Here is a 114,022-nt window from a genome sequence, read left to right as displayed (position 1 = left end):
GGTGCAGACGCCGCGGCCGACCGTGTGGATCGGGTCGGGGTCCGCGGTGTCGGCGGACCTGGGCGCGGAGCTCGAGATGCCGTTGATGCTGCCGTCGACCCTGCGGGACCCGTCGCTCTACCGCGAGGTCGTGCAGCGCTACCGGGAGCGCTTCCCCACCGGGCGCGTCGGCGTGCCGAGCCACGTGTTCGTGGCGAACGACGACGCGCGGGAGCGCTGGCGGCCGCACCTGGCCGAGTACGCGCGGTTCGCGGACCCGTGGCGCGGGGACGGCGACATCGACGTCGACGCGATCATGGACGGTGCCGCGGTGTGCGGGACGCCGGACGAGGTCGCCGCGAGGCTGAACGAGCTGGCGGAGCACCTGTCCATCGACACGCACCTCGTGATGGTGGACATCGGGGGCATGCCGCACGAGTCGGTCGTCGAGACGATCCGGTTGTTCGGCGCGGAAGTGCTCCCGAAACTTGTTTAACGTGCGCGGTGCCGAGGGTTAACACACACCCGGCACCATTGAGGCGTGGGCATCACCGTCATCGGCATCACGCATCCTGGGCAGGTCGGGGCGCTCCCCGGCGGCACGAACGTGCTGGTGCTGGCCGACGACGGCACGTTCGCCGAAGAGTTCCTCGACACCGACTTCGGAGCCCACCAGCTCGTGGTGAGCGCGTTCGGACGCGGGTCGGCTTTCTTCGGGGTGGCGGACAAGGCTCGTGAGTTGGGTGCGGATCGGATCCTCTTCGGTGGTGCGCACGACACCGCCGCCTCTTTCACCACCGGAGAGGATCCGGTGCTCGTGCTCGGCGTGCGCCCGCCCGGCGGCCCCATCGCGTGCAACGCGGCGTTCCTCGAGTGGCTGGACCGCTGGCCGCGGCCGGCCCGCGCCTACCACGGCGACGTCGACCACTGGCTCGCCGAGAACGCGCTGCGCGAAGGCCTGCGCGTCGAACTGGTTTCATGGCTGATGGAACCGTCCGTCCCCATGCGACGGAGGTTGACCGCCTGAGCGGCGGACAGGACGTTCTTCCCGCAACCGCCGGCGCCTCCGTCCAGGCCTGCTCCACATCGCCGCGCCGGACGCGCACCCCGGCGAGTTCACCGGAGTGCGCGAGAAGTTCCAGCACCGGGACGTCAACGTCCGGTCCCGAGGCCGTTCGAGCGGAGAGAGCCCGCCGCGTAGAGGTCCCGGCAGCCCGCTCGCAGCAGCTTGCCGCTGGAGCTGCGCGGCAGTGTTCCAGGGGCGATCACCACGACGTCGTCCACCCGCACACCGTGTCCTGTGTGGACGGTGCGGCGCACCGCCATCGCGATCTCGTCCGCGTCGACGTCGCCGAGCACCTCCACCAGCACGACCACCAGTTCACGCTGCCCGTCGTCGACCCCGAGCGCGCAGCACGCCAGCACGGCCGGATGTGCGGTCTCCGCCGTGGCCTCCTGGTCGTGCGGGTGGTGGTTCGCACCGGCGACGATGATCACCTCCTTGGCCCGCCCCGTGACGAACAGCTCGCCGTCCCAGCGGAAGCCCGTGTCACCGGTGCGGAGGAAGCTGCCGCTCCTGCCGGGCAGCTCCGCGTGGAACACCTCGGTCGGCCGCTTCCAGTAGCCGGCGCCGACGCTCGGTCCCTGCACGAAGATCTCCCCCACCTCGCCCTCCGCGCACTCCTGTGCCGTCTCGGTATCGGCCACGACGACGGAGAGCGACGGGGGGATCGGACCGCAACTCACCAGTTGCCGGCCGCCAGGGGGGTCGACCGGCCGGACGCGTCCCCTGCTCAGCGCGTCCGCGTCGCAGCGCAGCACCACCGGCCCCTCGCCGACCAGCGCGCTCGTCACCATCACGGTCGACTCCGCGCGACCGTATCCGGGCACGAGCGTGCCCCAGGCCGATCCGCTCACCCTCGCGGTCTGCGAACGCGCGTGCCGCACACTGCTGGCCGAACGCTGTTCCCCGTGCGTCACTCAGACGGTGCGGACGATCATCGGCGAAGGGGTCACCGACGCCGGCCTCATCGCCGTGCGCCTGCACCTCTCCGCACGCACGTTGCGGCGGCACCTCGCCGCAGAAGGCACGTCCGTGCGCCGGCTCGTGGACGAGGCCCGCCGCACCGAGGCCGTCGAGCTCGTGGCACTGGACCACCTCAGCGTCGAACAGGTCGCACTGCGGCTCGGCTACACCGACGCCGCCACGTTCATCCGCGCCTTCCGCCGGTGGAGCGGCACCACTCCCGGCGCCTACGTCTCGCGCTGACCCGCCCGAGCGGGTCTTTCGAGCAAGGCGTGGGCGACACGGACCCGTCGCCGGTCGCTCAGACGACCTCCGGCCACACCAGCACGGCAGAACCCCAGGTGAGACCTCCACCGAAGGCCGTCAGCAGCACTCTCTCCCCGGCGTGGACCTCCCGGCGTGCCACCGCATCCGCGAGCGCGAGGGGAATGGACGCGGCTCCGGTGTTGCCGACCCTCTCGATGTTGCCGAGGACCTTCTCGTCCGGAATGGACAGCCTGCTCCCGACCATCGACAGGATCCGCGCGTTGGCCTGGTGCGCGACGACACGATCGACCTCCGCCGTCGTCCACCCCACGTTCTTCAGCACCGCCAGGGACGACTCGGTCATCCGGGTGACGGCGTGCTGGTAGACCTCGCGCCCGCTCATCCGGAAATGACGGTCCGGCTCCGTGTACCGGCCCGGCTCCGCCCGGTCCCGCGCACCACCGCCCGGCACGGTGATGAGGTCGTGGCCCGTGCCGTCGCTGCCGAGGTCGAAGCCCAGGACCTCACCGGGTTCCCCCGGCTCACCCGCGCGCAGGACCACCGCACCGGCTCCGTCCCCGAACACCACGCCGGCCGCGCGGTCGTCCGGGCCGATCAGCGTCGAGTAGACGTCGGCCGCGACCAGGAGCACCCGCCTGGCGATCCCTGCCGCGATCATCCCGCTCGCGGTGGCCAGCCCGTAGACGAACCCGGTGCACACCGCCGCGACGTCGAACGCCGCCACCCCGGCGAGCCCCAGCCTCGCGGCCAGCGCCGGTGCCATCGCGGGAATCGGGTGGTCCGGGGTGGACGTCGCCACGAGCACCAGGTCGACCTGCCCGCTCGCGCACCTGGCCAGCACGGCCTCGGCCGCGGCCAGCGCGAGGTCACCCGTGGACGTGCCCTCGTCGGCCCAGTGCCGGGTGCCGATCCCGGTGCGCCGGCGCACCCAGGCATCGCTGGTCTCCCAGTGCGAGGGCAGTTCCTCGTTCGACACCACCTTGGGTGGCACGCAGCCCGCTACGGCCTCGAGGACGGGAATCGGGTGCCGGACGCGCTCGGTCAACAGGTCGTCTCTTCTCAGCATGTGGATAGATCCCGTCTGAAAGTACCCGAGGCCGACGGGACGGGGAGCACCCGGTGTGGTTCGTCACGCGCGCCGCGTCGAGTTACTCACTGGTAGCAGAATCGTTGGCGCACAACGGATCCTGATGTGAAATCTACTCAGGTTCGTGATCACCGCCGGGGTGGCGCAGGCGTGCCTCGGTCTCCGCGCGTCACCCTCCTCTGTGAACGATCGTTCTCGTCCACGAAGACGGTTCGAACCTTGCCGCTTCTCTCAGCCGAGTTCGCGTGGCGCCCGTGGACTTCGCGAGCTGCGCGGCGAACGTTCCGGAGTGCACGCCTGGAGTGCGCGAGACGGCTCGTAGGAGCGGAGCGGGGGAAGACGAGACTTCCGGTGAGGTGCTTGGTCATCCAAAGGTGGAAGACACCTGTGCCGCACGTGAAATAACGTCATCCCGCGGACCGTGCGCGACCGTGCACGCACCGGAGTCATGAGCTCGCTCGTCGTGTGCCCACTCGGGGGTAGGCGCACACTGTTCAGGGTTCGTCTCAGGGGAGAACCTGAGCCTTCGGTGCGGCGGCGTAGCCGAAGATGGTGCGCACAAGACCCACAGGAGGGGACAGACAGGTGAGCGCGTCCGATGGAGTCGCGGCGAGAGCCGTCGACGTGTGGAAGTCCTATGGGTCCGGCGACGCCGCCGTGACCGCGCTCGCGGGGGTGAGCGTCGACCTGGAGAAGTCCAGGTTCACCGCGATCATGGGCCCGTCCGGTTCGGGCAAGTCGACGTTGATGCACTGCCTCGCGGGGCTGGACGACGTCACGAGCGGTGAGGTGTGGGTCGGTGACACGAAGGTCACCGGGTTGAAGGACCGCGGGCTCACGGAGCTGCGGCGCGACAAGGTCGGCTTCATCTTCCAGCAGTTCAACCTGCTGCCGACGCTGACCGCGGAGGAGAACATCACGCTGCCGCTCGCGATCGGCGGCAAGAAGGTCGACAGGGACTGGTTCGACGTCGTCGTCGACACGGTGGGTCTGAGGGACAGGCTGACCCACCGGCCGACGCAGCTCTCGGGTGGCCAGCAGCAGCGCGTGGCGTGCGCGCGTGCGCTCGTCTCCCGCCCCGACGTGGTCTTCGCGGACGAGCCGACGGGCAACCTGGACTCGCAGTCCGGTGCCGAGGTCCTCGGGTTCCTGCAGCGGTCCGCCCGCGAGTTCGGGCAGACGATCGTGATGGTCACGCACGACGCCAACGCCGCGTCGTACGCCGACCGCGTCATCTTCCTCAAGGACGGCCACATCGTCCGCGAGCTGCTGTCGCCGTCGGCCGACGAGGTCCTGGACACGATGAAGCACCTCGACTCCGTGGTCGCGGTGCCGCATGTTTAAGGCGACTCTGAAGAGCTTGCTGTCGCGCAAGCTCCGTCTCGTGCTGTCCGCGCTCGCGGTGGTGCTGGGCGTGATGTTCGTGTCCGGTTCGTTCGTCCTGACCGACACGCTCCAGCGTTCGTTCACCGACCTGTTCTCGTCGGCGTTCGCCAACGTGGACGTGTCGGTGTCGCCGAAGGCGGAGAAGGGCAAGCAGCCGGAACCGCTGACGCCGCAGGCGATCGCGGACGTGAAGTCGGTGCCGGGGGTGGCGTCGGCGGTCGGTGACGTGCAGGGGTCCGCGCGGCCGATCGGCAAGAACGGCAAGGTCATCACCACGTCGGGCTCGCCGCGGTTCGGTTTCAACTGGACGGGCACCGGCCAGGAGAAGATCCGCGACGGCAAGGCGCCCGCCGCCGAGAACGAGGTCGCCGTCGGCGGTTTCCTCGCGACCACCGGTGGTTTCAAGGTCGGCGACGACATCGCGTTGCTGACGCTGGAACCCAAGAAGACCTTCAAGATCACCGGCATCTACGAGTACGCGGGCGGACGCGACTCGCTCGGCGGTGAGCTGTCGGTGGCGTTCACCGAGCCGGTCGCGCAGCAGTTGTTGCTGGGCAAGAAGGACGTGTTCTCCGGCATCACCGTCACGGCGGCGCAGGGCACGTCCGACGACGCGTTGCGCGACGCCGTCGCGGCCAAGCTCGGTGCCGGCTACGACGTCAAGACCGGCGCGGCGCTCGCGAAGGAGCAGGCCGACCAGATCAACGAGGGCCTGAAGTTCTTCAACTACGTGCTGCTCGGGTTCGCGGGCATCGCGTTGTTCGTCGGCATCTTCATCATCCTCAACACGTTCTCCATCATCGTCGCCCAGCGCACGCGGGAACTGGCGCTGCTGCGGTCGATGGGCGCCTCGCGCGGCCAGGTCATCGGGTCCGTGGTGCTGGAGGCGTTGGTGATCGGCCTGATCGCGTCGATCGTCGGTCTCGGGGCCGGCGTGGGCGTGGGGGCGTTGCTGGCCACCGTCTTCAGCTCGCTGGGCGGCAGCAGCCTGCAGCTCGCGGGGATCGGCGTGCCGATGTCGGCGATCATCTCGTCGTTCGCGGTGGGCATGATCGTCACCGTCGTCGCGGCGGTCATGCCGGCGCTGCGTGCGTCGCGGATCGCCCCGGTCGCCGCGATGCGGGAGGCGGCGACGCCGGACCGCCCGCTCACGAAGATCACGATCACGGGCGCGGCCGTCGCGGCTCTGGGCGGCACGTCGCTGGGGTTCGGCTTCAACCAGGCCTCGCTGCCGTTGATCTTCGGCGGCATCCTGGTGGCCTTCGTCGGTGTCGCACTGCTGACCCCGATCCTGTCGAAGCCGATGGTGTCGCTGATCGGCCGCCTGCTGTCGTGGTCGATGCCGGGCCTGCTGGGCCGCCGCAACTCCGCGCGCAACCCGCGCCGCACCGCGATCACCGCGGCCGCCCTGATGGTCGGCATCTCGCTGATCACCGGCGTGAGCGTGGTGCTGACCTCGGCGACCAAGTCGATCGAGAAGCTGGCGTCCGGTCAGCTCCAGACCGACCTGATCATCTCCGGCGAGGGCCAGGTGGAGGGCCGGCCCGCCACGTTCCAGCGCGACGTGCTGACGAAGGTCGAGAAGACCGACGGCGTGAAGTCGGCCTTCGGCTGGGCGTCGGACGGCGTGCTGCAGGGCGAGGACCAGCTCTTCGCCGTCGCGGTCACGGACGTGAACGCGCTGAAGGAGATGTTCGCCCTCAAGCCGAAGTCCGGTGACATCAAGCCGTTGCGGGACGACCAGCTCGGCCTGCCGGAGGACCTCGCGACCGAGAAGGGCTGGAAGGTCGGAAGCACCATCACGTTGCAGCTGGCCAAGGGCGAGCCCCGCACGTACGCGGTCGGCTTCGTCTGGGCCAAGTCCCAGGTGCTCCAGGGCGCGGTGGTGCTGCCGGAGTCGGCGTCGAAGGACTTCCGCTCCGACCAGATCGGCCAGGCCTTCGCCCAGGTGCGGCCGGGGGCGAACGTGGCGGACGTGCAGAAGCGCGTCGAGCCGCTGTTCGCGGACAACCCGGAGATCACCGTCCAGGACCGCAGCGGGTTCGTGAAGCAGACGACCTCGCAGTTCGACACGGTCCTGCTGATGATCCAGATCCTGCTGGCCCTGGCGATCCTGATCGCGGTGCTCGGCGTCATCAACACCCTGGCGCTGTCGGTGATCGAGCGGACCCGCGAGCTGGGCCTGCTGCGCGCCATCGGCATGCGGCGGGCGCAGGTGATGCGGATGATCACCGTCGAGTCGGTGGTGATCTCGGTGTTCGGCGCGGTCCTCGGCCTCGCGGTCGGCCTCGCGCTGGGCGTCGCGACCGTGCAGGCGCTGAAGGACCAGGGCATCTCGGAGCTCGGGTTCCCGTGGGCCACGATGGTGCAGTACCTGGTGGTGGCGGCGGTGGTCGGCGTGGTGGCGGCGATCCTGCCGGCGATCAGGGCGGCGCGGCTGAACGTGCTGGACGCGATCGCTTACGAGTGAGGCGAACAGAGAGTGGCGTGCCGGCCGGTCGCGGGCCGGTGAGGTGAAAGGGAGGGTGCCGTGCCAGGCCTTCGCGGGCCGGCACGGCACCCTTTTCCGTGCGTGCTCACGCACGGGAGGGGCTGCGCCGGGCCGCCGCTGGCCGGCACAGCCCCTCCCCTCTCTCACGCGTGCGGGCAGGTGTCCCGGTACGCGGAGATGAGCGTGTTCGGCGTGGGCGCCGGGCACAGGAACTGGTCGTACCGCACGTCGTCGTCCACGAACCGCTTCAACCACGACAGCGTGTACTTCCGCACCGTCACGTTGTCGCTGCGCGGCGCCGAGTGGTCACCGCCGCGCAGTTCGAGGAACGCCTTGTCCGGCGCCGCGGTGATCGAGTTGTAGAACGGCGTCGAGTGCTGCGAGTTCGGCGCGGTGGGGTCGTTCTGGCCGCCGAGCACCAGGGTCGGCACCTGGACGGTCGACCAGTTCTTCGTGGTGTGCCAGCCGGCCATCGGGATCGACGCCTGCAGGGCGGGGCGGGTCGCGGAGGCGCGCAACGCTCCCCCGCCGCCCATGGAATGGCCCATGACCGACAGGCGTGAGGCGTCCACGCGCGGGTTGGTGCGGACCACGTGGTCGAGCGCGGCCAGCAGCTGGCGGCCCCGGCTGTCCGGGTCGTCGAAGCCCGACAGGGTGTTGATGGTGATCACCACGAAGCCGTAGGACGCCAGGCGCGGGCCGAAGTGCGCGACGGACGTCTGGGTGGCGGTGAAGCCCGGTGAGATGGCGACCGCGCCGAACGTGAGGTCGCTGGTCGGTGTGTAGACGGTGCCGCCGCCGAAGTTCGACTGGCGGGCCACGGCCGCGGACGTCACGGCGAACGTGCCCCGGGCCGCTTCGACGGAGGCGGCCGTGGGTGCGGGGCCGCGTTCGTAGGGGTTGGCCGCCGCGGTGGCGACGGCGGGGGCGGTGGCGGGGATCAGCGCCAGGACCAGCGCCGCAAGCATGGGTTTGACGCGCACGACGAAGACACCTCGATTGGTTGCAGGGGAACCAAAAGCGACGGCGACGCTCACGCTACCGCCCGGTAGCCCCGCTCCGATCCGGCCATATGGATGGTTACCGGGATGTTTCGACGGTGTTCGACGGCACGTCGTCGAGATCGACGCGGTCACCCAGCGCAGCGGACCGGGACGTTGTCGTCCTGTCCAGTCACCGGAGAAGCGGTATGCGGCGACTCGGACGGCCCACGAGGGTGATCTATGCCCACCCGCAGACAGTTCCTCGTCCTGAGCTCCACAGCGGCACTCACCGGTCTGCTGTCCGAGACGCCCGCGACGGCCGCCGAGACCGCGCAGCCGTTCGCGTCCTACTGGCACCCGGCGACGATCCTGAACTGGGACCCGTCGACCGACCGGGACGCGAAGTACAACCGCAGCACCGTTCCGCTCGCGAGACGGGTCGCCCCGGCCAGACCGGCCAACGCGCACGCCCGCCCGAACGAGGCCAGGGTGCAGGCGCTGGTGGCCTACGCGCCGACGAGCGGCAACCCCGCGCAGGGCTCGCTCGACATGAACTACTACGCCACGAACTACTGGCAGTACATCGACGAGCTGGTGTTCTGGGGCGGATCCGCGTCCGAGGGCCTGATCCTCGCGCCGAATCCGACCGTCACGGACGCCGCGCACCGCAACGGCGTCAGGGTGATCGGCAACGTGTTCCTCCCGCCCACGGCGTACGGCGGCCAGATCCAGTGGGTCCGCGACTTCGTGAGGCGCGAGGGCGACCGGTTCCCCGTGGCGGACAAGATGGTCCAGGTCGCGCGCCACCACGGTTTCGACGGCTGGTTCCTCAACCAGGAGACCGCCGGCGGCAACACCCAGCTCGCCACCGACATGCGCGACTTCATCGTCTACCTCAAGAAGTCCGGGCTGCGGGTCATCTGGTACGACGCGATGACCGACACGGGCAGCGTCAGCTGGCAGAACGCCCTGACCGCGCGCAACCGGGCGTTCTTCGAGCAGTCCGACGAGATGTTCCTGAACTTCTGGTGGAGCACGCAGGGCCTCGCGAACTCGGCGGCGCTCGCGCAGCAGATGGGCCGCAGCCCGTACGACCTGGCGTCCGGTGTGGACGTCGAGGCCAACGGCTACAACACGAGTGTCACCTGGGCGAGCGTCTTCCCCGAGGGCAGGCCGCACGTGACGTCGCTCGGCTTCTACCGTCCGGAGTGGACGTTCAAGTCCTCCACCGGCCCCGCCGACTTCTACGCACGGGACAACAGGTTCTGGGTCGGCCAGAACGGCGACCCCTCGAACACCACGACGACGGCGAACTGGAAGGGCGTCGCCCACTACGTCACCGAGCTGACGCCGATCACGCAGCTGCCGTTCGTCACGAACTTCAACACCGGCCACGGCAGGAAGTTCGCCGTCAACGGGACCGTGCGCTCGACGCAGGCGTGGAACAACCTGTCGTTGCAGGACGTCCTGCCGACGTGGCGGTGGAGCGTCACGGGCACCGGCACGAAGGTCACGCCGTCGCTCGACTGGGACGACCCGTACGACGGCGGCACCGCGCTGAAGATCACCGGCACCCCGCAGTCCGCCAACGACGTCCGCCTGTTCGCCACGTCGCTGAGGCTCACCGGCGCCAGCCAGTTCGAGATCGTGCACCGCACGGGCACCGGACCGTCGCGACTGCAGGCCGTCCTGAAGATCGGCGCGACCGAGCAGGTCCTCGACCTCGGCGGGGTCAGCGGGGCGTGGCGGCGCAGCGTCTTCCCGCTCGGTGAGCACTCCGGCGCCACGCTCACCGAGATCTCGCTGCGCGTGCTGCCCGGGGCCGCGGTCACCGCTCTGATCGGCCGGATCGGCGTGACGAACCCGGTGCTCACGCCGCCCGCCGCGCCGTCCAACGTCCAGACCGAGCAGGTGAGCCGCACCAACGCCACGACGGTGTCGGCGCGGCTCACCTGGACCCGGTCACCCGGTGCGCGGCAGTACCGCGTCTACAAGGCCGGCACCGAGCGGATCTTCCTGGGCGGCACGACGAACGACGCGTACTTCGTGCCCGCGATCACGCTGGCCGCCGGCGAGACCGCGCAGATCGAGGTGGAAGCGGTCAGCGAGGCGTTCGACGTCTCGCCTCCCGCGAGCACCTCGATCACTGGTACACCCTGACGTAGTCCAGCACCATGTCCTGCGGCAGCTGCGTCCCGGCCCCCGGCGGGCCGGGCCAGTCGCCGCCCACCGCGTTGTTGATGATCAGGAAGAACGGGTGGTCGTAGACCCACGGCCCCCGCGTCGTCTCCAACTGCTCCCGGTCGACGGTGAAGAACCTGTTGCCGTCCACCGAGAACGTCATGTGGCTCGAGTCCCACTCGACCGCGAACGTCCGGAACGCCGACGACGCGGGCTGACCGAGGTCGAGCGGCGACCCGTACCCGCCCGCGCCGAAGTACGCGGGCGCGTGCAACGTCGAGTACACCCGGTTCGGTTCCTTGCCGACGTGCTCCATGATGTCGATCTCGCCGGTGTAGGGCCACGGCCTGCGCTGGTCGAAGAAGTCCGCGCCCAGCATCCAGAACGCGGGCCACAGACCCTGCGTCGACGACACCTTGATCCGCGCCTCGACGCGCCCGTAGGTGAAGTTGAACTTGCCGTAGGTGTTGAGCCGCGCGGACGTGTACTGGCAGGTCCCGCTGCCGCTCACCGGGTCGACCGGGCACGCGCTGCCGGGCGTCACCTCACGCCGTGCCTGCAACACCAGGTTGCCGTTGCCGTCGTGCCGGGCGTTGTTGTTGTTCGTGTAGTACTGCAGCTCGTTGTTCACGCCCGGCCCGATCTCCGGCGTCCACTTCGAGGCGTCCGGCCCGGTGCCCGCCGGGGCGTTGAACTCGTCGGCCCACACGAGCCGGCCGGGGAACGACGGGTTCGGCGGCAGCGGCGGAGGCGTCACCGGAGCGCCGCCCGTGCCGTAGACCTGGAACTCCCAGAGCGAGTAGCCGTAGCCGTTCGACCTGGCCGTGCCGTACATCCGCACGTACCGGCCGGTGCCGCTGACGGTCAGCGTCTCCTTCAGGCCGCGGCCCGCGGTGGTCGAGTAGATCTGCCGCCAGTTCGCGTTGTCGTCGGAGACCTCCAGCCGGTACGCGGTGGCGAAGGCCGGGTCCCACTGCAGCACGACCTTCGAGATCTGCGCGGTCGCGCCCAGGTCGACGGAGATCCAGCCGGGGTCGACCCAGCCGTTCGTCGCGCTCGTCGCCCAGCGGGTCGCGGGATCGCGGTCGAACGCCTTGGCCGGTGTGCACCCGCCGCAGTTCGCGTCGTCCTGGAACGTCGACGCGGAACCGGACTTGCCGTACGAGAGCAGGGTTTCCGCGGCGCTGCCCCGCGTGCCGAACACCTGGAACTCCCACAGCGAGTAGCCGTACTGCGTGGCTCGCTGGGTCAGGTCGAGCCGCACGTACCGGCCGGTGCCGCTGACCGCGAGGGTCTCGGTGCCGCCGGGTCCCGTCGTCGTCCGGCGGAGTTCCTGCCAGCTGGTGCCGTCGGCGGAGATGCTGAGCGTGTAGGCACGCGCGCTCGCGGTCTCCCAGGCGAGCACCACCTGGTCGACCCTCGCGGACGAGCCGAGGTCGATCTGGATCCACTGCGGATCGCTGAACCCGCTGGACCAGCGGGTGCCGAGGTCGCCGTCGACGGCCGAGGCGGCGCCGAACGCGGCGTTCTCACTGCTGGAGGCGGTGACGGGACGGTCCTGGGAGATCAGCGGGCCGGCGGCCGCGGCCTGCACTGGAACGATCAGGGCCGCGGCGACCAGTGCCGCGGCGAGTAGGGGGAGTCTTCCGCGTTGAAGCCTTCCTGACATGGGTGCTCCTGGGGCCGGAGAACGGGAGGTGAGGGCGAGAGAGCGCTCTCTTGCGACAGGAGTGCAGAGCCGAGCGTCGGGGCACGGGAGCCGCCGTGTCAAGAAAACCGGGACTTCTGAACGTTTCTTGCGGATTGACGCCAGATTGCGGACTGCGCCATGCTCGGTATGCGTGAGAGCGCTCTCCCAATCCTGCTGCGGAGAGGAAAGCTTCAATGAGGAAGCCTTTGTTCCACATCGCCGCCGTCATCGGGCTGATAGCCACGGCGCTCAGCATTCCCGTTGCGGCACAAGGAGAACCCGTCCGCGTGGCCGAGTTCCTCGCGGAGTGCCCCATCAGCCACCGGTTGCCGGACGACCCGATCGTCCTGCCGAACCTCGCCGGTGCCTCGCACATGCACGACTTCTTCGGCAACCACTCGACGAACGCGCGGTCCACCCAGCAGTCGCTGGAGGGGCAGACCGGCAACTGCAACCCGGCCGCGGACATCTCGTCGTACTGGGTGCCGACGCTCTACCGGGACAACACCGCGATCGCACCGACCGGCGTGACCTTCTACTACCTCGGTGAGGGCGTGAACAACCCCGCGGCGATCCAGCCGACGCCGTACGGGTTGAAGATCGTCGCGGGCAACGCGAAAGCCACGGGTGATGCCGACAGCATCGCGCGCTGGTCCTGCCTGCACGCCGGGCACGTCAACCCGTCCAAGAACTTCGTGACCTGCCCCGCGGGCACGATGCTCGAGACCTACCTGGACTTCCCGCAGTGCTGGGACGGCCGGAACCTGGACTCGGCCGACCACAAGTCCCACATGTCCTACCCGGTCGCGGGCGGCTGCCCGTCGAGCCACCCCGTCTCCGTGCCGAAGCTGCGCATGGTGCTGAGGTACCCGGTGAACGGCAGCACCGCCGGACTCCGGCTCGCTTCCGGCACGGGACAGACGATGCACGGTGACTTCTTCAACGTGTGGCCGCGCGCCGAGATGGAACGCCGCGTCCGCAACTGCATCAACGTGGTGATCAAGTGCGACCACAACGGCAACCACGGATGACAGTGCTCCTGCTGGCAGGCCTTCTCGCGGCCTGCCAGCAGGCTCCACCCCCGCCACCGGCACCGGTCGCCCAGAACGGTTACGGCGCAACGGAACGCGCGTTCGTCGAGCTCGCCATCGCCACCGACGAGCAGGCCCTCAAACTGCTCGACCTCACCGACCGGCCGGAGTGGAAGGAGAACCGGAACATCGAGCTGACCGAACTGAGGAAGCTGCTCGACGCGCCGTACGTCAACAACCACGCCGGGCACGACATGCCGGGCATGCCGACCGACGCCGAGATCCAGCTCGCCTCGACCAGTCCGGACGCCCTGGAGCAGTTCGTGCGCACCCACCTCACCGAGTCGCTCGAGGTCGTGCGCTCGGCGGGTTCGGCGATCACCCACCCGCCGACCGCCGAAGTCGTGAAGCTGATGGAGCGGCACCGCACGGCAGAGCTGGCGGCCGGGTGAAGCGCGTGACGCTGGAGGAGGTGGCTCGGGTGGCCGGGGTGTCGCGCGCGACCGCGTCGAGAGTCGTCAACGGCGCTTCCAGCGTCGACGAGTCTTTGCGCCACGCCGTGCAGAAGGCCATCTCCAGCACGGGGTACCTGCCGAACATCGCCGCGCGGTCGCTCGTCACGCGCCGGGCGGCCGCGATCGGCCTGCTGCTGCCCGACGAACGCCGCATGGACGGCGACCCGCACCTCGCGAGCGTCGTCAGCGGCGTGACGAGGGTCGTGCGACCGCTCGGCATCCACCTGGTGCTGATGATGACCGGCCCCGGCACGCGCGCGCAGGCGATGAGCGACCTGCGGTGCGGGCGGCTCGACGGCGTGATCCTCGTGCACACCGACCCGGCGGACCCGGTGCCGGGCGAGCTGATCGCGGCCGGTCTGCCGGTCGTGCTCGCCGGCCGCCCGCTCAAGCCGATGCCGATCACCTACGTCGACGTGAACCAGACCGCGGGGGCCGCGATGGCCGGGCGTCGCCTGAAGTCGTCGCGGTGCAGGAGGATCGCGACGATCACCGGACCCCAGGACACCCCGGCGGGCCAGGACCGGCTCGCCGGGTTCCTCGCCGAGGTGCCGGACGCCGTGGTGGTGCACGGGGATTTCACCCGGCAGTCCGGGATCACCGCGATGCAGAAGCTCTTGCGCTGCTGCCCGGACGTCGACGGCGTGTTCATCGCCTCGGACCTGATGGCGAACGGCGCCATCCCCGTGCTGCACCGCAGCGGCCGCAGGGTGCCGGACGACGTGGCGGTCGTCGGGTTCGACGACAGCAGCGCCGCGCTGACGTCCGAACCCGAGCTCACCACGGTCCGGCAGCCGATCACGGACATGGCCGCGGAGATGGCGCGGCAGCTGCTGCGCCAGATCGCCGAGCCGCGCTCCCCCGCCACCTCGGTGGTCTTCGAGCCGACGCTGGTGGTGCGGGACAGCGGCTGAGTCAGCTCGTCCGCTGCCGGATCGGCATGTCGCGCGCGATCACCCACGTGCCGGCCAGCGCCACCACGAACGACAGCACGAGGACCGCGGGCAGCGCCGAGCCGAACAGGTCGGGGGTGTCGTCGACGAACGGCAGGTTGCCCGACCCCGGCATCCGCAGCCGCGTCACGACCACGAGCGCCAACGCCACGGGCAGGACGAAGAGCCCGCCCCCGCCGTACCTGTCGAACGCGGCGGCGCAGAGCATCCCGACCGCGATCCACACCAGGTACATCAGGAAGTACGAGAGCTGGGCGCCGTGCTCGTCCGCACGCCAGTCCATGAGCGAGTAGATCCCGCCCTCGACGAGGAAGCCGAGCCATTCGGTCGCCGTCATCACGACCGCCAGCACGACGGAGAACGCCGATGCCGCAAGGAGGAACTCGCGGCGCGTGCGGCCGTGCGCCACGGCGACCGGCATCATGTTGTGGATCGCGTAGACGCCCACGAACAGCAGGAACCAGGGCCCGACCTGGGACGCGACGACGTTCCACGCGCTGATCTCGACGTCGCGGAAGATCGACACGACGAACGTGAGCGCCAGGACGAACACGAACGCGCCGCCCGCGACCATCGCGCTGAACAGGCCGAGCGCCGCCGTCAGGCGACGGAAGATCTTCACCGCTTGCCTCCGACCGGATCGGTGAGGTGCACGAACAGGTCCTGCAACGCGATCGGCCCGAGCTCCAGGCCGAGCCCGCGCGCCCGGACCAGCTGGTCGTCCGCCAACGCCCCGTAGACCATCGCGGCCTTGGTGCGTCCCAGCGACTTCTCGCCGAGCACCGTCATCCCGGCGGTGAACTCGTCGACGTCGGAGGCGTTCCCGGTGACCTCGGTGCCGCGCGAGCGCAGCACGTCGGCCTCCTCCCGCAGCACCAGCCGGCCCGCGTCGATGATGACGACCTCCTCCAGCAGCGAGGAGAGCTCCTCGATGAGGTGCGTCGAGATCATGATCGTGCGCGGGTGCGCCATGAAGTCGTGCAGCAGCGTGTCGTAGAACGCGTACCGCGTCGGCGTGTCCATGCCGAGGTGCGACTCGTCGAGCATCGTGAGCGGCGAGCGGCTGGCGAGCCCGATCACGACGCCGAGCGCGGACCGCTGCCCCAGCGAGAGCTCGCCGACCTTGGTCCTGAGCCCGATCTTGAACAGCTCGGTGAGCTCCAGCGCGTAGTCGTTGTCCCACGTGTCGCGCCAGGCGGCGCCGTACTCCAGCACGTGCGAGACCTTGTCGCCCTTGTCCGCGGCGTCGGCGGAGTGCCGGACCAGGCACACCTGGCGCATCGCGGCGGCGTTCTCGAAGACGGGCACGCCGTCGAGCTGAACGGTTCCTGAAGGCTTGCGGTACCCCGCAAGCGCCGACATCAGGCTGGTCTTGCCGGAGCCGTTGCGCCCCAGCAGCCCGTAGATCTTGTTGCCGGACAACGTGAAGCTCATGTCGTCGATGGCGGTCACGTCGCCGTAGCGGACCGTTAAGCCCTGCACCTCTACTCGCATCACACGCCCCCGTTGTTCTCGTGCTGCTCGATCCGGCGGATGACCTCGGCGAGCGGGATGCCGATCGCCCGCGCCTCCGCGACCATCGGGTCCACGACCTCGCCGAAGAAGGTCTCCCGCCCCTGTGCCCGCAGCATGTCGCGAGCCCGCGTGCTCACGAACATCCCGATCCCCCTCTTCTTGTAGAGCACCTGCTCGTCCACGAGCTGCTGGAACGCCTTCGCGGCGGTCGCCGGGTTGATCCGGTAGTAGGCGGCGTACTGGTTGGTCGACATGACCTGCTCGTCCGCCTTCAACGCCCCGCTGAGCACGTCCGCCTTGATCCGGTCGGCGATCTGCCGGTAGATCGGGCTCCGGTCGTCGAACATGACCTAGTTCCTCGGTTCGTTACTCATGTAATGAACCATAGCAGTGGCGGGGTACGCTTGGCCACGTGGTCGGGGTCGCGATCCTGTGCGCGGTGCTCGCGGCGGTGTGCAGCGCACTCGGCGCGATGTGGCAGCACGCCGGCGTGCGGGAGACGACCGACCTGAAGCTGACGTCGGCGTTGCAACTCGTGCGTTCACGCCGGTGGGTCCACGGGTTCCTGGTGCTCTTCGCGTGCGCGGTCCTGCAGGTCGTCGCGCTGTCACTGGCCCCGGTCTCGGTGGTCGCGCCGCTGAACGCGCTGGCCATCCCGATCATCGCGGTGGTCCGCGCCCGCCGGCTGAGCGGGATGCTCGCCACCGCGGTGCTGGTGGCGACGGTCGGGATCGTGGTGTTCGTGACCATCACGGCGGGCGAGGCGATCCCCACCGAGGTGACGCCGAAGGTCGCGTTGCAGGCCGGTCAACTCGTGGTCGCGGGCGTGCTGGTGTGCGTCGTCGCGGCGACGTTCACCGCGGGGGCCATCAGGGCGCTGGCGCTGTCCGTGGGCGCCGGCATCGCGTACGGGCTGGTCGCCGTGCTGGTCAGGGGCGTCACGACGTCACTGCCGGCGCTCGAGTGGGTCTCGCTCGGCGGGCTCGTCGTCGCGTTCCTCACCGGCGCGTGGTTCATCCAGCTCGGCTACGCGGCCGGACCTCCCGACCTCGTCGTGGCCGGTCAGACGGTCGTGAACCCGATCGTGGCGGCGTGGATCGGCATCAAGCTGCTCGGCGAGGGCACCGGTATGAGCGCGGTCTCGCAGGCCGGGCTGGTGGTGAGCGCGGTGGCAGCGGTGACCGGCACGGTCGTGCTGGCCTACTACCACCGCGCGACGGTGGACGCCTGAGTCAAACCCGGATCGACGCGGGCCGCAGGTCCGTCCAGTTCTCCTCGACGTAGGCCAGGCACGCCTCGCGGCTCTCCTCGCCGAACACCTTGGTCCACCCGGCGGGCACCTCCGCGAACACCGGCCACAGCGAGTGCTGCTCTTCTTCGTTGACCAGCACGAAGAAACGGCCCTGCGGGTCCTCGAACGGGTTGGTCATGACGGTCCTTCCTCGTGGAACTACTTGACTGCCTGGAGCTTCGGTTCTGCCTGCTGCTGCGCGACCCTGCGCAGGACGGAGTCGAGGATCTCGCCGACGCGCACGGCGGTGTTGGACAGCAGCGACGACGTGATGCCGTGCGTGTGTTCGGTGCCGCCCTGCAGGTAGATGCCGCCGCGCACGGAGTCGTCCGTGACGAGGCGGTAGTCGCGCGTCACCTTCAGCCGGCCGCGCTCGTCGCGTTCGCAGTGGCGGCCGAGGTCGCCGAGCAGCCCGGCGGGGTTCGCCGGCCGGTAGCCGGTGGCGTAGACGATCACGTCGGCGTCGATCGGCAGCTGCCCGCCGTCGGCGAGCGACTCGACGACGCACTTGCCGTCGGAGGTCACCTCGGTGAGCCTGGAGGTGTTGTGCAGCAACAACCTCTGCCTGCCGACGACCTTCTCCCGGTACACCCGCCGGTACAGCTCCTCGATGAGGTCGCCGTCGACCACGCCGTAGTTCGTGTTGGCGTGGTAGCCCATGAGCCTGGACTTGACGTCCTCGGGCGCGGCGTAGAAGTCGTCCACCGCGGCGGGGTCGAAGATCCGGTTCGCGAACGAGCTGTCGTCGGCGGGGCTGTAGCCGTACCGCGCGAACACGCCGTGCACCTCGGCCCGCGGGAACCGGTCGTGGAAGAACGCCACGGCCTCGGCCGCGCTCTGCCCTGCGCCGACCACGACGACCTGGCGCGGGTCCTCCAGCGCGTCGACGCGCGTGAGCAGGTCCTTGTTGTGCCAGATCCGCTCGCCCGGCTCGATGCCGTCCGGAAGGTTGGCCTCGAGACCGGTCGCCAGCACCAGGTTGCGCGTCCTGACCTGCTGGCCTCCCGCGGTGAACTCGAACCCGTCGCCGGTCGCGCGGACCTCGGAGACCTCCGCGCCGTACGAGACGTGGTGCTCGACCCGTTCCGCGGCCCACTCGAAGTAGTCGTGGAACTCCTTGCGCAGCGGGAAGAGGTTCTTGTGGTTGACGAAGTCGATCAGCCGGCCTCGGTCGCGCAGGTAGCAGAGGAAGCTGAAAGCGCTGGTGGGGTTGCGCAGGGTGACGAGATCCTTGAGGAACGAGACCTGCATCGTCGCGTCCTCGAGCAGCATCCCCCGGTGCCAGCCGAACCGCGGCTGCTTCTCGAAGAAGCGGGCTCTGACGGGGAGTTCGTGTTCCTCCACGGCGATCGCGAGAGCGAGGTTGGACGGGCCGAACCCCACTCCGGCCAGGTCTAACACCGGTTCCATCGCGATCCTCTCCTGGCACTCCACGCTGGCGTAAAGTAACCCTAACTTAACTAAGGCATGCCTTAGCTAGTGCATTCGGACGTGATCCACGTCGCTGGAGCGCGAGAACGGTCGTACGCGAGCGCCGCTCGACTCGGATTCGAGCCGTGAACAGGCGCGAAGAGGCGGAAATGGAACCGGCCCGGCCGTCGTGGGGGCGCGGAGATTCCACGACGGCCGGGCCGGAGTTCAGGGGTCAGTGGCTCGTGATCAGGTCTCGGAACCACCGGGCGCTCTGCTTGAGCGTCCGCTCCTGGGTCTCGTAGTCGACGTGCACGATGCCGAACCGCTTGCCGTACCCGTAGCCCCACTCGAAGTTGTCCATCAACGACCAGGCCAGGTAGCCGCGCACGTCCGCGCCGGCCCGCACCGCGGCGGCCACGGCGGCGATGTGCGACCTCAGGTAGTCCACGCGGTCGGCGTCGGCGACGTGGCCGTCCACCACGTCCAGGTCGTCGAAGGCCGCGCCGTTCTCGGTGATCACCATCGGCACGCCGTAGTCCTCGTGCAGGCGCACCAGCAACGACGTGAAGCCCTCCGGCACGATCTCCCAGCCCATCGCGGTGACCGGGCGGCCCTGCGGCACCACCTCGGACACGTGCGGATCGTCGGTCGCCCTGCGCACGTGCGAGGTGTAGTAGTTCACGCCGAACACGTCCAGCGGCGTCGAGATGACCTCGAGGTCGCCGGGACGCACCGGCAGCTCGGCACCCCGCGCGGCGACGTCGGCCAGCACGTCCTCCGGATAACGCCCGTGCACCAGCGGATCCAGGTAGATCCGGGTGCCGAACCCGTCGGCGCGGCGGGCCGCGTCCACGTCACGCGGGTCGTCGGACGCCGCGCTGTGCACGCCCATGTTCAGCGTGATGCCCAGCGACGCGACGTCGCGCGAACGGAGCTCCTGCGCCGCCAGCCCGTGTGCCAGCAGGAGGTGGTGCGTGGCGCGCATGGACTCGGCGAAGTTCGTGCGGCCCGGCGCGTGCCTGCCGGTGTCGTAGCCGAGCACCGCCGAGCACCACGGTTCGTTCAGCGTCGTCCACGTCGGCACGCGGTCGCCCAGTGCGTCGTGCACGAGGCCCGCGAACTCGGCGAACCGGTACGCGGTGTCGCGGTGGGGCCAGCCGCCCGCGTCCTCCAGCTCCTGCGGCAGGTCCCAGTGGTAGAGCGTGAGCCACGGGTCGACGCCCTTGTCCAGCAGCTCGTCGACGAGCCGGGAGTAGAAGTCGACGCCCTTGCGGTTCACCGGGCCGCGGCCGCCGGGCTGGATGCGCGGCCACGACACGGAGAACCGGTACTTGTCGACGCCCAGGCCGGCGATCAACGCCACGTCGGACGGCATGCGGTGGTAGTGGTCGCAGGCCACGTCACCGGTCTCGCCGTTGACGACGGCGCCGGGACGGCGGGAGAAGGTGTCCCAAATGGACAGAGTTCTGCCGTCCTCGTCCCAGGCGCCCTCGATCTGGTACGCCGAAGTCGCGACGCCCCAGAAGAAGTCGGCGGGCAGCCCCGCGGTCACGTCAGACATGCACACCCTCCAGCCAGCACGCGACGCGCCGGGTCTCCTCGACGTTCTCGAGCGACGGCATCCGTTCGCCGCACACGTCCATCGCCGACGGGCACCGCGGGTGGAACGGGCAGCCGGACGGCATCGAGCGCAGGTCCGGCGGTGAACCCGGGATGCCCTTCAGCTCACGGCGGGGGCCGCGCAACGCCGGGAACGACCCCAGCAACCCCTTGCTGTACGGGTGCTTCGCCGCCCGGTAGATCTCGCCCGCCGGCGCCTCCTCGACCACGCGCCCGCCGTACATGATCGCGATGCGGTCGGAGAACTCGACGAGCAGCGAGATGTCGTGCGTGATGAAGATGACCGAGAACCCCAGGGTCTCGCGCAGCCTCATCATCTGGCCGAGGATCTGCCGCTGCACCACCACGTCGAGCGCGGTGGTCGGCTCGTCCATGATGACGATCTCGGGTTCCAGCGCGAGCGCCATCGCGATCATCACGCGCTGCCGCATGCCGCCGGAGAGCTGGTGCGGGTACGCCCCCAGCCGGTCGGCCGGGATGCCCACCAGCCCGAGCAGCTCGCGGGCACGGGCCGTGCGCTCCGGCCGCTTCATCTGCGGCCGGTGGGTGCGCAGGACGTCGTCGAGCTGCGTGGCGACCGAGATCACCGGGTTCAGGGCGTTCATCGCGCCCTGGAACACGATGGAGATCTCGCTCCACCTCAGGACCTGGAGGTCCTTGTCGCTGAGCGACAGCAGGTCCTTGCCCTTGAAGAAAACCTCGCCCGACGGCACGTGTCCCGGCGGTTGCAGAAGGCGCGTCGCCGCGTAGGCCAAAGTGGACTTGCCGCTGCCGCTCTCCCCCGCGAGGCCGAGCACCTCGCCCTTGTTCAGCGTCAGCGAGACGTTGTGCACGGCGCGGAGCTTGCCGTAGTCGACCGAGAGATCGCGGATCTCCAGCACCGGGCTCATGCGCGCACCTTCCGCAGCCGGGGATTCGCGTACTCGTCGATCCCGAAGTTGATCAGCGCCAGCGCCGTGCCCAGCAACGCGATGCACAGGCCGGCGGGGACGAACCACCACCACGCGCCCAGGCCGAGCGCCTGGTTGCTCTGCGCCCAGAACAGGATCGTGCCCCAGTTCCAGGTCGAGAGCGAGATGACGCCGACGAACGACAGCGTGATCTGGAGCATGACCGCGAAGATCACCGTGCCGACGAAGCCGGACGCGATCACCGCCATCAGGTTCGGCAGCACCTCGAACACGATGATGCGCCAGGTCGACTCACCGGACGCCCGCGCGGCCTCCACGAAGTCCCTGCGGCGCAACGACATAGTCTGGGCGCGGAGCACACGGGCACCCCACGCCCACGCGGTCAGCGAGATCACCGCGGCGATCAGCACGGTGTCGGCGGACGGCAGCATCGAGGCCACGATGATGATCAGCGGCAACGCCGGGATCACCAGGAACACGTTGGCCAGCATGGACAACGCCTCGTCCGCCGCACCGCCGAGGAACCCCGAGGTGACACCGACGAGGATCGACAGCAGCGTCGCGAGCACACCGCACACCAGCCCGACGACCATCACGCCCCTGGTGCCCACGAGCACCTGGGAGAAGATGTCCTGCCCGGTCATGGTCGTGCCGAACCAGTGCGAGCCCGACGGCGGCGACAGCAGGTCGTCGCTCATCGCGGACGGGTCGTACGGCGCGATCCACGAGCCGATGACCGCGATCAGCGTGAAGAAGGCCAGGATGCCCAGGCCCAGTTTGGTCTTGAAGTTCACCGTCAGCCCTCCCGCCGGGTGCGCGGGTCCAGCAGCAGGTAGCCGATGTCCGCGAGCAGGTTCGCCACCAGCACCGCCAGTGTGATCACCAGGAACACGCCCTGCATCAACGGGTAGTCCTTCGCACCGATGCCCTGGAACAGCACGTAACCGAGTCCCGGGTAGGAGAACACCATCTCGACCAGCAGGGCGCCGCCGACGATGAAGCCCAGCGACAGCGCGAAACCGGAGATCGACGGCAGCACGGCGTTGCGCGCGGCGTAGGCGAACATGATCCGCTTCTGCGTGAGCCCCTTGGCCCGCGCGACGAGCACGTAGTCCTCGGCCGTCACGGTCACCATCATGTTGCGCATGCCGAGAATCCAGCCGGCGACCGAGCTGATGACGATCGTGATGCCGGGCAGCACGGCGTGTTCGAGGACGCTGCCGATGAACTCGCCGGAGAACTCGGGCACGAGCCCCGGCGCGTAGCCGCCGGACGCCGGGAACAGCGGCCAGGTCACGGAGAACAGCGAGATCGCGATCAGGCCGAGCCAGAAGTACGGGATCGACGACAGGAACGTCGTCATCGGGATGAGGTTGTCCATCCACGACCCGCGTTTCCACCCCGCGTACACGCCCAGCAAGGTGCCGAGGAGGAACGCGATCACCGTGGTGACGCCGACCAGCCCGAGCGTCCACGGCAGTGACTGGCTGAGCACGTCCGCGACCGGAGTCGGGAAGAACGTGAACGACAGCCCGAGGTCGCCTCGGAGCAGCGAGCCCCAGTAGTCGACGTACTGCTGCCAGATCGACTTGTCGTCGTCGAGACCGAACAGGATGTAGAGCGACGCCATCGCGTCGCTGTTGAGCCGGCCACCGAGCTTGGTGATCATCGCCTGCACCGGGTCACCGGGGAGCAGGCGCGGCAGCAGGAAGTTGGCCGTGATCGCCGCCCAGAGGGTGACGAGGTAGAACACGGCACGGCGGAGCAGGAACGTCATGCCGCCGCCTCCACGTACAACCAGCACGCCGCCCAGTGCCCGTAGGAGTCGACCTCGGTGCGCGGGGGCGCCTCGGTCCAGCAGCGGGACTGCACCTTCGGGCAGCGCGGCGCGAACTGGCAGCCGGTCGAGACCTGGGTGGCCTCCTCCGGCGGCGCGTCCAGCGCCATCACCGACCGTTCGGGGTCGGGTGCGGACTCGATCAGCAGCTGCGTGTACGGGTGCGCGGGCCGCTGCGTCACGGTCTCGCTGTCACCGCCCTCGACGATCTGCCCGCCGTACATCACGAACGTCTCGTCCGCGAAGTAGCGCGCCGACGCGATGTCGTGCGTGATGTAGAGGACGGCGAGCTTGAGCCGTTCCTTCAGGTCCAGCAACAGGTTCAGCACGCCGAGCCGGATCGAGACGTCCAACATGGACACCGGCTCGTCGGCGAGCAGCACCTCGGGGTGCGCGGCGAGCGCGCGGGCGATCGCGACGCGCTGCCGCTGACCGCCCGAGAGCTCGTGCGGGTACCTGCCGGCGAAGTCCGCGGGCAGGTTCACCCTCTCGAGCAGTTCCTCCACCGTCTCCTGCCGCTTGTGGATCTTGAGCGGCCGCGTCAGGTGGTAGCGGATCGTGTGGATCGGGTTGAGCGATGCGAAGGGGTCCTGGAACACCATCTGGACCTTGCGCCGGTACTCCCGGACCCTCCGCACCTTCTCGCCGTCCAGCAGGATCTCGCCGGAGGTGGGTTCCACGAGCCGCGCGAGCAGCTTCGCCACCGTCGACTTGCCTGATCCGGATTCGCCGACGAGGGCGGTCACGCGCCCGCGGCGCAGGACGATGGAGACGTCCTGCACCGCGCGCACGCGCTTGTAGGTCTTGACCAGACCCTTCGCTTCAAGCGCTGCCTCGAAATCAGGCACTGTGTTCATCGTTCTACGACCCCGCGGGCTTCAGCTTCATGACGATCTGCAGTGCGTTGGGCAGGGTGGCCTGCGGCGGACCGTACGGGTCCTCCTCGGACGGCCAGCCGACCCAGCTCTTCGTGCTGTACTCCGCGCCGATCGGGCCCGCGGAGGTCGGGATCATCGGCACCTGCTCGACCATGATCTTCTGCAGCACCGCGAGGCTCTTGGCGCGGCCCGCGTCGTCGGTGGCGTTCGCGTACTCGGCGAGCGCCGCGGTCGCCTCGGGGCTGTTGTACCGCCCGAAGTTGACCGCCGCGGTCTGCCCGATCGGCTTGATCTCCGCGCCGTCCATGATGTTCTGGTACATCTCGTACGGCGTCGCGCCGGTGTTGGTCCAGCGCAGCGAGCCCTGGAACGCGCCGTTGGCGAAGTCGGTCGTCCACGCGTCCGCGGTCTGCGTGCGCACGGTCGCCTCGATGCCGATCTTCTTCAGGTCGCCCTTGATGATGTCGAGCACCGTCAGGTAGTCCGACCAGCCGGACGGGTTCGTGAGCTCGATGGTGACGGGCTTGCCGTCCGGGGCCTGGAGCACGTCGCCCGCGTACTTGAAGCCGGCGGCCGTGAGCTTGGCCTTGGCGCCCTCGACGTCGATCTTGAACTTCGCGTCCTCGTACTCCGGCGCGAGGAACGAGTCACCGGCGGGCAACGGCATGCCGGTCTTCGACTCGAGCTTCGGGAAGAGCTTGGCCTCACCCTTGACGAAGATCGCCTCGCGGTCGATCACGTCGCTCATCGCCGAGCGCAGCGCGGGGTTGTCGAACGGCGCGACGGTCGTGTTCAGCCACAGGCCGTGGATGCCGAGACCGGCCGGGAACCAGAGCTTGTGGTTCGCCGGGTCCTTGTCGACGTAGAGCTTCTGGTAGTCCGGGATGAAGACGTACGACCACTGGCTCGCACCCGACGCCAGCGCCGTCGTCTGCGCCGTGTTGTCGTTGTACGAGGTGTACTGGATCTCCGGGACCTTCGGCAGCTCCTGCCAGTACTCGGCGCGCCGCGCGATCGTGACGGTCTGCGAGGTGAACGACTTCAGCTCGTACGGACCGGTGCCGACGGGCTTCGGGTTCGTGTAGGTCGTCGGGTCCTGGACGGTGCTCCAGACGTGCTGCGGGATCACCATCGCGCTGATGACCTTGTTGCGGTTCACGAACTGCGGGCTCGCGAACGTGACCTCGACCTTGCCGTCCGGCGTCGCCGTCGCGGTCTCGACCTTGAGCGAGTCGCGGTTGTTGAGCGCCGGCCACTTCTTCAGGATCTCGTACGAGAAGGCGACGTCGGCGGCCGTGAGCGGCTTGCCGTCGGACCACTTCACGTTCTCCCGGATCGTGAAGGTGACCTTCTTGTAGTCGGGCGTCCAGTCCCACTTCGTCGCGAGCCACGGCACCGGGTCCTGGGCCGGGCGCGTGTTGTTCACGAACGCCAGCGGCTCGTAGATCTGGTAGCGGTAGCCCAGCGACCCCGCCGCCGACGTGGGCAGGAACGGGTTGTGGTTCTCGGTCAGCGGCCCGTTGGGCATGCCCACGGTCAACACACCGGAGGCCTTCGAAGCACCACCGGAGGAGCAACCCGTCGCCGCGAGCGCCAGTGCCAACGCGACGATGATCGTTCTGCGCATGGGGGAATCTCCCGATACGGAGCATGAGAGCGCTCTCTCATGCGTACGGCGAACTCGCCAGACCGCATGCGGTCTGGCGTGCTCGTTTCAGTTGTGGTGGAGCAGGGTGGGTCTAGGGCGCGGATTCGCGCACGATCAACGAGGTCGGCAGCACCAGCGGGTGGTCGGGCATCGGCTGTCCCTCGAGCGTGGAGAGCAGCATCCGCGCGGCGGCGGCACCCATCTCCTGCAGCGGCTGGCGGATCGTCGTCAGCCGGGGTTCGGTGTGTCCCGCGACCGGGACGTCGTCGAAACCGACCACGGACACGTCACCGGGGACGGTCCGGCCGGATTCTCGCAGCGCCCGCAGCACCCCGACCGCCGAGAGGTCGTTCTGCGCGAACACGGCGTCGAACGGGATTCCACTCGCCACGAGCTTGTCCACGGCGACTTCACCACCTTCCGTGGTGAAGTCGCCGTCGACGACGAGGTCCGGGTGCAGCGTCAGGCCCGCTTCCGCCAAAGCGAGCCGGAACCCGTCCAGCCTCGCCTGAGTGCACCCGAAGTGCGGTGGCCCGGTGACGACGGCGAACCTGCGGCGGCCTGCCGCGACGAGGTGCCGGGCGACATCCGCGCCTCCCTGCCGGTTCGTCGTCGTCACCGAGGGGAACTCCGGGTGCGAACCGCGGTCGTCGATCATGACGACCGGCAGCCCGGCCCGGTAGAGCGTGGAGATGTAGTGCAGCGCGTCCGGCGGCTCGACGACCAGCAGGCCGTCGAAGGCGTTGGCGGACACGTGGTTCGCGAACTGGTTCAACGACTCGGGCCCGCGGTTGAGCGTGTAGAGCAACAACCCGTACCCGTCGGCCTCGAGGGTGTCGACGATGCCTTGCAGCACCTCGCCCATCCACGGCCACGTGAGCGAAGGGGCCAGCATCGCGACGGTCCGGGTCCGGCCCCGCGCGAGCCCGACGGCGCGGGCACTGGGCACGTACCCGATTTCGTCGATGACCTTGCGAACGCGCTGCGCCGTGGAGGCGTCAACGTCCGGCTTGCCGTTCAGCACGCGTGACACGGTCGCTTTGGACACCTGGGCGCGTTGGGCGACCTCTGCGATCGTGACACGCATGCCGAACTTCCTTCCGCCGCCTCCTGGAACCGGTTCCGTAACCGGTTCCGACGAGGTGTGACGCAGTCAACAGCCCGCTCCCATCATTAGTCAAGACTCTTGCCGGAAGTTCGTGAGAGCGTTTCCACAACCGGGATCGTCTCCGCAGGTAGGGCACCACCGGACGCCCCGAAATGAGACTCCTTGATCGATTCGCGGTTACCGGTTCCCCTGCTCCGTACGGAGTACTCGTTGCGTCTCAACTGATCGTGCACAATCGGAGGCATGGGGGTTGTCACTGCGGTGAGCCGCAACGAGGAGTACACGTTCACGAAGCCCACCCGCCCGAGCATCACGCTGCTCGCGGGCCTGGGCGTGGAAGGCGACGTCCACCAGGGCGTCACGGTCAAGCACAGGTCTCGCGTGGCCCAGGACCCGACGCAGCCGAACCTGCGCCAGGTCCACCTGATGCACGCGGAGCTCTTCGACGAGCTCGACACCAAGGGCTATTCCGTCGCGCCGGGCGAGATCGGCGAGAACGTCACCACCCGAGGCATCGACCTGTTGGCCCTGCCCACCGGCACCCGCCTGCACCTGGGCCCCGAGGCCGTGGTGGAGGTGACGGGCCTGCGCAACCCGTGCCTGCAGATCGACCGCTTCGCGAAGGGCCTCCTGAAGGAGGTCGTGGGCAAGGGCCCGGACGGCGAGCTGGTGCGGCGCGCGGGGATCATGTCGATCGTGCTGGTGGGCGGCGTGGTCAGCCCGGGTGACGAGATCCGGGTGGAGCTGCCGGCGGAGCCGCACCGTCCACTGGAGAAGGTGTAGCCGGGGGCGGGTAGGCACGGCAGATGGGTGGGCGCCCTCTGCTGGGACCGGCGCCCGCCCACGCACGCAGGTCCGGCGCGCGGTGCCAACCGGACAGCCGCACGCACAAAGCCCACCACGCATTCAGCCTGGTGTGGCGATGCGAAGCGAGCCGTCTGAACTGTGCATCATTGGGAGCCGGTGCACGCCCGCACCCCAGAACTCGTCAAGACCCGCGCAACCGGGCCACGCAACGCGACCCGACCAACCAAACGCGACCGGCCTAATCCCCGAAGTGATCGTCCAAGATCACCGAAATGGTCCGAGGCGCCTCCACCACGGCCAAATGCGCCGCCTCCCCCACCACGTACAACTCGGAATCCACCAACTCATCAGCGATCCGCCGCACCAACTCGGTGGGCGTCGCATGATCCTGCGCAGCGGCGATCACCACGGTGGGCACGTCGATCTTCACCAGGTCCGCCCGCAGATCCATGTCCCGCACCGCCTCCAGACACGAGACGTACGACGACAGGTCCACCCCCAGCAGCCCGTCCCGGAACCGCTCCACCACCCCGGCCGAACACCCCGGCGTGAACCACCGCGCCACCACGGAGTCGACCACGGCCGGCATCCCGCCGGCGCGCAGCAGGCCGAGCCGCGCCTCCAGCCGCCCCTTGTCCGGCACCCACGCGGTGGTGCACACCAGCGCCAGCCGCGAGATCCGGTCGGTGTGCGCGGCCAGCCACATGCCGACCATGCCGCCGAGCGACACACCGCAGTAATACACCTGGCGCAATCCCAAGTGGTCCAACAGTTCCACGACGTCGGCGGCGAGGTCCTCGATCGCGCACGGGCCAGGGACCGGCTCGCTGTCGCCGTGGCCGCGGTGGTCGAAGCGCAGCAGGCGGAACGGGAGCGCGAAGTCCCGCCAGAGCGAGGTGGTCGTGCCGAGTGCGTTGCCGAGCACCAGAACCGGCGCGTCGTCCGGCCCGGTCAGCGTGTGCGCGAGCACGGCGTCACCTCCTCGCAAGGCCCCGACAGCAGCGAGTCTGCCTGGGCTTTTCCCGGCTCGCACGATGAACGGGCCACGAACCGCGTGAGGCCCGCACCACCGGTCGCACGACGATCCGCCCTGCGGAGCACCCGCGGGGCCGGCACGCATCCGCCATCAATCGCAACCACCGGTCTGGCCCCCCGCCGTAACACCGTTACGAGGAGCAGAATGGTGGATTGCCGCAACCGCCTATCGCACCGGGAAGCCGATGAACTCCGTTGCCCCGTTCGCACACGAAGCCCTGTTCTACCGGGACGAGGCCGACTTCCTCTCCGGTACGGCGAGATTCGTCGCGGACGGCGTGGACCACGGCGAGCCGGTGCTGGTCGCGGTGCCCGAGGCGAGCATCGCCCCGTTGCGCGAACGGCTGGGTCCCCTCGCCGACCAGGTGCACTTCATCGACATGACCGAGGCCGGCCGCAACCCCGGGCGGATCATCCCCGGCGTGCTGATGGCGTTCAGCGCCAGCACGCAGCAGCGGTTCCGCATGATCGGCGAGCCGATGTGGCCCGGCCGCACCGAGCTCGAGTACCCGGCGTGCGTCCAGCACGAGGTGTTGATCAACACGGCGTTCGAGGGCAGGGAGGGCGTCATCCTCTGCCCGTACGACGCGACGGCGCTGCCCGGTCACGTGCTGCAGGACGCGCGGCGCACCCATCCCGTGGTGATCGACGGCGAGCGGCGCGTCGCCAGTGAGTGGTACACCGACCCGTCAGCGTTGACCGACCTCTACAACGTGCCGTTGCCGCCGCCTCCGCTCGGCGCCGAGGAGCACCCGTTCTCCGTCGGCACGCTCGCGCACATGCGCAAGCTCGTGTCGGCCTACGCCCAGGGGCTGCGGCGCGAGCAGGCCGAGGACCTGGTGCTGGCGGTGAACGAGCTCGCGACGAACAGCATCCTGCACGCGTCGGGTCGCGGGGTGCTGCGGATGTGGCGCGAGGGTGACGCCGTGGTGTGCGAGGTGAGCGACACGGGCACCGGTTTCCCGCCCTCGTTCACCGGCCTGTCCGGCTTCGGGATCGTGATGGTGAACCTGTTGTGTGACCTGGTTCGCACCCACACGAGTCACAGCGGTACCACCGTTCGAGTGTACTTGGGGCGGTAGGGAGTCGCCGCCATCTCATCGCAATGCGCACGACACGCGGACCTGTTTTCCTTGCACAGCTATGACAGACGACCTCTCCCCCCTCGACATCGCTTTCCTCGCAATGGAGGGCGACAGCAACCCGCTGCACCTCGGCGCGGTCGCGACCTTCGCACCGTCCACTCCGGTGCATCCGGCCCGCATCGCCGCCGTCCTCTGCGAACGGGCGCAAGAGATTCCGCGACTGCGGCAACGCGCCCGCACGTCGTTGCTCGGCGGCGCCCGCTGGGTGGAGGACCCCGGTTTCGCGCCCGAGGACCACGTCTTCACGCACCACGTCCGCGGTCGCGACCGGTTCGCCACGCTGGTCTCTCACCTCATGGCACAGCCGCTCGACCTCGCGCGCCCGCCGTGGGAGCTGCACGTGATCACGGGGCTCGCGGGCGGGCGGTTCGCGGTCGTCGCGAAGCTGCACCACTCCCTGTGCGACGGCATGAAGGCCGTCGGCCTGGGGATTCAGCTCTTCGACCCGTCCCGGCTGTCCATTCCGGACGCTCCGGAGCCGATCACGAAGTCGATCATCCCGTCCCTCCCGTCGCTGCGCGGGATCAAGGACACGATCGACATCGCGTCGAGCGTGCTGATGAACACGCGCCCGCCGACGCTGAACTCGCCGGTGCTCACCGCGTCCACCCGGCCACGCCGCGTGGTGATGTCGCGCGTGGATCTCGCTGAGGTGCACCGGATCCGGCGCGCGCACGGCGGCACGGTGAACGACGTGCTGCTCGCCCTCGTCACGGGTGCGTTGCGCCACTGGCTTTCCGCGCACGGCAGCGCGGGCCCCGACTCGGTCGTGCGCGCGCTCATCCCGGTTAACCAGCGCTCACGCTCCGGTGACGGCGCCGCGGGCAACCAGATCTCCGGTTTCCTCGTCCCGCTGCCCGTCGGCGAGGCGGACCCGGCGGAACGGCTGCGGATCGTCCGCACGCAGATGGAATCCGCGAAGGCGGCGGGCCCGGACCGGGGCGCGGGCGCGCTGCCGTTGCTCGCCGACAAGGTGCCGCCGCTGGTGCACCGCCTGGCCGCACCCGTGATGGGCCGCTGCGCTCCACTGCTGTTCGACACGCTCGTGACGTCGGTGCCGCTGCCGTCCGTGCCGCTCGCCCTCGACGGCGCGTCGCTGTGCGAGATGTACCCGGTCGCGCCCGTCGCACCGGGTCACGCGGTCGGCATCGCGCTGTCGGTCTACCGGTCCTCGGTGCACGTCTGCCTGAACACGAACCAGTCGTGGATGTCGGACGCGCACTGGCTCGACGGCGTGCTGCGCCGGGAGCTCTCGGCGCTGCAGAAGACCCGCGAGCTGGTGGGTTTGCCGAGGTAGGGGCGCGGGCACACCTGTTCTCATGAGCAACACCGTGGTCCTCGACGTGGACGGAACCCTGGTCGACACCAACTACCACCACACGGTGGCGTGGCTGCGCGCCTTCCGCAGCGTGGACGTCACCGTGCCCGGATGGCGCGTGCACCGCGCGATCGGGATGGGCGGCGACAAGCTGGTGGCCGCCGTAGCGGGCGACGAGGTCGAGCAGGACCACGGCGACGAGTTGCGCACGGCGTGGGAGAACTACTTCGACGAGATGCTGCACGAGATCCAGCCGCTGGAGGGCGCGCACCGCCTCGTCCGCGCCGCGACCGACCTCGGCCTCGCCGTCGTGCTCGCGAGCTCCGGCAAGAGCAAGCACGTCGAGCACTACCTGAAGCTGCTCGACCCCGGCGACGTCGCGTGGACCACCTCGGACGACGTCGACGACAGCAAGCCGGCGCCGGACCTGATCGAGGTGGCGCTGCGCGAGGTGAACGGCGAGCGCGCGGTCGTGATCGGCGACTCGGTGTGGGACTGCGAGGCCGCGAAGCGCGCCGGACTGCCGTCGATCGGGCTGCTGACCGGCGGGTTCGGGGAGGACGAGCTGATCGACCGCGGGGCGTCGGCGGTGTACCCGGACCTGGACACGCTGCGGGCGGAGCTGTCGGACCTGCCGTTCGCCGTGGTGGAGGAGCCGAAGGCCTGACGGTCCGGCCCTACGGCAGGGGGACCTGGGACGGCGTCGGCAGCTCGGAAGGCTTCCCGCGGTCCTTCTTCCGCTCCTTGCTCGGTCGGGTCGTCTCCTCGGCCGGTTCCGCCGTGGTCTCCACCACCGCAGGGGTCGACGTCGACACCACACCCCCGGCTCCCGGCACCGCCACCCCAGGCAGCCCCGGCGCCTCCGGGGAACCGGACGGCGTCTGCACCACCGTCACCGTGGACGGGGTCACCGTCACGACACGGGTCTGCTCGTCGGGCGCGACCGTCCGGTCCGCGGCGGGGGCCTCGCCTCCGCCGGAGAGGTTCACGACCACCACGGCGGCCATCGCACCCACGGCGACGGCGGCGGCCGCGATCGCCACGCGCCTGCCGCGCCGCGACCGGGGCTCGGGCACGACCACGTCCGGGGCGACGGGCGCGTCCGGCAGCAGTGCCGGCAACCCGCGGCTGGCCTCGAAGGCGACCTGCAGCGACTCCGCGCAGCGGGCGGCGGACGGACGGCGTGCGGGGTCCATGTCCGTCATCGCCGCCAGCAGCGACTCCCACGCGGGCGGCAGGTCGACCGGGATCCTCGGCGCCCTCGCGAGCCGGGCGAGCGCGGCCTCGGCGTCGCCGCCGGGGTACTCGGTCCGCCCGGTGAGGCACTCCAGCAGCACCAGGCCCAGCGAGTAGACGTCGGCCGCAGGGCCCACCTCGGCGCCGCGGACCTGTTCCGGCGACAGGTAGCCGGCGGTGCCGACCAGCACGCCGGACGTCGTCACCCGCGTCACCTCGGCCACCAGGGCGAGGCCGAAGTCCGCCAGGTACGCCTGCTTCTCCGCGTCGTCGAGCAGGATGTTGGACGGCTTGATGTCGCGGTGCACGACGCCCAGGCCGTGCACGTGGTCCAGGACGGCCGCGATCTGGCTGCCGACCCGCGCGACGAACCGGGGCGGCAGCGGTTCGCGCATGCGCTGGCGCAGCGTGCCGCCGGTGATCTCGCGCATCACGAAGTACGGGCGGCGCGACACGGTGCCGGAGGCGTACACCGGGATGATGCCGGGACATTCCAGGGAGACCAGCATCGTGGCCTCGCGCTGCAGGCGCAGTTCGTCGTCGGGCAGGCCGGGGCCGGTGAACACCTTGACCGCGACCGAGGACGTGGTCGAACGGTCGTACGCGCGGTAGACCTCGGCCATCCCGCCCGAGCCGAGCAGTGAGCCGAGCACGTAGCGGTCGTCGACCACCGCTCCCGTCAGGTCACCGTCCCAGCGCTCGCTCATGGGCCTCCGCATCGTCGCACCGGCAAAGCTATCGGGTCGCGTGGAATCTCGGCTACCCGGTCGAACCTGACGTTCACACGACGATCAGCCCGGCTTCGATCTCCCGGACCACCGCCACGTCCCGTTCCAGCTGGTCGGCGTCGGTCGTCGCCAGCACTACCGAACCCAACGACGTCCACAGGTCATCGGTACGCGGAACCATGGAACCTTCCCGATACGCCAGCGCATCGCTCTGGTAACTCGGCAGAAGTGAGGCGAGCTCACCAAAACGCACCGAGTTGCCGAGCTCGCCGGCCGCGGGCGACGACACGTAGACCGACTTCACGTGCTGGCGCCGCGAGCACCGGCGGGCCGAGTCGCCGTCCACGCGGTGGCGCACCATCCGCGTGATCTGGTTCTCGCCCGTGCCGAGCAGCGCCAGGTGCTGCTGTTCGGCGCCGGCGAGCCGCGCGCCGATCTCGATCAACCGGGGCCCGGCGGGCGTGACCATGACCGCCACGTGCGCCGGTCCGTTGCGGACGCCGGTCGCGTCGAGCACCTCGCGGACGTAGTCGGACAGCACGCCGACCACGGGGTCGCCGGACTCGACGAGCGTGTTCGACAGGTAGATGCCGAGCCGGTCGCCGCGCCGTTCCTTGGCGTAGCGCCATACCGCGACCAGACCGTGGTCGCCGTCGATCGAGTAGGTGTCGACCTCGTACTCGGTGCCCACCGCGAGTTCCTGCACGAGCACCTTGTCGTTGCGGACGTTCCTCTCGTTAACGCGGCCGAGGACGTGGTGGAACTTGGCGCGCCAGTCTTCACCCGGTTCGGCGACGAGCACGTCCCCCGCACCGCCGCAGTTCTGCGACTTCAGCACGAAGGGCGCGTTCTCGAGGCCCTCGCGGCGCAGCCAGGCGGCCACCTCGCCGACGCGGTCCGAGCTGATCTGGCGCAGGTGCGGCACGTCGGCGGCGCGCAGCGCCACGCCCATCTGCCACTTGTCGCTGCGGGCGGACGACAGCCTCAGGACGTTCGACCGGCCCGGTGCGATGAGCTCGGACAACGTCTCCGCGGCCTCCACGCCCGACTCGGCACCCGCCACGACGGCGATCGGGTCGTGCACGGCCAGTTTCGCGGCGAGCTCGTCGAGGTCGTGCAGCACGTGGACCTCGTGGTGGTCGTCCGGGTTCCACGTCGGGGCGAGCCACGGGGACGGCCTGCCCGCCGTCAGGACGGCGATCGCGTCGACACCTCGCCGCGCGAACGCGGGGGCGATGCCCCGGCCTTCCGAGAACGGATCCACCACCACGACGCTGCGACCGGCCACCGCTGTCCTCCCCTGAGCGACTCCGCTGAACGCAGGAACACAACAGGGCCGGAGCGAGCAGGCATTCCTGTCTCGATTGGGACGAGACGACCGTCACTCGAACCGCAACCGCTCCCCGACCGCGGCGGTCACGAGGCAGCCGGAGGTGGCGCGCCACAACCGGCCCAGCCGGACGCCGAGGTCGGTGCCCCCGGTCAGCGCCTGCGCCACGAACTGCAGCCCGAGCAGCTCCGCCACGACCTGCTCGGCCGCGTGCCGCACGTTCACGTCGGGCCTGAGCTCACCGCGCTCGCGCGCCAGTGACAGCAGGTCCCGCACGACGGTGACCCAGCCGATCACCTGCGCGGCGGCCGCGACGTCGAAGAACACGGCCTCCCGCAAGAGCTTCGCGCTCACCCGCACGGTCAGGTCGGTCTCGAGCCTGCGGACGAACTCGAACGACATCGCGATCAACGCCTGCACCGGCGACGGCTCGGCGGCGAGCACCTCGTCGCGCAACCGGTGCCACAGCAGGGACTGCTCCTCGATGATCGCGACGCCGAGCGCCTCCTTGGAACGGAAGTGGCAATACAACGCGCCTTTCGACACGTCGGCCCTCGAGCACACCGCCGTGAGGCTGGACCGGGCGAAACCCTCGCGGTCGAACACCTCCGCGGCGGCGTGCAGCAACTTGGCCCTGGTACGGGACGATCTCTCACGGTTGACGCTCATGCCCGGGTCCGCGCGACTCCTGTGGCGACGGCCGCGGCCAGTGTGTCCGGCAGCTGCCAGCACTGCTCGATCTCCCCCAGGTGCACGGAGAGCACGACGACGAAACGCACGTCCACCCGCGAAGCAGAGGCAAGAACCCTCCAGCGCGCCGAACACACCACGGCCGCGTCTCCTCCGTCGACGATCACCTGGCGAGCCGAGAGCCGTTCCAGGCCGAACGTGGCGAACAGGGTCAGGAACTGGGACTCGACCTCCCTGCGGGTGCGCAGGCCGGTGGTCCAGCAGACGCCGTTGGGGTCGGGCGCCTCCCATTCCACGGTCGGTGCGCACAGTCGCGCTATACCCGCTGCGTCCTGCGCCGCGAGCCGCGCAAGAAACACCTGCACCACTTCGACCGTCGAGAGCACTTTATCCACCTTCTCGTCCTGGTCATTGCTGTCGCAACGATCACGGTGTTGTCACACTAGTCAGAGCTTCATAATGCGAGAACGCACACCCCATTGGCCCAGCTCCGTTTCCCCCAAACATCCGATCAGACGATTCCCGTGGTACAAGAAATTTCAACGACCACCGGTATCACCGCAATGCACGGACCGGAGATCCACGCTCTGCGGCATGGTGGTGGACACACCCACCACCCCACCGAAACGGAGCAGAACCGTGCTCAAGGCAGCCCAACCCGCCCACGAGCACCAGGACGTGCCGCCCATTACCTCCTTGATTCCGCAGGCCAGGCGGGAGCGAGGCCTGACCCAGCGCGAACTCGCGGACCTCTTGTGCGAGATCTCACACAATGACAGCGTGACCCGTGAGGAAGTGTCGCGATGGGAACGCGGTAAACGCATTCCTGGCCCCTACTGGCGCACCTTCCTCAGCGCCGCTCTCGACGTACCCCATGCAGCGGTCGACCGCGCGGCGTTGATCGAACGGGAAACTCGCAGAGCCAGGACCGAAGACCCGTCCCGCTAGCGGAGCGCGGGCAGCCGGCAGAGGACTGCCCGCCCGCGGGGAGGTGGCCCCCGACAGCGAAGGAAAGGGGGCCACTTTCTCCGCAAGGCCCTGGTTGCGAGGACCTTTGGCCTCGTGTGCCACCAGTGCACACGAGGCCAGACTGCGTCTTGTGACATCCTTCGGAAACACCCTCGCAACACTGCTGGTCGCCGTCAGCACGGTCGGTGGCAGCCCAGGGGTCTCCCCGGTCAGAGTCAACGAGATAGCACTCGGGACTGCCGGATTCGTCGAACTGCGCAACACCGGCAGCGCCGCGGCAGACATCGGAGGATGGACGATCGAGACATGCGAGGACGGCATCATGCGAATCCTCGCCACCATCCCACCCAACACCGTCCTACCAGCGGGCGAATACTTTGTGGTGGTCGGCTCCGAGTTCAGCGGAACCATGCCGCCCGGACTCCTGGTGGACGCGGTCCACGGAGCGGGCGTTATCACCAGAAACCGGACAGGTGCGCACATCGACAGCATCGGCCTGAGCTCGCACTCGCCGTGCCGCGAAGACGATCCAGCGACACCGTGCGCCGATTCCTCGCTCGGCCGTGATACGGCCTCCCGCGACACGAATCGCAACTCGACGGACTTCACCTGCCAGATTCCGTCTCCTGGTGAAAACAATCCGTAACCTGAACGAAATGGCCCCTTTCGGACCCGAACAGTGGAGAGCAGAGTCAGTTCCAGCGGCACGACAGGCTATCCCCGACAAGCCAGTCAGCCGTTCGTGAGAAAGTCCAAAACATTTCTCGAAGGGACAGGACAATGCGTCGACTGCTGAGTGGCGCCACCGCACTCGCGATCGCGGGCACCATCGCGCTCACGGGTCTGGCGAGCGCCGCCGAGGAGCCGGAGGCTCCCGAGGTCATGCAGCTTCCGGTAGTGCTGATCAACGAGGTTTCCGCGATGGGCCCCAACGGGCCGCTCGACGAGGCCATCGAGATCATCAACACCTCGTCGCAGCAGCTTGACCTGAACAACTGGGTCATCCGGATCTACAACCAGCGCAACGAGGTCATCCAGACGATTCCGCTGGTCGACGTGACCGGTGAGTCGGTCGTGCTGGCGCCGAACGGCAACGTCGGCAGCACGCTCGTGCTGACCGGCGCCGAGTTCTCCGGCACCGTGACCAGCCCGAACGTCCAGCCCGTGCGCTTCCTCGGCGAGGAGGGCATCCCGGTCCACGGTGGTGTCGCGGTCTTCGGCAGCGCCGCACCGAACGCCTTCAAGGTCGACGGTGTCGCGTTCTCGTCGGCGGTGTCCGCCGCCAAGGAGGGCGTGCACGCGCAGCCCGAGAACCAGCGCACGGCGCAGCTCAACGGTTCGAACACGCGGAACCTGCTGAACCAGGACACGAACAACAACCAGCGCGACTTCTCGTTGCAGGAGCGCACCTTCTGATCGACGAGATCTGATCGTCCAAGCGGGTGCACAGGACGTGCCCGGGTCGTTGTTCCTCGACGGCCCGGGCACTTCTCTTGTGGCGCGAAGTCGCCAACGGCGACCAGCCGCCGCTTTTTCCTGTTTCCCAACGATTTGCGGCCCCTCATCCTGCTGTGACTGATCACCGAGGAGGCGCCGTGATTCGACAGGTTCTGGCACTTGCCATCACAGCGGCCGCAGTGGCCGCGCCACCGGTGTCCGCCGCCCCGGCGACGTCGACCGCGCCGCGGACGTCCGAGACGTCACATCGGATCACGCTCATCACCGGCGACGTCGTCGACTACACCGAACGCTCGGACGGTCGCGAGGTCGTCCAGGTCCACGCCGCGCCCCGCGACGGGGAACCTCCGATCTTCCACACGATGACGACGGACAAAGGTCTGCACGTCTACCCGTCCGACGCGATCGGCGCCATCACCTCGGGCACCGTCGAGCGCTCCCTCTTCAACGTCACGGACCTGGTCCGCACCGGCCAGTCCGATGATCGGGCCACCACCGTCCCCGTTCTCGTCACCGGCGGTGTCTTCGCCAGTGCCCACACGAGGATCAACAGCATCAACGCTTCCGGCGTCCACGTGGAGAAAACCAGGACGCGGGAGTTCTGGCGGTCACTGGACACGAGCGCGAAATCCGGTGTGCGGGTGCGCTACGACCGCCCGATCCGTCTCGCGCTCGACCAGACCACGAAACAGGTCGGTGCTCCCGCCGCCTGGCAGGCCGGCCTGAACGGCAAGGGCGTCAGCGTCGCCGTCGTCGACACCGGCATCGACGCGGGACATCCCGACGTCGCCGGGAAGATCACCGCGGCGGAGAACTTCTCCGACGAACCCGACGTGGTGGACCGGCACGGCCACGGCACGCACGTCGCGTCGATCATCGCGGGCACCGGGCAGGCCTCGGCGGGCCGCTACCAGGGCGTCGCTCCCGCCGCGAACATCATCGTGGCCAAGGTGTTCAACGCGGCGGGAGAGGCGGACACCTCGCAGGTGATGGCCGGCATCGAGTGGGCGGCCCGGTCCGGAGCCAAGATCGTCAACCTCAGCCTCGGCGGTGCCGTCACGGACGGCACCGACGAGCTGAGCGCGCTGGTGGACCGGCTCTCCGCCGACACGGGCGCGCTGTTCGTGGTGGCGGCGGGCAACAACGGCCCGGCCGGCCGCTCGGTGACCTCGCCCGGCGCGGCGACCTCCGCGCTCACCGTCGGTGCGGTGGACCGGCAGGACGGGCCGGCTCCGTTCAGCAGCACCGGCCCGCGCATCGGCGACGCCCACGCGAAGCCCGAGATCAACGCTCCCGGCGTCGGCGTCGTCGCGGCCCGCGCCGCCGAGACCGGCATGGGTGCTCCGGTCAACGACCGCTACACCGCCGCGTCAGGCACGTCGATGGCCACGCCGCACGTCGCGGGCGCCGCCGCGCTGCTGGCGCAGCAGCACCCGGAGTGGAACGGCGAAACGCTGAAGAACGCGCTCGTCACCAGCGCGACCGACGTCGGCATGCCCTGGTACGAGCAGGGCGCCGGCCGGCTCGACGTGAAACGGGCGATCACCCAGAAGGCCACCGGCACCGCGTCGGCGAACTTCGGGCGCTACGAGCGCGGCCCGCGAGGGGTCCTCACCCGCGAACTCGAGTACGTCAACGACTCCGACGCGGCGCTGACCCTGGACCTCGCCGCGACGGTGAAGGGCTGGGACGGGAAGTCCACGACGGGGTTCCAGCTCAGCACGAGCAAACTGACCGTCGCTGCTCGCTCCAAGGCCACGGCGGTGCTCACCCTCGACCCCGAGGTCGGCCCCGCGGGCGTGTACGGCGGCGTCGTCGTCGCCACCGGTCGGGAGGTGTCCCTCCGCACCCCCGTCGCCGTGTACGAGGCGCCTCGGACGTTTCCGGTGTCGGTGCACGTCCGCGACGCCGCCGGCAGGCCACCGGCTCCCGCTTTCGGCCAGCTGATCGACGACTCCAACGGCGGCGACGACGTCAACGACCCGTTCGACGACACCGTCAGCTACGTGTTCGACGTCGTCGACGGCGAAGGCACCGCGAACGTGCCGACCGGCAGGTACTCCGCGCTGAGCTGGGCGACGGAGAACAGCGCGGGCACCCGCCGCTGGTCCGCGCTCGCCGCACCGGAGCTGACCGTCACCGGCGCCGCGGAGGTCTCGCTCGACGCGCAGAGGACCGTGCCGATCGAGGTCGTGCCTCCCGGCCCGGCCGAACAGCGGGACCGCACCGTCGCGATGCGCCGCGTGCTGCCCGCCGAGGGCGGGAGAGCGCCTTTGATCACCGAGATGACCGCCGCACTGGGTTCGGCTCCGTGGGAGGTGCGCGCCACACCCGCCGCCGCCTCGAAGCGAGGTGCGATCTCGTTGCAGGACAACGTGACGCTGCAGACGGCCACCGTCACGGCGACGTCCGGCGGGCGGACGCTCAGGACCGACGGCGACGTGGGCGTGCTGACCGCGAAGTGGTCCGGTGACCGCGACCTCGCGATCGGGGGCGACGCGGCCCTGGTGAAGATCAAGCCGGACACCCCGGCCGCGATGGTCAAGGCCGCGAACGCAGCCGCGGCCGCCGCCGCACAGCAGGGAAAGAAGGCAGTTCTGTCCTATGTGGACGCCTCAGGCGCACTCGCGCTCACCGGGCTGTCGAGCGTCGCGCTGCCGTCGTTGAGCATCAGCAACGCCGAGGGCGAGTTCCTGGCAGGTCAGAAGGCGGTGCGGCTGAGCGTCGCACGGAGTCCGGAAGCGGTGTTCAACCTCAGCTACCTGGACGCGAACGGCATCCCCGCGGACCACCGCCGGGTCGTCGACCCGGCCGCGCTCGTGCAGCGCAGGACCGCCTACCACGCCGAGAAGCCCGGGCTGACCGTGCAGAAGTCGTGGTACCCGTTCCCCACCGGCCTCTGGCAGTCGATGATCATGCGCGGTACCTCGTTCACCCCGCCGGCCGCGTGGACCGAGTACATCGGCCCCGGCGACGACCGCGTCGTCTGGAAGCGTTCGGTGACGCTGAGCGGCACCGACGCCCAGGGCCAGCGGGCGGCCATGACCATGTTCCAGGAGAACGTGTTCCGCACCGGCCAGCCACCAGGGGTCGAACGCTGGTTCGCCGGGCCGGTGCACAGCACGGTGATCGACCTGCAGTCCGACCACCCGGCCCGCTACCCGGCCTCCGGCACCTCGTGGCGGCAGCTCTGCTCCCACTGCCGTGCGGGCGACACGTTCGTCCCTGCGCTGCAGTGGACGGACGACACGCCCGGTCACTACACGAACCCCTACCAGAACAGCAAGTACTTCACCACGACCAAGGTCCGTCTCTTCCGGGGAACCGAGGAGATCCCCGCCAACCAGGAACCACTGGCGTTCTACCCCACGTTCACGATGCTCCCGGAGAGGGCCACCTACCGGCTCGAGGCGGTCGAGACCCACGCACCGGGAGCCGTCGCGGGCGCGGTCAACCCGGTCCTGTTCACCTCGGCACCGCGAACGGACACCACGTGGACGTTCCAGTCCTACCGTTCGCTCAACCCGGCACCACGCGGCTACTCCTGCCACGGGCAGGCGACCAGTTGCCAGTTCCAGCCACTGATCCGCCTCCGCCACGACCTGCCGCTCGACCTCACGAACTCGGCACCGGCGGGCGAACCGTTCGTCTGGCACGTGCACGCCACGAACAGCACACCCGTGACCGTGGTGAAGGTGCAGTGGTCGGCGGACGGCGCGACCTGGCACCAGGCGGCGGTCCAGCCGAGCGGAGACCGGTGGCAGGCCACGATCGACAAGCCCAGCGGTGACGTGTGGTTGCGCACCGAGGCCAGGGACGGCGCCGGGAACACCGTCACGCAGACCGTCCAGAAGGCGTTCCGGACTCACTCCGGCGGCTGAGGTGGCGGTAGCAGGGAACCGGCACCTCGAGCCGCGGCGCGCAGACCCGCCTGGAAACGGGTCTGCGCGCCCAACTCCTCCATCAGCCGCTGCAGGCGGCGCTGGAACGTCCGATAGCTCAGCCCGAGCTGCTTGGCGATGCTCCGGTCCGGCAGCCCGGTGGCCAGCAACGCGAGCAGCCGCGCGTCCTCGATCAGCACCTCGCTGCTCGCGGGCCGGCCCGGCAGGGACAGCGGCACCGCGTCCTCCCACAGCGTGGCGAACAGTGCTCCGAGCGAGTCGAGCAACGCCGACCGGTACACGATCACCGCGCTCTCCAGCGTGGTCTCGGTGCTGTGCAAAGGGATGAGTCCCAGATGACCGTCCGCCAGGATCATCTTCGTCGGCGCGACGGCGACGACCCGCGCCTCCTCCCCCAGCGACAGCCCCATCTCCAGGTCGGCGCGCAGGTCGTGCAGCTCGAGCGCCCGGCGCTCGTAGATCCCGCGGAACCGGACGCCGCGGTTCAGCAGCTCCTCCTCCACCGGGTGCAACGACGTGGGAGCCTTGGCGTAGGGCGGCTTGTCGACGAAGCAGACCTCGTGCCGGGCGGTGCGCATGACCTGGTCGACGCGCCGCGAGATCGCCTCGGCGCCGTGCACGACCTCGACGAGGTCGGCGGGCGCGCGCACCGCGGCCGCGCGTTCGTACCGGGCCTGCAACTCCCCGGCCAGCACCCGGTCGCGCCGCAGGTCGTCCTCCCTGCGCAGGAAGTGCACGGCCAGCGCGACGTCCGGAGCCACCGCGATGTACAGCCCGTTGACCTCGTGGACGAACCCGAGGTCCGCCAACGACCTCAGCGCGGCGCGGACGGTCCTGTCCGCCAGATCTGTCGCGAGGCAGAGCTCGGTGACACCGAGCTGGTAGGAGCTCACCAGCGCCTCGTAGACCTTGTGTTCAGCCGGACGCAATCCGAGCACGCAGGCCAGTATGCCGACTTCGGCGCGGGGTGGCGCGGGGCCGGAACCGGGACGGCCTCACTCCCCGACGAGGTGCGCCTGCAGGTCGTCCACGAAACGGCTGAGCAGCCGGCCGAACGTCGCCCTGTCCTCCTCCGACCAGTCGGCGATCGCGTCACCGAACCAGCCGAGGATCGCCTCCAGGTAGCGCCCGGCCGCCGCCGCGCCCGCGTCCGTCAGCTCGACGAGACGCGCGCGCTGGTCGTCCGGATCGACGACGCGGCGGACCAGGCCGGCCCGCTCCAGGTCATGCAGGTGCCTCGTGACGTGCGGACCGACGACCTGCATCCGCGCGGCGATCTCCCCGACCCGCAGCGGCTTGCCGGCCATGCGCAGGGTGAGCAGCACGGTCAGGCCGGGACGGTCCAGCGGCAGGCCGACCGCCTCCATCGCGCGCTCGACCAACCGGCTGCGGTTGAGCACGGTGCCCAGTTGCATCAGGTGCGGCACCAGCGCCGCGGGGTCCAGGCCGTCGCTCATTTCACACCTTACTTACCTAACTTAGGTATACGCTTGGCTCAGTCGCTCGTCACCGTAGCGATCATCGCGGCCCGAAAAATGATACCTAAGTTAGTTATCTGGAGGGACCATGAGCTCTGTCCTGATCTCCGGCGCCAGCATCGCCGGCCCCGCGCTCGCGTTCTGGTTGCGGCGGCACGGCTTCGACGTGACCGTCGTCGAGAAGTCCCACACCCTGCGCGGCGGCGGCTACCCGATCGACATCCGCGGCACGGCGCTCGACGTGGTCCAGCGGATGGGTCTGCTCCCCCGGCTCAGGGAGGCCCACGTGGACACGCGCCGCATCACGTTCCTCGACGCCGACGGCAGCCAGGCCGCGTCGATCCACCCCGAGTCGCTCATCGGCGGTGACGGCACCGACCTGGAGGTCCGGCGCGGTGACCTCGCCGAAATCCTCTACGACACCGTGCGCCACGACGTCGAGTTCCTGTTCGACAACACCATCGTCTCGTTGGACGAGCACGACGGCGGAGTGGACGTGACGTTCCGCAGCGGCCTCCAGCGCACCTACGACCACGTGATCGGCGCTGATGGGCTGCACTCGAACGTGCGCGCGTTGACGTTCGGTCCGGAGGAGCAGTTCCACCGCTATCTCGGCTTCTGCTTCGCGGGCTTCACCCTGCCCAACCACCTGGACCTGCGGCAGGAAGCCGTGATGTGGAACGAACCCGGTCGCGGCGCCGTGCTGTACGCGGTGGGACCGGCCGAGAACGTGCACGGCTTCCTGAGCTTCTCGCGCGACGAGGCCCCGTTCGGCGCGTTCCGCGACCCGCAGGCCCAACGCGACCTGGTGGCGTCGGTCTTCGACGGGGACGGCTGGGAGGTGCCGCACATGGTCAAGGCCATGCAGGAGGCCGACGACCTGTTCTTCGACACGGTCAGCCAGATCCGCATGCCGCGCTGGTCGTCGGGCCGCGTCGCGTTGGTCGGTGACGCCGCCTACGCCCCGTCGTTCCTCACGGGCCAAGGGTCGAGCCTCGCGCTCGTGGGCGCCTACGTGCTGGCGGGCAACATGGCCGACTTCGGCGCGTACGAGCGCACGATGCGGCCGTTCGTCGAGGCGAACCAGGGCCTGGTGGACGTGGGCGACGCGGAACTGCTGCCCCGCACCGCCGAGACCCTCGCGGCTCGCAACGCCGCCCTGCACTCGCGCGAGACGTTGCCGGCCCCGGCCCCGCGGCCCGAACACTCGGCCCTCACGCTCCCGGACTTCAGCTAGGCACACAACAGGTTCTCCACAGGCGACTCACAGGAAGCAGCCGCACTCTGAGTCGCATGACCGACAACCACGACCGCGGCCTCCAGTTCGACCTCGCCACGCTGATCGGGCGCAGGCGGGCGTTGTCGCTGCTCGGCGGCGCAGGCCTCACGCTCGTGGCCTGCGCCCCGTCGACCACCACCGCGACGTCGACCACCACCACCGGCTCGTCCACGACCACCACGACCGCCGACGGCTCGCCGCTGGAGGCGATCCCCGAGGAGACCGCCGGCCCCTACCCCGGCGACGGCTCCAACGGCCCGAACGCGCTGACGCAGAGCGGCATCGTGCGTTCGGACATCCGCTCCAGCTTCGGGTCCTCGACCCGCACGGCCGAGGGCGTGCAGCTGACCATCGACCTGACGGTCAAGAAGGAGGACGGCAGCGCGTTCGCCGGCGCCGCGGTGTACCTGTGGCACTGCGACATCAACGGCGACTACTCGATGTACTCGGACCGCGTGAAGGACGAGAACTTCCTGCGCGGCGTCCAGGAGGCCGACTCCTCCGGCAGGCTGGAGTTCGTCAGCGTCTTCCCCGGCGCGTACTCGGGGCGCTGGCCGCACATCCACTTCGAGGTCTACCCGAGCCTCGCCGAGGCGACCAGGGCGGGCAACAAGATCACGACCTCGCAGCTCGCGTTGCCCGAGACGACGTGCAAGGAGGTCTACGGCACGACCGGCTACACGCAGAGCGTCCGGAACATGTCGAGGACCTCGCTGGAGCAGGACATGGTGTTCCGCGACGGGGTGGACGAGCAGATGGCCACGATGTCGGGCAACGCCCAGTCCGGCTACACCGCCTCACTGACCTTCGCGGTGCAGGGCTAGCCACAGTTCCGCGCGCAGGCCGGGCGAGTCGAGCGAGCGCCCCAGGGCCTGCTCGGCCTTCCGCACCCGGTTCCTCAGGGTGTGGCGGTGCACGCCGAGCTGTGCCGCCGCCGGGTCCCAGGCGCCGTGGTGGGTCAGCCAGACCCGCAGCGTCTCGCGGGTCTCGGGGTCGAGCGGCCCGAGCAGCGCGTCCGCGAACCCTTCCGGGACCTCGAGGCTGCCCGCGAGGTCCTCGAACCGGCGCACACCCGCCTGACGCGCCTGACAGGCCTCGCGGTAGCCGCGCGCCACCTCGGTGATGTCCACTTCGGACGACGCGGTGCCGTCGAAGTGCTGTGCCAGGACGACTATCCGGCCGTCGTGCTCGGCCCAGAACCCGCCCTCGGGCGGCTCGTCGGCGAGGAAGACGCGGAAGCGCTCGGGCAGGCCGTCGACCGGGATCCCGTTCAGCAGCAACCGGAACTGGCCCGCGCGCAGCTCCCGATGCGCCGCGTCGACGGCGTCGTTCTGCGCCAGGGCGAGGGTGAGCAGCGAGGCCGCGGTGTTCACGATGCCCGGATCCGGGCTCGCGGCACCGACCGCCAGCACACCCCGGGCACGGCTGCCGAGCACCTGGAGGAACACGTGCACGCCGTCGAGCTCGAACGCGGCGCTGGCGAGTCCGCCCGCCGTCCTCAGCCGGGCGAGCTCGCCGGTCAGGTCGGGGACGAGGCGCAGGTTGTGCGCGTGGACGGGCTCCCCCGCCGCGTCGAGCAGCACGACCCAGCCGTCGACCCACTGCCCGAGCCGCCGCACCACACCGGCCACACCACCCCGCACGGCCGCCCGGCTCAACGCCCGTTGCGCCTCGCTCATCCGCGTCAGTGCCGCGTACTCGTCCGCGGCGAGTGTCTTCGACACCGCCTTGCTGATCGCGATGAACGGCACCTCGCGCGGCACCTCGACCAGGCCCAGTCCCGCCCCGGCGGCCGCTTCCACCAGTTCGGGCGGCACGACGTCGTGGCCCAGTCCCGTACCGAAACCGAGCCCGACCACGCCCGCCCGCACGAGCCGTTCGACGTACTCGGCGCCGACCACGGCCAGCCCCGTCGTCAGGAGCAGCTCGCCGCCTTCCAGGAACGGCGTGGGGTCCGCGAGCTCGGTGCCGTGCACCCAGCCGACGGGCCTCGACACGTCCCCGGCCAGCACCGGGAGCCGCAGCGTCCGAGCCAGGTCCCGCAGCGTGATGGGCATGTGCCAGTTTGTACAACCTCAACCGCGAAGACCGCCATTTCAGCCACTGCGCGCCGCGTTGACCAGGGCCATGCTGAGCACATGACCCGACTGCGCACCGCGATCCCCGGTCCCAAGTCGCTGGAACTCCAGGCGCGGCGCAAGGGTGCCGTCGCCACCGGAGTCGGCTCGACGCTGCCCGTCTACATCGACTCCGCCGACGACGGCCTGCTGGTCGACGTCGACGGCAACCAGCTCATCGATCTCGGCTCCGGCATCGCGGTGACGAACGCGGGCAACCCCGCGCCCGCCGTCGCCGAGGCGGTGCACGCGCAGATCGACAGGTTCAGCCACACCTGTTTCATGATCACGCCGTACGAGAGCTACCTCGAGGTCTGCGAGGCGTTGAACGAGCTCACGCCGGGCGAGCACGAGAAGCGGTCGGTGCTGTTCAACTCCGGCGCGGAGGCCGTCGAGAACGCGGTCAAGATCGCCCGGCACGTCACCGGCAGGCAGGCCGTCGTGGTGTTCGACCACGGCTACCACGGCCGCACGAACCTCACGATGGCGTTGACGGCCAAGAACATGCCGTACAAGCACCGGTTCGGACCGTTCGCGCCCGAGGTCTACCGCGTGCCGGGGTCCTACCCGCTGCACGACGGCCTCACCGGTGCCGAAGCCGCGGCCAGGGCGATCGCGGCGATCGAGAAGCAGGTCGGCGCGGACAACACCGCCGCCCTCGTGATCGAGCCGATCCAGGGCGAGGGCGGGTTCGTCGAGCCCGCCGAGGGCTTCCTGCCGGCGATCGCGCAGTGGTGCCGTGACCGCGGCGTGCTGTTCGTCGCCGACGAGATCCAGACGGGCTTCTGCCGCACCGGCTCGTGGTTCGCGCTCGACCACGAGGGTGTGGTGCCGGACCTGATCACCACGGCCAAGGGCATCGCGGGCGGCCTGCCGCTCGCCGCCGTGACCGGTCGCGCCGAGATCATGGACGCCGTGCACGTCGGCGGCCTCGGCGGCACCTACGGCGGCAACCCGGTGGCCTGCGCCGGCGCTCTGGGCGCCATCCGCACGATGCGCGAGCGCGACCTCAACGCGGCCGCCCGCCGCATCGAGGAGACGGTGCTGGGCCGTCTCCGGGCGATCGCGGAGAAGACCGACGTCATCGCGGACATCCGCGGCCGCGGCGCGATGCTCGCCATCGAGTTCACCGAACGCACGCCCGACGTCGCCGCACGCGTCGCGAAAGCGTGCCACGAACAGGGTGTCGTCGTGCTGACGTGCGGCACCTACGGCAACGTGATCCGCTTGCTGCCACCGTTGGTCATCCCGGACGACCTGCTCGCCGAAGGTCTCGACGTGCTCGAAGGAGCCCTGCTCGCATGATCGACTTCCACACCGCCGCCGACGTCGAGAACGCCGTCGCGAAGGCTTCCGCCGTCGCTCCCGAACTCGCCGCGCTGCCCGCGCACCGCCGCGCGTCCGCTCTGGACCACGTCTCGCGCCGGCTGGCCGAACGCGCCGAGGAGTTCGCGCAGGCCATCAACGACGATTCGGGCAAGCCGCTGAAGTGGGCGCGCGTCGAGGTGACCCGCGCGATCTCCACGTTCCGCTGGGCGTCCGAGGAGGCGCGCCGGTTCTCCGGTGAACTGCAGCGCCTCGACACCGACCCGTCCGCCGAGGGCCGCCTCGCCCTGGTCCGCCGGGTACCGCGCGGCCCGGTGCTGGGCATCGCGCCGTTCAACTTCCCGCTGAACCTGGTGGCGCACAAGGTGGCACCGGCCATCGCCGTCGGCGCCCCCATCGTGCTGAAGCCCGCGCCCGCCACGCCGAAGGTCGCGTTCCTGCTCGCCGACCTGTTCGCCGAGACGGACCTGCCGGACGGCGCGTTCTCGGTCCTGCACCTGTCCAATGAGGACACCGCCGCGCTGGTCGAGGACCCGCGCCTGCCCGTGGTGTCGTTCACCGGCTCCGGCCCGGTCGGCTGGGGCATCAAGGACCGCGTGCCGCGCAAGCACGTGACGCTCGAACTCGGCGGCAACGCGGCCGCGATCGTCGCGCCGGACTGGCAGGACGTCGAGTTCGCGGCACAGCGCATCGCCACGTTCGCGATGTATCAGGCGGGCCAGTCGTGCATCTCGGTGCAGCGCGTCTTCGTGCACACCGACCTGTACGACGCGATCTCGGAGGCCGTGGTGCGGCACGTCGCCAAGCTCGACGTGGCGGGCGACGTCGGCCCGTTGATCAACGACGCCGCCGCCGACCGCGTCGAGGAGTGGGTGCGCGAGGCGTCGGCCACGGTTCTCACCGGCGGCACCCGCGACGGCCGCACCTACGCGCCGACCGTGCTGACGGACGTGCCGGAGGACTCGAAGGTCAACGCCGAGGAGGTCTTCGGCCCGGTCGTGACGCTGACCCGCGTGGACGGCGTCGAGGAGGCGTTCGACCGCGTGAACGCGTCGCGCTACGGCCTGCAGGCGGGCCTGTTCACCACGGACGTGCGACTCGCTTTCCGCGCCGCGCAACGACTCCAGGTCGGCGGCGTGATCGTCGGCGACGTGCCGAGCTACCGCGCGGACCAGATGCCGTACGGCGGCGTGAAGGAGTCCGGCACCGGCCGGGAGGGCCTGCGCGCAGCCATGGAGGACCTGACCGAACCACGCGTGCTCGTCCTGACCGGCCTGGAGCTGTGACCCCCGCACTCCTCCGACGCGCGAGGCGCACTTGACCTTGACTGCGATGATCTGCACGTGGCCGTCACGATCAGGGATGTCGCTCGCCAGGCTCAGGTCTCCGTCTCGACGGTCTCGCGCGCGCTCAGCGCACCGGGCCTGGTGAAGGAGGCCACCCGCCAACGCGTCCTGGAGGTCGTCGCCGGCCTCGGTTACCAGCCGAACCGCGCGGCACGCAGCCTGATCACCGGCCGCACCGGCAACCTCGGCATCGTGGTGCCCGACCTGCTCAACCCGTTCTTCCCGTCGGTCCTGCGGGGAGTGCAGACGAGGGCGGGCGAGGCGGGCACCTCGGTGTTCTTCACCGACAGCAGGGAAGACCCCGACACCGAGGCACAGCTGGTGCGCACGATGTCCGCGCAGGTCGACGGCGTGGTCCTGTGCGCCTCACTGCTCTCCGACGACACCATCGCCGAGCTGGCGGCACTCACCCCGCTGGTGCTCATCAACCGCATCGTGCCGGGCGTCTCGTCCGTCCTGATGGACAGCGCCTCGGGCATGGACCAGGTCGTGACGCACCTGGAAGCGTTGGGCCACAAGCACCACGCCTACCTAGGCGGCCCGGCAGCGGCGTGGTCGAACAACCGCAGGATCCAGGGCCTGGCAGGCCGAGCGCATCTGCTCGGCTCGTTCGACCCGAACTTCGACGGCGGCTACCGGGCAGCGGAACAGGCACTCGAGACGGGCGCGACGGCGTTCATCGCCTACAACGACCTCATCGCCCTGGGCGCACTCGCCCACCTGGCGGAACGCGGCATCAAGGTGCCGGACGAGATCAGCGTGACGGGCTTCGACGACATCCTCTACGCCACCATGTGCTCCCCGCCCCTGACGACGGTCCACATGCCGACGGAAACCGCGGGCGAGGTCGCCGTTGACCTGCTCGCCACTCTCCTCGACGGCGGACCCGCCGAGCACCGGGAACTCCCGACGACACTCGTAGTGCGTGGAAGCACGGCCAAACCTCGGATGTCGGTCTGACTCCCGGCAGCATGACCGGAACCTGACGGAGACCCTGCCCGCCGACACGGGTAGGACGGATCCCTCAGGCGTGAATCACCCATTCGACGCGACCGCATTCATCACGGTGAACACGCGACCACGTCGAGTGATCTCTAGTCGTACCCGCGAACGTGCCCGTCCTCGTCGGCGAGAATGTCGTAGCCATCCATGCGAAGCTCCTTCCACCACTAGTCGACCAACAAACAGTAGAGCCTCAGCCGCGTCCTGTGGAGTGAATTTACGCCGCAACCGGGGTAGTCAACGCTAACCCAAAGGAGTCGCAGGGACACCATGCTCATCGCAATCGTGACAACCACAGCCCTGCTCCTCCCCACACCCCCCACCAGCACCGATCCGGTGGCCACCACGGTGCACACCATCAACACCTACCGCGCAATGCACGGCGCGCCACCCCTCTCACTCGATTCCGAAGTGTCAAGAACGGCGCAAGAATGGGCGGACCACCTCCAGTCCACAAACCGATTCGAACACCGACCTCACAACCCCTACGGCGAGAACCTCTACGAGACCGGCCACAACCGATCAATCGATTCAGCGGCAGCCGACGCCCTCGAGGACTGGTACCGCGAATCCCGCCGCTACGACTACTCCGAGGAGATGACGCAGTCGAACGTCGACCTCTCACTCCTGCACTTCACCGCGATGGTGTGGAAGTCGTCCGACCGGGTGGGCGTGGGCCTGGCCCGGGGCCGCAACGGCACCTACGTGGTCGTCAACTTCGCGGCACGCGGCAACACGCTGAACCGCTTCCGGGCGAACGTGCACCCACCGACCGAGAGCTGAGGGCGGTGGGGACGGGTTGGGACAGACGCGAAGCCGAAGGCGAGCCGTGCGATCGGTGCGATGCCGCAGGCGAGCCGTCCTGAGCAAAGAGGAACCGGCGGTGGGGTCCCATCACGAGTCGCGCCACCATCAGCCTGCCCGCGGCGCTACCCCCTGATCAGATTGCCGGGGTCTGGAGCAGAGCCCCAGGGGAAGCACGCAAGGCGACCAGGCCACACGCAACAGCGACCACCCGCACAAGCAGCCGACCTCTCACCGCAACCCAGCAGTCTCCGTAACCGCCCTCAAAGCCGCCACCACAGCAGAAAACGGCGGCAACCCAGGCCTCCCACCAGCCCCAGGCCCATCCCCCAACCACCGCACCCCACCCCCATCGATCCGGGAGGGCGGCAAAGGCACCAACGTCCCCAACCGATGAGTGAGGGCTCCCCGAGCCCGCAACCGAATCAGGTTCACCTGAGAGGCGGAATCCGCGGACTCGGTGAGAAGCAACCACCTCTCCGCACGCCCAGCGGCAGGCAACACCACCACAGGCCCACCAAGGAGCCGCACGGACAGGTACTGCTGCACCTCGGCCCCAACCCCGGCCGGCATCTCCACAGCGGACACCACGGCATCGGTGGTCAGCAGCAACCGGTTCTCCGACCGCAACACCAACCACCCCCACTCCGCATACCGCTCCAACGCCCCGGCAAACGTCTCAAGCCGCGGCAGGACCTCCGACGACAGGGCTTCGGACGGCAGTACTCCCTCAGGCGAGCTCATCGATCTCACCCTCACTCATCTCGGTGCGGTGTAACTCCGATCACACGATTTGACTACCCACCACCACAAAATTCACTATCGGCGCGCCATCGTCATACTCGAACGGGGCTGGAGCACGTGAGTCACCTGCGGGAACGGCATGTCACCATGATCGCGCTGGGTGGCGTGATCGGAGCGGGTCTGTTCGTCGGGACCGGGGCGGGCATCGCGCTCGCCGGGCCGGCTGTCCTGATCTCCTTCGCGTTCGCCGGGCTCCTGGCGCTCCTCGTCCTGCGGATGCTCGGCGAGATGGCGGCCGAGCACCCGAGTGGCGGCGCGTTCTCGGTGCACGCGGAGAAGGCGATCGGGCCGTGGGCCGGGTTCACGGTCGGCTGGACCTACTGGGCCGCGGTGGGTGTGGTGCTCGCCGTCGAGGCGACCGGGGCGGCGAAGATCGCCTCGACATGGCTCCCCGCGGTGCCGCAGTGGACGTGGGTGCTCGTCTTCATGTCGGCGCTGACCGCGGTGAACCTCGTGAACGTGCGCAGCTTCGGCGAGTTCGAGTTCTGGTTCGCGGGGCTCAAGGTCGCCGCGATCGTGCTCTTCCTCCTGCTCGGCCTGGCGGCCATCGCGGGCATCGGGTTCGACTCCCCCGGCACCGCGAACCTGGAGGACTTCCTGCCCAACGGGTGGGGCGGCGTGGTGGCCGGTTTCATGGTCACCGTGTTCGCGTTCGGCGGGCTGGAGGTCGTCACGATCGCCGCCGCGGACGCCGAAGACCCGAAGCAGGCCGTCAAGAAGGCCGTGCGGACGTCCATGACGCGGCTGCTGGTCTTCTACCTCGGCTCGATGGCGGTGGTGGTGACCCTGCTGCCGTGGAACGACTCCGAGGTCGGCGCGAGCCCGTACGTCGCCGTGCTCAACCGGCTCGGCATCCCCGCGGCCGGGCAGATCATGAACGTCGTCATCTTCGTGGCGCTGCTGAGCGCCATCAACGCCACCCTCTACGGCGCCGCGCGCATGCTCAGCTCGCTCGCCGAGCGCGGTGAGGCACCGAAAGCCTTGCTGCTCAAGAAGAACGGGGTTCCCCGCAACGCCGTGCTCGCGTCGGTCGCGTTCGGATTCTTCTCGGTGCTGCTCAACTACCTCTGGCCGGACACGGTGTTCCTGCTGCTGCTCAACGCCGTGGGCTCGGCCCTGCTGGTCGTCTGGGCGTTCATCGCCGTCTCGCAGCTCCGGCTGCGCCGCGGCACCCGGAACCCGGCCGTTCCCATGTGGGGTTACCCGTACCTGTCTTGGTTGGCGCTCGCGGCGATCGTCACGGTCATCGTGCTGATGCTGAGCGACGAGCAGGCCCGCGTCCAGATCCTGTCCACGGGCGTGCTCGTCGCCGCCATCGCGGCGGTGGCGCTCATCAGGTCAGCGGTCCGCCGCAACGGGGAGAAGATCAGTCGGTGATGTTCTTCAGCCGGTAGGGCTTGTACTTCGAGTCCGTCAGGCCGTACGTGAGCACGCGGTGGTCGGTGCCGTGGCCACCGCGCTGCTCGTACGCCAGGTACTGCGACCTGTCGTCCGCAGTCCACTTCTCGAAGATCACGACGTGCCGGAATTCCTCGCCGGGTTCGTCGACCGGGTCGATGAGGAGATCACCCGGCTGCAGATCGGCGACCTCGATCGGCGTGGTGTATTCGTCGGTTGCGAGAACAACGGTGTTCGGACCGCCCTGGGGATTCGCATTGTCCAGCAGGGCGGCCATCGAGACGAAACCCGAACAGTCCTGCCGATACCCGTCCGTCCAGTACTCCGTCATGCTGTACGGCACCTGCGCGCCACCGTTCGCGGTCAGCCACGTCGCGGCCCGTTGGAGCAGCTCACCCCTGCTGATCTGCGCTTCCGGCACCGCAGACGCCGCGGGAGCACCCACGAGGACGAGCGCGAAGAATGCGGCGATCAACGTTGAAATGAATTTCACGACTTCCCCCTGCATCGACAAGAGCGGATTTCGCAGCTCCAACCGAACACAGCCGAGAAGTGGAGGTCAAGAACACCGGCGGGTAAACCACCCGCACCGGCGAATTAGTGGTGTGTCCCAGAAGGTCGGCGAGGTGATCCACGCTCAGCAGGGCGCCTCGCGGCAACCTTCTGCGCCACACCACTACGCCGAGCGGCTCTGCGGGCTCAGCAGTTCGTTGATGGAATCGAGCGAGATCCCGAGGGCGCCGGCGAGCGCGGCGATGGTGAAGAACGACGGCGTGGGTGCGCGTCCCGTCTCGATCTTGCGCACGGTCTCGGCGGACAGGCCCGCGCGGGCCGCGATCTCGACCATGCTCTCGTCACCGCGGGCGTCCCGCAGCAACTGACCGAGCCGCCTGCCGCGATCCCGTTCCAGTGACGTCAGGGGGATGCGCACCATGCCTGCGGATTCTACGCGAACCAGACGCTCCGGGTGACGTGAGAAAAGTCCGTTGCACGGCCCCGCGATCACGACATAGGTTCGAAGTACACAAGAGAGGAGGTGGTCCAAAGTTGTATAGCTACAGGACTCGTGAGGTGGCTGTCCGCTAGGACCGCCTTTGGTGACGCCTAGTCGTAAACCCAGGCAGCCACCCGACCCCCGGACTTCGAGCGCTGGTCCCGCTCGGCCTGCTCGCGCAGGAGTCGTCCGGGGGTTGTCCCGTTTCCGGGCCCTGTCAGGCCCGCGCAGCCGCCTTCTGGACGGCCACCAGGTCCGCCACGAACGCGTCGAACGACTCGCGGAAGTCCTCCGCCCGCACGACCGACGACGGGTGCACCGTCACCCCGACCCGCAGCCCGTCGTGCTCCAGCACCTCGCCCCGGTGCCCGGTGAGCTTGAACGAGGGCCCCAGCACGGCCTTGGCCGCCACGGCGCCCAGCACGACGACGAGCCGGGGCCCCACCACCCGGATCTCCTCACGCAGCCACGGGAAGCACGCCACGACCTCGCCACGCCGGGGCGTCTGGTGGATCCGGCGCTTGCCCCGCTCGACGAACCTGAAGTGCTTCACCGCGTTCGTCAGGTACGTCTTCGCCCGGTCGATCCCGGCGGCGTCCAGTGCCTTGTCCAGCAGCCGCCCGGCGGGCCCGACGAACACGTGGCCCTCGGTGTCCTCGCGGTCACCGGGACACTCCCCCACCATCATCAGCTCCGCCGGCACCGGCCCCTCGCCGAACACCGTCTGTGAGGCGTCGCGGTGCAGATCGCACCCCCGGCACCCGGCGGCGGCCGAACGCAACGCCGCCCAGTCCTTCCCCTCGGGGACGAACTGGGCGGCGCCGGTGTCCTGGCTACTTGTCCGAGCGGAAGGCATCCTTGACCTTCTCGCCGGCCTGCTTCAGAGCGCCCTTGGCCTGCTCCGCGCGGCCCTCGGCCTGCCACTGCTCGTTGTCCGTGGCGTCGCCGACAGCTTCCTTGGCGCGGCCCTTGAGCTCCTCTGCCTTGTTGCTGATCTTGTCGTCGGCACCCATGGATCAGGCTCCTTCACTAGCGGTCGACTACGTTGTTCGGTTACCCGGCGAGCACGGTCTGAAACAGTTGATAAGGTGATCACTCGCGGTTGAGAACCCAGCCGCAAGCCGATGTGACGGCTTGCCCTGGGTGTGCCCGCCCTTCGCAATGCGCTCCAGAGCAGTCGTCCGTCGCATCGGCATGCCGCTGTGACCGAACGACGTGAAAGGAGCCGGCGGTGTCGTCCGCGAGAATCACCGCCCTCGAGGCCGAGGTGGCGGGGCTGCGCAAGGCTCTGGTGTCCCGGACAGTCATCGGGCAGGCCACGGGCCTGATCGCCGCACGCAAACCCTGCACACCCCAGCAGGCCTTCCAGCTGCTGGTGCACATATCCCAGCACCACAACATCAAGCTGCACGTCGCCGCCGACCGGCTGGTCACGGCGTTCGTGCAGGCGCACCTCGGGCGGCCCGTCGACCTGGCCGATCAGATGCTGTGGGATCACGTCGACGCGACCACCGCGAACGATTCCGGTGAGAGCGACGACGGGATCGCCGAGGAGGTCAGCAGCACGTCTCCCTGAGGCAGCGGGACGGGGGACGTGCTGAGGTTCACCACCACGCGGGTCGTCCCGCGGTGCAGCACCAGGCACTCCCCGTCCTGTTCGACCACGAACCTGTCCAACCGCGGATCGGCCAGCTCCGGGCGGGAGCGCCGCAACGCGATCAACGCACGGTAGGTGTCCAGGACGACGCCGTGATCCCCTTCGCGCACCTCGTCCCAGCGCAGCCGCGAGTTCTCGACGGTCTGCGGGGACATCGGGTCCGGAACGTCCGATTCTCCCCATCCGTGCCGGGAGAACTCACGCCGCCTGCCGGTCCGGACGGCCTCGGCGAGGCCTGGATCCGGGAACGACGCGAAGAACTGCCAGGGCGTCGAGGCCGCCCACTCCTCCCCCATGAAGATCATGGGCGTGTAGGGCGAGCACAGCACGATTGCCGCCGCACACAACAACTTTCCCGTCGACACGGACGCGGACAACCGGTCGCCGGTGGCGCGGTTGCCGATCTGGTCGTGGTTCTGGCTGTACGCGAGGAACCGGTAGCCGGGGATCAGCGCCGTGTCGACCGGCTTGCCGTGGTGCTTCTCCCGGAACGACGACCAGGTGCCGGCGTGGAAGAACACCTTCTCCAGCGTGTTCTTCAGCGCCCCTGGCGCCGCGAAGTCCTCGTAGTAGCCGAAGGTCTCGCCGGTCAGCGCGACGTGCAGGGCGTGGTGCAGGTCGTCGGACCACTGCGCCTGCAGGCCGTAGCCGCCGCCTTCCCGTGCCGTCACGAGCTTGGCGTCGTTCAGGTCGGACTCGGCGATCAGCGTGAGCGGGCGGCCCAGCGACGCCGAGAGCGCGTCCACCTCGACGGCCAGCTCCTCTAGGACGTGCACGGCCCGCTGGTCCGCCAGCGCGTGCACGGCGTCGAGCCGCAGCCCGTCGACGTGGAAGTCCCGCAGCCACTGCAGCGCGTTGTCGAGGACGTACCGGCGCACCTCGTCGGAACCCGGTCCGTCGAGGTTCAGGCCGGGGCCCCAGTCGTTGCGCCCGGCGAAGTACGGCCCGAACCTGTCGAGGTACGCACCGGACGGCCCGAGGTGGTTGTAGACCACGTCGAGCAGCACGGCGAGCCCTCGGGCGTGGCAGGCGTCGACGAACCGCTTGAACCCGTCGGGACCGCCGTACGGCTCGTGGACGGCACCCCACAGGACGCCGTCGTAGCCCCAGCCCTCGACCCCGTCGAAGCTGTTGACCGGCATGACCTCGACGAACGTGATGCCGAGGTCCACCAGGTGGTCCAGCCTGCCGATGGCGGCGTCGAACGTGCCCTCCGGCGTGAACGTGCCGATGTGCAGCTCGTAGATCACGCCGCCCTGCAGCGGGCGGCCGGTCCACGCGCCGTCGGTCCACTCGAAGTCGTGCCGGTAGACGCGGGACGCCTCGTGCACGCCGGCGGGCTGCCACAGCGACCGGGGATCCGGGTACGCCTTGCCCTCGATGACGAACGCGTAGTCGGTGCCCTCCGCGTCGGAGAACCACCAGTCACCGTCGCGCTTCATCTCCTGGTCGACGCCGTCGACCCGCACGTGCACCGACTCGGGCGCGGGCGCCCAGACGGAGAAGCTCACTGATCCCCCTGCACCAGCAGCGCTACCGGATAGGTGTCGAGCAACGAGGCCAGGTCCTCGGTCGCCGGCCGTCCCGTGAGGACGTCGGTCCACTTCGCACCCGGCAACGGCAGAACCGTGTCCTGCCAGCCCTTCTGCTCCAGCCCGACCGGCAGCCGCGTGGCCACCGTGATCACGCCGGAGCGCTGGAACGCCAGCACGTGCTCGGCAGCGGGACCTTCCGCGCGCAGCGGCCGGTACCCGTGCAGGCCGCGCTTGCGGACCTGCAACGCCTTGTGCACCACGAGGAGCTTGGCCGCGCCCGAGTCGTCGACCTCCGGCAGCCAGCCGGATTCGAGGCGCTCCAACAGGTCCCGGCGCACCTCGTAGTCGACCGGGCGGCGGTTGTCCGGGTCGACGAGCGAGAAGTCCCACAGCTCGGTGCCCTGGTACACGTCCGGCACGCCGGGCGCGGTGAGCTGGACGAGCTTCTGTCCGAGCGAGTTGACCCAGCCGGGCGCCTTGATCCGTTCGGCGAAGGAGGCGACCTCGGGCTCGTTCAACGCCTTCGCGGGCCACGCGGCCACCTCGGCGTCGAAGTCCTCGTCGCGGTCGACCCACGACGTCTTGATCTTCGCCTCGCGCGACGCCTTCTCGAGGTACGCGCCCAGGCGTTCCTCGGTGAGCGGCCACGCGCCGACGACCGACTGCCAGGCCAGGCGGTTCAGCGTCGGCTCGGAGATGCCGTACTTCCCGGTCATCGCGGCCTCGAACGCCAGGTACTCGTCCGGGATCTCGGCCAGCACCGCGAGCCGCGCCCGGACGTCCTCCGAGCGCTTGGTGTCGTGCGTCGACAGGGCGGTCATGGCGAGCGGCTCCGCGGCCTCGCGCCGCGCGGCCCGCTGGTGGAACTCCTCCACCGACAGGCCGAACCGGTCCGGCGACCCGCCGACCTCGTTGAGCGCCACGAAGTTCGTGTACCGGTAGAACGCCGTGTCCTCGGTGCCCTTGGCGACGACCATGCCGGAGGTCTGCTGGATCCTCGTGGCCAGCTCTCCGTGCGGATCGGCGCGGACCTGCTCGTCCAGCGCCCGCACGGCAGGCGACTTGCTCAGCCTGACCGCCGTCTCCCAGTACCGCAGGCCTTCCGGCAGGTACGACCGGTACACCGGGAAGTTGACCATCACCTCGGCGACGGCCTTGCAGGCGTCGGAGAACTCCACGCCCTGCACGAGCCGCGCGATCCGGCGCACCTCGGCCACCAGGATCGAGTCCGCGACCTGCTGCCGCGAGGCGTGCTCGACCTCGTGGAAGTTGCCCGCGAACGCGTCGGTCAGCGGGAGGAACACGCCGCAGAACTCGCGCAACGCGTCGTACCCCGTCGTGCCGTCGACCGGCCAGCTCTGCGGCAGCTCCTCGTCCGGGCCGAGGATTTTCTCCACGACCAGCCAACCGTCGAAGTGCTCACGCAGCCGCCGGAAGTACCCGCCTGGGTCGGCGAGCCCGTCCGGGTGGTCGATGCGCAACCCCGTGACACCCCACGACAGCACCGCGCGGTGCGTCGCCTCGAACACCTCCGGGTCCTCGACCCGGATGGCGGCGAGCTCGGTGATGTCGAAGAACCTGCGGTAGTTCAGCTCGGTGTTGCCGCGCCGCCAGTTCGCCTTGACGTAGTGCTCGTGCACCTCGTCCTCGGCGTCCTCCGCGAGCACGGGCAGCAGCACCTTGCCCGAGGACCAGTCGATGTCGAAGTACCGCGCGTACTGCGAGGCCTGCCCGTGTTCGAGGACGTCCTCCCACCACGGGTTCGGCACGACCATGTGGTTCGGCACGATGTCGACGACCAGGCCGAGGTCGAGCTCCCGCAGCCTCTTCTGCAGCTCCTCCCTGCCCTCGTCACCACCCAGCTCGGGCCGCGCGCGGGTCGGGTCCACGACGTCGTAGCCGTGCGTGGACCCCTCCCGCGCGTCGAGCATCGGCGACGCGTACAGCGCGCCGACGCCCAGGCGCGCCAGGTAGTCCGCGACGGCTGTGGCGTCGGCGAAGGTGAAGGACGGGGTGAACTGGACGCGGTACGTCGAGGACGGCGCGCCCATCAGCCCACCCGCTGCAGCACGACGAGCGACCGCGCGGTGAGGTTCAGCGTCTCCCCCGCCGCGATGGGCTTCTCGCCCTTGCCGACCTCACCGGTCGCGGTGTCCACGACGACCCTCCACTCAGGACCGTACTCGGCGTCCGGCAACGTCACCTGGATGTCCTCGTGGTGGGCGTTGAACGCCATCAGGAACGAGTCGTCGACCACGCGCATGCCGCGCGAGTCGAGGTCGGGGATGCCCTCGCCGTTGAAGAAGACGACGATGCACTTGCCGAAGTCGTCCTCCCAGTTCTGCTCGGTCATCTCCTCGCCCGACGGGGTGAACCACGCGATGTCGCGCAGCTCCTCGCCCTTGCGGATCGGGCGGCCGGCGAAGAACCGGCGGCGCCGGAACACCGGGTGCGCCTTGCGGAACGCCGTCAGCGCCGAGGTGAACTCCATCAGCTCCGAGTTGGCCTCGAGCAGCGACCAGTCCACCCAGGACACCTCGTTGTCCTGGCAGTAGGCGTTGTTGTTGCCGTTCTGCGTGCGGCCGAACTCGTCGCCGTTCACGATCATCGGCACGCCCTGCGCGAGCACCATGGTCGCCATCAGGTTGCGCCGCTGGCGCCGCCGGAGGGTGAGAACCTCCTCGTCGTCCGTCGGCCCCTCGACGCCGCAGTTCCAGGACCGGTTGTGGCTCTCGCCGTCCTGGTTGTTCTCGCCGTTGGCCTCGTTGTGCTTCTCGTTGTACGACACCAGGTCGTTCAGCGTGAAGCCGTCGTGCGCGGTGACGAAGTTGATCGACGCGTACGGGCGGCGGCCGTCGTCCTGGTAGAGGTCGGACGACCCGGTGATGCGCGACGCGAACTCGCCGAGCGTCGCCGGCTCACCGCGCCAGAAGTCGCGGACGGTGTCGCGGAACTTGCCGTTCCACTCGGTCCACAGTGGAGGGAAGTTGCCGACCTGGTAGCCACCGGGACCGACGTCCCACGGCTCCGCGATCAGCTTGACCTGCGACACCACCGGGTCCTGCTGCACGACCTCGAAGAACGTCGCCAGCCTGTCCACGTCGTAGAACTCGCGCGCGAGCGTCGCCGCGAGGTCGAAGCGGAAGCCGTCGACGTGCATCTCGGTGACCCAGTACCGCAGCGAGTCCATGATGAGCTGCAGCGTGTGCGGCGAGCGCACGTTCAGCGAGTTGCCGGTGCCCGTGTAGTCCGTGTAGTACTGCGGGTCGTCGTCCACGAGCCGGTAGTACGACTCGTTGTCGATGCCGCGCATCGACAGCGTCGGGCCGAGGTGGTTGCCCTCCGCCGTGTGGTTGTAGACGACGTCGAGGATGACCTCGATGCCCGCCTGGTGCAGGGCGCGGACCATGCCCTTGAACTCCTGCACCTGGTTGAGCGGCAGCGCCGCGTAGCCGTCGTGCGGCGCGAAGAAGCCGATCGTGTTGTAGCCCCAGTAGTTGCTGAGGCGCCGCTCGATCAGCGTGTGATCGCTGATGAACTGGTGCACCGGCATGAGCTCCACGGCGGTGACGCCCAGCTTGGTGAGGTGGTCGATCATCACCGGGTGTGCGAGGCCCGCGTACGTGCCCCGCAGGCGCGGCGGGATCTCCGGGTGGTCGATCGTGAGACCGCGGACGTGCGCCTCGTAGATGACGCTCTCGTTGTACGGCGTCCTGGGCAGCCTGTCGTTGGTCCAGTCGAAGAACGGGTTCACCACGACGGACTTCGGCACGTGCGGCGCGGAGTCGTCGTCGTTGCGCTCGTCCGGCGAGCCGAACTTGTACCCGTAGAGCGACTCGTCCCAGGCGAGGCCGTTGGAGATGGCCTTGGCGTACGGGTCGATGAGCAACTTGTTGGGGTTGCACCGCAAGCCCCTGGCGGGGTCGTGCGGGCCGTGCACGCGGTAGCCGTACCGCTGCCCCGGACCGACACCCAGCAGGTAACCGTGGTGGACGAAGCCGTCCACCTCCGGCAGCCTCACGCGGGTCTCCGTGCCGTCCTCGTCGAAGAGGCAGAGCTCGACGTACTCCGCGACTTCGGAGAAAAGAGCGAAATTGGTGCCCACGCCGTCATATCCAGCGCCAAGCGGGTAGGGCCTTCCAGGCCAGGGTCGCACGATGCTGTTGCTCCTCGTCACAAACGGCGGACTACCCGTCGACCCTATCCACCTAACCCTGGTCTGGCATCACACTCGCGTGTGCAAGAACGCAGCGCCGCGCGACGACTCCCGGCACGGCTGAGGGGCGCGCGGCAGCGCCCGAGCCCTCGCCGGACCGGGCACGCTCCGGCAGGCCTGAGTTCGACGTGCTCCGGTGGACGACCACCGGCAGCGGGTCAGACCGCTCCGTGCGCCAGCACCAACTGCCCACGTGCGGCCATGAGCAACGTCCGCGCCTCCTGGATCTCCACGTACTTCAGGTGTTCACAAGCGGCCTCCGCGCACGCCAGCGCGTGCTGCAGGGCGGGGTTGCCCTCCACCACGGGACCTGCGTCCCGCAGCGCGTCACGCAGTGATTCCTCCGCGCGCCGTGCCCCGGCCACCGGGTCGCCGAGCGCGGTCGGCCTCACCGAGGCGAGGACCTGCTCGACTGCCAGTTCCAGCACGCCGGTCGGTGTCCGCGTGCTCACGGCTGAACTCATTTGTAACGCCACCTCCAAGAACGTTCGTCTTCGCCGTCGGGTGACGGCCCCACACTACTCCACAGGTCTATGACCTGCTGTTACGCAAAAGTTTCACTTTCCTCGGTTGCGCAGCGGCCGGGTGATCTCGCGGACGCGCGGGAAGAATTCGTCCAGCGGCACCGGCAGGGGAATTCTCCAGTTCGGGTGCTCGTCGATCGTGCCGGGCACGTTCGGCTGCCGGGTCTCCCTCAATGCGTCCTGGGGTGAGGTCAGGACCAACGCGCAGGGTGTCTGCGCGAGCAGTTCGTGAGCTCCCTCGACCCTGTCCGCGGCCTTGATGCCCTCCTGCCGCATCAGCTCGTCGAAGTCGGGGCCGTCCTCGCCCGCGAAGAACGTCGCCGCGGTGGGCAGGTCGTGGGTGGAGATGCTCGCCATCTGGTTGGGGTTCCACTGCGACGGCGGGATCAGCGGGTGGCCCTCGGCGTAGTAGTCGCGCTGGAAGTAGAGGACGGCGCTGGTGAGCATGCCGTTCTCCTGCAACGTCTTCGTGACGACGGGCTCGACCGTGCCGAGGTCCTCGCCGACCACCACCGCACCCGCCCGGTACGCCTCCAGGGCGAGCACGCCGAGCATCGCGTCGGCGTCGTAGTAGACGTAGGTGCCGCGCGACGGCGGCTCACCCGGCGGGATCCACCAGAGCCGCCAGAGCCCGGCGACGTGGTCGATGCGGATGCCGTCCGCGTGCTGCAGGACGCTGCGCAGCACCTGCCGGAACGGCCGGTAGCCGGTCTCGGCGAGCTTGTCCGGGCGCCACGGCGGCAGGCCCCAGCCCTGGCCGTCCGCGCTGAACGCGTCGGGCGGCGCGCCGACCGTGACGCCGATGGCGAACGCCTCGGGGTCGGCGAACGTGTCCGCGCCGCCGGGCGCGACGCCCACCGGGAGGTCGTGGATGACGCCGACGGCCATGCCGGCCTCGTGCGCGGCTAGCCGGACGTCCTGGAGCTGGCGGGTGCAGAGGTGCTGGACCCAGGCGTGGAACGCGACCCGTTCGGGTGACGCGTCGGCGCGGTCCTCCGGCCACTCGCGCCAGTCGGGACCGTGGACCTCGGCGAGCGCGCAGTAGGTCGCGAACTTCTCCAGCTCGGCGTCCATCTCGACCTCGCCGCCGGGGAACAGCAGCTCCAGCGCCTGCTTCTTCGCCTCCCACACGGCGTCGTAGTCGATCAGGTCCTCGTTGTGCGGCCGCAGGTCGCGGATCAGCTGCCGGGTGCGCGGGCAGGCCTGCAGGAACTCGGCGGTGTCGGTGACGCGCAGGTACAGCGGGTTCGCGAAGCGGCGGCTCGTCGGCGAGTAGGGCGAGCGCTCCACCGGGTGGGTCAGGCTCGGCGCCTGCACGGGGTTGACCAGCACGACGCCGGCGTCGAGCTCGAGGCTGCTGCGCCGGGCGATCGTCGCGAGGTCGGCGAAGTCGCCCATCCCCCACGAGTCCTTCGAGCGCGCGGCGTAGAGCTGCAGCATCCAGCCCCACGTGTGCGGGACCTCGGGCAGCGTGCGGGGCGCGACGGCGAGCGTGACGGTCTGGTCGGCGGTGACGACGCGGTGCCAGCCGAGCGGGACCGAGTCGGGCAGGTGCCGTTCGACGGCGAACGACGTGCCGTCCTCGAGCTCGACGGTCGCGGGGCCGTGCAGGTCGTACGTCTCGTACTCGCGGAGCACGATCGTCGGTGGGAGCTTCTGCTCGGCCCGCCTGCGTTCGACCTCGGCGAGCTCGCGGGCGATCGAGTCCTCAGTGGACGCGTCGACCCCGAACTGGGCGAGCACCTTGACGACGACCTCGGTGTCGACGACGGCCTCTTGCTGGTCCGCATTCTCGTACCGAGTGGCGACGCCCCAAGCGTCCGCCAGCCGCGCCAACTGCTCCACAAGTACAAGCTATGTCACAGCGGGCGCCGCATTACCAGAGCAAATGGTCACTGGTCACCCGATGGGTGCAGGGCTGTTCGGAGGCATGCGCGGAGTTGCATTCCATCAGACATCCGATGGGTCACCGGGAATCGCGACGACGGCCTCGACCTCGACCAGGAAATCGGGCCCGAACAATGCCGCCACCTGAACGAGCGTGCTGGCCGGGTTGGGCACGTTCCCCAGTGCGGGCCGCAGGATTTCGTCCCGCACGTCGCGAATGGTCTGCACCTCCCGCGCGTCGAGCACGAACCAGGTGAACTTCACGACATCCGACCAGTCAGCGCCAAACCTCAGCATGACGTGATGAAGATTGCTCAACGCCTGCCGCGTCTGGGCGGCGAGGTCGTCGACCCCGACCACGCAGCCCTGGGCGTCGACCGCGACCTGACCGGAGACGAAGGCGAGCCTGCCGGTGACCGTCACGACGTGGGCGTAGCCGGGGGTGGTCGGCAGTTCGGCGATCTCGGTCAGGCGCTCTTCGACGGGCATGGCGCCACAGTACTTCGGCCGGGCACGGCACCAGCCCGCGCGCCGCGGGCCGTCAGGCCAGGCGCCCACGCACCACGAATCGTCGAGCCCCCGGCGTCCCGCACCGCCGTCGGGACCGGCGCCCCCGCACCGCTGACCGTCGAGACCGGCGCCCCCGCACCGCCGACTGTCGAACCCGCGGCGCCCCGCACCTCACCCCGCCGCGGCCACCGGCCCGCTCGAGTTCCTCACGACCAGCCGCAGCGGGTGCTCCGCCGGCTCGATCTCCCCACCCCTGATCAGCGTGAACAGGTCCGCCACGGCCCGCTCCCCCTGCTCCTTCGCCGCCCCCTCGACGGCGGTCAGCCCGACCACACGGGTCAGTTCCTGCCCGTCCAGCGACACGATCGACACCTCGTCCGGCACCGCGCGCCCGTCGCGCTGCACGCGCAGGAAGATCCCCACCGCCGCGGCGCCGTTCGAGCTGATCACGGCCGTCGGCAGGCGTTCGCCGTCGAGCAGCACGTCGACCACCTGCTCGCCGCCGTCGACGGTCGGCGAGCACCACACCGTCCACTCCGGACGGACCTCCAGCCCGGCGGAGATCAGGATCTCGTCGTAGCCCTCGTCCTCGCCGTCGGACAGCACCAGGGCCACGTCGCGGTGGCCGAGGGACACGACGTGCGACACCGCGGTCTGCAGGGCGTGGCGGAGGTCGGTGTCGTCGACCGTCACGTGCGGGACTTCCAGCGACTCCAGCGCGGCCCGCTCGGCGGCGGACATCGTGAGCGACAGCAGCAGCACGCCGTCCACGCGGCGGCCCAGCGGCAGCTCGTCGAAAAACTTCGCCCGCGCGCCGGCGTCGCCCAGGACGTAGAGCAGCACGTCGTACCCCGCCTGCCGCAGCGCGCCCTCCGCGCCCGCGAGCACCGGGCTCACCTCGGACGTCAGCACCGCGATGGCGTAGCGGCGCCCACCGGCCAGCGAGGAGGCGTCGCGGGCGATCGCGTACTTCATCCGCCGCGCGACGTCGCTCACGTGCTGCCGGGTCGCCTCGGACACGCCCGGTTCGCCCCGCAGGGCGCGCGATACGGTCGCAGCGGACACCCCTGCGGCCTTGGCCACGTCGGACATGCTGGTCACGGCCCGAGCGTATTGGAGATCCATGAAGCCCGGCGACCTCGCCCCCGACTTCTCCCTGCCCGACCAGGACGGCACCGAGCGCAAGCTGTCCGCGCTGCTCGAGAACGGCCCGGTCGTGCTCTTCTTCTACCCCGCCGCGATGACGTCCGGGTGCACCGCGCAGAGCTGCCACTTCCGCGACCTCGCCAAGGAGTTCGAGGAGGCGGGCGCCCAGCGCGTCGGGATCTCCATGGACGACGTGGCGAAGCAGAAGCAGTTCGCCGAGCTCAACGGCTTCGACTACCCGCTGCTCTCTGACGTCTCGGGTGAGGTCGCGGCGCAGTTCGGGGTGAAGCGCCGGTTCGGGATCACGCCGGTCAAGCGGCACACGTTCGTCATCGGGACGGGCCGCGAGATCATCGAGGTGATCAAGAGCGAGCTCAACATGAACTCGCACGCGGACAAGGCGCTGGCGGCGCTCAGGAGTCGGTGATCGTCAGCACGCCGTAGGGCCCGGACGCGCTGCCCGTGCGGACGGTCTCGCCGTCGATCGTGTACCGGCCGTGCACCTCGGCGCCGTCCGGACCCGCCACCACGACGAGCGTCACGAGCTTCGGCGCGTCGGCGGGCACCTGGACGACGTGCCGCCACGGCAGCGTGACGGCCGACTCGCTCCTGACGGAGGTGCCGGCCGTGGCGGTGATGGTGAACGGTTCGCCGGAACCGGTCACCTCGAACACCACGTTCCGCACGGCCGGGACGGGCGGCGGCGGTGCGGCCGGTGCCGGCTCCGCTTCGGCCGGTCGCACGGCGGAGCGCACCGAGTCCACCGCGCGAGGTCCGTACAGGACACCGCCCACGGCCAGCAGCGCGACGACGAGCAGGAGCACCCACGGCCACTTGGGCGACCGGGGCACCTCGTGCAGTGGCGGCGCGAGGCCGTACTCCGGCGGCTGGTACGACATGAAACCCCCTCAGGTATGAGGTCGATTCCCGGTCGCCGGTCGTTACCGCAGCCCGGCCAGCACGAAGTCGGCGATCTCCTCGGCCAGCCGGCCAGGGGTCTTCGGCCCGTCCGGCCGGAACCACATCGGCAGCTGGTTCACCACGCCCAGCGCGATCCGCACCACCGTGTCGGCGGGCACGACGGAGCTGAACTCGCCGTCCGCCTGCCCCTTCTCGATCACCGCGAGGAACGTCTCGTGATAGCGCCGCCGCTCGGCGCGGAAGTCGGTCATCCGCTCCTCGCCGAGCCGATGCAGCTCGCGGACGAACACCGCCGTCTCGTCGACCCGTTCCGCGGTCGACGAGACGAGCGACGCGAGGATCTCGCGCACCGTCTCGCCGGCGGGCAGGCCGAGGCCGATGATCCGATCCATGTCGGCGGACTGGGCCGTGATCAGCAGCCGGTAGATCTCGAAGAGCAGGTCGTCCTTCGAGCGGAAGTAGTGGTACAGCGCGCCCTTGGTGATCCCGGCGGCGTTGACGATCTCCTGCACCGAGGTCGCGTCGTAGCCCTGCGACGCGAACAGGCGCACGGCCGCGTCGATGATCTTCTGCTCGGTCGCGCCGGCCACCGCTAGGCCTTCGGTGCCAGTGCGCGCACCTGCTCGACCTGGTCACCGCCGGTCGGGAGGAGCGCGATGATCGGCGTGTCGACGCCGTTGGCCTGGTACTCGGCGACCCGCGCACGGCACTCGTCGACAGACCCGTGCACGACGAGCGCGTCCACGACCTCGTCCGGGATCGCCTTCGACGCGGCCTTGCGGTCGCCCGCCGCCCACGCCTCGTGCATCGGGCGCAGCACCTCGCCGCGGCCCAGCCAGTCGTGGAACGCCGCGTAGGCGGGCACGGTCAGGTACGTGCTGATCAGCATGCGGCCCAGCGCGCGTGCGGCGTCGGCGTCCTCGGTCGGGCACACGAAGATCCGTGCCGCGAGCTCCGCCTCGCCCAGCTCGGCCCGCACCTGCGCGACGTCGGACGCGGCGAGCCAGTTGGTGATGGCGCCGTCGGCCTCGCGTCCGGCCAGGCGCAGCATGTTCGGGCGCAGCGCCGCGAGCATGATCGGCACCTTCTCCGCCGGCGGGCGCTCCAGCTTGAAGCCCTTCACCGAGAACGTGTCGTAGTCGGCGCTGACCTTCTCCCCCGCCAGCGCGGCCTTCAGGAAGCGCAACGTGTCGCGCGTGCGCTTGAACGGCTCCTCGAACGGGATGGCGTTCCAGCGCTGCACGATCGCGGGCGAGGACGAGCCGATGCCCAGCACGAACCGCCCGCCGGTCACCTCGGCGAGCGTCGCGGCCGTCATCGCCAGCGTGGCGGGCCCGCGCGTGTAGACCGGCGCGATCGCCGTCCCGAAGCGCAGCTCGTCCGACCACTGCGCGGCCAGGGCCAGCGGCGTGAACGCGTCGGTGCCGGTCGTCTCGGCCGACCACACGTCCGTGTAGCCGAGCCCGGCGAGCTCGGACACCAGCGCGCGGTGCTCCAGCACCGGCACACCGATCAACGGCAGCGTGATACCCCAACGAGCCATGAACGCCTCCAAGCAGCTGCTGTGTGCTTGGGCGCCACCCTACCGACCGGTCGGTATGCTCACAACCTCACTTCTTGCGGGCCATCGTCAGCCCGTCCGCGATCGGCACCAGCACCGACTCCACGCGCGAGTCGGAGCGCACGAACCTGTTGAAGGCGTCGATCGCGGCCGCGTTGCCCTCCGGCTGGTCGTCGGCCGCCTCGCCGTAGTAGAGGGTGTTGTCGGCGAGCAGCAGCCCGCCCTGCCGGACGCGCGGCACGAGCAGCTCCCAGTAGTGGACGTACCCGACCTTGTCCGCGTCGATGAACACCAGGTCGACGACCGGCTCCTCCGGCAGCTCGGCCAGCGTCTGCGCCGCGGCGCCGATCCGCAGGTCGATCTTGTCCCGCACGCCCGCCGCCTGCCACGCTTCCTCGGCGATCGCGGTCCACTCGTCCGAGAGGTCGCAGGTGATGACCTTCCCGGACGCGGGGAGCGCCTGCGCGAACGCCAGCGTGGAGTACCCGGTGTACGTGCCGACCTCGACCACGGTCTGCGCGCCGGTGAGCTTGACCAGCAGGGACAGCAGCACCGCCTGCTCGTGCGGGATCTGCATCTCCGCCGAGTCGCCGAGCTCGGCCGTGCGGGCGATGAGCTTCTCCTGCACGGCGCTCGGCTGGCCCGCCTGCTCGCGCACGTAGCGGTAGATCTGCGGGGTCATGACCACGGTCTTGAAGTCGTTCACGCGCGGCCTTCTCTCATAGGTGGGTGGTGAACGTCCTGAGTGTCTCTCCGCACGCGGGGCTGAGCGGGTGTTTCGCGAGGTCGTGACCGATCGCGGACAAGACGGCGGCGCGGTGCGCGTGGTAGCGGCTCACGCACACGTTCTCCCGGCTCACGAGGAAGAACTCGTCGAACCGGGCGCGTTCGGCGTCGGTGGTCTCCTCCCGCACACGACCGGCCTCGCGCAGCAGCGACGGGCCGTCGGGCACGAGTCTGCGCCCGACTTCCATGTGTGCCATGAGATTCGCCTTGCTCGCGACGGAGAGCGGTTCGGCCGCCACGGGCCCCAGCGCGGTGCGCGCCCGGCGCAGCAGGGCGGGCAGTGGTTCGTAGTCACGCGCCCACCGGCCGCTGAACGCCGGGTCGAACGCCATCATCATCGGCCGGATGACGTCCTCGTACACCTCGCGGGAACAACTGCCCGAATAGGCGAGCATCACCGAGTACGCGTCGTATCCAAGCGCAGCGAGGCGGACCAGCTGCGAATCAGGCTCGCGTATCAGCCGATCGAGTGAATCCGCGAGGAACTTCCAGACCAGGAACGCGCCGTGGTGGCCGAGGAACCACCGGTGCACGGCCAGTTCCACCGGGTCGTCCGGGGTGTGGATGGCGAACCGCGTCCGGAAACAGCCGTCCGCGCACGGGATCAGTTCCGCACCCGGCATCGGCAGTCGCAGGACGGGCAGGTCGACCCAGGTGTGCCCCCACGCGGGAAGGCAGGCGGGAGCGCTCATCGCCGACCCTCCACTTCGGACGCGACGGTGTCGAGCAGGTCCGCGACGCGGGCGAGGGTCGTGTCCAGCGGGCGGTCCTCCACGATCGGCGGCACCTGCTCCGCGATCCGGTCGAACACGGCCGCGAGCCGGGGAGCCCGCGGCGGGCGCGCGCCGACGTGCACGGCCTGGCGCAGCCCGACGGTGAGGGCGGCGTGCAGGTAGCGCAGCAGCTTCGCCTGGTCGAGCGCGGTGAACGCGGCCTGCGTGCCGAACGGGACGACGTCCTGGTTGTGCAGGTTCGTCGGCAGGCTCTGCACCGACGCGGGCGCGGCGGCCCTGCGCATCGCGGCGACCGTCGCCGTCGCGCCGATCTGCACGCCCTGCAGCGCGTGGTGCTGACCGGGCAACGGGCTGAGCATCGGCGGTAAACCGTTGGTGCGGTGGGGATCCACCAACAGGTCGAGTTGCCGTTCGGCCAGGTTGCCCAGCTGCACCAGGGCGACGTTGAGCTGGTCGGCCGCGAAAGCGCTGGGCTGGCCGAAGAAGTTGCCGCCGTGCACGACCTCGCCGGTCTCGGGGAAGAACAGCGGGTTGTCGCTCACGCCGTTGAGGTCGCGGCGCACCACCTCGTCCGCGTGCCGCACGCTCGTGCCGGCCGCGCCGATCAGCTGTGGCGCGCAACGGATGCTGTAGGGCTCCTGCAGCGGGCGCTCGCCGGAGGGCCTGCTCCCCTCGAGCCATGACCTGATGGACGCACCCGTTTCAGCGACGTCCGGATGCCCGAACGCGGCCAGTAGTCCAACCGACGTGAACTCGGTGCCGCAGCCGAGGACGTCGGTCAGCAACGCGGACAGCAACTCCGCGGTGCGCAGCGCGCGAACCGCCTGCGCCACAGCGAGTCCGAGTGCTGCGGCGGTCACCGAAATGCCGTTGACCAACGCGAGAGCGTCCCGGCCGTCCAGGACGAGTCGCGTTAGGCCGGATCGTGTGAGCGCTTCCCCGGCGGTCATCAGCCGTCCCTGGAAGAAGGCGTTCCCGTTACCGCGCAACGCATGTGCCACGTACGCGAGAGGTTGGAGATCACCACTCGCACCGACTGACCCCAAACGTGGTACTGCTGGGGCGAAATCGGTGTCCAGCATGGCAGTCAGCGACGCCACGACCTGCTCGGACACTCCGGATCGCCCCTGTGACAACGAGAAGAGCCGCGCGAGGACGGCGGCTCTGGCGATGGCGGGCGGCAGCAGTTCACCGTGGCCGACGATGTGGTGCAGGATCGTGTTGTCGCTCTGGGCGGCGCCGTCGGCACGGCCCTCGAACTCGACGAGCGGGCCGAAACCCGTTGTGACACCGTAGATGGCGCGACCGGACGCGCTGATCTCGAGCACGAACTCGCGGCAGCGCCGCACGCGGTCGAGCACGTCCTCCGGGAACTCGACGCGGATCCGGTCGCGGGCGAGTTCGAGCTGTGCCGGTTCGAGGTGTGCGGCCAGGTTCAGGGCAGCAGGGGATGTTCCGACAGGCATGACGCCTCCTGTGGATTGGGGGCCACTCGCGACGATCCCCGTTGAGCTGTCAGGGAGGAAGGGCCTTATGTACGCACTAAACGAGGAAAATTTCTCAGCTGCGAACCGGCTCGCTCAAGCCGCCGGAGAGGTGATCGAACTCTCCGCGCACGATTCGACCCAAAAGATCGCCGCACTGCTCCACCGGGGTGAACACGGCTCGCGGCGCTGAGACCTCGCCCACACCGAGGCCCTCCGATGTCCTTGCACACCAGGGATTACGCCGAACGCCCACGCGGCGCCGGTGATCGAAGAGCTCACTTCTGGGTGTCCTTCAGCAGGCGGCGAAGGACCTTGCCGGACACGGACTTCGGAATCTCATGCACGAAGACAACCTGGCGCACCTTCTTGTACGGCGCCACCTCCGCCGCCACGAAGGCCATCAGTTCCTCCGCCGTCACATCGCCTTGCGTCACCACGAACGCTTTCGGGATCTCCCCGTTAACTCGATCGGCCGCACCGATCACCGCGGCGTCCCGGACGGCGGGGTGGCGGCGCAGCACGGCCTCCAGTTCGGCCGGCGCCACCTGGTAGCCCTTGTACTTGATCATCTCTTTGATCCGGTCCACGACGTGGAACCGGCCGTTGTGGACGCGCACGAGGTCGCCGGTGCGCAACCAGCCGTCCACGAAGGCCTCTCGCGTGGCCTCGTCGTCACCCAGATAGCCGTCCATCACCTGGGGACCGCGCACGAGCATCTCGCCCTGCGCCGCGTCCGTCGTGGTGCCCGGCTCGACGACGCGCGCCTCCGTCCCGGGACAGAGCACCCCGACGCTCGTGGGGTCGGATTCCACGTCGTCGTCGAATGTCTGGTGCGTGCCACCGGCTTCGGTGAGGCCGTAGCCCTGCCGCACGGGCGCTCCGAGCTTGCGTTCGGCTTCCTGCCGCACGGCGTCGTCGAGCGGGGCGGCACCGCAGAGGACGAACCTGAGCCGGAGTTCCGGCACCGGGCCTTGGTGATCCGCGACGGCGGCGGCGAGTGGCGGCACCAGGAACGCGCGCGTGATCTTGTGCTCCGCCAACCGGTTCAGGTAGGTGCTCGCGTCGCTCCTCGGCATGGTCACGAGGGTGGCGCCGCCGAGCAGGCCGGAGTTGAGGATGATCGTGAAGCCGTAGACGTGGAAGAACGGCAGGTTCGCGGCGAGCACGTCGGTCTCGTCGATGCGCCAGCCGGGCCTGTGCTGCTCCAGGTTCGCGACGAGCGCGCGGTGGCTCAGCCGCACGGCCTTCGTCAGACCCGTTGTGCCGCTGGAGAAGAGGACGACCGCGGTGCTCCGCGGGTTTCCCGGTGGGAGCGAATCGCCGTCGCCCGCGGGGAGATCGTCGAGGTCGAGCGTCGCGGTGACGTTCGCGAGCTCCTCGAGCCGCGCGATCTCCGGCGGCGTGAGCATCGGGTTGATGAGCGCGGCCGTCGCTCCCGCGGCCATGACCGCGTGCAGGCCGACGGCGAACGCGGGCCGGTTGAGGCTCGTGATCGCGACCGTGTCACCGGGCCTGATCCCGTTGCGCACCAAGCCTTCCGCCGTGGTCTGGACCTGCCGGGCCAGCTCGGCGTACGTGAGCGACTCCCCCGTGACGGCGTCCACGAGGGCGACCTTGTCGTTGTGCCGTGCGCGTTCCAGAACGTGTTCGGGCACCGTGCGTTCGGGAACCGCCACCGCCGGCAGGGGGCTGCGGTAGATCACAGGCTCGGCTCCGGTCTCCACGCCGCCGCGCCTCGTGCACGGCGGCGTAGCCGGAGGTTATCGGGACTTCTCGTGATCGTGTGACCGAAAAACCGGTCAGAGGGTCACACCGCGCTCGGCCAGCCAGCCCACCGGGTTGATCTTCTGGCCGCCGGCGACCCACACCTCGAAGTGCAGGTGCGGCCCGGTCGACTGACCGCGGTTGCCGATCGTCGCGATCTGCTGCCCGGCCTTGACCTTCGCACCCTGCGGAACGTCGATGGTGTTCATGTGGCCGTAGACGGTGATCGTGCCGTCCTCGTGCTGCACGCGCACCCACAACCCGAACCCGGACGCGGGCCCGGCCTCGATGACCGTGCCGTCCATGACGGCGACGATCGGCGTGCCGATGGCGTTGGCGATGTCGACACCGTTGTGGCTGGTGCCCCACCGCGCGCCGAACCCGGACGTGAACGAGCCCTGGGCGGGCCGCACGACCTTCGGGCGCTTGGCCTCCTCCTCGGCCGCGATGCGCGCGGCCTCGGCCTTGGCGGCCTCCTGGCGCTTCACGAACGCGCCCTCGGCGGACTTGATCGCCTCGGTGACGGTGAACTGCGCCTGGATCTGCTCCGCCTGCAGCAGCTTGCGCGTCTCGGACCCGGTGTCCACGGAGTGGATCGTCTGCGGGCCCTGCGGCGGCTGCGCGGTCATGGCCGCCGCGGCGAGGTTCTTGGTGGCCGCGACCGGCATGATCATCCGCTCGACGGGCCCGACCGTGGTGGCCGCCTGAGCGAACCCGGCGCCGGCCAACGCGCCTGCGGCGACGACCACCGCGACTGCCTTCTTGCGGTCCAGGTCCACTCTGGTGATGACGTCCACCAGCGGACCCTTCGCTCCTCGCAGGAGGGACCTCGTCTGCGACGACGAGCCCTCCGAACGATGCCGTGCCAAACCAGCCTCCATGCACTCGGGGGAGTTCGACGACCGCGCTTCGCCGGGCTTCGGGGGTCCTGGCTGCGGGCTTCGGGGGCCCGGTGTCGGACTGGACCGCTTCGGGGGGCGTTCCGTGTCCTTGCGGTTATCGAACCGTGACATGCGGCGCAGAACGTAACCTCGCGTGACCGGCGCAGGCAAGCGAAGTGGGGGTTCAGGTGATTAGGCCCACTGCTGGTCACTTTGGGTAATCGGTTGGTTTAGGGCATGGTCAAGGCGCTTTGAACCAATCCGCTGCTTGGTGTTTGTACTGGTCAGTCGCTTTATCGTGAAAGGTTTGCCTTGGCGGGAGTGGGGAGAGCGGGTCGCCGGGTGGCTACTTCGCGTGGCGGCGTCGTTTGGGCGCGTTCGGCTCGATTGAGCGCGTTGGGGCGTTGTCGAGCCGGTGCCGGTCATCGCCGCTTCGCGACGATCGCGATTGGGCCGGGTCACCGCCGCTTGCTCGGGGGAGGCTAGGTGACGCCTCGGCTTCGCCATTGCGTTGAGTGGTGGGGTCGCTCGCCTTCGGCCTCAACCGCCTCACGCCTGGCCTGGACGGCCTCATCCGTGCTGCGCCACACCCCTGCCGCGCTCCTGCTCCACCAACCCTGCCGCCGGCTTCAACCGCCGTCTCAGCTGTGTGCCCCGCCCCCTGCCGCATCTCCAGCCCCTCCTCCAGTGCGGCTCGCCTCTCTCTCCGCGCCTCCCGCTGCCCCTCTTCCCCGCTGCACCCTTCCCGCTGCTCCCACTCCCCACCCACGACAAAGGGCCGCCGGATGCACCTGGCGTCCGACGGCCCTGGGCCGAGCTGCGTGACTACTTGTACCGAGCTGCCGCCGGCGGCAGCGGAGCCACCGGCAGGCCCTCGTGGATCACCTTCATGGCGTTGAACCACGTCGGTGCGGCCACCTGGCCACCGAAGACGCCCTGCGAGCTACCGGGGCAGAGCCTGATCGGGCTCGCGCAGATGACCTGCGGGTTGTTGCCGTCGGCGTAGGTCATGACGGCGCCCGCGAACTGCGGCGTCGCGGCCAGGAAGGCCACCGACTTGTGCTCTTCGGTCGTGCCCGTCTTGCCGATGGTGGGGCGGTTCCAGCCCGAGGCGGACGCTGCCGTGGCGGCGGTGCCGGAGCCGTTCGTGTCGTGCGACATGCCCTGGGCCAGGGAGGCGGCCAGGTCGGGGTTGATCGCCTCCTCGCAGGGCTTCTCCTTCAGCGGGATCGGCTTGCCGTAGCGGTCGAGGACCTGCTCCACCGGGGTCGGCGGGCACCAGGTGCCCTTCGAGACGATGGTGGCGGCGACGTTCGCCAGCTCCAGGACGCTCGTGGCGCCGGGGCCAAGGGTGTAGGAGCCCGCGTTGTTCTGCTTCGTCCAGTCGCCCTGGGACGGGCCGTTCGACTTGTCGGAGTTCAGGGGCTCGCCGCCGCGGTTGACGCCCTGCAGCGTCTCGCGCATGCCGAGGCGGTAGGCCATGTCGACGACGTTGTTCAGGCCCGCCTTCTCCTGCAGGATGATGAAGCCGGTGTTCGGCGACATCGCGAGGGCCTGGGTGAGCGACATCTTGTCCGCGTACTTGCCCGAGTTCTGCACCTTCCACGGCGCGCCGCCGTTGGGGTAGACCTTCGAGAAGTAGACGTCCGGCACGTCGATGGTCTTGTCGATGCCGGTGATGTTGCGCTCGAGCGCCGCGGCCGCGGTGAAGATCTTGTTCACCGAGCCGGGGCCGAACGGCAGCACCTCGGCGGGCACGGGGCGGGCGACCTGGCCGAGCTCGGCCTTGTTGCCGAAGTCGCGGGAGGCGACGAGGGCGCGCACGCGGTGCTTGTCGGTGCCGGGCTCGACGACGGACATGACGTTCGCGATGCCGTTCTGCGTCTTCGGCACCTGCTGCTCGGCCGACTCCTTGGCCGCCTTCGTGGCCTTCTGGTCGAGCGTGGTCTTGATCGTCAGGCCGCCGCGCTGCAGCTCCTTGTTCGTGACGCCGGCTTCGCGCAGGTAGTCGAGCAGGTAGGAGCAGAAGAAGCCGTAGATCGGGCCGTCACCGGCGCCGACGCAGCCCTTGGGCAGGATCTGCAGGTCCTCGACGATGCCCAGCGGCTCGGCCTTGTACTCCTCGGCCTTCTTCTTCGCCTCGGTCTCGTCCGCGCCGAACGCGCCGTTCTCGCGCATCTTGTCGATGACGATGTTGCGACGCTCCAGCGCCTTCTCCGGGGAGGCGCCGGGGTTCAGAGACGACGGGCGGTTCGCGATCGCGGCGAGCAGCGCGGCCTGCGAGACCGTCAGCTTGTCCGCGGTCGTGTTGAAGTACGCCTTCGCGGCCGCGCCGACGCCGTAGGTCTGGTTGCCCAGCGGCACGATGTTGAGGTAGCCGGTGAGGATCTCGTCCTTGCTCATCTGCTGCTCGAGCTGCAACGCGACCCGCGCCTCGCGCATCTTGCGGCCGATCGTCGCCTCGGTGGCCTTCTCCCAGGCCTCCTGCTCGTTGTCCGCGCCGAGCACGAACGCCATGTAGTTCTTCACGTACTGCTGGGTGAGCGTCGACGCGCCCTGCGTCGCCCCACCGTCCACACCGGCCTTGGCGGCGGCACGGGCGATGCCCTGCCAGTCGACGCCCTGGTGCTCGAAGAACCGCTTGTCCTCGATCGCGAGGATCGCGCCCTTCATGGTGTCCGCGATGTCCTTGGACTCCAACGGGATGCGGTACTGGTCGTACAGGTAGGCGATGGGCTCGCCGTTGCGGTCCTGGATGGTGGTGACGAGCGGCAGCTCACCCTTCGCGAGGTCACCCGACGTCTGGTCGACCGTGTCGGCCGCGCGGTTGGACGCGAGCCCGAGACCTCCGACGAACGGGAACACCATCGCTGCGAGGAGGACGCCCGCCGTCAGGCACAACCCCATCAACTTGACCAAGCCTGACGCGCGTGCGGCGAACAAACCGCAACTCCTTCCGAACAAACCCCAGAAAGTCTCTACGTACTAAGTCGCGCGGGAGGCCCGTGAGGTTGCGTCCGCTGATCGACTGTTTCCAACCTACCGGAGTAGTCGGAGGCCGATCGTCGGACTGGCCCTGCGGACCTCGACGCCCGCGTGGTCGGGCAGCAGGTCGTCGAGGAACCCGTAGCGCGACAGCTCCTCGTCGGGCCGCCTGCTCACCGTCCGCCACCAGACCGCGATGTCTCCCCAGCCGGGCGCCGACAGGGAGCCACCGAAGTGCTGCACGGACAGGGCGGCGCACAGGTTCGCGAACCGCACCCGGTGTTCGAGCGGCCACCCGGCCAGAGTGCCCATCACGAACCCCGCGCCAAACACGTCACCGGCACCTGTCGCGTCGAGTTGCGCGACGTTCAGCCCCGGCACCTCCACGCACTCGCCGGTGGCGCTGTCGACGGCGACCGCCCCCGCGCCGCCGCGTGTGACGACCACCACGGGGACGTGCTCGGCGAGTTTGCGGGCGGCGGCCTCCGGGGTGTCGGTGCGCGTGTAGCCCTGCGCCTCCACGTGGTTCGGGAGGAACACGTCATAACCGTCGAGCCGGCGCAGCAGCTCCGGCGACCACGCGCCGGTGCGGTCCCAGCCGATGTCGGCGAAGAGCTTCGCGCCGTTCTGCTTCGCCGTGCGCACCCACTGCTCGTCCTCGGCCTGGATGTGCACGAAGCACGCCCGTGCGGACGGCGGTGGTGAGAAGAGGTCGTCGGCGACGACGGGGGCCTTGTGCCCGTGCGTGACCATGCTGCGGTCACTCTCCATCGCCATGCTCACGGTCACCGGCGAGTGCCACCCGTAGAAGCGGCGGCAGTAGGAGAGGTCGACGCCCTCCTGGTCCGCGAGCACGTCCCAGCAGAAGTCGCCGTACGCGTCCTCGCCGAACGCCGCCGCCAGCGCGGTCTTCAGCTCGAGGCGACGCAGCGCCACGGCGAGGTTGGCGATCCCGCCGGGACACGACCCGAGGCCTTCTGACCACACCTCGGTGCCCGGCTCCGGCGGGCGGGGCAGGCCGGTGAAGATGATGTCGAGGAAGACCGTGCCGGTCAGCAGCACGTCGAAGTCGGGGGCAGCCGTGGGATCAGCCATGCGTAGACCTTGCCACCCGGCACCGACAACCATGCGTTAAAACAACGTGCATGGGGGTTCCGCTCAGGAAAAACGTCCAGTTCCAGCTGCTGTGGCTCGGGGGCACCGCGTCGCAACTCGGCACCACGATCACGACGCTGGCGATGCCGCTGCTGGTCGTGGCGCTCACCGGGTCCTACTTCCTGCCCGGCGTGATCGCGGGCGCGCGGGCGGCGGCGCTGCTGCTGGCCCTCATGCCCGCGGGCGTGTGGGTGGACCGCTGGGACCGCGGGAGGACGCTGGTCTGGAGCCAGACCGTCCAGGCCCTCTCGGCCGCCGCGCTGGCCGCCGCCGTGTTCACCGGGCACGTCCAGGTGGTGGTCTTCGTGGTGCTGGCCGTCGTCGACGGCGTCTGCACGGCGTTCGCGGGTCCGGCGCGCACCGCCGCGATCCAGGCCGTCGTCCCCGAGGAGCAGCTCAGGACCGCCTACGCCCAGGAGGAGGCCCGCGGCCACGCGGCACGGGTCGCCGGACCGCCCCTCGGCGCGCTGCTGATCGCCGCCGGCCGGGCGGTCCCGTTCGTGGTCGACGCGATCACGTTCGCCCTGGCCGCCGTGTGCGCGTGGTTCGCGAAGATCCCGGCGCGCGGCGAGCCGAAGCCGCGCCGGCGGATGCGGCACGACCTGAAGGACGCGGGCCGCTGGCTGTGGCGCCAGACCGGGCTGCGGAACCTGACGGTCGTCTTCCTCGTGCTGAACCTGCTCGGCGGTGCCTCGATGCTGCCGGTGCTCGCCCTCGTCGCGGAACGCGGTGGCTCCGGCCTCGACACGGGCGTGGTGATCGCAGGCATCGGGGTCGGCGGGATCATCGGTTCGCTGGTGTCGCCGAGGGTCGCTCTCGCGCCCGGCAGGCTGATGGTCGTGGTGCTGGTCGTGTTCGGCGCCTGCAACCTCGCGATGGTGCTCCCGTTCGGCGTCTTCTGGCCGTTCGTGCCGCTGGCCGTCACCGCCACGGTCACGCCGTTGATCAACGTCTCGGTGTCCGCGCTGCACTCGCAGCTGGTGCCCGAGGACATGATGGGCCGCCTGGACGCGGTCTCGACGCTGGCCGCGCGCGTCCTGACCCCGCTCGCCCCGGCGCTCGGCGGGTTCCTGGCCGGGGTGGTCGGCGGGGCGGTGGCGTTGGCGGTCTTCGGTGCGTTGATCCTCGTCACAGCGCTGGTGGCGGCGTTCACCGACCTCAGCGTCAGCCCTCCTCGGCGATCATCTCCCGCATCCGGGTGAGGGCGCGGTGCTGTGCCACCCGCACGGCTCCCGGCGTCGACGAGACGGCCAGCGCGACCTCCTCGGCGGACAGGCCCACGGCCACCCGCAGCACGAGGATCTCGCGCTGGCGGGCCGGCAGCTTGTGCAGCAGGCGCGTGACCTGGGCCATCATCTCGCCGTTGACGGCGTGCTGCTCCGGGCCCGCCTCCAGCGAGGGGCAGTCGGGCAGCTCCGGGACGACCTCCGCGCGGTTGCGGACGGCGCGGCGGCGGGCGTCGGCGACCTTGTGCGCGGCGATGCCGTAGACGAACGCCAGGAACGAGCCCGGTTCGTAGCGGTACTTCGACAGGGCGCCGAGGACGGCCACGCAGACCTCCTGCGCGATGTCCTCGGCCGAGACGAGCGTGCGCTCGCGGCCGCCGACCCGTGCGCGGCAGTAGCGCACGATCAGCGGCTGGATGCGGCCGAGCAGGTGCTCGACCGCCCGTCTGTCTCCGTCAAGAGCGGCGTCGACGAGGTCGGAGAACTCGGCTTCGGCGAGCCACTGGTTGGAGACCGGTGCCTGGCGCACCCGACGGCGCATGGGCACCGTTGGCGAGTTCCACGCCCCCGTGTCCTCAGTGGGAACGAGTACCGCGACACCACCACCGGTCCGCACGGCTGTGGGCATGACCATCCCGGCGACCTCCTCCACTACAGCGACACTGGGGTTCCACTGAAGAAGAGACCGCAGCGTGCCGTTTGATACCGGCTGCTTCCAAGAGGACCACGAAGTCCAGTCGGGTGGGACCACCAGCACCCTTTTGGGGTAGAACGTGGTCCTAACGGCCCAGTCTTTCGGCCATGCCGAACTGCTGGACGCCGAGGTATCCGACGCGGAAACCGGCCTCCGAGTAGGCGAGGTAGAACTCCCACATCCGGCGGAACGTGTCGTCGAAGCCCAGGTCCGCCACCTCGTCCCAACGGGTGAGGAACGTGTCGCGCCAGCGCTTGAGCGTCTCGGCGTAGTCGAGGCCGAACGACCGCGACTCGACGATCTCCAGCCGGGTGTGGTCGCGCACCGACTCCTCGATCGACCGGACCGACGGGATGAGCCCGCCGGGGAAGATGTACTTGTGGATCCAGGTGTAGCTGGCCTTGCTCGCGATCATGCGGTCGTGCGGCATCGTGATCGCCTGCAGTCCGACGCGGCCGCCGGGGGCGAGCACGCGGTCGAGCATCGAGAAGTACTCGGGCCAGTACTCGGCGCCGACGGCCTCGATCATCTCGACGCTGACGACGGCGTCGTACCGGCCGTGCTCCTCACGGTAGTCGCGCAGCTCGACCGTCACCCGATCGTGGAGACCGGCGTCCCTCACCCGGTCCAACGCCAGCTTCCGCTGTTCTGCGGAGATGGTCAGCGACGTGACGGTGGCGCCCCGCTGGGCGGCCCGGATGGCGAGCGCGCCCCAGCCGGTGCCGATCTCCAGCACGCGTGAGCCCGAGCGCACGCCCGCGTAGTCGAGCACGCCGTCGATCTTGCGCAGCTGGGCGCTGTGCAGGTCGGTGTCGGAGCCCTCGAACAACGCCGACGAGTACGTCATCGTCTCGTCGAGGAACACGCCGAACAGCTCGTTCGACAGGTCGTAGTGGCGGTGGATGTTCTGCCGGGAGCCCGCGACGTCGTTGACCTCGGTCTGCCGCCGCTCGGCCCACCGCCGCATCCGCTGCAGGCCGGGCGGGATCAGGGTCGAGAGGCGGGCCGCGAACGCCGCGAGCACGTCCGCGAGCTCGTCGGACGTCCAGTCGCCGACCATGTAGGCCTCGCCGAAGCCGATCTTGGCGTCGGCGCCGAGCCGGTGGAAGAACTCCGCGGGCCGCACCAGGTGCATGACCGGGCCGCCGGCGCCCCACTCCCTGCCGTCCGGGAACCGGACGGTCACCGGCAGCGAGCGCACGGCGTTGCGGAACAACGACTCAGCGATGCGGGCGCGCATCGGCGACCGCGGCGCGTCGAAGAGCCCCGGCCAAATGCCCTGGCCGGGTAGTGGCAACGACAACGTGCTCATCCATCACTCCTGGGGATGATCGGTACGCGCCTCAGGTAGAGCGCGATTCCATGACGCCTGATCAGCGCGGACACGCGCTGGGGCATCAGCGGCCGCCGGAACAGCATGCGCAGCCCGGAGCTGCGCGTGCCCTTCATGGTGGCGCTGAAGGTGGTCTTGCCGTTCTGCCGCAACGCGATCGTCACGGACAGCTGGTCCCCCGGCTTCGGCAGCTTCATCACGTAGTGGCCGTCGACCTCGAGGAACGGGGAGACGTAGAACTCCTTGTCGACCGACGCACGGCCCTTGTCGTCGGTGCGCAGCAGATAGCAGTGCCGTCCGCCGTAGGTGTTGTGGACCTCCGCGACGACGCACACGAGCTCTCCGGACGCGTCGTGGCACCAGTACACGGACAGCGGATTGAAGACGTAGCCGAGCACGCGCGCGTTGGCGAGCATCAGGACCTGGCCGCCGCCGAGGTCGATGCCGCGCTCGGCCAGCCACTCGTCCAGGTTCTGCCGGATCGTCCTGTCGGGCGATCCGAGGTGGTCGCGTGCCTCGAACTTCGCGAACGGCCGCGCCCACAGCGGCAGCCGCGGCAGTCCGTCGAGGTCGACCAGCCACATGTAGGCGCGGTGGCTGAACGCCCTGTCGATCAGTTCGCGGCGCGAGTGCGTGATGAGGACGTCGTAGATCACCACTCGACCCCGAAGTGCCTGGCCGCTCTCACCCCGGAGGCGCAGCCGTCCTCGTGGAAGCCCCAGCCGTGGTAGGCACCGGCGTAAGCGGTCGAGCCGGTGTTCAGCGCGGGCAGACGTCGTTGCGCCGCAACGGAGTCCGGCGTGTAGATCGGGTGCTCGTAGACCATCTTCGCGAGCACGCTGTCCGGGTTCACGTCGTGCGGGTTGAGCGTGACGACGAAGTCGCGCGGCTCGTCGAGGCGCATCAGCCGGTTCATGTGGTAGCTGACGAGCACCTCGCCGCCCGTCTCGCGGCAGGCGCGCTTGTAGAGGTTCCACGAGGCCCGCGCTCCGGGCGTGCGCGGGAGGATCGACGCGTCGGTGTGCAGCCAGGTCTCGTTGCGCGAGTACTGGAACGCGCCGAGCACGTCCTTCTCCTCGCCCGTCGGGTCGGCGAGCAGCCCTAGCGCCTGGTCCGGGTGCGTGGCGATGACGACGTGGTCCGCGGTGTGCAGCACGTTGTCCTCGTCGCGGATCTCGACGCGGCCGCCGGTGCGCGTGACGGCCCGGACGGGCGTGCCGACGTGGACGGCCTTGAGGCCCTTCACCGCGCGGTCCACGTAGTTGCGCGAGCCGCCGACGACCGTCTTCCACTGCGGGGTGCCGCCGATGGTGAGCATCCCGTGGTTCGACAGGAACTCGAACAGGTACCAGGCCGGGTACTTCATGCTGAGCGCCGCGCCGGACGACCACACGGCGCTGACCAGCGGGATGATGAAGTGGTCGACGAAGTACCGGCTGTACCCGCCGATCGCCAGGAACGCGCCGAGCGTGACGTCGTGCGCCTCCTCGTGGGCGAGGACGCGCTGGGCGTGCCGGTAGAACCGCGTGACCTCGCTGAGCATCCGCAGGTAGTTGAGGTTGACGGCGTTCTCGCGGCGGGCGAAGAGCCCTGGCAGCTTCTTCGCGCCCGCGTACTCGAGGCCGCAGCCGTCGCAGCGGACGCTCATCGACATCTCGGAGTCCTGAGTGGACACGCCGAGCTCGCGGAAGAGCTTGATCAGGTTCGGGTACGTCCGTTCGTTGTGGACGATGAACCCGCTGTCGACGTGCACGCCGTCCAGGTCGTGCGTGTGCGCGTGACCGCCGAGCCGGTCGTCGGCCTCGAACAGCGTGACGTCGTGCTTGCGTTGCAACACATAAGCCGCCGTGAGCCCGGCAACCCCTGCTCCGACGACGGCGACCTCAGCCACGCGAGCCTCCCAACGGCACGTCGAGGCCTCGCGGTGAGGCCTCCCGCATGGCATTCGCGATGTCGGGCGCGACCGGTTCGAGCCCCAGCTCACCGTGGACGAAGGAGACGACCAGCCGCGTCCAGTCCCCGGCCCTCTTGAGCATCGCGTGCCCGTCACCGACGACGCTGAACCGCGCCACCCGGTCCGTCACGGTCTTGGCCTGCCGCGCGAACGCGAGCGACTTCGCGGGGTCGGTCATCCGCTCCTGGTCACCGTGCGCGATCAGCAGCGCCTTGCCGCGGAGCTGTTCATAGGGCTCTCCAGGCACGAGCCACGGCGCGAGCGCGCACACCGCGACCACGCTCGGATGGCCCGCCACGCGTAACGCAGTCCGCCCGCCCATGGAGTGGCCGACGAGGACGACCGGTGCGCCCGGATGCAGCTCGGCGATCCTGTCGAGCGCCCACCGCGCGTCCTTGACGGGGTCGAGACTCGGCGCGTTCCAGCCGCGGACCCGGTAGCGGAGGTTCCAGACCTCGACGCCGGGCGCGCGCAGGGCGCGGGCCAGCGGCACCATCCTCAGATACGCGAGGTTGAGGCGCTTGACGGGTTGCTGGCCGTGTTCGCGGCCGCCGTGCAGAACGAGCACGACGGCATTCGTACCGTCCTGCGGTTTCGCCACGTCTACATGCGGGTGCACATTTGATGTTCGTGAGGCCACGCCCTTCGGCTCGCCCGTTGAGAGCCAGGTCACACCTCGCGGACGAACTGCCTCATCGCCGTGCCGACGAGTCCGTCGAGCTGCTCCGGTCCCGCGAGGGCGCTGTTGATGACGAGGGCGATCCCCTGCAGCGTCGCGAACATGACCAGCCCCAGGCGGTCGGGGTCGTCCGGCCGGAGCAACCCCTCCGACTGTCCACGCAGGACCAGCTCCCGCATCAGCCCGAACGGCCCCTCGGCCGCCGCGACGATCCTGGTCGCCCCCGGCCGGTGCTTGCTCGTGTACATCAGCTCGACCAGCGCGGCGTTGCCGGTGGCGAACCGGACGTAGGCGGTCATGACGGCCCGCAGCCGCTCCGCCGTGTCGTCGCTCGTGAGCGCGGCGCGCAGGACGGCGTCGAGCCGGGCGAACCCGTCCTCGGCCAGCGCGTCGAGCAGCGCCTGGCGGTTCGGGAAGTGCCGGCGCGGGGCGGCGTGGCTCACGCCGATCTCCCTGGCCAGGTCGCGCAGGGCGAGCTGCTCGGCGCCGCGTTCGCGCAGGCCCCGCTCGGCCGCGTCGAGCAGGGCGGTGCGGAGGTTGCCGTGGTGGTAGGGCCGGTCGTCGGGCACGGGCTGGATCATAGCGAGTTGTTTTCGTTGACTACATTGTTGTCGGTGTCTACTTTGTAGCTCATGACAACATTCACCGCCGCCGACGTGCCCTCCCTCACCGGCCGCACCTTCGTCGTGACCGGCGCGAACAGCGGGATCGGGCGCGCCGCCGCCCGCGTGTTCGCTCGTCGAGGCGCCCGTGTCGTGCTCGCCGTGCGCAACCCGGACAAGGGCGCGGAGGCCGCCGCGACGATGACCGGCGAGGTCGAGGTCCGCCGGCTCGACCTCGCCGACCTCGCCTCGGTCCGCTCGTTCGCCGAGGAGCTCACCGAACCGGTCGACGTGCTGGTCAACAACGCCGGGGTGATGGTCCCGCCGCTGACCCGCACGGCCGACGGCTTCGAGCTCCAGTTCGGCACCAACCACCTGGGCCACTTCGCGCTCACGAACCTCCTCCTGCCGCGGATCCGGGAACGGGTCGTCACGGTGTCGTCCACCGGCCACCGCGCCGGGGAGATCGACTTCGACGACCTCAACTGGGAACGCAGGTCCTACCGGCCGATGGCCGCGTACGCGCAGTCCAAGCTCGCCAACCTGCTCTTCACGTCCGAACTGCAGCGCAGGCTCGCGCGGGCGGGCTCCCCGGTGATCGCGATGGCGGCGCACCCCGGACTCGCGGCCACGAACCTGATGCGGCCGGAGGGCAGGCCGCTCGCCCGGATCGTGGAGAAGGCGGTGGCCCCGTTCGCGCAGAGCGACGACGCCGGCGCGCTCCCCACGCTGTTCGCGGCGACGCAGGACGTTCCCGGCGACAGCTACGCCGGTCCCGGCGGGTTCCTGGAGGGACGTGGCGCACCGAAGCTCGTCGGCCGTTCGGCGAGGGCGCGCGACACCGCGGTGGCACGCCGCCTGTGGGACGTGTCCGCCGAGCTCACGCAGTAGGGTTCGCACCCGTGATCGACCACATCAGCATCGAGACCGAGGCAGGTTCCTTCGACGCCATCGCGTCCGGCCCCGAGGACGGCCGCCCGGTGCTGCTGCTGCACGGTTTCCCCGAGGCCGCCATCGAGTGGGAGCACCAGGTGGCGGTGCTCGGCGTGAACGGCTTCCGCGCCGTCGCCCCCGACCAGCGCGGCTACTCCCCCGGCGTGCGCCCGGAGCAGGCCTCCGAGTACACCGTCACGCACCTGGTCGGTGACGTGGTCGCGATGGCCGACGCGCTCGGCTGGGGCACGTTCGACCTGGTAGGGCACGACTGGGGCGGCGCGGTGGCGTGGTGGACGGCGATCGAGCACCCCGAGCGCGTCCGCACGCTGACCGTCTTCTCCACACCGCACCCCGGTGCGTTGAAGACCGCGCTGCAGACCGACGAGGACCAGGCGATGCGGTCGCAGTACATGCTCGACTGGCGCGAGCGCAGCACCGAGAAGCGCATGCTCGACAACAACGCCCACGCCCTCAAGCAGATGTTCGAGTGGCGGGTCCGGCCCTCGCACGTCGAGGAGTACGTCCAGCGCCTGAGCGAGCCGGGCGCGCTGACCGCCGCCCTGAACTGGTACCGCGCCGGAAGGCCGCACGGCGCCGCCGACAAGGTGAGCGTCAAGACCATGTACGTGTGGAGCACCGAGGACGTCGCGTTCGGGTCGGTGGCCGCGTTCGAGACCGAGAAGTGGTGCACCGGGCCCTACCGGTTCGAGATGGTCGAGGACGTCAGCCACTGGATTCCCGAGGAGATCCCGGAAGCGGCCTCCTCGCTGATCCTGGAGAACCTGAACTAGATTCGAACCCATGCGCGTAGCCGGTCTTCTGCTCGCCGCGGGGGCCGGCCGCCGCTTCGGCTCCCCCAAGGCCCTGGTCCCGTTGCACGGCAAGCTCTTCGTGGACTCGGCCGCCGAGCTCCTCAGGGCCGCCGGCTGCGACCCGGTCGTCGTCGTGCTCGGCGCGCAGGCCGCACAAGTGCGCGCCGAGGCCGTTCTCGAAGGCGTGACCGTCGTCGACAACCCGGACTGGGCCACCGGCATGGGGTCGTCGCTGCGCACCGGGCTGCACGCGGCCGGCATCGCGGACGCGGTGGTCGTCCTCCCCGTCGACACCCCCGGGGTCACCGTCGCGGCGCTGCACCGCCTGATGGCGCTCGCCGAGCCGAAAGCGCTGGCCAGAGCCACCTACGACGGCGAGATCGGCCATCCCGTGCTGATCGGGTCGGACCACTTCGCGGGCGTGATGTCGTCCGCGGCGGGCGATCACGGCGCGCGGGACTACCTCAAGGCGAACACCGTCCGCCTCGTCGACTGCGCCGACGTGGCGGACGGTGCGGACATCGACCGGCCCGAGGACCTCGGGCCGTGGATCAGGCCACGTACCGGCGGAGCTTGATGCCGCTCGCCACGTTGTCGGCCTTCAGCCAGTGCAGCGCGCCACCCGTGTAGGCGGGGTCGGCCACGGCGAACTCGCCGCCACCGGCGCGGTAGCCGACGATCGTGGCGTAGTGGCCACCGGAGTAGTTGCGGCCGTTGAGCTTCACCACGTTGATGACGACGGCGTGGCCGCGGTTGGCGTTGTAGACGACGTCGGCCCTCAGCTTCTCCCTCAGCTGTGCGTCGGTCGACCACTGCTTGACCTGGTAGTAGGTCGAGCCGGTGTAGTGGTCGAGGGCGTTCTCGAGGTTCTTGATGTTGGGCAGGCCGTTGGTCGTGACCTTCATGAACGAGGCGAGCGTGGACTGCTCGACCTTCTTTCCCCGCGCGGTCAAGGCGATGCGGGCGGCCGCCGCGGAGCACCAGTAGCCGGTCTTCTGGACCTGGAACTCGTGCGGCAGAACGCCTTCCGCCTGGACGCCGAGCTCGGCGGCGGCCGGGATGACGGTCTCCCCCGGCGACGCGAGCGCGACCGGCGCGGTCAGGATGGTCATGGCGACACCGGCGGCGGCGATCGCCCCGGTGATCTTGGCGAGCTTCACTGCTGTTTCCCCCTTGGTGGTGGCGCCGTCCCCTGATCGGCGCTGGACGAAAGCTTGGCGGCGGAGCGCGAAGAGTCGCCACCACATTCGGCCAGGACCTAAAGAGCCAGGTAGACGCACTCGCGGCGACGCACGCAGCCACTCAGGGTGGGCGATATGCCTCTTTCGGATGAGTCGTCTCGAATCCGGTACAGGTCGCGGTCCGCTGTGCCAGCCTGCTTGCTGTGCTGCACGTCCACTTCACGGCGGAGGACCTGGCGAGGGTGCGCGTCGCCGCTGGTCCGGACCCGATGTGGGAGATCCTGCTCAGCCTGCACGTGCTGCGGCAGCGGTCGGCGGCGGCCGTGTTCGGCACGTGGCGGGCGGGAGCGCGGGCGACGGTGCGCGACGACGCCCGCTGGCTCATGCAGCTCGCGCCACCCGTCGGCTACTCACCGGACTTCCTGACGCCCACCACGGGCTCGTGCGAGGTGGACGCGGGCATCGACGCGGTGTTGTCGACGCCGGTGGAGTCGTTGCGCGCCGATCTCGAACAACTGGGCAGCCAGCAACGCCTCGACCCGCGCACGCACCTGCTGGCGTGCGGCGACGTGGCCACTTTGGACTCGCTCGGCGAGGCGTTGCGCGCCTACCACCGCCACGCGCTCGCCCCGATCTGGTCCGAGGTGCGCGCCGTCGTCGACGCCGACCGGGCGGTGCGGGCGCGGTCCTTCCTCGACAACGGTTGCGAGGGCGTGCTCGCGTCCCTGCACCCGACGATCACGTGGGCGCCGCCGGTGCTGTCGATCGAGTCGCGCTTCCCCCGGCGGGACGTCCACCTGCGCGGCCAGGGGCTGGTGCTCGTGCCGTCGTACTTCTGCTGGGAACGGCCGATCATGCTCCGCGACCAGAACCGCGCGCCCGTGCTCGTCTACCCGATCGCCCGCGACCTGCACGTGACCAGCGCGAGCAGACGGCCGCTGGAGGCGTTGCTCGGCCGCACCCGCGCTGCCGCCCTGGAGGTCATCGCCGGAGGCTGCACGACCACGGAACTGGCGCGCCGGCTGGGGATCTCCGCCGCCTCGGCCAGCGCCCACGCCTCGGTGCTGCGCGACGCGGGCCTGGCCGTGGCTCAGCGCCATCGCAACTCGGTGCTGCACACGGCGTCGGCACTGGGCGTCGAACTGCTCGACTAGGGCGTGTGTCGAGGTCCGGTTCGATGAGAGTCGCGCTTGAGGTGGTTCCTGGTGGTGCGGCCGGGACGGCCGCGTACCGGTGTTGTACGTGGGCGTTTCGGCCGTGCCGCCAGGGGCCGCCTCGGGCCCGGCTGTCGCGGATCGGACCTCGACACACGCCCTAAGGTCTCGTGTGCACGGCCGCCCGAGCGCACCCGCCGGCGACCACGAGCAGCGCCAGCGCCACCCACACCGGCCAGAGCTCGGAGTAGGTGACCGCCAGCGCGATGTTCGTGGCCGCCGCCGCCGTGAAGACCGCGACCAGCACCACCCAGAAGTAGAAGTACCGCCTGATCCAACCCACCCCCTGCCCGCACGAGTGCCGTCATCGCGCGTATCGAGGTTTGTGGTGCCCGGGTTACTGGTGGGGTCATGCGTGATCGGGTAGTACTGACCGGCATGACGACCGACACCGTGACCGGGTCCGACTACGGCAACCTCGTGCGCACGCACCTGACGCGCGTCGAGCAGCACAACGCGGCCGCGCTCGACGACGTGGCCGAGCTCGTGCTGGCCGCCGTCCAGGCCGACGGAATCCTCCTCACCGCGGGCGCGGGGCACTCGCTGGCAGCGGTCGCCGAGACCTTCTACCGGGCCGGTGGCCTGGCCTGCGTCCGTCCGATCTACCACCCCGAACTGCTGCCGATGCACGGCGCGATCAGCAGCACCTCGGCCGAACGCCGCTCCGGCCTCGCCGCCGAGGTGCTCGGCGAGTCCGGCCTCGCCCCGCACGACGTGCTGTTCGTGTTCTCGACCTCGGGCGTGAACTACTACCCCGTCGAGCTGGCCCAGGAGGCCGCGAGCAAGGGCTGCCCGGTCGTCGCCGTCACGTCGGTGGCGTCCAGCGCGCAGGCCCCGCGCCGCGCGGGTGTCACGCTGGCCGAGGTCGCGACCGTCGTCCTCGACAACCTGGTGCCGCCCGGCGACTCGACCTACCCGGTGGAGGCCCCGGTGACGGCGGCGATCTCCACGGTGGCCACGACGTTCCTGTGGAACCTGCTGATGGTGCGCCTGCACGACAAGGCGGCCGAGTCCGGCGTGCAGCTGCCGCTGTGGCGCAGCGCGAACGTGGAGGGCGGCGACGCGGCCAACGCCGACCTGCTCCGCCACTACCAGACCCGCGTGCCGCAGCTCGGATAGGTAGAAATCCTCAGTTCCTCACGGCGTCGCGCCGCTAGTGTCCCCAGCGGGGAAGCACGTACCTGGGGGAACAGTGGAACAGAAGACGCGTAGATGGATCCTGATCAGCGGAGCGCTCGTCACGACGGCCGTCGTCGCAGTGGCGGGCGCTCTGCTGTGGTCAGGCGGCACGACCTCGGTGGTCGCCGACGAACCCGCCAAGCCGGCGGAAACGCCGGCCCAGGTCGCGACCTCGTTCCTGACGAGGGCGTTCTCGGGCCCCGCCGGCGCCGCCGGTTTCACCGACGCGCCGGATGCGGCGTCCGCGGCTCTCGAGGCCAGCAAGGCCGGCATGGGCTCCTCCGCCTACCAGGCCACCCTCGCGAGGTCCGAACCTCCGGCGGCCGACGTCACCACCACCGAGCTCACCGCGGCCGTCACGTGGACGATGCCGAGCTCGGCGGTCCTGAAGTACGACGTCAAAGTGCCGATGACGCGCGCGGGTGGCACCTGGAAGGTCCACTGGACCCCCGCGCTCATCCACCCGCAGCTGACGGAGGGCGCCTCCCTCACCTACCGCAAGGCGCTGTCGGACGGCGCGCTGCTCGGCCGCGACGGCAAGCCGTTCGTGCAGGGCGCGATCCCGGACGGCCTCTACAAGACGATCACCGGCGTGGTCGGCGACCCCAGGGGCACCGACGGCTGGGAGGTCGGCATCACCGCCGGCGGCGCGTTCACCAAGCTCGACGGCAAGGCCGCGGAGGGCGGCGAGAAGATCACCATCACCATCGACCCCGCCCGTCAGGCGGCGGCCCAGGCGGCGGTCGACGCGCTGCCGCAGGGCGCGGCGATCGTCGCGATCGAGGCCTCGACCAGCGAGGTCCTCGCCGTGGCGCAGAACAAGGCGTTGAGCGGCACCAACCCGTTCGTCGGCCGTTACGCCCCCGGCTCGACGATGAAGATCGTGACGGCGGCCGCGGCCATGAACGCGGGCCTGGTGCAGTCCGGCACCGCCGTCCCGTGCCCGGCCAAGGCCACGATCGGCACCCGCACGATCAGCAACGCGGGCTTCGGCCACGCCAGCCTGCCGTTCCACACGGCGTTCGCTCTGTCCTGCAACACGACGTTCGGCGACCTGGGCTCCAAGCTCGCCCCGAACGCCCTGCCGGACATGGCGAAGCGCTTCGGCCTGGGCGCCGACTGGACGGTCCCCGGCGCCGAGACGAACACCGGCAAGGTGCCGCCCGCCACCGGTGACCAGCAGGTGGAGAACAGCTTCGGCCAGGGCAACGTGGTGGCGAGCCCGTTCGGCATGGCGCTGGTGGCGGCCACCGTCGTCTCGGGCAGGACCCCGGCACCGACCCTGTTGCGCGGCAGGCCCTCCGAGCCGAACGACGTCGCGGCGGGCCCTCCCGCGGCGGTGCTGGCGCCGCTGCGGGCGATGATGCGCGAGGTGGTCACGTCCGGAACGGCCAAGCAGCTCGCCGCGATCCCGGGCCTCGCGGGCAAGACCGGCACCGCGGAGGCGGGCGGCGGTGACGAGCACGGCTGGTTCGTCGGCTACCAGGGCGACGTGGCGTTCGCGGTCGTCGTCGAGAAGGCCGGTTCGTCGGCCGGCGCGCTGAACGCGACGGCGGCGTTCCTCAAGTGACTCAACGGTTCTCCCGCGGCACGATCAGCCCGCGGTGGAACGCCTCGGTGACGGCGGCCGCCCGGTCGCCCACCTCCAGCTTGGCGTAGATGTTGAGCAGGTGCGATTTCACGGTGGCCTCGGTGATGAAGAGCCCCTTGGCCACGTCGCGGTTCGTCGCCCCGCCGGCGACGAACCGCAGCACCTCCAGCTCACGCGGGCTGAGCACCGCGGCCGCCTCCGTGCGCACCCGCTTCATCAGCAACGCCGCCGCGGCGGGCGCCAGCACGGCCTCACCCCGCGCGGCGGCCCGGACCGCGCGCACGAGCTCGTCGCGCGGAGCGTCCTTGAGCAGGTAGCCGGTCGCGCCCGCCTCGATGGCCGACACCACGTCGTTGTCGTTGTCGTACGTGGTCAGCACGAGGACCTGCGTGGTGCCCGCCAGTTCCCTGGTCGCGGCCAGGCCGTCGGTGCCCGGCATGCGCAGGTCCATCAGCACGACGTCGGGCTCGAGGACCCTCGCGAGCCGCACCGCCTCGGCGCCGTCCCCCGCCTCCCCGACCACCTCGAAGCCGGGGTCCTGGGCGAACATGCTCAGCAGCCCGTCCCGGACGATCGGGTGGTCGTCGACGACCAGCACCTTGATCACGTTCTCGCCTCCACCGGCACGCGCGCGGACACGCCGGTGCCCGCGCCGATCTCCGACTCGACCTGCACCGTGCCCGCCAGCGCCTCGATCCGCTGCCTCATCGCCTCGAGCCCGAACCCGTCCGCCGCCGCCTCCTCGAACCCGCACCCGTCGTCGCGCACGTCCAGCGCCACCTCGTTCTCCAGGTAGGACAACGTGACCCCGACCCGGCCGGCCCGCGCGTGCCTCGCGACGTTCGCCAGCGCCTCCTGGGCGGCCCGCAGCAGGGCGACCTCGGCCTCCGGCGCGATCACCCCGGCCTCACCGGTCGTGACGACCTGCACCGGGACGTCGTGCAGCGCCGACCACTTCTCCGCGACTCCGCGCAACGCCTCGATCAACTGCTTGGTGCGCAACGGTTCGGGACGCAGTGCCTCCACGGACCGCCTCGTCTCGTCGAGGCTCTCCCTGGCGAGCTCGGTGGCGGCGGCGACGTGCCGCGGCCACGTCGTCGCGTCGGCCGCCCGGAGCTGGCTGATGATGCCGGTCAGCCCCTGCGCGAGCGTGTCGTGGATCTCGCGGGCCATCCGCTGGCGTTCGTCGCGCACACCGGCCTCGCGGGCTCGCACCACGAGCTGCTGCTGGAGAACCTCGTTCTCCGCCAACGACTCCGCGAGCCGCCGGTTCGCCTCACGGGCCTGGGCGAGCGCCTGTTCCCGTTCCGCTTCCTGCTGCTCGGCCCGGCGCGCGACGAAGGCGTACGCGACCATCGGCACGGCGTTGCCGGCCATGACGGCGACCCAAATGGCGACACCTCCGGCCGTGGACTTGTCGATCGCGTACGACTGGGCCGTGCCCGCCACCGCCGCGACCGCCGCCACTCCGACCGGTTGCCACGGGAAGGCGACCGTGCGGAACGTGTAGTAGTACGGCACCGGGGTGAGGAACCCGAACAACGGGTTCAGCACCACCAACGCCCCTGTCAGCACTGTCAGCCCGACAGCGAACACCCACGGCGGCGCGACCTTCGTCGTGGAGCCCACTGCGAGCCACACCGCCGTGCACGCACACAGCACCAGTTCGGCGGGCTCCGGCCGTTGGTCGAGAAAGGTTGCGGCGGCCAGCAGCACCAACAAGACGTACGGCCACCGCGCTCCCGGAATGCTCATCGGCGTTCCTCCCCCGGTGCGAGAGCCTAGCCAGGTTGGATCGACAGGGCGTGCCTGAACACGTTGTGCGGGTCGTACTTCGCCTTGATCCGCTGCAGTCGCGGGTAGTTGTCCTGGTAGTAGAGGCGCTGCGCGGACACCCCCGACGTGTTCCAGGCCGGGTCGGCGAGGTCGGCGTCGGCGTAGTTGATGTACGAGCCGTCGTTGACCTCGTTGGGCACCGGCACACCACCCGTGGCGGCGTACACGTCCCGATAGAGCGCACGCACCCAAGCGAGGTTCGCCGCGTCCTCCTGCTCCTCGCTCCACACCGCCTGATAGACCGCCTTCATCACGACGTCCCGATTCGCGATCGCGGTCTCGTGCGGCGCCAACGCGTTCGCCTGACCCCCGTACCCGATGAGCAACACACTCCCCTGCGCCCCCTCGGGCCCGGTGAGGTTGCGCCACAAGGCACCGCACTGCTCCACCGTGAACGCCCGGCGCAGGTACCCGGCCTTGATCTTGTACCGTCGCGTGAGCACGTCACCGGGTTCACCCGTGCCGGGCCACGTCATCTTGTGCAGCCACGGCACCGTCTTCCGCAGCTCGAACACCGGCGTGAGCCCCTCACCGACCACGGCGGCGAAGTCCGTCACCATCGCCTCGACGTCCGGCAGGTCCGCGTCCGCCTGCACGGACAGCATCACCACACCACCGGCCGCGTGCTTGACCTCGAGCACCCCGTACAGCCCGGTCTCCGGAGCCCCCGGCGCACTGTTGCGCTCGTGCCACGTCCCGAAGTTGCGCAGCAGCCTGCCGAGCTTCTCCTCGGTGAGCTGCCCCCAGTCCCAGAACACGACGTGCTGCAGCATGGTCCGCGGCATGGCCGGCAACAAGGCGTTCCTGCCCGGCGACCGCAACCAGTACTTCGTCACCACCCCGAAGTTCCCGCCGCCACCCCCGGTGTGCGCCCACCACAGGTCCCGGTGCGGATCCCCCTCCTCCCGGGTGGCGACCACGACCCGAGCCCGCCCGTCCTTCCCGACCACGACGACCTCAACGCCGTGGAGGTGGTCCACCACAGCCCCGTACCGCCGCGACAACGGGCCGTACCCACCACCCGCGATGTGCCCACCGGCCCCCACCTCAGGACACCCGCCACCGGGGATCGTGACACCCCACCCGGCACAAAGCCCCCTGTACACCTGCCCCAACGTCGCCCCGGGCCCCACCACGAAGGCCTTCTTCCCGGCGTCGAAGCCGACCTCGTCCATCCCGGACAGGTCGAGAAGCGTCCGGACCTCAGCGGACGCCGTCAGGTTCTCGAAACAGTGCCCGCCACTGCGCACAGCGAGCCGCCGCCCACCCCTCACCGCGTCGTCCACGGCACGCACGACCTGCTCGGCCGACCCCGCGACCCGAATCTCGTCGGGGCGCCCGGCGAACCGGAAGTTGTTGCCCCGCAGGAGGTTTTCGTACCGGACGTCGTGCGGCGGGATCCGCACCGCGGCCTCACCTGCGGCCGCCGCACGCCCTGTGACGGCCAACCCGGCCGCCGCACCGGCACCAGCGATCAGTGCCCGCCTGCTGACGAGGCCGCCCCCGGAGTCGCTCATCTCGTTCCTTTCCGCGTTGGTGTGCTCACCGTTGCGGGTCGGGATTGCCGGAGGCATCAGCCGATGGTCCGGCCGGGAGGCTGAGAGCCGGACCAACCGATCGGCTGGGTCGCCTCCACCGGCGCAGGGCCGGGGCGGAGCGGGTTTGGGGAAATGCGTCCGGGACGGCACGCGAGGCGGGGCAGAGCGCGGCAGGGCGCAAGGTGGACAGGCACAGCGCGCGGCACGGCACCACGCGGCGGGAACGCGATGCGTGGCGAGGCGCCACGCGGCGGGAACGCGATGCGTGGCGAGGCGCCACGCGCAGAACGGTGGCAAGCGCGGCGCGGCACGAGGCGGAACAGGAGCAGCGCGTGGCGGAGCGCAGCGCGTGGCGTGGCGGTGCGCGTGCGTGGCGTGAGCCGAAGCGAGGCGCGAGGCGTGGCCGAGCCGTTCAGCCCGGCCTTCTCTGGCGGCCGCGGCACCCCGCCACAGGCCCGAGGTCAGACACGAACGCGCCCACCCACCACGACCAACGCCGTCAACGCCCCCGCGACACCTCCACCCGCGCACTGAACTTCGGCGTGGGCACGACCCCCACCACAGGCGGCTCGGCGAACTGCGTGTTGTACAGGTCCGCGTACCGCCCCTCCGCGGCCATCAGCTCGGCGTGCGTTCCGCGCTCCACGATCTCGCCGTGCTCCAGCACCAGGATCTGGTCGGCGGCCCGGATGGTCGACAACCTGTGCGCGATCACCAACGAGGTCCGCCCCTGCAGCGCCTCGGTCAGTGCCTCCTGGACGGCCGCCTCGGATTCCGAGTCCAGGTGTGCCGTGGCCTCGTCGAGGATCACCACCCGGGGCTTGGCCAGCAACAGTCGCGCGATGGTGAGCCTCTGCCGCTCGCCGCCGGACAGCCGGTAGCCGCGCTCGCCGACCACCGTGTCGAGCTGGTCCGGCAGCGACGTCACCAGTTCCAGGAGCCTCGCCCGGCGCAGCGCGTCCCACAACTCGTCGTCGCTCGCTCCCGGAGCCGCGTACTCCAGGTTGGCGCGGATGGTGTCGTGGAAGAGGTGCCCGTCCTGGGTGACCACGCCGACGGAGGACCGGAGGGCGTCGAACGACAGGTCGCGGACGTCCACACCGGACAGGAGCACCGCGCCGGAGTCGACGTCGTAGAGGCGCGGCACGAGCGAGGCGAGGGTCGACTTGCCGGCGCCCGACGAGCCGACCAGCGCCACCAGCTGGCCGGCCTCGGCCTTGAAGCTGATGCCGTGCAGCACTTCCTCGCCACCGCGGGTGTCCAAAGTGGCCACCGACTCCAGCGAGGCGAGCGACACCTTGTCCGCGGACGGGTAAGCGAACCGGACGTCGGCGAACTCCACCGAGACGGGGCCCGCGGGCATGGGGCGGGCGTCCGGCTTCTCTTTGATCATCGGGTCGAGGTCGAGCACCTCGAAGACGCGCTCGAACGACACGAGCGCGGTCATCAGGTCGACGCGCGCGTTCGCCAGCGCCGTCAGCGGGGCGTACAGGCGGGTCAGCAGGAGCGCGAGTGACACGACGGCGCCCGCCGCCAGGTGGCCGGTCAGCGCCAGGTAGCCGCCCAGGCCGTAGACCAGGGCCTGCGCGAGCGCCGACACCAGCGTCAGGCCCGTCATGAACCAGCGGGTGGCCATCGCGGTCCGGATGCCGATGTCGCGGACCTTCGCGGCCTTCTCCGAGAACTCCTGCTCCTCGCGGGCGGGACGGCCGAAGAGCTTCACCAGCGTCGCACCCGGCGCCGAGAAGCGCTCGGTCGACTGCGTGACCATCGACGCGTTCAGGGCGGAGGCCTCGCGCTGCATGTCCGCCATCCGGCGCCCCATCCGCTTGGCGGGCAGCACGAAGACGGGGAGCAGGACCAGGGCCAGCGCGGTGACCTGCCACGACAGCGTGAACATGACGCCCAGTGACAGCGCGAGCTGGATGATGTTCGTGACGAAGCCGGACAGCGTGGACGTGAACGCGCGCTGGGCGCCGATCACGTCGTTGTTCAGGCGTGAGACGAGCGCACCGGTGCGGGTGCGCGTGAAGAACGCGACGGGCATCTTCTGCACGTGCCCGAACACGGCACGACGCAGGTCGTAGATCAGGCCTTCACCGATGCGCGTCGACTGCCAGCGCTCGACCACGCCCAGGCCGGCGTCGACCACGGCGATCGCGGCGATGGCCACCGCCAGCCACACCACCACGGACGGGACGGCGCCGCCGACGATCGCGTCGACCACCCGGCCGGCCAGCAGCGGCGTCGACACCGCGAGGACCGACGAGATGACCGTCAGCAGGAGGAACACGAACAGCTTCGCCCGATGTGGCCGGGCGAAGGCCAGCACGCGCCGGAAGGTCCCGCGGCGCACCTTGTCGGGTGCGTCCGAGGTGACCCCCATCATGAATCGCCAAGAGCTGTAACCGTCCACGCTGATAAGAACAGCACAGCGGTCTGACAATTCCGTCGAGAGCGGCTGGGAAGCCGACCGGGTTCAGCTTTGAGCGGACAGAGCCGCGAACGACTGCAGCCGGCGCAACTGGGCGGCGCGCTCCAGGGCGAGCTGCGCGTCCGCCATCGGCGCCTCGGCGGCGGCCGCGATCAGCGCGAGCGTCTCGGAGACGGCCCCCGCGGCAGGCTTCAGCACGGCGGCGACCACCGAGTCGACGGCGTCGTCGAGCCCCTCACCGGGCACGACGTAGTTCGCGAGGCCGATCCGCAGCGACTCCTCCGCCGGCACCCGGCGGGAGGTCACGCACATCTCGGCCGCACGCGAATACCCCACGAGACGCACCAACGGCAGCGTGCCGCCGAGGTCGGGCACGAGGCCCAGCCCGGTCTCGGCCATGCAGAACTGCGCGTCCTCGGCGAGCACGCGGAAGTCGCACGCCAGCGCCAACTGGAAACCCGCGCCGATGGCATGCCCTTGCACGGCGGCGATCGTCACGCGTGCGGGGTCGCGCAGCCAGGTGAACCCGGCCTGGTACGACGCGATCCGGGCGTCCGCCTCCTCGGGAGACAGCGCCAGGAGCGCACCGAGACCGCCGGGCTCGCCGTCGACGGGTTCACCGGTGAACATGCGCCGGTCCAGCCCCGCCGAGAAGGCGCGGCCAGACCCCCGGACGACCACGACGCGGACGTCCGGGTCCAGCTGTTCGCCGATGTGCCGCAACGCCTGCCACGTGGCCGGCGTCTGCGCGTTGAGCACGTCGGGACGATCGAGCGTGATGGTCGCGCGCGGCCCGGCAATCGCGAGCCGAACGCCACCGCGCTCGAGCACGCCAGCGTCGATGGAAGGCACTGGCATGATCGTTACCTCCGGCGGACTAGAAGCTAGTTACCGGAGAGTAGCAGTCTGGGTTCGGGCTACTTCTTCTTCGTCCGGGTGGCGCCACCGCGACCGCGCAGCGTGACCCCGGATTCCGAAAGAACCCGGTGCACGAAGCCGTAGGAACGCCCGGTGCTCTCGGCCAAAGCCCGGATGCTCGCGCCCTTTTCGTACTTCTTCTTCAGGTCAGCGGCCAGCTTGTCCCGCGTGGCGCCGGTGATCCGGGCACCCTTCTTCAGGTCAGCCACCTTGTCCCGCCTTCCGTACGAGCAGGTGGGCCGTTTTGACGGCCCCTGTCGTCGCAATGATCGAACAGGAACCGGCAGAACGCCAGGTGATCAAGCAAAGAGATCGCCGAACGGTCGATTCGATCACACTCAGTTGATCACAGAACGCGCTCGGTAACCCTTTGAGGGGTGGAGATCACGCCAGCTGGACGAGGTCGAGGTAGTCCTCCGACCAGTGGTCCTCGGTGCCGTCGGGCAGCAGGATGACCCGCTCCGGCTCCAGCGCCTCGACGGCTCCGGGGTCGTGCGTCACGAGGACGACAGCGCCCTCGTAGCGCCGCAGCGCGTCGAGGACCTGCTCGCGCGAAGCCGGGTCCAGGTTGTTGGTCGGCTCGTCGAGCAGCAGCACGTTCGCCGCCGACGACACCAGACCGGCGAGCGCCAGTCGCGTCTTCTCGCCACCGGACAACGTGCCCGCGGGCTGGTCGAGCTGCTCACCGGTGAAGAGGAACGTGCCGAGCAACGACCGCAGCCGCTGCTCCTGCTCGTCCGGCGCCATGTGGCGGATGTTCTCCCACACCGACGCGTTGTGGTCGAGCGTCTCGTGCTCCTGCGCGAAGTAGCCGATCTTCAGGCCGTGACCGGGCACGACCTTGCCCGCGTCCATCTTCTCGCCGCCGCCCAGCAACCGCAGCAGCGTCGTCTTGCCGGCGCCGTTGAAACCGAGCACGACGACGCGGGAACCCTTGTCGATGGCCAGGTCCACGCCGGTGAAGATCTCCAGCGAGCCGTAGGACTTGCTCAGACCCTCTGCCATCAAAGGGGTCTTGCCGCACGGCGCGGGCGCCGGGAAGCTGATCTTCGCGACCTTGTCGCTCTGGCGCACGTCGTCGAGACCGTCGAGCAGCTTCTGCGCGCGCTTCGCCATGTTCTGCGCCGCAACGGCCTTCGTGGCCTTCGCGCCCATCTTGGCGGCCTGCGTCATCAGCGCGCCGGCCTTCTTCTCGGCGTTGGCGCGCTCACGGCGACGGCGCTTCTCGTCCGTCGCACGGGCTTCGAGGTACTTCTTCCAGCCGAGGTTGTAGATGTCGACCTCGCCGCGAATGGCGTCGAGGAACCACACCTTGTTCACGACGTCGTCGAGCAGCTCGACGTCGTGGGAGATCACCACGAGGCCGCCGTCGTGCGACTTGAGGAAGCCGCGCAGCCACGTGATCGAGTCGGCGTCGAGGTGGTTCGTGGGCTCGTCGATCAGCAGGATCGTGCTCGACTTCGCGCCGATGCCCGCCTCGGACGCGGCGAACAGGATGCGCGCCAGCTCCACGCGGCGGCGCTGACCACCGGACAGCGTGCTCAGCGGCTGCGCGAGAACGCGGTCCGGCAGGCCGAGGTTGGAGCAGATGCGCGCGGCCTCGGACTCCGCGGCGTACCCGCCGAGCCCGGCGAAGCGCTCCTCGAGCTTGCCGTACCGGGTGACGGCCTTGTCGAGCTCGTCGGGGTCGACCAGCTCGGACATCTTCGACTGGGCCTTCTCCATGTCGCGGAGCAGCTGGTCGAGGCCGCGCGCCGACAGCACCCGGTCCTTGGCGATGACCGACAGGTCGCCCTCGCGCGGGTCCTGCGGCAGGTAGCCGAGCTCGCCCTTGCGCGTGACGGAGCCGCCGTAGGGCTGGCCCTCGCCCGCGAGGACGCGCAGGGAGGTGGTCTTGCCGGCGCCGTTGCGGCCCACGAGGCCGATGCGGTCGCCGGGCTGGACGCGCAGGTTGGCGCCGCTCACGAGAATGCGTGAGCCCGCGCGCAACTCCATGTCAGTTGCGGTGATCAAGAGAAACTCCGGGTAGCTGCGAAAAAGCCGGGCATGACAAGGGATGGCACGTCCGGGTCGGCCTACTCCAGGAGGATCACGGGAACCATTCTACGGGATCACGACCATCGAATTTCCCACCTGTGGCGGGACGCATAGATTGCGCGGCATGAGCGAAGACTTCTCGGGCAGGGCCGCCCTGGTCACCGGCGCGTCCCGCGGCATCGGCTACGGCATCGCACGCGAGCTCCTGTCCCGCGGCGCGTCTGTCACGATCACGGGCCGCAAGGCCGACCAGCTCACCGAGGCGGCGAAGCGGCTGGAGGCCGACACGGGCGGCCGCGTGCTCCCCGTCCAGGGCAACGCGGGCGACGAGGCGTCCCGCGAGGAGGTCGTCGCGCGCACCGTCGAGGAGTTCGGCAGCCTCGACGTGCTCGTGAACAACACGGGCATCAACCCGCAGTTCGGCTTCCTGATGGACGCGGACCTGAATGCCGTGCGGAAGATCTTCGACGTCAACGTGGTGGCGACGCTCGGGTTCATCCAGCTCGCGTGGAAGGCGTGGATGGGCGAGCACGGCGGCGCGGTCGTGAACCTGGCGTCCATCGGCGGCATCCGGTCCACGGGCGTGATCGGCGCGTACGGCGCGTCGAAGGCGGCGTTGATCCGCCTCACCGAGGAACTCGCGTGGCAGCTCGGCCCGAAGGTGCGCGTGAACGCCGTCGCGCCCGCCGTGGTGAAGACGAAGTTCGCGGAGGCGCTGTACGTGGGCCGCGAGGAGGAGGCCGCGCAGCAGTACCCGATGAAGCGCCTCGGCACGCCTGAGGACGTCGCCTCTCTCGTGGCGTTCCTCTGCTCGGACGGCGCTTCGTGGATCACGGGTGAGACGGTGCGGGTGGACGGCGGCCTGCTGTCGACCGGCACCGCCGGTTAGTCCGGCTCCACGCCCAGCACGTCGAGGAACGCGGCCGTGGCCGGGGTCAGCCCGGCCGCGCTCCACACCAGGTGCTCGACGCGCGAAGGCCCGTCCACGACCGGCACGGTCACCACCCCGCTGAGCTGCGGTGTGTACCGCGACGGCAGCACCGCCACCGCGAGCTCCTCCCGGATCAGCCCGGCCATCAGTTCCGCGGTCGTCACCTCGAACGCCACCTCGCGGCGCAGCCCGGCCTTCTCGAAGGCCTGGTCGGCCTGCACCCGCCCCGGCGTCCGCGCCGGGAAGTCCGCGAACATCTCGCCCGCCAGCTCCTCCAGCGTCAGCTCGGGCCGCCGCGCGAGCGGGTGCGAGGGCGCCAGGACGGCGACGTGCTCGTCGCGCGCCAGCTCCCTGCCCCGCACGCCTTCCGGCCGCGCGCCGAGCGGCAGCCCGAGGAACGCGAGGTCGAGGGCGCCGTCGCGCACCTGCTTCACCATGTCGAGGCTCGACAGCATCTTCAACGCGACCCTGACCTGCGGATACCGTTCGCGGAACACCTTCAGCGCGGCGGGCAGGTCCACGGCGGCGACGGTCGGGATCACGCCGACGACGACCCGCCCGCGCACCTCCCCCACCGCCGCGGCGACCTCGGCCGCCGCCCGTTCCGCGAAGTCGAGGCACTGGCGCGCGGCCGGCAGGAACGCCGCTCCGGCCTGGGTCAGCCGCACGCTGCGGCTCGTGCGGTCGAACAGGCGCGCGCCCAGGGACCGTTCGAGGCGGGCGATCTGGTGGCTCAACGCCGACTGCACGACCAGGCACTGCCGCGCCGCCTTGGTGAAACTGCCGGTCTCGGCGACGGCGACGACGTACCGCATCTGCTGGAGCTCCACTCCACCCATCTTGAATCACGATGGATTGGATGAAAAGCATGTGTTGGACTCATTGATCGGGCCGCCGAACACTGGAGGACGTGAGAAACACCGACCTCTCCCGCACCGCGCTCGCGGCGTTCGCACCGGTGGTCTGGGGCTCGACCTACGTGGTCACGACCGAGCTGCTGCCGGCGGGCCACCCGCTGTTCGCGGGCCTGCTGCGCGCATTGCCCGCGGGCCTGGTCGCGCTGGCGCTCACCAGAACGCTGCCGCGGGGCACCTGGTGGGCCAAGGCGGCCGCGCTGGGCGTGCTCAACATCGGCCTGTTCTTCCCGTTCCTGTTCATCGCCGCCGAGCGCCTGCCGGGCGGTGTCGCGGCCACCCTGGGCGCCGCCCAGCCGCTCGTGGTGGCGTTGCTGGCGGTCGGGGTGCTCAAGGAGAACCCGTCCGCGTGGCGGCTCGCCTGGGGCGTCGTGGGGGTGCTGGGGGTCGGGCTCGTGGTGCTCGGCCCGGCGGCGGGCTTCGACCTCGTCGGTGTGCTGGCGGGGCTGGGCGGTGCCGCGACCATGGCGCTCGGCGTGACGCTGACGAAGAAGTGGGGCAGGCCGGCCGGTGTGGGCCCGACGGCGTTCGCGGGCTGGCAGCTCACGGCGGGTGGGCTGTTCCTGGTCCCCGTCACGTTCCTGGTCGAGGGCGCACCGCCCGCCATCGGCCCCACCGCCGTGGTCGGCTACCTGTGGCTCGGCGGTGTCGGCGGTCTGCTCGCCTACGTCCTGTGGTTCCGCGCGATCACCACGCTGCCGGTCGCGTCCGTGTCGATGCTCGGCCTGCTGTCCCCGATGGTCGCCGCGCTGCTCGGTGTCGTGGTGCTCGGTCAGACGCTGGACCTCACGCAGCTCACCGGTTTCGCGCTCGCCCTCGCCGCGATCCTGGCGAGCCAGCGGCCCTCACCGCTCACGGTCGCGAACCGAGCTCCAGCCGCAGGATGACCTCGCCGTCCTCGTCGGTCTCCCCGGTGGGCACGAACCCGTACCCGCGGTAGAACGGTTCGGGCGAGCCCTCCCCCGGCACGCAGCTCGTGAGCAGTTCGGTCGCCCCTTCGGCCCGCAGCAGCGCCACGACCTCGTTCAGGATCGCCCTGCCGTAGCCGCGTCCCTGGTGCTCGGCGTCCACGAGCAGCCGCCACAGGAAGAACGGCCCGAGCAGGCCCGGTCGCGGCACGAGGTCCCAGCACAGCATCACGAACCCGACCGGCGTGTCGCCGTCGCAGACCGCGCGGAACCACGGTTTCGCCTCGGGGTTCTCCCGCGCGTCCCGGAAGGACCTCTCGACGGACGCCACGAACCGCTCCTGCGAGGGGTGCACGCGCAGGGCGACCACGGCGTCGCGGTTCGTCTCGGTGATCTCGACCAGGCGGATCTGAGCGCTCATGGCCCCCGATTGTGCCGTTCAGCGCGACGTCGCGGGCGCGATCGGCTGTCCCGCGGACGACGTCGGGTTGTTCGTGACGGCCACCGGTGTCGTGTTCGACGGCGCCGACTTCGGGGGTTCGCCGGACGGCGAGGTGCTCACCGGCGCGGACGTCGCCGGCGTCGGCGCGGTGGACTCCGGCGGCGAGGGGTCCGACGACACCGGCGAGGTGGTGGCCGGCGACGGTCCGGGTGTCGCGGGTTCCACCGGGGCCTGCCCCGGCAGCACGGCGAGTGCCACCGCCACGACCACCACGGTCGCCAGCCCGCTCCCCACGACGGCGATCGCGCGCCGCCGGGTCCGCACCTTCTCGCCGCGCGAGATCAGGTCGGCGGCCGTGACGGCACGCGGCGGCGCCTCTTCCTGGTGCAGAGCGGAGAAAGCCGCCCTCAGGTCGTCCTCGCGGACCATCACACCTCCAGCCTCAGATGGTCGAACTCCGGTCCCAGCCTGCGCCGCAACGACTCCAGGCCCTTGCTGGTCTGCGACTTCACCGTGCCCGTCGAGCAGTTCAGCGCCGCCGCCGCGTCCTCGACGCTCAGATCGTGCCAAAAGCGCAGCACGAGGACCGCGCGCTGCCGTGCGGCGACCGAGTTGAGCGCCTGCCACACGACGAGCCTGTCCTCCGCCCCGGGGACGGAGGACAGGCCCTCTGGGGGCGCGTCGGTCAGCTTCTCCCTGCGCCACCGCACCTTGCGGCGTTCGGCGAGGAACGTCCGCACGACGATCTGGCGCAGGTACGGCTCGAGCCCCGACCGGTCCGCGAGTTTCGGACCGGCCAGGTACAGCTTCAAGAACGCCGACTGCATGAGGTCCTCCGCCTCGTGCCAGTTGCCGCACAGCAGGAACGCCGTGAAGCGCATCGAGTCGGCGCACCGGTCGAAGCAGTCGGTGAACTCAGCCTCCCAGTTCAGCGGTGGCTCCTCACCGTGCCGGCGTCGTGGCGACCGGCGACGTCGTCGGGGTCTTCGTGTTCACGGGTGGTGCCGGGACCGGGGCCGTCGTCGGGACCGGGGGCGAGGTCTGGATCGGGTGGTTGGCCGGGGGCGTCGTCGCGACCGGCGGCCGCGACGTGGAGGGAGTGGGCGGCTGCGAGGCCGGCGGCGTGGTCGCGGGCGGCGACGTCAACGGCACCGGGGCAGGCGGCGTCGTCGCGATCGGGGTGGGCGGCTGCGGAGCCGAGTTCGTGGGCAGGGGCGCGGTCTCGCCGCCACCGCTCAGCGCGAGGGCGGGCACCGCGATGCCGACGGCACCCAGCGCGACCGCTCCGGCCACGATCACCATTCGTTTGCGCACTTGCAGCTCCAGCAGGATCGGTGGCGCCAGGATCAGGCGCCCTCACCCGTATCCATGTGGCCGGGCCCGCGTCCGGTTGCCGCTGTGTCCTGGATCACGATCTCGACGCACCGGGCCCGTTCCGCGGCCTCGTCGAGCACCGAACGCCGTGGTTCGGGCACGTCGAGGACGCGGTCCTCCGCCAGGGAGAAGACGCCGGAGAGCCTGCGGTCGTTGCGCAGGACGTCGAGCGCCTGCCAGTCGCCGCCGAGCACCACGCCGTCGAGTTCGGCGAGTCGCGGGACGAGCACCCTCGCGACGTCGTCCGCCGCGGCCTGGAGCGCGACCCTGGCCTGCCCCTCCCGCCGCCGTGCGAACCGCTGCTGAGACCAGCCACCCGCCCGAATGCGCCCGTGGACCTGTTTGCGGTCGGTCGTCGACACCTCGACCCTGCCGCCGAACGCCACCCCGACGCTGTGACCACCGAGCCGCACGAGGACCAAGCCGATCCTGCGGGGCTCGGTCAACATTTCAATTACCTCTTCTACAGAGGTACCGCCCCGCGTGCGGAACGTTGCGGTCGCGCCGTCCTCCGCGGAGACGACGACGTGGCTCTCTGTGACGTGCGTCTCGACGGCGCCGTGCCGGTCCGCGAACCTGCGGATCCAGCCCTCGACCCGCTCCGGCTCGACCTCGACCGCCCGCCCACCGGGAACCTGCCGGACCCGGCTCATGCGGACTCCCACATCGCGGGAACAGCGCCCTGGATGCGCGGAACGCCAGACTCGGTCACCGTGCACACACTAGAACCACGTAGACACGGGCGGTGAACGCACGAACAAGTTACCGATGGGTTCGCTACGCTTGACAGATGAGTCTCGAAAGCGTGAACTCATCAACCGTATGGATTAACCATTGACTCCATCCGGCTCCGACCAGCGATGTTCACGGACGGGTAGGGTCACTGGGGCGTGATCTTATGACAGCGGGGAGTCACCATGACGACTGCTGCCGGTCGACCAACACTGACCGTCGACGACACCGACTCGACGGGCCACGGCAGCCTTACGCAACTCTTGACGACGGGACCGTTCCCCGAAGCGTTGAGGGCGGCGATCAAGGCGAGCCGACTCAGTCTCGACCGCATCCAGCACCGGTTGGCACTGCGTGGCGTGACCATCAGCGTCGCGACGCTCAGCTACTGGCAGTCAGGACGGCGAAGGCCTGAACGACCTGAGTCACTGGAGGCGCTGCGGCACCTCGAGTCGGTCTTGGGCGTGCCTCAGTCGGGCCTGTCGGCGCTGCTCGGACCGCCTCGCCCGCGAGGCCGCCGCTGCCGCCCGACGACGATGATGCCGATCGACGCCCTCTGGGCGCGCCGCGAGCGGGTCGCGAACCTGCTCTCGAAGGTCGACACGTCGTCCGACCTGAAGCTAGGCCGGATCAGCCAGCACGACCGCATCGAGATCTCTGCCGACGGCGGGCAGAAATCAGTGTGGGTGCGCCAGATCCTGCGCGCCGAGCAGGACGGCCCCGACCGGTGGGCGCTCGTGTTCGAGACCGAGGAGAGCGACGTGCTCCCCGAGATCACGAACGTGCGCAACTGCCACCTGGGCCGCATCGCCCGCGACCACGAGGCCAACATCATGGTCGCCGAGATGATGTTCGAACGCCCGCTCACCCGCGGCGAGACCCTCATCATGGAATACCAGCTGGTGTTCCCCGAGGGCCACGCCCCCAAGGGCAACAACACGTTCGCACGCAAGTTCCGCCTCCCGGTCCGCGAGTACGTCATCGAGGTCCGCTTCGACGAGACGAACCTCCCGTCCCGCGTGCAGCAGTACAGCGTGCCCGCGGGCGACGAGACCCCGTCCCGCCGCCGCAACCTCACCCTGGACTCGGGCGGCGGCGTGCACGCCGTGGCTCTCGGGTTCGGGCCGGGTGTGTTCGGCATCCGCTGGGAGTGGCCGAACCGCTAGAGCGGTGGCACCAGACGTGTGAGGGGCGCTTCCCGGCCGGGGAGGCGCCCCTTTCGCTGTCCGCGGTCAGGGAGGTGGGGGCCGGAGGTCTGGGGACGGCGAGGCGGAGGCGGGCCGGGCCGGGCGAAGCCGAGGCGTCCCTGCCTCGCCCTCCCGAGCAAGCGGCGATGACCGGCACCGGCTCGGCAAGGCCCACGCAACCACGTACTCAACGCGACCCGCACGATGCCCCAAAGGAAAGGCCCCCGGCCACAAGCCGGGGGCCTCCCACCACTCTCAGCTCATCACACCCAACCGGCCACGCTCAGCGTCACCGAACGCAGCGAACCGCGGTCGGTGCCCACCACGTCGGCCACCTTGAACACCCAGGTGCCGTCAGCCGGGTCCGCCGTCAGCCCGGACAGGGCCGACCCCGCCTTCCACGAGCCGGTGAACGGCGCCTGAGCGCTGGACACGCCCGAGAACGGCAGCGTGGCGTCGTCGGTGAAGACGGCCTGGCAGATGTTGTTGCCGGTGCCGCCCGCACGCGAGAACAGCGTCACGGTCTTGCCCGCCGGGGAGGTGAGCGTGCCCACCAGGTCGCCGACGAACGTGTGGTCGATGCCGACCGTGGTCGAGCCCTCGGTGGCCGAGCACGCGGAGCCGTCCACGGAGAACTTCAGGTTCGACGCGGCGCCGACGCCCGTGACGGGCAGCGAGACCGAGACGCCGGTCTGGTCGTTGTCCGGGATGGCGATCGGTGCGCCCGTGTACGCGAAGGTCTTGAACTCGCGCGACGGCTCACCCACGCGGAGCGTGAACGAGGTCGTCGTGGGCGACGTGGCACCCGCGTAGGTCACGCGGGCGTCGAGCTTGACCGCCGAACCGAGTCCGGCGGAGGCCGGCACGGTCACCTTGTAGGTGTTGCTGACGGTCTGGCCCGGGTCGATGTTGCCGTAGTACTTGGACCGCGGCGCGATGGTCACGCCGGCGGACGTCGTCGACAGCACGACCGAGGTCGACGCGGCCGAGCCGTCACCGTTGTTGGCCACCGGCAGCGTTACCGTGGAGGTGGTGCCGGGCTTGAGGAAAGCGCTTCCGTCGGCGTCGTTGACGATCGTCGGCTTCTGCGCGCGGGCCAGTGCCTGCGGCGAGGCGCCCGTGTAGGCGAGGGCGCGGTCGGCCATCACGATGCCGGCACCGGTGCGGTTGTCCACACCGGACTCGACGATGTCGATCGCCGTGGTGACAAGGGCTTCCTTGACCTCGGCGGGCGTCAGCGTCGGGTTGCCGGACAGGATGAGGCCGGCGATCGCGGCGGCGTTCGGGGCCGAGGCGGACGTGCCGAAGAACGGCGCGAAGCCCGGCACCGAGGTGGTGACACCGTCGGCCGCGGTGAGGTCCGGCTTCTGCCGGGTCTCGGCGAGCGGGGTGCCGTCCGGCGCGAAGAACGTCTTGCGCGGGCCGTCGGAGGTGAAGCGCTCCGGCTTCTGCGCGCTGGTGAACGCGCCGGGGTACGGGCCGCTCGGGTTGGCCGGGTCGCCGGGCTCGAGGTCGAACGGCAGCGCGCCCGCGGCGGGTGCGGCCGCGACCGAGATCGCGCCCTTGGCCGCCGAGTGGCCGCGCGTGGTGCCGGGGGTGACGTACTTCTTCAGGCCGTCGTTGGTGTCGGCGAAACGGCCGCCGAACAGCGACAACGCGAAGTACTTGTCCTCACCTCGGTACCGCACGACCGCGAGGCGCGTGCCCGTCGAGCTCGACGGGGTGTTGATGCGCTCGTACGGGTCCTGGGCGCCGTCCTGGTTGTTCTGGCTGAAGGTGACAACGTTGCCTTGGGCGTTGACCAGGTACAGGTCGTAGTCGTTGGCCGACTGCCCCAGCGGGTCGGCCCAGTGCAGCACCACGGGGGTGTCGCCCGAGAAGTTCGACAGCGGGTTGAACAGCTGCTTCTGGTTCGGGTCCGGGTTGAAGTCGTGCGCGGAGCCCGCGAACTTGCCGACGCCCACGCCCGAGTCGACGAACTGGCCCTCGTAGTGGCCGGAGGTGCCGTCGGCGACGTTGCCCTGGTTGCCGGCGCTCGAGAAGAACAGGGCACCGTCGGCGACGACCGCGTCCACGGCGCGCGCGATGATGCCGTCCTGGAACGGCGACTCGTTGAAGTAGATGACGTCGTCGACGATGACGTCGCAGCCGAGGTCGAAGCGCAGCTTCTTGATGTTGTCCGCGAAGCTCGCGTCGCCGTTGAACGCCGTGGCGAAGCCGAGTTCGGCGTTCGGCGCGATGTCGTGCAGGATCTCGAGCATCGCGGTGCCCTCGTCACCGGAGCCCGCCTGACCCGTCAGCACGTCGACGGCCGGCAGCTCGCCCGAGGCCTGCGACACGGCCAGCGAGCTCACACCGTCCGACAGCGCGCAGAGCTTCGTGCCGACACCGGTCACGCGGAACGACCCGCGCGCGGCCTCGGCGTTGTGCGCCTTGTCGCTCTCGGCGACCTTCGCGGCCTGGACGGAGAGGGTCTTCTCCGACAGGCGGCGCTCGATCTCCGCGGCCTTGTCCTCTTTGGACGGAGCCTGCTTGCGGGCCTTGGTGTCCCGCTTGTTCTTGACGTCCTGCGTCATCGCGTCGCTGCCGGGCTCGACGCGTGCCACGTCGGAGCGACCGGCGATCTCGGCGATCTTCGAGACCGGGACCTCGGCGCGCACGGTGCGGTGCTCGGAGGAGACCGCCCGAATCTGCCCGCCCGCCGCGCGGACAGCGTTGACCAGGTCCTCGGAGTACTGCTTGGCGCGGATGTCCACGAGCGTCGTGGCCTTCGGCGTCACGGCGACGCCGGTCTGCACCTGCGGGAGAGCGCTGGTCGTGGCGGCCGAGACGCGCTTGCGCGCCTCCACGACGAGAGCGCTGTCCACCTTGGACTCAGCAGGGGTGAGCGACTTCTTGATGCTCTGCAGCGCGGCGATCTGCGCTGCAGCGCGGTCGTTGATGGTCTTGGACGCCTTGCCCGGATCCGCGGACGCCGGCGTGACGGCGGTGAGTGCGGCCAGAAGAACTGCGGTGCCTGCGGTGACTAACGTCGTGCCTCTTCGAGATCGGCGCACAGGGTTTCTCCCCCGAACGTTGGCGTGCCCCCGAGCACGCGGCCTGCGACCGGAGATTCCCGGTCGAGGCGCCAACGTATGGTGCCCGCCTGATCACAGTCAGCATCCGATTGGGCTACTTCTCACTTAGCAGACACAATCACACTTCACAGAACAAAAGCGTCAGTCCACAACTGACCGGTTCGCCCGGAAAGTGCTTCCAGCAGAGCGGCCGCCTGGTTGTCGGTGAGGGACGCCACGAAGTCCACCACCGCGCGCCCGCGAGCCAATCCCCTGACCACGTCAGGCCCGACGTGCGGATCACCGGCCGCACCGACCAATGTGGACGGCTCCGTCCGGGCGAGCGCCGCGTACTCCGTTTCGGCCAGCTCGACGAGGTCGTGCAGCCTGCGCGGCAAGCGATCCGCCTCCGCCCGGTCGGTCACCCACTGCTCCAAAGCGTCCACCAGGGAGCCGAGCAGACGCGCCTGTCCACGTTGGTGCAACGCCAGATCCGGGCGCAGCAACACGAAGCGGCGGTGGACGAACTTCAACACCTGCACCTCGTGCCACTGCTGGACCGCCAGCACCACGTGCCCGGACCGCGGCGTCGGCTCCTCGATCACGCCGACCGCGTCGACGAGCCTGCGCGTCCACCGCGCGCTGAACCCGGCTACCGCCTGTTCGGCCTCCACGGATCCGTCGAACGGCACCGCGAGCAGTCCGTCCACCAGCTCCTTGCCGACCTTGCGGACGGCCAGCGCGAACGCCTCGTCGCTCATCACCCACGAGTCCTTCAGGTGCATGCGCCGGCGCAACGTCTCGAGCGACCGCCCCGGCATCCGGATCTCGGCGCTCAGCTCGGCGTCGCTCAGCGCGGCGAGGTCGAGCGCCTGCGCCTGCCACGTCCCGAGCTCGGCGGCGACGGTCGCGTGCTGCAGCACGCCGACGCGGTGGAAGTCCTCCAGGTCGTGGATCGCGTAGGCGATGTCGTCCGCGGTGTCCATGACGCTCGCCTCGACGGTCTGCTGCCACGACTCGATGCGCCCGTCGAACGGCTCGCGCGCCTGCCGCAGGTCGTTGATCTCCGTGACGTACGCGGAGAACTTCGAGCTGCCGGTGCCCGGCATGTCGTCGGGCTCGGCCGCACCACGCGGCGCGACCGCGAGGCCGAGCGGCTGGTGACGCGTCCACGGGTACTTCAGCATCGCCGCCCGCACCGCGACCGTGAGGTCGAGACCGAGCGCCTTGGGACCGCGGACGTCCGTGGTCGTGATGATGCGGAACGACTGCGCGTTGCCCTCGAACCCGTCCGGCAGGCCGAACCGGTGGCGGGCCAGCCTGTCGAGCACCTGCTCCCCCAGGTGACCGAACGGCGGGTGCCCCAGGTCGTGGGCGAGAGCGGCGGCCTCCACGACGTCCGGATCACAGCCTCCGAGCTTCTCCAGCACCGCGGTGAGTTCCGGGCGGCCGGTGAGTCGTTCGGCGATGGCACGGGCCGCCTGGGCGACCTTGAGGCTGTGGGTGAGGCGGTTGTGCACGAGCAGGCCGGAGCCCGTGGAGCTGACGACCTGGGTGACCCCGCCGAGCCGCGCGAAGAACGGCGAGCTCGCGACCCGGTCGCGGTCGACCCGGAACGGGTTCGTGGCGAGGTCGGCGGTCCTGCCCACGCCGGCCGACCGACGGGCGGAGCGTTGCTCGTTGTGCATGCTCAGACGGTATACCGCGCTGCCCGGAACTCCTCGAAGGTGTACGTGGCGACAACACGAAAATGCCCCCGCGGGGAGCGCTCTCGGCGCTCGACCCACGGGGGTATCTCGGAAGAAAGTTCGGCGGCGACCTACTCTCCCACACCGTAACCAGTGCAGTACCATCGGCGCAGAAGGGCTTAACTACCGGGTTCGGAATGGGACCGGGTGTTTCCCCAACGCTATAACCACCGAAACACTATGAAATTACAACCTGAACCCCGATCCTGCGGGTTCGATCGGTCCTGGTTGTTCTTCCAGAACCGCACAGTGGATGCGTAGCGTCTTTGTAACAAGTCCTCGGCCTATTAGTACCAGTCAGCTCCAACCGTTACCGGTCTTCCACCTCTGGCCTATCAACCCAGTGGTCTAGCTGGGGGCCTTAACCCACAAAGGGTGGGATACCTCATCTTGGAACGAGCTTCCCGCTTAGATGCCTTCAGCGGTTATCCCTTCCGAACGTAGCCAACCAGCAATGCTCTTGGCAGAACAACTGGCACACCAGCGGTCCGTCCGTCCCGGTCCTCTCGTACTAGGGACAGCCTTCCTCAAGTATCCTACGCGCGCGGCGGATAGGGACCGAACTGTCTCACGACGTTCTAAACCCAGCTCGCGTACCGCTTTAATGGGCGAACAGCCCAACCCTTGGGACCTACTCCAGCCCCAGGATGCGACGAGCCGACATCGAGGTGCCAAACCATCCCGTCGATATGGACTCTTGGGGAAGATCAGCCTGTTATCCCCGGGGTACCTTTTATCCGTTGAGCGACCACGCTTCCACAAGCCATGGCCGGATCACTAGTTCCGACTTTCGTCCCTGCTCGACCCGTCAGTCTCACAGTCAAGCTCCCTTGTGCACTTGCACTCAACACCTGATTGCCAACCAGGCTGAGGGAACCTTTGAGCGCCTCCGTTACTCTTTGGGAGGCAACCGCCCCAGTTAAACTACCCACCAGGCACTGTCCCTGATCCGGATCACGGACCGAGGTTAGACATCCAATACGACCAGAGTGGTATTTCAACGATGACTCCACAACCACTGGCGTGGCCGCTTCACAGTCTCCCACCTATCCTACACAAGCCGAATCGAACACCAATACCAAGCTATAGTAAAGGTCCCGGGGTCTTTCCGTCCTGCCGCGCGTAACGAGCATCTTTACTCGTAATGCAATTTCGCCGGGCCTGCGGTTGAGACAGTCGAGAAGTCGTTACGCCATTCGTGCAGGTCGGAACTTACCCGACAAGGAATTTCGCTACCTTAGGATGGTTATAGTTACCACCGCCGTTTACTGGCGCTTAAGTTCTCAGCTTCGCCCCGAAGGACTAACCGGTCCCCTTAACGTTCCAGCACCGGGCAGGCGTCAGTCCATATACATCGTCTTGCGACTTCGCATGGACCTGTGTTTTTAGTAAACAGTCGCTTCTCGCTGGTCTCTGCGGCCGTCTCGCCCTAGCCTGCAAGAGGCTTCAAGCGCTACGGCCCCCCTTCTCCCGAAGTTACGGGGGCATTTTGCCGAGTTCCTTAACCACAGTTCGCCCGATCGCCTCGGTATTCTCTACCTGACCACCTGTGTCGGTTTGGGGTACGGGCCGCGTGAAAGCTCGCTAGAGGCTTTTCTCGGCAGCATGGGATCACTCTACTTCGCCTCAATCGGCTACGCATCACGTCTCAGGATATGTGAAGCACGGATTTGCCTATGCTTCTCCCTACACGCTTGCACCAGTACTACCACTCACTGGCGGAGCTACCCTCCTGCGTCACCCCATCGCTTGACTACTACAAGTTCAGGTCCCGCGCTCCACAACCCAGCTAGCCCCGAAGGACATCGCCGAGCGCTTCGGGCGGTTAGTATCACAAGGTTCATCATGGGCGCGTTCACACGGGTACGGGAATATCAACCCGTTGTCCATCGACTACGCCTGTCGGCCTCGCCTTAGGTCCCGACTTACCCTGGGCGGATTAGCCTGGCCCAGGAACCCTTGGTCATCCGGCGGACGAGTTTCTCACTCGTCTTTCGCTACTCATGCCTGCATTCTCACTCGCATAGCGTCCACGGCTGGATTACTCCGCCGCTTCAACCGCTACACGACGCTCCCCTACCCATCCCGAGTCAAGCTCGAAATGACACAGCTTCGGTGGTGTGCTTAAGCCCCGCTACATTGTCGGCGCAGGACCACTTGACCAGTGAGCTATTACGCACTCTTTAAAGGGTGGCTGCTTCTAAGCCAACCTCCTGGCTGTCTGTGCGACCCCACATCCTTTCCCACTTAGCACACACTTAGGGACCTTAGCTGGCGTTCTGGGCTGTTTCCCTCTCGACTACGAAGCTTATCCCCCGCAGTCTCACTGCCGCGCTCTCACACCTCGGTATTCGGAGTTTGGTTGATTTCGGTAAGCTTGTGGGCCCCCTAGACCATCCAGTGCTCTACCCCCGAGGTGAAACACACGACGCTGCACCTAAATGCATTTCGGGGAGAACCAGCTATCACGGTGTTTGATTGGCCTTTCACCCCTAACCACAGCTCATCCCCCAGGTTTTCAACCCTGGTGGGTTCGGGCCTCCACGCGGTCTTACCCGCGCTTCACCCTGGCCATGGCTAGATCACACCGCTTCGGGTCTAGACCACGCGACTCACACGCCCTATTCAGACTCGCTTTCGCTACGGCTACCCCACACGGGTTAACCTCGCCACGTAGCACTAACTCGCAGGCTCATTCTTCAAAAGGCACGCCGTCACCCCTAAAGGCTCCGACGGATTGTAGGCACACGGTTTCAGGTACTATTTCACTCCCCTCCCGGGGTACTTTTCATCTTTCCCTCACGGTACTAGTCCGCTATCGGTCACCAGGGAGTATTTAGG

General features: G+C 69.6%; 106 protein-coding genes and 2 rRNA genes (2 of these 108 cut by a window edge). 38 read left to right on the top strand and 70 right to left on the bottom strand.

Features of this window, described 5'->3' with window-relative positions:
• Both ND450_RS00540 and ND450_RS00535 read left to right on the top strand, forming a co-directional pair.
• A protein-coding gene (locus ND450_RS00540) for an LLM class flavin-dependent oxidoreductase (RefSeq protein WP_253324195.1) crosses the window boundary here: on the top strand, positions 1 to 475 show its final stretch. It extends 503 nt beyond the left edge of the window; the window shows 475 of its 978 coding nt (coding positions 504-978); its start codon lies off the left edge, out of view; its stop codon occupies positions 473 to 475.
• Positions 476 to 520: 45 nt separating this feature from the next.
• Positions 521 to 1,006, top strand: coding sequence for a hypothetical protein (locus ND450_RS00535; protein WP_253324194.1), 486 nt, complete (start codon positions 521 to 523; stop codon positions 1,004 to 1,006).
• A gap of 125 nt (positions 1,007 to 1,131) precedes the next feature.
• Here ND450_RS00535 and ND450_RS00530 read toward each other — a convergent pair whose 3' ends face one another.
• Positions 1,132 to 1,896, bottom strand: a complete 765-nt coding sequence (locus tag ND450_RS00530) for an AMP-binding protein (protein ID WP_253324193.1) — start codon at positions 1,894 to 1,896, stop codon at positions 1,132 to 1,134.
• Between the two features lie 70 nt (positions 1,897 to 1,966).
• On the opposite strand from ND450_RS00530, the gene ND450_RS00525 reads away from it, so the two are divergent.
• Positions 1,967 to 2,248, top strand: coding sequence for a helix-turn-helix transcriptional regulator (locus ND450_RS00525; RefSeq protein ID WP_253324192.1), 282 nt, complete (start codon positions 1,967 to 1,969; stop codon positions 2,246 to 2,248).
• Between the two features lie 58 nt (positions 2,249 to 2,306).
• Here the strand turns inward: ND450_RS00525 and ND450_RS00520 are convergent, their stop codons facing one another.
• Positions 2,307 to 3,338, bottom strand: a complete 1,032-nt coding sequence (locus ND450_RS00520; protein ID WP_253324191.1) for a beta-ketoacyl-ACP synthase III — start codon at positions 3,336 to 3,338, stop codon at positions 2,307 to 2,309.
• 606 nt (positions 3,339 to 3,944) lie between these two features.
• On the opposite strand from ND450_RS00520, the gene ND450_RS00515 reads away from it, so the two are divergent.
• Both ND450_RS00515 and ND450_RS00510 read left to right on the top strand, forming a co-directional pair.
• Positions 3,945 to 4,703, top strand: a complete 759-nt coding sequence (locus ND450_RS00515) for an ABC transporter ATP-binding protein (RefSeq protein ID WP_245786155.1) — start codon at positions 3,945 to 3,947, stop codon at positions 4,701 to 4,703.
• Positions 4,696 to 7,215 (top strand): ABC transporter permease, encoded by a 2,520-nt coding sequence (locus ND450_RS00510; protein ID WP_253324190.1) that lies wholly within the window; start codon positions 4,696 to 4,698, stop codon positions 7,213 to 7,215. The genes ND450_RS00515 and ND450_RS00510 overlap by 8 nt, the downstream gene beginning before the upstream one ends.
• A 164-nt stretch (positions 7,216 to 7,379) precedes the next feature.
• Here ND450_RS00510 and ND450_RS00505 read toward each other — a convergent pair whose 3' ends face one another.
• Complete coding sequence (locus ND450_RS00505; RefSeq protein ID WP_371927746.1) at positions 7,380 to 8,204, bottom strand: dienelactone hydrolase family protein; 825 nt, start codon at positions 8,202 to 8,204, stop codon at positions 7,380 to 7,382.
• A 108-nt stretch (positions 8,205 to 8,312) separates the two neighbouring features.
• Here ND450_RS00505 and ND450_RS45915 point away from each other — a divergent pair, with 108 nt between their 5' ends.
• Together ND450_RS45915 and ND450_RS00500 are read left to right on the top strand one after the other, a co-directional pair.
• Positions 8,313 to 8,456 (top strand): 50S ribosomal protein L32, encoded by a 144-nt coding sequence (locus ND450_RS45915; protein ID WP_371927617.1) that lies wholly within the window; start codon positions 8,313 to 8,315, stop codon positions 8,454 to 8,456.
• Between the two features lie 3 nt (positions 8,457 to 8,459).
• Positions 8,460 to 10,379 carry a hypothetical protein gene (locus ND450_RS00500; RefSeq protein ID WP_253324188.1) on the top strand — a complete coding sequence of 640 codons (1,920 nt, stop codon included), beginning with the start codon at positions 8,460 to 8,462 and terminating at the stop codon, positions 10,377 to 10,379.
• Here the strand turns inward: ND450_RS00500 and ND450_RS00495 are convergent.
• Entirely contained in the window at positions 10,363 to 12,069 is a 1,707-nt protein-coding gene (locus ND450_RS00495; RefSeq protein WP_253324187.1) for a discoidin domain-containing protein, read from the bottom strand. The two genes, ND450_RS00500 and ND450_RS00495, sit on opposite strands and share 17 nt — an antisense overlap.
• A 215-nt stretch (positions 12,070 to 12,284) precedes the next feature.
• On the opposite strand from ND450_RS00495, the gene ND450_RS00490 reads away from it, so the two are divergent.
• Genes ND450_RS00490 through ND450_RS00480 form a run of 3 tightly spaced genes read left to right on the top strand, consistent with a single transcriptional unit; the run spans position 12,285 to position 14,550 of the window.
• A complete protein-coding gene (locus ND450_RS00490) occupies positions 12,285 to 13,121 on the top strand; it encodes a DUF1996 domain-containing protein (protein ID WP_089916634.1) in 837 nt (278 codons plus the stop codon).
• Positions 13,118 to 13,573, top strand: coding sequence for a hypothetical protein (locus ND450_RS00485; RefSeq protein WP_253324186.1), 456 nt, complete (start codon positions 13,118 to 13,120; stop codon positions 13,571 to 13,573). Before ND450_RS00490 ends, ND450_RS00485 begins: the two co-directional genes overlap by 4 nt.
• A gap of 5 nt (positions 13,574 to 13,578) precedes the next feature.
• Positions 13,579 to 14,550, top strand: a complete 972-nt coding sequence (locus ND450_RS00480) for a LacI family DNA-binding transcriptional regulator (protein ID WP_253324185.1) — start codon at positions 13,579 to 13,581, stop codon at positions 14,548 to 14,550.
• 1 nt (position 14,551) lies between these two features.
• On the opposite strand, the gene ND450_RS00475 is transcribed toward ND450_RS00480, so the two are convergent.
• From ND450_RS00475 to ND450_RS00465, 3 genes are read right to left on the bottom strand one after another with little or no spacing between them, the layout of a single operon-like run.
• Positions 14,552 to 15,211: a hypothetical protein gene (locus tag ND450_RS00475; protein ID WP_253324184.1), complete on the bottom strand. Its 660-nt coding sequence runs from the start codon at positions 15,209 to 15,211 to the stop codon at positions 14,552 to 14,554.
• On the bottom strand, positions 15,208 to 16,083 hold the full coding sequence (locus ND450_RS00470; RefSeq protein WP_253324183.1) for an ABC transporter ATP-binding protein: 876 nt from the start codon (positions 16,081 to 16,083) through the stop codon (positions 15,208 to 15,210). Before ND450_RS00470 ends, ND450_RS00475 begins: the two co-directional genes overlap by 4 nt.
• A complete protein-coding gene (locus tag ND450_RS00465) occupies positions 16,083 to 16,451 on the bottom strand; it encodes a GntR family transcriptional regulator (protein ID WP_089916647.1) in 369 nt (122 codons plus the stop codon). The genes ND450_RS00470 and ND450_RS00465 overlap by 1 nt, the downstream gene beginning before the upstream one ends.
• Positions 16,452 to 16,516: 65 nt before the next feature.
• On the opposite strand from ND450_RS00465, the gene ND450_RS00460 reads away from it, so the two are divergent.
• Positions 16,517 to 17,335 carry a hypothetical protein gene (locus tag ND450_RS00460; RefSeq protein ID WP_253324182.1) on the top strand — a complete coding sequence of 273 codons (819 nt, stop codon included), beginning with the start codon at positions 16,517 to 16,519 and terminating at the stop codon, positions 17,333 to 17,335.
• A 1-nt stretch (position 17,336) separates the two neighbouring features.
• Here ND450_RS00460 and ND450_RS00455 read toward each other — a convergent pair whose 3' ends face one another.
• The 9 genes from ND450_RS00455 to ND450_RS00415 all read right to left on the bottom strand — a co-directional run bounded on the left by ND450_RS00455 (position 17,337) and on the right by ND450_RS00415 (position 26,789).
• Positions 17,337 to 17,534, bottom strand: a complete 198-nt coding sequence (locus tag ND450_RS00455; RefSeq protein ID WP_253324181.1) for an MbtH family protein — start codon at positions 17,532 to 17,534, stop codon at positions 17,337 to 17,339.
• Between the two features lie 20 nt (positions 17,535 to 17,554).
• Complete coding sequence (locus ND450_RS00450; RefSeq protein ID WP_253324180.1) at positions 17,555 to 18,805, bottom strand: lysine N(6)-hydroxylase/L-ornithine N(5)-oxygenase family protein; 1,251 nt, start codon at positions 18,803 to 18,805, stop codon at positions 17,555 to 17,557.
• A gap of 235 nt (positions 18,806 to 19,040) precedes the next feature.
• The gene (locus ND450_RS00445; protein ID WP_253324179.1) at positions 19,041 to 20,369 is read right to left on the bottom strand and encodes a GH1 family beta-glucosidase; all 1,329 of its coding nucleotides are present in this window, start codon (positions 20,367 to 20,369) and stop codon (positions 19,041 to 19,043) included.
• Positions 20,362 to 21,318: an ABC transporter ATP-binding protein gene (locus ND450_RS00440; protein ID WP_253324178.1), complete on the bottom strand. Its 957-nt coding sequence runs from the start codon at positions 21,316 to 21,318 to the stop codon at positions 20,362 to 20,364. The genes ND450_RS00445 and ND450_RS00440 overlap by 8 nt, the downstream gene beginning before the upstream one ends.
• Entirely contained in the window at positions 21,315 to 22,133 is an 819-nt protein-coding gene (locus ND450_RS00435; protein ID WP_245786157.1) for an ABC transporter permease, read from the bottom strand. The genes ND450_RS00440 and ND450_RS00435 overlap by 4 nt, the downstream gene beginning before the upstream one ends.
• 2 nt (positions 22,134 to 22,135) lie before the next feature.
• On the bottom strand, positions 22,136 to 23,116 hold the full coding sequence (locus ND450_RS00430) for an ABC transporter permease (RefSeq protein WP_253324177.1): 981 nt from the start codon (positions 23,114 to 23,116) through the stop codon (positions 22,136 to 22,138).
• Entirely contained in the window at positions 23,113 to 24,024 is a 912-nt protein-coding gene (locus tag ND450_RS00425) for an ABC transporter ATP-binding protein (protein WP_253324176.1), read from the bottom strand. The genes ND450_RS00430 and ND450_RS00425 overlap by 4 nt, the downstream gene beginning before the upstream one ends.
• A 13-nt stretch (positions 24,025 to 24,037) precedes the next feature.
• Complete coding sequence (locus ND450_RS00420) at positions 24,038 to 25,681, bottom strand: ABC transporter substrate-binding protein (protein WP_253324175.1); 1,644 nt, start codon at positions 25,679 to 25,681, stop codon at positions 24,038 to 24,040.
• 112 nt (positions 25,682 to 25,793) lie between these two features.
• Positions 25,794 to 26,789 (bottom strand): LacI family DNA-binding transcriptional regulator, encoded by a 996-nt coding sequence (locus ND450_RS00415; RefSeq protein WP_089916669.1) that lies wholly within the window; start codon positions 26,787 to 26,789, stop codon positions 25,794 to 25,796.
• Between the two features lie 264 nt (positions 26,790 to 27,053).
• Between ND450_RS00415 and ND450_RS00410 the strand changes: the two genes are divergently transcribed.
• Positions 27,054 to 27,593 (top strand): MOSC domain-containing protein, encoded by a 540-nt coding sequence (locus ND450_RS00410; protein ID WP_253324174.1) that lies wholly within the window; start codon positions 27,054 to 27,056, stop codon positions 27,591 to 27,593.
• A 262-nt stretch (positions 27,594 to 27,855) separates the two neighbouring features.
• Here the strand turns inward: ND450_RS00410 and ND450_RS00405 are convergent, their stop codons facing one another.
• On the bottom strand, positions 27,856 to 28,587 hold the full coding sequence (locus tag ND450_RS00405; RefSeq protein WP_253324173.1) for an alpha/beta fold hydrolase: 732 nt from the start codon (positions 28,585 to 28,587) through the stop codon (positions 27,856 to 27,858).
• A gap of 250 nt (positions 28,588 to 28,837) precedes the next feature.
• Between ND450_RS00405 and ND450_RS00400 the strand changes: the two genes are divergently transcribed.
• The 3 genes from ND450_RS00400 (at position 28,838) to ND450_RS00390 (ending at position 31,782) form a co-directional block, all read left to right on the top strand.
• Complete coding sequence (locus tag ND450_RS00400) at positions 28,838 to 29,734, top strand: anti-sigma factor RsbA family regulatory protein (RefSeq protein ID WP_253324172.1); 897 nt, start codon at positions 28,838 to 28,840, stop codon at positions 29,732 to 29,734.
• 61 nt (positions 29,735 to 29,795) lie between these two features.
• A complete protein-coding gene (locus tag ND450_RS00395) occupies positions 29,796 to 31,094 on the top strand; it encodes a wax ester/triacylglycerol synthase family O-acyltransferase (protein WP_253324171.1) in 1,299 nt (432 codons plus the stop codon).
• 22 nt (positions 31,095 to 31,116) lie between these two features.
• On the top strand, positions 31,117 to 31,782 hold the full coding sequence (locus tag ND450_RS00390) for an HAD family hydrolase (protein ID WP_253324170.1): 666 nt from the start codon (positions 31,117 to 31,119) through the stop codon (positions 31,780 to 31,782).
• Positions 31,783 to 31,792: 10 nt separating this feature from the next.
• Here ND450_RS00390 and ND450_RS00385 read toward each other — a convergent pair whose 3' ends face one another.
• From ND450_RS00385 to ND450_RS00370, 4 genes are all read right to left on the bottom strand, one after another.
• Positions 31,793 to 33,058 (bottom strand): serine/threonine-protein kinase, encoded by a 1,266-nt coding sequence (locus ND450_RS00385; RefSeq protein ID WP_253324169.1) that lies wholly within the window; start codon positions 33,056 to 33,058, stop codon positions 31,793 to 31,795.
• A gap of 73 nt (positions 33,059 to 33,131) precedes the next feature.
• A complete protein-coding gene (locus tag ND450_RS00380) occupies positions 33,132 to 34,367 on the bottom strand; it encodes an ATP-grasp domain-containing protein (protein ID WP_253324168.1) in 1,236 nt (411 codons plus the stop codon).
• Between the two features lie 93 nt (positions 34,368 to 34,460).
• A complete protein-coding gene (locus ND450_RS00375) occupies positions 34,461 to 35,078 on the bottom strand; it encodes a ScbR family autoregulator-binding transcription factor (RefSeq protein WP_253324167.1) in 618 nt (205 codons plus the stop codon).
• A complete protein-coding gene (locus ND450_RS00370) occupies positions 35,075 to 35,494 on the bottom strand; it encodes a nuclear transport factor 2 family protein (protein ID WP_253324166.1) in 420 nt (139 codons plus the stop codon). The genes ND450_RS00375 and ND450_RS00370 overlap by 4 nt, the downstream gene beginning before the upstream one ends.
• A gap of 244 nt (positions 35,495 to 35,738) precedes the next feature.
• Between ND450_RS00370 and ND450_RS00365 the strand changes: the two genes are divergently transcribed.
• The 4 genes from ND450_RS00365 to ND450_RS00350 all read left to right on the top strand — a co-directional run bounded on the left by ND450_RS00365 (position 35,739) and on the right by ND450_RS00350 (position 41,407).
• Complete coding sequence (locus ND450_RS00365) at positions 35,739 to 36,047, top strand: helix-turn-helix transcriptional regulator (RefSeq protein ID WP_245786160.1); 309 nt, start codon at positions 35,739 to 35,741, stop codon at positions 36,045 to 36,047.
• Between the two features lie 151 nt (positions 36,048 to 36,198).
• Positions 36,199 to 36,714: a lamin tail domain-containing protein gene (locus ND450_RS00360; RefSeq protein WP_253324165.1), complete on the top strand. Its 516-nt coding sequence runs from the start codon at positions 36,199 to 36,201 to the stop codon at positions 36,712 to 36,714.
• 134 nt (positions 36,715 to 36,848) lie between these two features.
• Positions 36,849 to 37,484, top strand: coding sequence for a lamin tail domain-containing protein (locus ND450_RS00355; protein WP_253324164.1), 636 nt, complete (start codon positions 36,849 to 36,851; stop codon positions 37,482 to 37,484).
• A gap of 179 nt (positions 37,485 to 37,663) precedes the next feature.
• A complete protein-coding gene (locus ND450_RS00350) occupies positions 37,664 to 41,407 on the top strand; it encodes a S8 family serine peptidase (RefSeq protein ID WP_253324163.1) in 3,744 nt (1,247 codons plus the stop codon).
• Here ND450_RS00350 and ND450_RS00345 read toward each other — a convergent pair.
• Complete coding sequence (locus ND450_RS00345) at positions 41,392 to 42,366, bottom strand: helix-turn-helix domain-containing protein (RefSeq protein ID WP_253324162.1); 975 nt, start codon at positions 42,364 to 42,366, stop codon at positions 41,392 to 41,394. The genes ND450_RS00350 and ND450_RS00345 overlap by 16 nt on opposite strands.
• Positions 42,367 to 42,423: 57 nt before the next feature.
• Complete coding sequence (locus tag ND450_RS00340; RefSeq protein ID WP_253324161.1) at positions 42,424 to 42,885, bottom strand: MarR family winged helix-turn-helix transcriptional regulator; 462 nt, start codon at positions 42,883 to 42,885, stop codon at positions 42,424 to 42,426.
• Between the two features lie 109 nt (positions 42,886 to 42,994).
• On the opposite strand from ND450_RS00340, the gene ND450_RS00335 reads away from it, so the two are divergent.
• Together ND450_RS00335 and ND450_RS00330 are read left to right on the top strand one after the other, a co-directional pair.
• Positions 42,995 to 44,143, top strand: coding sequence for an FAD-dependent monooxygenase (locus tag ND450_RS00335; RefSeq protein ID WP_253324160.1), 1,149 nt, complete (start codon positions 42,995 to 42,997; stop codon positions 44,141 to 44,143).
• Between the two features lie 56 nt (positions 44,144 to 44,199).
• Positions 44,200 to 45,009, top strand: a complete 810-nt coding sequence (locus ND450_RS00330) for an intradiol ring-cleavage dioxygenase (protein WP_253324159.1) — start codon at positions 44,200 to 44,202, stop codon at positions 45,007 to 45,009.
• Here the strand turns inward: ND450_RS00330 and ND450_RS00325 are convergent.
• Positions 44,983 to 46,242 carry a PucR family transcriptional regulator gene (locus ND450_RS00325; protein WP_253324158.1) on the bottom strand — a complete coding sequence of 420 codons (1,260 nt, stop codon included), beginning with the start codon at positions 46,240 to 46,242 and terminating at the stop codon, positions 44,983 to 44,985. The genes ND450_RS00330 and ND450_RS00325 overlap by 27 nt on opposite strands.
• Positions 46,243 to 46,323: 81 nt before the next feature.
• Here ND450_RS00325 and gabT point away from each other — a divergent pair, with 81 nt between their 5' ends.
• The 5 genes from gabT to ND450_RS00300 all read left to right on the top strand — a co-directional run bounded on the left by gabT (position 46,324) and on the right by ND450_RS00300 (position 52,961).
• Positions 46,324 to 47,607, top strand: coding sequence for a 4-aminobutyrate--2-oxoglutarate transaminase (gabT, locus tag ND450_RS00320; RefSeq protein ID WP_253324157.1), 1,284 nt, complete (start codon positions 46,324 to 46,326; stop codon positions 47,605 to 47,607).
• Positions 47,502 to 48,914, top strand: a complete 1,413-nt coding sequence (locus ND450_RS00315) for an aldehyde dehydrogenase family protein (protein WP_371927614.1) — start codon at positions 47,502 to 47,504, stop codon at positions 48,912 to 48,914. Before gabT ends, ND450_RS00315 begins: the two co-directional genes overlap by 106 nt.
• A 57-nt stretch (positions 48,915 to 48,971) precedes the next feature.
• Entirely contained in the window at positions 48,972 to 49,934 is a 963-nt protein-coding gene (locus ND450_RS00310; protein ID WP_253324155.1) for a LacI family DNA-binding transcriptional regulator, read from the top strand.
• Between the two features lie 312 nt (positions 49,935 to 50,246).
• Entirely contained in the window at positions 50,247 to 50,759 is a 513-nt protein-coding gene (locus ND450_RS00305; protein WP_256557419.1) for a CAP family protein, read from the top strand.
• Between the two features lie 912 nt (positions 50,760 to 51,671).
• On the top strand, positions 51,672 to 52,961 hold the full coding sequence (locus ND450_RS00300) for an amino acid permease (protein ID WP_253324153.1): 1,290 nt from the start codon (positions 51,672 to 51,674) through the stop codon (positions 52,959 to 52,961).
• On the opposite strand, the gene ND450_RS00295 is transcribed toward ND450_RS00300, so the two are convergent.
• The 4 genes from ND450_RS00295 to ND450_RS00280 form a co-directional block, all read right to left on the bottom strand.
• Positions 52,951 to 53,457 (bottom strand): hypothetical protein, encoded by a 507-nt coding sequence (locus ND450_RS00295; protein WP_253324152.1) that lies wholly within the window; start codon positions 53,455 to 53,457, stop codon positions 52,951 to 52,953. The genes ND450_RS00300 and ND450_RS00295 overlap by 11 nt on opposite strands.
• 201 nt (positions 53,458 to 53,658) lie before the next feature.
• On the bottom strand, positions 53,659 to 53,916 hold the full coding sequence (locus tag ND450_RS00290; RefSeq protein WP_089916728.1) for a helix-turn-helix domain-containing protein: 258 nt from the start codon (positions 53,914 to 53,916) through the stop codon (positions 53,659 to 53,661).
• A 277-nt stretch (positions 53,917 to 54,193) separates the two neighbouring features.
• Positions 54,194 to 54,832 carry a UdgX family uracil-DNA binding protein gene (locus ND450_RS00285; protein WP_253324151.1) on the bottom strand — a complete coding sequence of 213 codons (639 nt, stop codon included), beginning with the start codon at positions 54,830 to 54,832 and terminating at the stop codon, positions 54,194 to 54,196.
• A complete protein-coding gene (locus tag ND450_RS00280) occupies positions 54,810 to 54,989 on the bottom strand; it encodes a CsbD family protein (protein WP_089916734.1) in 180 nt (59 codons plus the stop codon). The genes ND450_RS00285 and ND450_RS00280 overlap by 23 nt, the downstream gene beginning before the upstream one ends.
• Positions 54,990 to 55,207: 218 nt before the next feature.
• On the opposite strand from ND450_RS00280, the gene ND450_RS00275 reads away from it, so the two are divergent.
• Positions 55,208 to 55,552, top strand: coding sequence for an ANTAR domain-containing protein (locus ND450_RS00275; protein ID WP_253324150.1), 345 nt, complete (start codon positions 55,208 to 55,210; stop codon positions 55,550 to 55,552).
• Here ND450_RS00275 and treZ read toward each other — a convergent pair.
• From treZ to ND450_RS00240, 7 genes are all read right to left on the bottom strand, one after another.
• The gene (treZ, locus tag ND450_RS00270; RefSeq protein WP_253324149.1) at positions 55,471 to 57,144 is read right to left on the bottom strand and encodes a malto-oligosyltrehalose trehalohydrolase; all 1,674 of its coding nucleotides are present in this window, start codon (positions 57,142 to 57,144) and stop codon (positions 55,471 to 55,473) included. The two genes, ND450_RS00275 and treZ, sit on opposite strands and share 82 nt — an antisense overlap.
• Positions 57,141 to 59,219 carry a malto-oligosyltrehalose synthase gene (gene treY / locus ND450_RS00265; RefSeq protein WP_253324148.1) on the bottom strand — a complete coding sequence of 693 codons (2,079 nt, stop codon included), beginning with the start codon at positions 59,217 to 59,219 and terminating at the stop codon, positions 57,141 to 57,143. The genes treZ and treY overlap by 4 nt, the downstream gene beginning before the upstream one ends.
• The gene (gene glgX, locus ND450_RS00260) at positions 59,219 to 61,324 is read right to left on the bottom strand and encodes a glycogen debranching protein GlgX (RefSeq protein WP_253324147.1); all 2,106 of its coding nucleotides are present in this window, start codon (positions 61,322 to 61,324) and stop codon (positions 59,219 to 59,221) included. Before glgX ends, treY begins: the two co-directional genes overlap by 1 nt.
• Positions 61,325 to 61,542: 218 nt before the next feature.
• A complete protein-coding gene (locus tag ND450_RS00255) occupies positions 61,543 to 61,848 on the bottom strand; it encodes a hypothetical protein (protein ID WP_253324146.1) in 306 nt (101 codons plus the stop codon).
• Positions 61,849 to 61,941: 93 nt separating this feature from the next.
• Positions 61,942 to 63,753, bottom strand: a complete 1,812-nt coding sequence (locus tag ND450_RS00250) for a 4-alpha-glucanotransferase (protein ID WP_253324145.1) — start codon at positions 63,751 to 63,753, stop codon at positions 61,942 to 61,944.
• Between the two features lie 105 nt (positions 63,754 to 63,858).
• The gene (locus ND450_RS00245; RefSeq protein WP_253324144.1) at positions 63,859 to 64,284 is read right to left on the bottom strand and encodes a RidA family protein; all 426 of its coding nucleotides are present in this window, start codon (positions 64,282 to 64,284) and stop codon (positions 63,859 to 63,861) included.
• 192 nt (positions 64,285 to 64,476) lie between these two features.
• Positions 64,477 to 65,397 (bottom strand): LacI family DNA-binding transcriptional regulator, encoded by a 921-nt coding sequence (locus tag ND450_RS00240; RefSeq protein WP_253327830.1) that lies wholly within the window; start codon positions 65,395 to 65,397, stop codon positions 64,477 to 64,479.
• Positions 65,398 to 65,428: 31 nt separating this feature from the next.
• Here ND450_RS00240 and ND450_RS00235 point away from each other — a divergent pair, with 31 nt between their 5' ends.
• The gene (locus ND450_RS00235) at positions 65,429 to 65,878 is read left to right on the top strand and encodes a peroxiredoxin (RefSeq protein ID WP_253324143.1); all 450 of its coding nucleotides are present in this window, start codon (positions 65,429 to 65,431) and stop codon (positions 65,876 to 65,878) included.
• On the opposite strand, the gene ND450_RS00230 is transcribed toward ND450_RS00235, so the two are convergent.
• The 10 genes from ND450_RS00230 to ND450_RS00185 all read right to left on the bottom strand — a co-directional run bounded on the left by ND450_RS00230 (position 65,865) and on the right by ND450_RS00185 (position 77,665).
• Positions 65,865 to 66,350: a hypothetical protein gene (locus tag ND450_RS00230; protein WP_253324142.1), complete on the bottom strand. Its 486-nt coding sequence runs from the start codon at positions 66,348 to 66,350 to the stop codon at positions 65,865 to 65,867. The genes ND450_RS00235 and ND450_RS00230 overlap by 14 nt on opposite strands.
• Before the next feature lie 42 nt (positions 66,351 to 66,392).
• The gene (locus ND450_RS00225) at positions 66,393 to 66,962 is read right to left on the bottom strand and encodes a TetR/AcrR family transcriptional regulator (protein ID WP_089916757.1); all 570 of its coding nucleotides are present in this window, start codon (positions 66,960 to 66,962) and stop codon (positions 66,393 to 66,395) included.
• 2 nt (positions 66,963 to 66,964) lie between these two features.
• Positions 66,965 to 67,915 carry an LLM class F420-dependent oxidoreductase gene (locus ND450_RS00220; RefSeq protein ID WP_253324141.1) on the bottom strand — a complete coding sequence of 317 codons (951 nt, stop codon included), beginning with the start codon at positions 67,913 to 67,915 and terminating at the stop codon, positions 66,965 to 66,967.
• 67 nt (positions 67,916 to 67,982) lie between these two features.
• The gene (locus tag ND450_RS00215; protein ID WP_253324140.1) at positions 67,983 to 68,639 is read right to left on the bottom strand and encodes an O-methyltransferase; all 657 of its coding nucleotides are present in this window, start codon (positions 68,637 to 68,639) and stop codon (positions 67,983 to 67,985) included.
• Positions 68,640 to 68,652: 13 nt separating this feature from the next.
• Entirely contained in the window at positions 68,653 to 69,411 is a 759-nt protein-coding gene (locus ND450_RS00210; RefSeq protein ID WP_253324139.1) for an L-tyrosine 3-hydroxylase, read from the bottom strand.
• Positions 69,408 to 70,919 carry a histidine ammonia-lyase gene (hutH, locus tag ND450_RS00205; RefSeq protein ID WP_253324138.1) on the bottom strand — a complete coding sequence of 504 codons (1,512 nt, stop codon included), beginning with the start codon at positions 70,917 to 70,919 and terminating at the stop codon, positions 69,408 to 69,410. The genes ND450_RS00210 and hutH overlap by 4 nt, the downstream gene beginning before the upstream one ends.
• A 296-nt stretch (positions 70,920 to 71,215) precedes the next feature.
• Positions 71,216 to 72,664, bottom strand: a complete 1,449-nt coding sequence (locus ND450_RS00200) for an AMP-binding protein (RefSeq protein ID WP_253324137.1) — start codon at positions 72,662 to 72,664, stop codon at positions 71,216 to 71,218.
• A gap of 75 nt (positions 72,665 to 72,739) precedes the next feature.
• Positions 72,740 to 73,501, bottom strand: a complete 762-nt coding sequence (locus ND450_RS00195; RefSeq protein WP_253324136.1) for a M23 family metallopeptidase — start codon at positions 73,499 to 73,501, stop codon at positions 72,740 to 72,742.
• A 909-nt stretch (positions 73,502 to 74,410) separates the two neighbouring features.
• A complete protein-coding gene (locus ND450_RS00190) occupies positions 74,411 to 76,504 on the bottom strand; it encodes a transglycosylase domain-containing protein (protein ID WP_253324135.1) in 2,094 nt (697 codons plus the stop codon).
• Positions 76,505 to 76,624: 120 nt separating this feature from the next.
• Positions 76,625 to 77,665, bottom strand: coding sequence for a carbohydrate kinase family protein (locus ND450_RS00185; protein WP_253324134.1), 1,041 nt, complete (start codon positions 77,663 to 77,665; stop codon positions 76,625 to 76,627).
• Positions 77,666 to 77,715: 50 nt separating this feature from the next.
• On the opposite strand from ND450_RS00185, the gene ND450_RS00180 reads away from it, so the two are divergent.
• A complete protein-coding gene (locus ND450_RS00180) occupies positions 77,716 to 78,927 on the top strand; it encodes an MFS transporter (protein ID WP_253324133.1) in 1,212 nt (403 codons plus the stop codon).
• Here the strand turns inward: ND450_RS00180 and shbA are convergent.
• From shbA to ND450_RS00150, 6 genes are all read right to left on the bottom strand, one after another.
• A complete protein-coding gene (gene shbA, locus ND450_RS00175; protein WP_245786168.1) occupies positions 78,890 to 79,585 on the bottom strand; it encodes an RNA polymerase sigma factor ShbA in 696 nt (231 codons plus the stop codon). The two genes, ND450_RS00180 and shbA, sit on opposite strands and share 38 nt — an antisense overlap.
• A gap of 145 nt (positions 79,586 to 79,730) precedes the next feature.
• Positions 79,731 to 80,957, bottom strand: coding sequence for a cyclopropane-fatty-acyl-phospholipid synthase family protein (locus tag ND450_RS00170; protein ID WP_253324132.1), 1,227 nt, complete (start codon positions 80,955 to 80,957; stop codon positions 79,731 to 79,733).
• The gene (locus ND450_RS00165; RefSeq protein WP_253324131.1) at positions 80,954 to 81,634 is read right to left on the bottom strand and encodes a DUF1365 domain-containing protein; all 681 of its coding nucleotides are present in this window, start codon (positions 81,632 to 81,634) and stop codon (positions 80,954 to 80,956) included. Before ND450_RS00165 ends, ND450_RS00170 begins: the two co-directional genes overlap by 4 nt.
• Complete coding sequence (locus ND450_RS00160; protein WP_253324130.1) at positions 81,631 to 82,869, bottom strand: NAD(P)/FAD-dependent oxidoreductase; 1,239 nt, start codon at positions 82,867 to 82,869, stop codon at positions 81,631 to 81,633. The genes ND450_RS00165 and ND450_RS00160 overlap by 4 nt, the downstream gene beginning before the upstream one ends.
• Positions 82,862 to 83,500: an alpha/beta hydrolase gene (locus tag ND450_RS00155; RefSeq protein WP_371927613.1), complete on the bottom strand. Its 639-nt coding sequence runs from the start codon at positions 83,498 to 83,500 to the stop codon at positions 82,862 to 82,864. Before ND450_RS00155 ends, ND450_RS00160 begins: the two co-directional genes overlap by 8 nt.
• A gap of 101 nt (positions 83,501 to 83,601) precedes the next feature.
• A complete protein-coding gene (locus ND450_RS00150) occupies positions 83,602 to 84,180 on the bottom strand; it encodes a TetR/AcrR family transcriptional regulator (protein WP_253324128.1) in 579 nt (192 codons plus the stop codon).
• 63 nt (positions 84,181 to 84,243) lie between these two features.
• On the opposite strand from ND450_RS00150, the gene ND450_RS00145 reads away from it, so the two are divergent.
• The 3 genes from ND450_RS00145 to ND450_RS00135 are packed head-to-tail and all read left to right on the top strand — an operon-like array spanning position 84,244 to position 86,538.
• A complete protein-coding gene (locus ND450_RS00145; RefSeq protein ID WP_253324127.1) occupies positions 84,244 to 85,104 on the top strand; it encodes an oxidoreductase in 861 nt (286 codons plus the stop codon).
• Between the two features lie 11 nt (positions 85,105 to 85,115).
• On the top strand, positions 85,116 to 85,940 hold the full coding sequence (locus tag ND450_RS00140; RefSeq protein ID WP_253324126.1) for an alpha/beta fold hydrolase: 825 nt from the start codon (positions 85,116 to 85,118) through the stop codon (positions 85,938 to 85,940).
• A 10-nt stretch (positions 85,941 to 85,950) separates the two neighbouring features.
• Positions 85,951 to 86,538 carry an NTP transferase domain-containing protein gene (locus tag ND450_RS00135; RefSeq protein ID WP_253324125.1) on the top strand — a complete coding sequence of 196 codons (588 nt, stop codon included), beginning with the start codon at positions 85,951 to 85,953 and terminating at the stop codon, positions 86,536 to 86,538.
• Here ND450_RS00135 and ND450_RS00130 read toward each other — a convergent pair.
• Positions 86,513 to 87,121, bottom strand: a complete 609-nt coding sequence (locus tag ND450_RS00130; protein ID WP_253324124.1) for a C39 family peptidase — start codon at positions 87,119 to 87,121, stop codon at positions 86,513 to 86,515. The two genes, ND450_RS00135 and ND450_RS00130, sit on opposite strands and share 26 nt — an antisense overlap.
• 224 nt (positions 87,122 to 87,345) lie before the next feature.
• Here ND450_RS00130 and ND450_RS00125 point away from each other — a divergent pair, with 224 nt between their 5' ends.
• Positions 87,346 to 88,296: a helix-turn-helix domain-containing protein gene (locus ND450_RS00125; protein ID WP_253324123.1), complete on the top strand. Its 951-nt coding sequence runs from the start codon at positions 87,346 to 87,348 to the stop codon at positions 88,294 to 88,296.
• A 160-nt stretch (positions 88,297 to 88,456) separates the two neighbouring features.
• On the opposite strand, the gene ND450_RS00120 is transcribed toward ND450_RS00125, so the two are convergent.
• Complete coding sequence (locus ND450_RS00120) at positions 88,457 to 88,639, bottom strand: hypothetical protein (RefSeq protein ID WP_253324122.1); 183 nt, start codon at positions 88,637 to 88,639, stop codon at positions 88,457 to 88,459.
• Between the two features lie 68 nt (positions 88,640 to 88,707).
• On the opposite strand from ND450_RS00120, the gene ND450_RS00115 reads away from it, so the two are divergent.
• Together ND450_RS00115 and ND450_RS00110 are read left to right on the top strand one after the other, a co-directional pair.
• Positions 88,708 to 89,475 carry an SIS domain-containing protein gene (locus ND450_RS00115; protein WP_253324121.1) on the top strand — a complete coding sequence of 256 codons (768 nt, stop codon included), beginning with the start codon at positions 88,708 to 88,710 and terminating at the stop codon, positions 89,473 to 89,475.
• A gap of 73 nt (positions 89,476 to 89,548) precedes the next feature.
• Complete coding sequence (locus ND450_RS00110) at positions 89,549 to 91,105, top strand: penicillin-binding transpeptidase domain-containing protein (protein WP_253324120.1); 1,557 nt, start codon at positions 89,549 to 89,551, stop codon at positions 91,103 to 91,105.
• Between the two features lies 1 nt (position 91,106).
• On the opposite strand, the gene ND450_RS00105 is transcribed toward ND450_RS00110, so the two are convergent.
• From ND450_RS00105 to ND450_RS00075, 7 genes are all read right to left on the bottom strand, one after another.
• A complete protein-coding gene (locus ND450_RS00105) occupies positions 91,107 to 91,733 on the bottom strand; it encodes a response regulator transcription factor (protein WP_253324119.1) in 627 nt (208 codons plus the stop codon).
• A complete protein-coding gene (locus ND450_RS00100; RefSeq protein WP_253324118.1) occupies positions 91,730 to 92,881 on the bottom strand; it encodes a sensor histidine kinase in 1,152 nt (383 codons plus the stop codon). Before ND450_RS00100 ends, ND450_RS00105 begins: the two co-directional genes overlap by 4 nt.
• A gap of 26 nt (positions 92,882 to 92,907) precedes the next feature.
• A complete protein-coding gene (locus ND450_RS00095; RefSeq protein WP_253324117.1) occupies positions 92,908 to 94,536 on the bottom strand; it encodes an FAD-binding oxidoreductase in 1,629 nt (542 codons plus the stop codon).
• A 463-nt stretch (positions 94,537 to 94,999) separates the two neighbouring features.
• Entirely contained in the window at positions 95,000 to 96,886 is a 1,887-nt protein-coding gene (locus tag ND450_RS00090) for an ABC transporter ATP-binding protein (RefSeq protein ID WP_253324116.1), read from the bottom strand.
• A gap of 93 nt (positions 96,887 to 96,979) precedes the next feature.
• Positions 96,980 to 97,792, bottom strand: a complete 813-nt coding sequence (locus ND450_RS00085; protein ID WP_253324115.1) for an enoyl-CoA hydratase/isomerase family protein — start codon at positions 97,790 to 97,792, stop codon at positions 96,980 to 96,982.
• Between the two features lie 59 nt (positions 97,793 to 97,851).
• Positions 97,852 to 98,061, bottom strand: a complete 210-nt coding sequence (locus ND450_RS00080; RefSeq protein WP_030473247.1) for a helix-turn-helix domain-containing protein — start codon at positions 98,059 to 98,061, stop codon at positions 97,852 to 97,854.
• Between the two features lie 175 nt (positions 98,062 to 98,236).
• Entirely contained in the window at positions 98,237 to 99,865 is a 1,629-nt protein-coding gene (locus ND450_RS00075; RefSeq protein ID WP_089916810.1) for an ABC-F family ATP-binding cassette domain-containing protein, read from the bottom strand.
• Between the two features lie 148 nt (positions 99,866 to 100,013).
• Between ND450_RS00075 and ND450_RS00070 the strand changes: the two genes are divergently transcribed.
• Entirely contained in the window at positions 100,014 to 100,778 is a 765-nt protein-coding gene (locus ND450_RS00070; protein ID WP_253324114.1) for an SDR family oxidoreductase, read from the top strand.
• Here ND450_RS00070 and ND450_RS00065 read toward each other — a convergent pair.
• Positions 100,775 to 101,650: a LysR substrate-binding domain-containing protein gene (locus ND450_RS00065; protein WP_253327829.1), complete on the bottom strand. Its 876-nt coding sequence runs from the start codon at positions 101,648 to 101,650 to the stop codon at positions 100,775 to 100,777. The two genes, ND450_RS00070 and ND450_RS00065, sit on opposite strands and share 4 nt — an antisense overlap.
• Before the next feature lie 80 nt (positions 101,651 to 101,730).
• Between ND450_RS00065 and ND450_RS00060 the strand changes: the two genes are divergently transcribed.
• On the top strand, positions 101,731 to 102,621 hold the full coding sequence (locus ND450_RS00060; protein ID WP_253324113.1) for an EamA family transporter: 891 nt from the start codon (positions 101,731 to 101,733) through the stop codon (positions 102,619 to 102,621).
• Here ND450_RS00060 and ND450_RS00055 read toward each other — a convergent pair.
• The 5 genes from ND450_RS00055 to ND450_RS00035 are packed head-to-tail and all read right to left on the bottom strand — an operon-like array spanning position 102,587 to position 105,111.
• Positions 102,587 to 103,063 (bottom strand): GNAT family N-acetyltransferase, encoded by a 477-nt coding sequence (locus ND450_RS00055; protein ID WP_253324112.1) that lies wholly within the window; start codon positions 103,061 to 103,063, stop codon positions 102,587 to 102,589. The two genes, ND450_RS00060 and ND450_RS00055, sit on opposite strands and share 35 nt — an antisense overlap.
• Before the next feature lie 18 nt (positions 103,064 to 103,081).
• Positions 103,082 to 103,513, bottom strand: a complete 432-nt coding sequence (locus ND450_RS00050) for a hypothetical protein (protein ID WP_253324111.1) — start codon at positions 103,511 to 103,513, stop codon at positions 103,082 to 103,084.
• The gene (locus tag ND450_RS00045; protein ID WP_256557542.1) at positions 103,513 to 104,016 is read right to left on the bottom strand and encodes a SigE family RNA polymerase sigma factor; all 504 of its coding nucleotides are present in this window, start codon (positions 104,014 to 104,016) and stop codon (positions 103,513 to 103,515) included. Before ND450_RS00045 ends, ND450_RS00050 begins: the two co-directional genes overlap by 1 nt.
• Before the next feature lie 10 nt (positions 104,017 to 104,026).
• The gene (locus ND450_RS00040; protein WP_253328167.1) at positions 104,027 to 104,398 is read right to left on the bottom strand and encodes a hypothetical protein; all 372 of its coding nucleotides are present in this window, start codon (positions 104,396 to 104,398) and stop codon (positions 104,027 to 104,029) included.
• 32 nt (positions 104,399 to 104,430) lie between these two features.
• Positions 104,431 to 105,111, bottom strand: coding sequence for an acVLRF1 family peptidyl-tRNA hydrolase (locus ND450_RS00035; protein ID WP_253324109.1), 681 nt, complete (start codon positions 105,109 to 105,111; stop codon positions 104,431 to 104,433).
• Between the two features lie 264 nt (positions 105,112 to 105,375).
• On the opposite strand from ND450_RS00035, the gene ND450_RS00030 reads away from it, so the two are divergent.
• The gene (locus ND450_RS00030) at positions 105,376 to 106,356 is read left to right on the top strand and encodes a helix-turn-helix transcriptional regulator (RefSeq protein WP_089916823.1); all 981 of its coding nucleotides are present in this window, start codon (positions 105,376 to 105,378) and stop codon (positions 106,354 to 106,356) included.
• A 284-nt stretch (positions 106,357 to 106,640) separates the two neighbouring features.
• On the opposite strand, the gene ND450_RS00025 is transcribed toward ND450_RS00030, so the two are convergent.
• From ND450_RS00025 to ND450_RS00010, 4 genes are all read right to left on the bottom strand, one after another.
• A complete protein-coding gene (locus tag ND450_RS00025) occupies positions 106,641 to 109,433 on the bottom strand; it encodes a S8 family serine peptidase (RefSeq protein WP_253324108.1) in 2,793 nt (930 codons plus the stop codon).
• A 146-nt stretch (positions 109,434 to 109,579) separates the two neighbouring features.
• Positions 109,580 to 111,121 carry a deoxyguanosinetriphosphate triphosphohydrolase family protein gene (locus tag ND450_RS00020; RefSeq protein WP_089916825.1) on the bottom strand — a complete coding sequence of 514 codons (1,542 nt, stop codon included), beginning with the start codon at positions 111,119 to 111,121 and terminating at the stop codon, positions 109,580 to 109,582.
• Positions 111,122 to 111,239: 118 nt separating this feature from the next.
• Positions 111,240 to 111,356: ribosomal RNA gene (gene rrf, locus ND450_RS00015) — 5S ribosomal RNA — on the bottom strand.
• A gap of 92 nt (positions 111,357 to 111,448) precedes the next feature.
• Positions 111,449 to 114,022 (bottom strand): 23S ribosomal RNA (locus tag ND450_RS00010) (it continues 510 nt past the right edge of the window).

It is taken from the genome of Lentzea sp. HUAS12 (genome assembly GCF_024125735.1).
In the GTDB taxonomy this organism is placed as follows: Bacteria; Actinomycetota; Actinomycetes; order Mycobacteriales; family Pseudonocardiaceae; genus Lentzea; species Lentzea albida.
This window is presented reverse-complemented; position numbering and strand designations above follow the sequence as displayed.

What these genes read in the sequence shown, in the direction of transcription:
- ND450_RS00185 (WP_253324134.1), bottom strand. Translation starts at nt 77,665, where the DNA reads ATGGCTGATCCCACGGCTGCCCCCGACTTCGACGTGCTGCTGACCGGC.
- ND450_RS00520 (WP_253324191.1), bottom strand. Translation starts at nt 3,338, where the DNA reads ATGCTGAGAAGAGACGACCTGTTGACCGAGCGCGTCCGGCACCCGATT.
- ND450_RS00095 (WP_253324117.1), bottom strand. Translation starts at nt 94,536, where the DNA reads ATGCCTCCGGCAATCCCGACCCGCAACGGTGAGCACACCAACGCGGAA.
- ND450_RS00180 (WP_253324133.1), top strand. Translation starts at nt 77,716, where the DNA reads ATGGGGGTTCCGCTCAGGAAAAACGTCCAGTTCCAGCTGCTGTGGCTC.
- gabT (WP_253324157.1), top strand. Translation starts at nt 46,324, where the DNA reads ATGACCCGACTGCGCACCGCGATCCCCGGTCCCAAGTCGCTGGAACTC.
- ND450_RS00420 (WP_253324175.1), bottom strand. Translation starts at nt 25,681, where the DNA reads ATGCGCAGAACGATCATCGTCGCGTTGGCACTGGCGCTCGCGGCGACG.
- ND450_RS00020 (WP_089916825.1), bottom strand. Translation starts at nt 111,121, where the DNA reads ATGCACAACGAGCAACGCTCCGCCCGTCGGTCGGCCGGCGTGGGCAGG.
- ND450_RS00340 (WP_253324161.1), bottom strand. Translation starts at nt 42,885, where the DNA reads ATGAGCGACGGCCTGGACCCCGCGGCGCTGGTGCCGCACCTGATGCAA.
- ND450_RS00400 (WP_253324172.1), top strand. Translation starts at nt 28,838, where the DNA reads ATGAACTCCGTTGCCCCGTTCGCACACGAAGCCCTGTTCTACCGGGAC.
- ND450_RS00300 (WP_253324153.1), top strand. Translation starts at nt 51,672, where the DNA reads ATGATCGCGCTGGGTGGCGTGATCGGAGCGGGTCTGTTCGTCGGGACC.
- ND450_RS00240 (WP_253327830.1), bottom strand. Translation starts at nt 65,397, where the DNA reads ATGTCCGACGTGGCCAAGGCCGCAGGGGTGTCCGCTGCGACCGTATCG.
- ND450_RS00410 (WP_253324174.1), top strand. Translation starts at nt 27,054, where the DNA reads ATGGGGGTTGTCACTGCGGTGAGCCGCAACGAGGAGTACACGTTCACG.
- ND450_RS00135 (WP_253324125.1), top strand. Translation starts at nt 85,951, where the DNA reads ATGCGCGTAGCCGGTCTTCTGCTCGCCGCGGGGGCCGGCCGCCGCTTC.
- ND450_RS00210 (WP_253324139.1), bottom strand. Translation starts at nt 69,411, where the DNA reads ATGAGCGCTCCCGCCTGCCTTCCCGCGTGGGGGCACACCTGGGTCGAC.
- ND450_RS00500 (WP_253324188.1), top strand. Translation starts at nt 8,460, where the DNA reads ATGCCCACCCGCAGACAGTTCCTCGTCCTGAGCTCCACAGCGGCACTC.
- ND450_RS00440 (WP_253324178.1), bottom strand. Translation starts at nt 21,318, where the DNA reads ATGAGCCCGGTGCTGGAGATCCGCGATCTCTCGGTCGACTACGGCAAG.
- ND450_RS45915 (WP_371927617.1), top strand. Translation starts at nt 8,313, where the DNA reads ATGGTTACCGGGATGTTTCGACGGTGTTCGACGGCACGTCGTCGAGAT.
- ND450_RS00050 (WP_253324111.1), bottom strand. Translation starts at nt 103,513, where the DNA reads ATGGTCCGCGAGGACGACCTGAGGGCGGCTTTCTCCGCTCTGCACCAG.
- ND450_RS00235 (WP_253324143.1), top strand. Translation starts at nt 65,429, where the DNA reads ATGAAGCCCGGCGACCTCGCCCCCGACTTCTCCCTGCCCGACCAGGAC.
- ND450_RS00070 (WP_253324114.1), top strand. Translation starts at nt 100,014, where the DNA reads ATGAGCGAAGACTTCTCGGGCAGGGCCGCCCTGGTCACCGGCGCGTCC.
- ND450_RS00030 (WP_089916823.1), top strand. Translation starts at nt 105,376, where the DNA reads ATGACGACTGCTGCCGGTCGACCAACACTGACCGTCGACGACACCGAC.
- ND450_RS00285 (WP_253324151.1), bottom strand. Translation starts at nt 54,832, where the DNA reads ATGCCTTCCGCTCGGACAAGTAGCCAGGACACCGGCGCCGCCCAGTTC.
- ND450_RS00505 (WP_371927746.1), bottom strand. Translation starts at nt 8,204, where the DNA reads ATGCTTGCGGCGCTGGTCCTGGCGCTGATCCCCGCCACCGCCCCCGCC.
- ND450_RS00330 (WP_253324159.1), top strand. Translation starts at nt 44,200, where the DNA reads ATGACCGACAACCACGACCGCGGCCTCCAGTTCGACCTCGCCACGCTG.
- ND450_RS00375 (WP_253324167.1), bottom strand. Translation starts at nt 35,078, where the DNA reads ATGAGCGTCAACCGTGAGAGATCGTCCCGTACCAGGGCCAAGTTGCTG.
- ND450_RS00280 (WP_089916734.1), bottom strand. Translation starts at nt 54,989, where the DNA reads ATGGGTGCCGACGACAAGATCAGCAACAAGGCAGAGGAGCTCAAGGGC.
- treY (WP_253324148.1), bottom strand. Translation starts at nt 59,219, where the DNA reads ATGGGCGCGCCGTCCTCGACGTACCGCGTCCAGTTCACCCCGTCCTTC.
- ND450_RS00145 (WP_253324127.1), top strand. Translation starts at nt 84,244, where the DNA reads ATGACAACATTCACCGCCGCCGACGTGCCCTCCCTCACCGGCCGCACC.
- ND450_RS00220 (WP_253324141.1), bottom strand. Translation starts at nt 67,915, where the DNA reads ATGGCTCGTTGGGGTATCACGCTGCCGTTGATCGGTGTGCCGGTGCTG.
- ND450_RS00170 (WP_253324132.1), bottom strand. Translation starts at nt 80,957, where the DNA reads ATGAGCACGTTGTCGTTGCCACTACCCGGCCAGGGCATTTGGCCGGGG.
- ND450_RS00325 (WP_253324158.1), bottom strand. Translation starts at nt 46,242, where the DNA reads ATGCCCATCACGCTGCGGGACCTGGCTCGGACGCTGCGGCTCCCGGTG.
- ND450_RS00245 (WP_253324144.1), bottom strand. Translation starts at nt 64,284, where the DNA reads ATGCCCGTCGAAGAGCGCCTGACCGAGATCGCCGAACTGCCGACCACC.
- ND450_RS00395 (WP_253324171.1), top strand. Translation starts at nt 29,796, where the DNA reads ATGACAGACGACCTCTCCCCCCTCGACATCGCTTTCCTCGCAATGGAG.
- ND450_RS00090 (WP_253324116.1), bottom strand. Translation starts at nt 96,886, where the DNA reads ATGGGGGTCACCTCGGACGCACCCGACAAGGTGCGCCGCGGGACCTTC.
- ND450_RS00450 (WP_253324180.1), bottom strand. Translation starts at nt 18,805, where the DNA reads ATGGAACCGGTGTTAGACCTGGCCGGAGTGGGGTTCGGCCCGTCCAAC.
- ND450_RS00035 (WP_253324109.1), bottom strand. Translation starts at nt 105,111, where the DNA reads ATGAGCCGGGTCCGGCAGGTTCCCGGTGGGCGGGCGGTCGAGGTCGAG.
- ND450_RS00485 (WP_253324186.1), top strand. Translation starts at nt 13,118, where the DNA reads ATGACAGTGCTCCTGCTGGCAGGCCTTCTCGCGGCCTGCCAGCAGGCT.
- ND450_RS00385 (WP_253324169.1), bottom strand. Translation starts at nt 33,058, where the DNA reads ATGAGCGAGCGCTGGGACGGTGACCTGACGGGAGCGGTGGTCGACGAC.
- ND450_RS00455 (WP_253324181.1), bottom strand. Translation starts at nt 17,534, where the DNA reads ATGACCAACCCGTTCGAGGACCCGCAGGGCCGTTTCTTCGTGCTGGTC.
- shbA (WP_245786168.1), bottom strand. Translation starts at nt 79,585, where the DNA reads ATGGTCATGCCCACAGCCGTGCGGACCGGTGGTGGTGTCGCGGTACTC.
- hutH (WP_253324138.1), bottom strand. Translation starts at nt 70,919, where the DNA reads ATGCCTGTCGGAACATCCCCTGCTGCCCTGAACCTGGCCGCACACCTC.
- ND450_RS00290 (WP_089916728.1), bottom strand. Translation starts at nt 53,916, where the DNA reads ATGGTGCGCATCCCCCTGACGTCACTGGAACGGGATCGCGGCAGGCGG.
- ND450_RS00445 (WP_253324179.1), bottom strand. Translation starts at nt 20,369, where the DNA reads ATGTCTGACGTGACCGCGGGGCTGCCCGCCGACTTCTTCTGGGGCGTC.
- ND450_RS00355 (WP_253324164.1), top strand. Translation starts at nt 36,849, where the DNA reads ATGCGTCGACTGCTGAGTGGCGCCACCGCACTCGCGATCGCGGGCACC.
- ND450_RS00055 (WP_253324112.1), bottom strand. Translation starts at nt 103,063, where the DNA reads ATGAGCGCTCAGATCCGCCTGGTCGAGATCACCGAGACGAACCGCGAC.
- ND450_RS00230 (WP_253324142.1), bottom strand. Translation starts at nt 66,350, where the DNA reads ATGTCGTACCAGCCGCCGGAGTACGGCCTCGCGCCGCCACTGCACGAG.
- ND450_RS00335 (WP_253324160.1), top strand. Translation starts at nt 42,995, where the DNA reads ATGAGCTCTGTCCTGATCTCCGGCGCCAGCATCGCCGGCCCCGCGCTC.
- ND450_RS00115 (WP_253324121.1), top strand. Translation starts at nt 88,708, where the DNA reads ATGCGTGATCGGGTAGTACTGACCGGCATGACGACCGACACCGTGACC.
- ND450_RS00085 (WP_253324115.1), bottom strand. Translation starts at nt 97,792, where the DNA reads ATGCCAGTGCCTTCCATCGACGCTGGCGTGCTCGAGCGCGGTGGCGTT.
- ND450_RS00255 (WP_253324146.1), bottom strand. Translation starts at nt 61,848, where the DNA reads ATGAGTTCAGCCGTGAGCACGCGGACACCGACCGGCGTGCTGGAACTG.
- ND450_RS00430 (WP_253324177.1), bottom strand. Translation starts at nt 23,116, where the DNA reads ATGACGTTCCTGCTCCGCCGTGCCGTGTTCTACCTCGTCACCCTCTGG.
- ND450_RS00390 (WP_253324170.1), top strand. Translation starts at nt 31,117, where the DNA reads ATGAGCAACACCGTGGTCCTCGACGTGGACGGAACCCTGGTCGACACC.
- ND450_RS00490 (WP_089916634.1), top strand. Translation starts at nt 12,285, where the DNA reads ATGAGGAAGCCTTTGTTCCACATCGCCGCCGTCATCGGGCTGATAGCC.
- ND450_RS00465 (WP_089916647.1), bottom strand. Translation starts at nt 16,451, where the DNA reads ATGTTCGACGACCGGAGCCCGATCTACCGGCAGATCGCCGACCGGATC.
- ND450_RS00510 (WP_253324190.1), top strand. Translation starts at nt 4,696, where the DNA reads ATGTTTAAGGCGACTCTGAAGAGCTTGCTGTCGCGCAAGCTCCGTCTC.
- ND450_RS00415 (WP_089916669.1), bottom strand. Translation starts at nt 26,789, where the DNA reads ATGCGTGTCACGATCGCAGAGGTCGCCCAACGCGCCCAGGTGTCCAAA.
- ND450_RS00470 (WP_253324183.1), bottom strand. Translation starts at nt 16,083, where the DNA reads ATGCGAGTAGAGGTGCAGGGCTTAACGGTCCGCTACGGCGACGTGACC.
- ND450_RS00305 (WP_256557419.1), top strand. Translation starts at nt 50,247, where the DNA reads ATGCTCATCGCAATCGTGACAACCACAGCCCTGCTCCTCCCCACACCC.
- ND450_RS00495 (WP_253324187.1), bottom strand. Translation starts at nt 12,069, where the DNA reads ATGTCAGGAAGGCTTCAACGCGGAAGACTCCCCCTACTCGCCGCGGCA.
- ND450_RS00100 (WP_253324118.1), bottom strand. Translation starts at nt 92,881, where the DNA reads ATGAGCATTCCGGGAGCGCGGTGGCCGTACGTCTTGTTGGTGCTGCTG.